Source organism: Streptomyces sp. NPDC051636 (assembly GCF_044453765.1).
Taxonomy (GTDB): Bacteria; Actinomycetota; Actinomycetes; order Streptomycetales; family Streptomycetaceae; genus Streptomyces.
The window spans coordinates 1-108268 of sequence record NZ_JBITDA010000010.1 but is presented as its reverse complement, the minus strand read 5'-3'; the positions used below and the strand labels follow the sequence as shown (position 1 = coordinate 108268).

Genomic DNA, 108268 nt, shown 5'->3' with positions numbered 1-108268 from the left:
GTATCCGGAGGCGCACGTCCACGAGGCCGCGCGCCGGCGCCTCGCCGAGGCCGCCGCGCGGAACTCCCCTCCGCCGCTCAACACCACGCTCGCGGTGGTCGCCACCGACGCGGACCTGTCGAAGGCGCAAGCACAGAAGCTGGCCGGCACGGCGCACGACGGCATCGCGCGCGCCGTACGGCCGGTGCATCTGCTGAACGACGGCGACACGGTGTTCGCCCTGGCCACCGGGGCCTGCCCGCTCGCCGCCGAGGACCCGCTCGCGCTCAACGCCGTCCTCGCGGCCGGCGCGGACCTGGTGACCCGCGCGATCGTCCGCGCCGTACGCGCCGCCGAGCCGGTGGACGGGCCGGGCGGGGCGTGGCCGTCGTACGAGGAGCTGTACGGAGGCCGTTAGGGCGCTGGGCGGTTTCGATTGTCCCGGTTCTGTCACGTGGTGGCCTTCATCGCGCAGGGAGGGAACCTGCCCCGCCTTCGGCTCCCTCTTCGTTCACGCCTGGAGCGGATTACGCATACATCACACGAACCTGGAGCAGCCCGTGACAACGCCGGACATTGCAGCGCGGCGCGTACTGGGGGCCTGTGCCGCCCTGGTGGTCGGTGCCCTCACCCTCACCGCGTGCGGTGGCGACGCCAGTGCCAACAACGACGGCAACGGCGGCGGGACCTCCGCCAAGACGTCCACGGCGAAGATCGTCATCTCGGCCAAGGACGGCTCGACCAGCGCGTCCATCAATGCCACCGGCGTGCAGGTCAGCGACGGCAGGCTGACCGATGTGAAGATGACCGTGGCGGGGTCGGGGCAGGCCGTGGAGGGTGCGATATCCGCCGACGGCAAGAGCTGGAAGCCGAAGGCGCGGCTGGAGCGCGGGACGAAGTACCAGATATCGGCGACCGCGAAGGACACGAGCGGGCGCACGGCCGCCGCCAACTCCATCTTCACCACGGTCTCGTCGTCGAACAGCTTCATCGGCACGTACACGCCGGACAACGGCACGACCGTGGGTGTCGGAATGCCGGTGTCGTTCACCTTCGACAAGGCCATCAGCGACAAGAAGGCCGTGCAGTCGCACATCACCGTCAGCTCCAGCAGCGGGCAGCAGGTGGTCGGGCACTGGTTCGGGGCGCAGCGGCTCGACTTCCGGCCCCAGGATTACTGGAAGGCCGGCTCCAAGGTGACGATGAAGATCGACCTGGACGGCATCGAGGGCGCGAACGGCGTCTACGGCGTGCAGAAGAAGACGGTGACCTTCACCATCGGCCGGTCGCAGGTCTCCACCGTGGACGTCGGCACGCAGACCATGACCGTGGTGCGCGACGGCAAGACTCTGAAGTCGGTGCCGATCTCGGCGGGCAGCCCGGAGCACACCACGTACAACGGGCAGATGGTGATCTCCGAGAAGTTCGAGCAGACGCGCATGAACGGCTCGACGGTCGGCTTCGGCGGCGAGTACGACATCCCGGACGTGCCACACGCGATGCGCCTGACGTCGTCCGGCACCTTCGTGCACGGCAACTACTGGTACAGCAAGGGCAATCCGCCGTTCGGGCGCCTGGGCACCAGCCACGGCTGCGTGGGACTCGCGGACGTGCAGGGCGCGCAGGGCGACACCACCGCGAAGTGGTTCTACGACAACTCACTCATCGGTGACGTCGTGGTCGTCAAGAACTCCCCCGACAAGACGGTCTCCCCGGACAACGGGCTCAACGGCTGGAACATGTCCTGGAGCGAGTGGACCGCGGGAAGCGCCGCCTGACCGGCGGTTTCTTGAGGGATCTCGGGCCGCGCGGGAACATGCCGCGCGGCCCACGCGTTTTCCCGGCGTGCGTTTTCTCGGTTCCCGGACATGATGTCCGACCGAGGGGCTACGGTATGCACCCACAAGGTGACATGCAGCAACGCCGGGAGAAACCTTGAGCGTTCCGTACGAGACGGCAGCGTACGAACCAGCCGAGTCGCCCGAGTCTCCGGAGGAGCATCTCGCGCGGCTCCTCGGCCGTGCCCTGAACTCCTTCGAACTGCCCGACGAGGCCCTACGGCGGCTCGACTGCGCGCTGGCGCAGGACAGTTCGCTGCACTCCGCGCACCACAGCGCGGGGCTGCACCGCGAGACGTACCGGCACACCTGGCTGCTCGCCGACGGCTCGGCGGTCACGCTGTGGGAGCTCGTGCACAACACCGCGCCCGGCAGCGAGCCGCAGCACGAGGTGTACGTGGACGAGGAGGAACTGCGCGCCGCCACGGCCCGGCTGCCGCTGCCGGCGGACACGCCGGACTTCGAGCTGCCGGTGCTGACGCAGCTGTCGCCGATCCCCGAGCCGCGGCACATGTACGCATCGGACGACTCGGCGGACCACGCGCGCCGGCTGCTGCGCCGCGCGGAGAACCCGGACCGGCCGGACGACGAGACGGCGGCGCTGCTGGCAACGGCGTTCGCGCACCAGATCACCCAGGCCTTCGGCCGCCCGGGCCGGGCCGGCCGCGGCGGGCTGAGCTTCTCGCTCTACGAGCACGCCTTCCTGCTCCGGGACGGCAGGGAGCTCTCCCTCTGGGAGGTCGAGCACACGGCGACACCCGACGGCCGGCACATGTGCGAGGTGTACGTGTCGGAGGACGCGGCCCGCGACGCCATGGAACGACGGGCGGCCCAGCAGGCCTAGACTCAGTCCGCTTCGCCGCCGGCCTGTCTCTGGCGTCCGTGCAACTGCCTTACCAGCCCCGCGAACGCGTCCTCCTCCGCCGGGGTCAGTTCGACGGTCTCCAGCTCCGGTGCGGCCTGCCGCTGGTGGGGGAGGGCGGGGAGAGCACGGAAGGACCCGGGGGAAGCGCCGGGCGGTGGTCTCGAAGCGGGGGCGGCGCACGACCCGCGTCAGGAGGGTGACCCAGGCTGCGGTCGCCAGGACGAGGAGGGCCACGCCCATCAACTGGATGATCGGGACGTGCTCAGGCATGCGCTCCAGTACACACCACGGTCCGGGACTTTGGCCCCGGACCGTGACGTATCTCGCAGGTGCCGTGAACAACTCACAGCACTCCAAAAGGACAACTCTCTCCAAGGACTGGCGGGCCGTCAGGCCGCGACCGGCTGCTTCCTCTCCGGTGTCGGCGCGGCCGGGCCGGCGGCCGGACCGCCCGCCGTGGTGTCCGCGGCCTGCTTGCGCATGCCCTTGAGGATGACCACCAGGGCCGTCGTGACGCACACGCCGGCCGCGATGGCGACCAGGTAGAGGAAGGGGTTGCCGATCAGCGGGACCACGAAGATGCCGCCGTGCGGGGCGCGCAGGGTGGCGTCGAAGAGCATCGACAGGGCGCCGGTGACCGCGCCGCCGGCCATCGAGGACGGGATGACGCGCAGCGGGTCCGCCGCGGCGAACGGGATCGCGCCCTCCGAGATGAAGGAGGCGCCCAGGACCCAGGCGGCCTTGCCGTTCTCCCGCTCGGTCGGGGTGAAGAGCTTGCCCCGGACCGTGGTGGCCAGCGCCATCGCCAGCGGCGGGACCATGCCGGCCGCCATGACCGCCGCCATGATCTTCATCGCGGAGCCGCTCGGGTCGGAGACCGCGATACCCGCCGTGGCGAAGGTGTACGCGACCTTGTTGACCGGGCCGCCGAGGTCGAAGCACATCATCAGGCCGAGCAGGGCGCCGAGCAGGAGGGCGTTGGTGCCGGTGAGGCCGTTGAGCCAGTTGGTCATGCCCTTCTGCGCGGACGCGAGGGGCTTGCCGATCACGACGAACATCAGGAACCCGACGACCGCCGAGGAGATCAGCGGGATCACCACCACCGGCATGATGCCGCGCAGCGCCGCCGGGATGTGAACCTTCTGGATCGCCAGCACCACGCCACCGGCTATCAGACCGGCCGCCAGACCGCCGAGGAAGCCCGCGTTGATCGTGAACGCGATCATGCCGCCCACGAAACCGGGGACGAGACCGGGCCGGTCCGCCATGCCGTAGGCGATGTAGCCGGCCAGGACCGGGATCAGGAAGCCGAAGGACACCACGCCGATCTGGAAGAGCAGCGCGCCCCAGCTGTCCGCCTGGGTCCACACGAAGTGGTCCATGACCGACGGCGCCTTGTTGACCGTGTAGCCGCCGATCGCGAAGCTCAGCGCGATCAGCAGACCGCCCGCCGCGACGAACGGGACCATGTAACTGACGCCGGACATCAGCCACTTGCGCAGCTTGGTGCCGTATCCCTCGGTGGAGTCACCGGCGCGCTCGACCGGCGTACCGGGCGCGGCTCCCGCCGTGACCTCGCCGCGCTCCGCCTTGCCACGGACCTCGGATATCAGCTCGCCGGGGCGGTTGATGCCCGCCTTGACGCCGACGTCGACGGTCGGCTTGCCGGCGAAGCGGTCCTTGTCGCGCACCGGCACGTCGTGGGCGAAGATCACGCCGTCCGCCGCCGCGACCACCGCCGGGTCGAGCCGGGTGAAACCGGCCGAGCCCTGCGTCTCGACGGCGATCTCGACGCCCACCTCACGGCCCGCGGTCTCCAGCGACTCGGCCGCCATGTAGGTGTGGGCGATGCCGGTCGGACAGGAGGTGACGGCGACGATGCGGAAGGGGCGCGCCTCGTCGGTCTGGGGGGTGCTGCCCGCTGCGGCGTCGGCGGAGGCCGCCGTCGGCGCCGCAGCGGAGTCCTCGGAACCGGCCGCCGGGGCCTCGTCCGCCGCCTGGTCACCCCGGATCAGCGCGGCCGCCTCGGCCGCGTCGCCCACCGAGCGCAGCGCGGAGGCGAACTCGGCGTTCATCAGCTGCCGGGCCAGCGACGACAGGATCGTCAGGTGGGCGTCGTCGGCGCCGGCCGGCGCGGCGATCAGGAAGATCAGGTCGGCGGGGCCGTCGGCCGCGCCGAAGTCGATCCCGGCGGCGCTGCGCCCGAAGGCGAGTGTCGGCTCGGTGACGTGCTCGCTGCGGCAGTGCGGGATGCCGATGCCGCCGTCGAGCCCGGTCGGCATCTGCGCCTCGCGGGCGGCCACGTCGGCGAGGAAGCCGTCCAGGTCGGTCACCCGGCCCAGGGACACCATGCGCTCGGCGAGGGCGCGCGCCGCCGCTTCCTTCGTATCGGCGGACAGGTCGAGGTCGACCAGATCCGCGGTGATCATCTCGCTCATCGCGGGCTCCTTCGCACGCGTATCGCCCGGGGAGTGGGGTGGGCGGGGGTGGGGGTGCTGTGGGGGGAAGGGGGTGGTGAGGCGGTGGGTGCGGAGACGGGACCGGGGAAGCCCCGCCTCCGCGGGCCGGCAGAGCGGCTCAGGGTGCCCTGCCGGCCCGCGGTCGCGACGAGTAACGGGGAGCCTCGCCGTTTCATGGAGGGTGGTTTCAGGGCCGGCGCCCCGGACCCGGCCGAGGTCGTCGTGGTCGTCGTACGTACGTTCATGAGACCGGCTCCGTCAGCTCTCGGTCCACCGGGACCACCCTGGTGACCGTCACCGCCGCCGGGTCCAGGTCGGCCGGGGTCGGCATCACGCTTCCGGGCAGCTGGACGGCCGCCGCGCCGTGGGCGACGGCGGAGGCGAGCGCCTCCGGGCCGCTGCCGCCGGCGATCAGGAAGCCCGCGAGCGAGGAGTCACCGGCGCCCACGTTGCTGCGTACGGCGTCCACGCGCGCGCTGCCGAACCAGGCGCCCGCACCGTCCACGAGGAGCTGTCCGTCGGCGCCCAGGCTCGCGAGCACGGCGCGCGCGCCCATCTCGCGCAACTCATCGGCCGCCTTCACCGCGTCACCCACGGTCGCCAGGGGACGCCCGACGGCCTCCGCGAGTTCCTCGGCGTTCGGCTTCACCACGTCCGGACGCTCCCGCAGCGCCTCAAGGAGCGCGGGCCCTGAGGTGTCCAGGGCGATGCGCTTGCCGGCGGCGTGCGCCCGGGCGACCAGGTCGGCGTACCAGGCGGGGGCGAGCCCGCGCGGCAGGCTGCCGCAGCAGGCGATCCAGTCGGCCTCGCCGGACTGCGCGCGGACCGTCTCCAGCAGCAGTTCCTGCTCCTGCGGGGACAGCTCCGGACCGGGCGCGTTGATCTTCGTCAGGACGCCGTCCGCCTCCGCGAGCGCGATGTTGGAGCGGGTGGCCCCGGCGACCGGGACCGGCGCGACCTCGATGCCCTGCGCGTCGAGCAGGTCGGCTACGAGCGCGCCCGGCGCGCCACCCAGGGGCAGGACGGCGACCGTGCGCTGCCCGGCGGCGGCGACGGCGCGCGAGACGTTGACGCCCTTGCCGCCGGGGTCCATGCGTTCTCCGGTGGCGCGGATGACCTCTCCGCGCTCCAGCGACGGGACCTCGTACGTGCGGTCGAGAGACGGGTTGGGGGTGACGGTGAGGATCATGCGCGCACTACTTCCGTGCCGCCGCGCTCGATGGCGACGGCGTCTTCGGGGCTCAACCCGCTGTCGGTGATCAGCAGGTCCACGTCGCTCAGGCCGCCGAAGCGGGCGAAGTGCTCCTGGCCGTGCTTGGTGGCGTCGGCGAGCAGCACCACGCGGCGGGCGGCGGCGATCGCCGCGCGCTTGACCGCGGCCTCGGCGAGGTCGGGGGTGGTCAGACCGTGCTCGGCGGAGAAGCCGTTGGCGGCGACGAACAGGACGTCGGCGCGGATCTCGCCGTACGCGCGCAGCGCCCAGGCGTCCACGGCGGCGCGCGTGTTGTGCCGCACCCGTCCCCCGACCAGGTGGAGCTGGATGCCCGGGTGGTCGGCGAGGCGGGCCGCGATCGGCAGGGAGTGCGTGACGACGGTCAGCCGCGACTCCAGGGGGATGGCGCCGGCCAGGCGGGCGACCGTCGTACCGGCGTCGAGGATCATCGTGCCCTCGGTCGGCAGTTCGGCGAGGGCCACCTTGGCGATGCGGTCCTTCTCGTCGGCGGCCGTGCCCTCGCGTTCGGCGAGGTCCGGCTCGAAGTCGAGGCGTCCGGCCGGGATGGCACCGCCGTGCACCCGGCGGACGAGGCCGGCGCGGTCGAGGGCCTTCAGGTCGCGGCGAATCGTTTCCGCCGTCACCTGGAACTCCTCGGCGAGCGACAGCACGTCCACCCGGCCGCCGTCCCGGGCCAGCCGGAGGATCTGCTGCTGCCGCTCCGGTGCGTACATGTCCGTTTGCCTCCGACTCATGCCCGAACGTGTGGTTTCATTGGGAGACTACGCCCGAATTTTCCGAATGTAAACAGGTTCGGGCCTTATTCGGGCGTGAACGGACTTCCCCGGCCCCGGGGGCGGACATGCGGAAGGACCCGGCGCCTGCTCAGCCGCCGGGCCCTTCCTCGGGAGGGACTCAGGACACGAGTTCCCGCTCCTTCTCCTCCACCGGGAGCTCGGGCTCGCCGCCCTCCACGTGCTGCGCCGGCCGCTTGGGCAGCGCGAACATCAGCAGGAAGATCACGCCCATGACCGCGGCCACCCCGCCCAGCGCGTGCTGGAAGGCGTCCGCGAACGCCGGCCCCACCTCGGGCGCAGTCAGGTCGTCGCCGATGGAGCCGAAGAAGACCACCGACACCAGGCCCAGCCCGAGAGCGTTGCCCATCTGCTGCACGGTGTTGATCAGGCCGGACGCCGAACCGGCGTGCTCACGCGGCACCTCGGACAGCACCACGTCCGTCAGCGGGGCGACGATCAGACCCATGCCGACGCCCATGACGACCAGCGGGAGCGCCATCTGCCAGGACGCGATGCCGAGGCCGTACCGGTGGGCCTCCGCGATGTAGACCAGGACGCCGAGGACCATCACCAGCGCGCCCGTCTGGAGCACCTTGCGGCCGAAGCGGGGCACCAGCTTCTGCACCGACATCCCGGCCGCGACGGAGACCGCGATCGAGAAGGGCACGCCGGTCAGCCCGGCCCGCAGCGGGCTCCAGCCCAGGCCGACCTGCATGTACAGCGTCCACACCAGGAAGAACACGCCGAGCGCGACCCCGAAGACGGTCTGCACCGCGATGCCCGCCGCGAAGCTCTTCACCCGGAACAGCGACAGCTCGACCAGCGGCGAACCGTCCCGCGCGCTCTTGCGCCGCTCGTACGCCACCAGCGCCGCGAACACGCCGACCGCGCCCGCCATCGACACGTACCCCCACAGCGGCCAGCCCAGCTCGCGGCCCCGGGTGAGCGGGTAGAGCAGCATCAGCAGGCCCAGCGTCACCAGCGCGACACCGACGAGGTCCAGCTTCAGCGCCTTCGGAGCCTTCGACTCGGTGATGAAACGGCGGCCGAGGAGGAAGGCCACGACGCCGACCGGCAGGTTGATGAGGAAGATGGGCCGCCACTGCAGCCCGAACAGGTTCCACTCCGTCAGCAGCGCGCCCAGCAGCGGACCAGAGACCGCGCCCAGGCCGACGATCGCGCCGAACAGCCCGAAGACCTTGCCGCGCTCGTGCGCCGGGAAGGTGGCGTGCACGATCGACAGCACCTGCGGCACCATCATCGCCGCCATCGCGCCCTGCAGGATCCGGGAGGCGACCAGCATCTCCGGGTTCGCGGCGAAGCCGCACAGCGCGGACGCCAGCGTGAAACCGCCGATGCCGACGAGGAACAGCCGCCTGCGGCCGTGGATGTCGCCGAGCCGTCCGCCGGTGATCAGTCCGGCGGCGAACGCGAGGGCGTAACCGGCGGTGATCCACTGGATCTGGCTGAAGGACGCGCCGGCATCCTGCTGTATGGACGGGATCGCGATGTTGACGATCGTGACGTCGACCAGATCCATGAAGGCGGCGGTCATCACGATCGCGAGGGCGAACCAACGCCGTCGGTGGGCGGTACTGGTGCTGGTGCTGGTGGTCTCCGTGGAGGTCATGCTCCGAAGGTAGAGGCCCATTAGGTCAGAGCGTGTCCTAGTTCTGCGGCATCCTCGATTCCATGACGACGGACACCCCGGCCCGGCTGCTCCAGCTCCTCTCCCTCCTGCAGACGCCCCGCGAATGGCCCGGCGGCGAGCTCGCCGACCGGCTCGGGGTGTCCCGCCGCACGGTCCGGCGGGACGTCGACCGGCTGCGCGAGCTGGGCTATCCGGTGCAGGCCAGCATGGGCGCGGACGGCGGGTACCGGCTGGTCGCGGGCAAGGCGATGCCGCCGCTGGTGCTCGACGACGAGGAGGCGGTGGCCATCGCGGTGGGGCTGCGGGCCGGTGCCGGGCACGCGGTGGCGGGGGTCGACGAGGCGTCCGTACGGGCCCTGGCGAAGCTGGAACAGGTACTGCCGGCCCGGCTGCGCCACCGCGTCTCCACCCTCCAGGCCGCGACGACCCCGCTGACCAGCGGGGACGGGGCGAGCATCGCGCCCGAGACGCTCACCGTGATGGCGTCGACGGTGGCCGGGCGGGAGCGGCTGCGGTTCGCCTACCGGGCCAGGGACGGCAGCGAGTCGCGGCGCCTGACCGAGCCGTACCGGCTGGTGTCGACCGGGCGGCGGTGGTACCTCGTGGCGTACGACCTCGACCGGGGCGACTGGCGTACGTTCCGCGTCGACCGGGTGAGCGAGCCGTTCGCGACCGGCGTGCGGTTCGCCGCGCGGGAGTTGCCGGAGGGGAGCGCGGCGGAGTATCTGCGGCGGTCCATTCAGCGGCGGCAGGAGTCGTACGCCTACGTGGTCGCGTTCGCGGAGTCGGCGGACTTCGTCGCCTCGCGGGTGCCCGCGTGGGCGGGGCGACCGGAGCCCGTGGACTCGGGGGGCTGCGTGTTGCGGGGCGAGAGCGGGGACCCCGTGGAGTGGCTGGCGGTGCGGCTGGCGATGGTGGGGTGCGATTTCGTGGTGCGGGAGCCCGAGGAACTCGTGCGGTGCGTACGGGAGTTGGGCGGGCGGCTGAGTCGGGCGGGTGGGGTACCTGCCTAGCTGCGGGCAGTCGCGCCGCTGGGGCGGCACGGGTGGGCGATGAGGGTCCCCCGCTCGAGCGAAGCCGACAGTGGTGCCGAGAGTGGGGGAGGCACCCCGTCAGCGCCGGGCCGCGCGGACCCCCCGGCTGCGGCTCACGGCGCCTGTCGGGCGGCCGGACGTCGCCCACGTTGCTGCGGCTCCTATGACGCCCCCGGCCAGGAAAACCCCCGCAACGCCTCAAGATTCCGCAGCGCCAGTGCCGCCGGGCCCTCCGGCCCGGAGGGCGGCGCGGAGCCGGCGGCCCAGGACTCGACGGCCACCCTCACCGCCGCGCCGGCCACGGCCGCGGTGAAACGGAGTTCCGGGGAGTCGGCGGCAACGTTGTCGGGACCTCCCCCAGTCGCTCGGCCCGCCAGGATCTCTGCCAGCGCCCGTTCCGACTCGTGGCACACCTCCGCCCACACCTTCCCCAGTGCCGGGCTCGTGCCGGCGAGGCGGACGAGTGCGCGGACCCACTCCCAGGAGGCGGCGGAGACGGCCTTGCCGGGGGTGAGGGTGTGGCGGACGGCGTGTTCCAGGGCCTCGGGGACGGAGAGGGCCGCCGGGGCTTCGCGGACCGCCTCCGCCCAGCGCTGGGCTCCCGCCGCGTAGAGGGGGGCCACCGCCTCCTCCTTGGTGGCGAAGTAGCGGTAGAAGGTGCGCGGAGCGCATCCGGCGGCCTGGGCGATGTCCTCCGCGCGGGTGGCCTTCAGGCCCCGGCTGACGAAGAGGCCGGCCGCGGCCCGCGCGATCTCCATCCGCGTCTCGGCCTTGCGACGTTCCGTCAGGGATCCGGACGACGGGGAGGAGGCGGAAAAGGGCTGGTGGGGGGTCTTGCCGACGGGGCGGGGCGTGCTCACGGCGGCAGGTTATGCCCATGTGGCAGAATCTGCCATCCGGTGGGCCACCCCGGGGTTCAGGTACGGGGTGACCCATCGCTCCAGCATGTCCGTGATACGCGGGAGCCGCGCAACGGCGAGGAGCCGGGCTCCGGCGCCCGGGGGGACAGGCGCCGAAGCCCGGCTCGGGGAAGGTCCCGGCGCCGGGGGGGATGTGCGGCGGGACGTGGCTCAGGGTGGGACCCAGAGTGTGGCTCAAGGTGAGAGAACGTCTCGCGTCACGTCTCTCGGAGGGCGGCGGAGGTGCGGTCCCGGGCACCGTGCTCCCGGGCCCTGAGGTGTTTTTCCCAGGGCCCCACGAGTTGAAGCGGCGCTACAGCGCCATGTTTGCGCGGTCTTCCGCCACCCGGCGTACGCGGTCGGCACACGGGCACCGGACGTCGCCGGTGGTTACGCCGCCGCGTCGAAGCCGGTGCTGCGGGCCAGCTTCTTCAGCTCCAGCAGCGCGTGCTTCTCGATCTGGCGGATGCGTTCGCGGGTCAGACCGTGCTCCTTGCCCACCTCGGTCAGCGTGCGCTCCCGGCCGTCCTCGATGCCGTACCGCATCTTGATGATGGAGGCCGTCCGCTGGTCCAGGCGGCCGATCAGGTCGTCCAGCTCCTCGCTCCGCAGCAGGGTCAGCACCGACTGCTCCGGCGAGACCGCGGAGGTGTCCTCCAGCAGGTCGCCGAACTGCGTCTCGCCCTCGTCGTCCACCGACATGTTCAGCGAGACCGGGTCACGGGCCCAGTCGAGCACGTCGATGACGCGCTCCGGCGTCGAACCGAGCTCGGCGGCGATCTCCGCGGGCTCCGGCTCGCGCCCGTTCTCCCGGTTGAACTCGCGCTGGACGCGGCGGATACGGCCCAGCTCCTCCACGAGGTGGACGGGCAGCCGGATGGTGCGGGACTGGTCCGCGATCGAGCGGGTGATCGCCTGCCGGATCCACCAGGTGGCGTACGTCGAGAACTTGAAGCCCTTGCGGTAGTCGAACTTCTCGACCGCGCGCACCAGGCCGGCGTTGCCCTCCTGGATCAGGTCGAGCAGGGGCAGGCCGCTGCGGGGGTAGCGGCGGGCGACGGCGACGACCAGGCGCAGGTTGGAGCGGATGAAGACGTCCTTGGCCCGCTCCCCCTCGGCGACCAGGGCCTCGAGCTCCTCGCGGGTGGCGTCCGTCTTGGACTCCTCGTACCCGTCGAGGATCTGCCGTGCGAACACACCCGCCTCTATGGTCTGGGACAGGTCGACTTCCTTGGCGGCGTCGAGCAGCGGTGTCCGCGCGATCTCGTCGAGGTACATGCCGACCAGGTCGCGGTCGGCGATCTCGCCGCCATGGGCGCGAACACTGCCTGCCGCGTCGGCCGTCTCGCCGGTGGCGGACTGACGACGGGCGACGGCACGGGTTGCCATGCGTGCTCCCTTGCGATGGTGAGGTCAGCGGGTGATCCAGGCGGACACTCGGCACTGCGAGAGATGAACGGTTGGGACTCTGCTCGAGTGCCCGGCATCCGAAGGAAACAACGACTGGAATCCGGACAGAATTCCCACCCGACCCCCGTTTTTTCTGATCATGCAGTACCCTGTCCGGCCACACGGGGAGGTGCGATGCCGCCGGAACGCACAGAGGTGCAGGTCAGAGCGGGAGTCGAGGGTGACCTCAAGGCCCTCACGGACATCTACAACCACTACGTACGTGAGACGCCCATCACATTCGACACCGCCGTCTTCACACCGGAGGAGCGCCGCCCCTGGCTGCTCTCCCACCCGGAAGACGGCCCGCACCGCCTGATGGTTGCCGTGGCGGCCGAGTCACAGGAGATTCTGGGCTACGCCACCTCCAGTCCCTTCCGTGCGAAGCCCGCGTACGGCACATCCGTGGAGACGTCCGTCTACCTCGCCCCGCACGCCGGCCGCAGCGGCATCGGCACGCTGCTGTACAAGGCCCTCTTCGAGGCCCTGTCCGGCGAGGACCTGCACCGCGCCTACGCGGGCGTCACGCAGCCCAACGAGGCGTCCACGCGGCTGCACGAGCGCTTCGGCTTCCGGTACGTCGGCACGTACCGGGAGGTGGGCCGCAAGTTCGGCCGCTACTGGGACGTGGCCTGGTACGAGAAGGAGTTGTGACCCGGCGCGTGGGTGCTCGGCCTCAGCCGAACTGCACCGACCGCTTCGCCATGCCCATCCAGAAGCCGTCGATCACCGACTTCTGCGCGTCCAGCTCACCGCCGGCCTCGGCGGCGCCCATCGTGACGAAGAGCGGGGCGAAGTGCTCGGTGCGCGGGTGGGCGTAGCGGCCCGCCGGGGCCTTGTCGAGGAAGTCCAGCAGGGCGTCCCAGTCCCGGGCCTCCAGCGCGCGCCGGCCCCAGTCGTCGAACTCGGAGGACCAGCTGGGCACGCCGCCTCCCGTGTACCGCAGTGCGGCCAGGTTGTGGGTGAAGAAGCCTGAGCCGACGATCAGCACGCCCTCGTCGCGCAGCGGGGCGAGCCTGCGGCCGATCTCCATCAGCCGCACCGGGTCCAGGGTCGGCATGGACACCTGCAGGACCGGGACGTCGGCGGCGGGGAACATCTCCACCAGCGGGACGTACGCGCCGTGGTCGAGGCCGCGGTCCGGGATGTCCTGCACGGGGATGCCGGGGGCGCGCAGCAGCTTGCGTACGGACTCGGCGAGCTCCGGTGCGCCGGGAGCCTCGTACCTCACCTGGTAGTAGTGCTCGGGAAAGCCCCAGAAGTCGTGGACGAGCGGGACGGTGGTGGTCGCGCCGAGGGCGAGCGGGGCCTCCTCCCAGTGGGCGGAGACCATCAGGATCGCCTTGGGGCGGGGCAGGCCGGCGGACCAGGCGGCGAGCTGGCCGGGCCAGACGGGGTCGTCGGCGAGCGGCGGGGCACCGTGGCTCAGGTAAAGGGCGGGCATGCGCTCCTGGGTGGCGGCGGACATGACGGCGACCCCTCTCCCTTTAACTCTCAAGCTTTACCACCACACCCTACGCCTCACTTGTTTAAGCTTCAAGTAGCAGCCTCGTACAGTGGGACACATGAACACGGCACCCGATTCCGCCGCACAGCACCGCTGGCTCACCGACGAGGAGCAGCGCGTCTGGCGCTCCTACCTGCACGCCACCACGCTGCTGGAGGACCACCTCGACCGTCAGCTGCAGCGCGACGCGGGCATGCCGCACGTCTACTACGGCCTGCTCGTCTCACTCGCCGAGGCCCCGCGCCGCAGACTGCGCATGACCGAGCTGGCCATGAAGGCCAAGATCACCCGCTCCCGCCTCTCGCACGCCATCGCCCGCCTGGAGAAGAACGGCTGGGTGCGCCGCGAGGACTGCCCCTCCGACAAGCGGGGCCAGTTCGCGGTGCTGACCGAAGAGGGCTACGACGTGCTGCGCCGCACCGCGCCGGGCCACGTGGCCGCCGTACGCCAGGCGCTGTTCGAGCGGCTGACCCCCGAGCAGCAGAAGACCCTCGGCGAGATCATGGAGATCGTCGCCGAGGGCCTTCAGCCCAACGAAGCGGGTGCCGACCTGCCCTGGCTCCGCTGAGGGAGCCACGGCCTCATCAGTGGGCGACCACCGGGACGGCCACCTCGTCCTCGACGCCCTCACCGGAGGCGACCGGGACGGCGCCCGGACGGCCGGCGTTGACGAAGGTCACCACGATCACGGCGGAGACCACGAGGATCCCGACGGCGAACCAGATGGCGTTGGTGTAGCCGTGCACCATGCCCTGGAGCTGGACCAGCTGCTGCTGCGGCTTGCCGGCCGCGGTCGCGATGTGGTCCTTGATGTACGAGGTCGTCGCCGAGGCGGCGATGGTGTTCAGCAGGGCCGTACCGATCGCGCCACCCACCTGCTGCGAGGTGTTGACCATCGCGGAGGCCACGCCCGCGTCCCGGGGCTCGACGCCCTGGGTGGCCAGGGACATGGCCGGCATGAACGCCGTGCCCATGCCGAGACCGAGCAGCAGCATCGCGGGCAGCAGCAGGGTCGTGTACGAGGAGCCGATCTCCAGCTGGGTCAGCAGCAGCATGCCGAGCGCGGCGACCAGGAAGCCGGGGCCCATCAGCAGCCGGGCCGGGACCCGGGTCATGAGACGGGCGCCGATCTGGGTGGAGCCGATGATCATGCCCGCGATCATCGGCAGGAACGCGAAGCCGGTCTTCACCGGGGAGTAGCCCTTCACGACCTGGAGGTAGTAGGTCAGGAAGAGGAAGAGCCCGAACATCGCGATGATCGCGAGGCCGAGGGAGAGGTAGATGCCACCGCGGTTGCGGTCGGTGATCACGCGCAGCGGCAGCAGCGGGGCCTTGACCCTGGCCTCGACGGCCACGAAGGCGAGCAGAAGCACCGCGGACGCCACGAACATGCCGATGGTCACCGAGTCGCCCCAGCCGTCGGACTCGGCGCGGGTGAAGCCGTAGACCAGGGCCACCAGGCCGAGCGTGGACAGGATGACGCCGGGGATGTCGAGCGCGGAGCGGTTGCGTCCGCCCTCCGGCTCACGGATGACGAAGTAGGCGCCGGCCGCGGCGATCACGGCGAACGGGATGTTCACGAAGAACGTCCAGCGCCAGTCCAGGTACTCGGTGAGGAAGCCGCCCAGGATCAGGCCGACGGCGCCGCCGCCACCGGCGATCGCGCCGTAGATGCCGAACGCCTTGGCGCGCTCCTTGGCGTCCGTGAACATCACGGCGAGCAGCGAGAGCGCGGCCGGGGCGAGCAGGGCGCCGAAGACGCCCTGCAGGGCGCGGGCGCCGAACATCATCGCGCCGGTGGTCGCCGCACCGCCGAGCGCGGAGGCGGCGGCGAAGCCGGCCAGGCCTATGACGAAGGCCCGCTTGCGGCCCCACAGGTCGGCGATCCGGCCGCCGAAGAGGAGGAGACCGCCGAAGGCGAGCGCGTACGCGGTCACGACCCACTGGCGGTTGCCGTCGGAGATGCCCAGGTCCTGCTGGGCGGAGGGCAGGGCGATGTTCACGATGGTCGCGTCGAGGACGACCATCAGCTGGGCGAGCGCGATGAAGACGAGCGCTTTCCAGCGGTTGGCGTCGGCGGTGCCGACGGCGGCTCGGGCTGTTTCGGACATGGAGGTACCCACTTCGGGACTTCGTGACGGAAAAATGCGACGAGAACGGAAAACGGTGACGAGTACGGAAGAAGTGAAGGCGGAACACGGCTCGTCAGCGCTGACGGCCGGAAAGTCTGAGGTCGGAGAGACTGAGGTCGGAGAGACTGAGGTCGGAGAGGCTGGCGTCGGAGAGTCTGGCGTCGGAAAGCCGGTCGTCGGTTGGACCGGTGGAGTCCGCGAAACTAATCGCTCAGGCCTGGCGCAGATCCTCCATGGTCGCGGCGGTGCCGGGCAGGACGGATCGGGCCGGGGCGCGCAGCCCGTCCAGGAACAGTTGCAGATGACGGTGTACGAAGCGGTCCAGGCCGAGGCAGGCGGTGCCGGCCGGGGGCCGGCTGAGCTGGGCCACGGCGACCATCAGGTCACCGACGCCCACGTCGGGCCGGAGCTGGCCGGCCCCCTTGGCGCGGTCCATGACCTCCTCGATGAGGCGTTCGGTCCTTTCGCGCGCCGCTTCCAGGTCGGGGTGATGCCGGTCGAACGTGCTGGCGACCATGGGGCACAGCGCACTGATCCGCTCGTCAGCGGCCGAGTGCACGAAACGCTCCAGGGCCTCGAAGGCGTCTCCGGTCTCCGCGAGCGCCTCCTCGGCCGCCCGCACCGTACGGTCCATGACCGAGCAGACGACCTCGCGGACGAGGGCGTCGCGGTCCGGGAAGTTGCGGTACACCGTGGCGTTGCCGACACCGGCCCGGCGGGCGATCTCGTCGAGCGGCACATCGGGGCCGTACTCGACGAACATCTCCCGGGCGGCGGTGACGATCCGCTCCCGGTTGCGCAGGGCGTCGGCGCGGGGCCGGGGCGTCCTGCGCTGTACAGGGGTCGCGGTGGACACGGCGTACTCCTGAGCTCAGCGGGTGGGGCGATCCGGGGAGCGAGTCCCCGTTTCGCTCGGACACACGACTAAACGGGGAAACGATCCCCGGTTATTTCCCGCCCGGCGGAAAAGTCTCTGTGACCCGCATCACACTCCTGGAGTCCTCCTGGAGATGCCGCATCCATGCCCCCGGATGCGCCGGATTCGCCCCGGGTTGCGCCGGATTACACCCCGGGATGTGCCGCATTCACGCCCCCCGGTTGTTCCGCATCCACGCCCCCGGTTGTGCCGCATCTACGCCCCCGGTTGTTCCGCATCCATGCCCCTACTCGCGAGAAACCCACGATCGGTCTCCCCCAGCGCGCGCCCGCCGCCCCGACGACACAGGGTGATCGCAAGGGTGCAGCCGACGACCGGCGGCTGCCGTGGAGCGGAAGGTCCCTGCATGCAGCCGCAGTCGTCCAGCGGCCGGCGTGCGCCGGGCGCATGCCGGATACGCCCGCGCCGTGTAGCCGCCCTCGCATCCGTGACCGCACTGATCCTCGCGGTCGGCACCTCGGCCGGCACCGGACACCTCACGGCGGATTCCGCCACCGCCGGGGCGGGCCCCATCGCCCTCGCCCGCTCCCCCGCGCTCGCCCGCTGCATGATCAGCGGCGGCTTCGACGTCCAGATGACCGAGGGCATACCCACCCCAGGCGGCTATGCCCACGCCATCGGCACGGTCCACGCCCTGACGCTGATGGTCGACTTCTCCGACGCGCCCGGCGAGGGCAGCGCGCTCGACCGTTTCCGCGAGTTCTTCCCGCAGACCGAGGAGTGGTTCCGCACCGCCTCCTACGGCCGTCTCGACTACCGCCCCGAGACACCGATCACCACCTGGCTGCGCATGCCCAAGCCGTTCAGGGCCTACGGCATAGAGCGCGGCGCCCCCTTCGACCCCGGCTACCGCCGGCTGGTCCAGGACATCGTGGCCGCCGCCGACCCCACCGTGGACTTCCGCTCGTACGACCTGCTGAACGTGCTGGTCACCCCGAACGCCGGCCCCTCCGCCCTGGACACCGTCCTGTCCGTGACCTTCGCCGGCAACGCGGAGGCGCCCGTGGCCGACGGCGTCCCGGTCGCCAACGCCTCCTTCGTCTACTCCCGCCAGGACGACGGCTCCGGCTCCTACGCGCAGACCGGCTACCGCGTCCTCCCGCACGAGAACGGCCACGTCTTCGGCCTGCCCGACCTCTACACCCAGGAGGGCGGGGGCGCGGTCGGCCACTGGGACATCATGAGCGAGGACTGGGGCGCCGACAACGACCTGCTCGGCTGGCACAAGTGGAAACTGGGCTGGCTGGACGCCTCCCAGGTCAGCTGCGCGGCGGCCCACAGCACCACCGAGTACGAACTGACCCCGCTGTCCAGGACCGGCGGCCGGAAACTCGTCTTCGTACCGTTCAGCGGCCGCAGCGGCTACGCCCTGGAACTGCGCACCCAGGGCGGCAACGACGAGGCCGTCTGCCACCCCGGCATCCTCATCTACAAGGTCGACGCGAACGTCGACACCGGCCGCGGCCCCGTCAGGGTCTACGACGCCCACCGCGGCTCCAGCGGCTGCACCCGCAGCCCCAACGTCCACGCGGAACTCTCGGACGCGCCGTTCGGACCCGGGGAACGCTTCAAGGATCCCCTGAGGGGCATCACCGTCGAGGTGGCCGGGGTGACTGCGGCGGGGGACTACCAGGTGCGGGTGACGCGGAGGTAGGGGATCACACACGCCTACCTGGGCCTGGTCGCTGCAGCTCCGGACGGCCGGACCTTCACCCTCACCCCCGGTTGGCGCCGGCTTGGCGGCGCGCAGCAGCGGCGAGCCGGGCGGCAGGTCAGGGGCTGGAAGATCCGTACGACGGGGTGGGTCAACCTTAACGGCCGATCTTGGTTTCCAAGGTTCGGTTGGCCGGGGTGTAGCAGCAGACGGCTGCGCCGAGTCCGAGAGGGAGCGTTCGACGACCCGTCTGCGGCCTCCCGGTTGCTGTGTTGGAGGGTCCTGTCCCTGGGCTTCCCACCCCTCTCCCGCACGACCCTCCCCCAGCTGGCGGCTGCGCACCTGAGGGCGCTGGCGGACCGGGTGCGGGAGTCGGCGGGGCCGGCAGTACTGGCGGACCCGGGCACCGGGCGGCCAGGAGCCGATGATCCAACTGACGGCCAGAGCCGCGACGAGCCGAGTCCTGTCACCGAACATCACGGTAGGCACCCGCCTCCCGGCCCGAGCGACATCCCTGGGCCGCGTACTCCTGGCGGACACGCGTCCCCCCAGGCCTACGCCCTGACCGACGAGGAACCGGAATCCGGCCTCCGCTCGATCGCGCGGGATGCACAGTCGCCGCCGCGAACATCTCCACCCACGCGGCCCGCCGCACCTCGACGACTGCGTCACCCACCTCCTCCCCGAACTGACCACCACGGCCACCCCCATCCAGACCGACCTCCACACCGCCTCCCGCGTCACCCACGTCCCCTCTCCCGGCCCCCACCCCCACCGAGGAGATCCGGTACGCTGACGCCTGTGGCCCACACGGCCACGATCCGCCTTCGTAGCTCAGGGGATAGAGCACCGCTCTCCTAAAGCGGGTGTCGCAGGTTCGAATCCTGCCGGGGGCACCGACCTGGACCGCAGGTCAGAGGCGGTGTAGGCCCCTCGTTCAATTCGAACGGGGGGCCTCTTCCATGATCAGATGCCACATGGATGCCACATCCCCACGTATCTCGTTTCTATCTCACCCGTACGGGTGACTGGACTCAGTGCTACCAGCACGTAAAGTAGCGCTCACGGAACGGGCAGGTGCGTCTCCCCACGCGCGCCTGAGACGCGCGTTCCGCAGTCCTGCACGGTGCTCGGCGGGGAGGCCGGCCCGAGCAGGCGGAGGGCCCCCGTCGTTCTTGTCGGCGGGGGCCCTTCTGCGTCCAAACGTAAACCGCCCCGGGGGCGTGGGCACCCGGGGCGGGACGCTTTGACCGAGTCGTAGCGTCTAACGGCCGATTAGGTGGAGACGCGTACACCCGTCTGGCCGCTTCGTTTCCGCGCGCACCCCGGATCACCAGGGGCGGAGCGGTGCCTGTGCAGTTCCCATCTCTCAAGATCATTAAATTTGCCTGGCTGGGCAAAGACAACAGGCCATGATCAATACAGCGTGAGCGGGTGCCACTCGATCCCATGCCCGACTGGGTACTCACCCGCTGCCGGGAGATCGGGTTACGCATCCGTGAGGGGCGCCTCGAGGTCGGCCTCACACAGCTCGCGCTTGGCGAACGCATCGGTCGCGATCACCGCACCATCCACCGCTGGGAGTACGCCCTGGCCGTGCCGAACCTGCAGGACCTGCTGCTCCTGGCCGACGCCTTGGGCGTACCGCTCGCCGAGCTGCTTGGTGAGCGGCCACCCCGACGGGGGTGACGGGGTGGCCGCCCGTCTCCAGCGCCTGACCCACGCCATCGCCGTCGTTAAGGTCCGCTGGAGTCAAACCCGGCCGTCGCGCGTCGGCGTGCGCCACGGCCGGAGGCCGGTATCAGCGCCGTGACTTCGGCGCCGTCTGCTGAGGTGCCCGCCGGCAGAGCCGCGCGTGCACGACGATTTCGGCGCCAGCGGCGCTGGCGCCATGGTTCTGGATCTCTTCCGTCTCCTCGCCGGGACGGATCGGTTCGGTACAGCGTGCGCAGTTCATCGGCGTAGCTCCAGGGCGAGGGCGTGCAGGGCACGGCGTGTTTCGCAGAGGTTTGTGTTGTCCACGCACTGCTCGCATTGGCCAGGATGCGAGTTGCGCGCGGCCAGTACGGCGTGCCGAGTGCAGGGCCGGCAGGCGCGCGGGAACCAGTGGACTCCGTCGGTCTCGCGCTCGCCGAGGTCGATGGCTGTGGCGGTGGACAGTGGCTCGCCGCTCCACACGCACTCGGCGCCGCGCGCCCTGGCGTCGGGCAAGATTTCCAGGGGTGGCACGAGGATGAGCGGCAGGAGATCGGCCGGGATGTCGACCAGACCCCTAGTCTCGGCGCTTGTCACGCGAGAGCCTCCCGTTCGGGGCGGTAGGCGCCGGGGCTGAATACGGCGCCCAGCAGGGTCGGATCGGTGAGCCGGCCGGAGCCGTCCGGGATCTCCACCCACCAGCGGTGGCGCACCGAGAAGAGGACGGGCGGGCTCTCGAGGGCCCAGCCGACGGGGTGGATAGTGATCTGCCGGAGGTCGTCCAGGTCGTCGGTGACGGTGGGCGGCAGGAGCCACCAGGCGGTGCTGAGGCGCGTGTCCGCGAGCACCGGGCCGAGGCTGTCCGTGGGGATCTGCTGCATGGCCTGCAAGGAGCTGGAGAGCGGCGCCTCGGCTACTCGCCAGTGTGTGCCTGACGGCAGCTCGGCGAACTCGCGAGCGTCCCAGGCACGTTGAGCGTCGGCGGCATGCGTAACGCAGGACAGGAGCCAGTCCTGGCCGGCCTTCTGCAGCGGATAAGCGGACGGGGTGGCCATGAGCAGCACCGTAGAGACGTCGGCGAATCAGCGTGCAGTCTGATTCGCGAATATTCGCCTACGGGTCGCCGTGATGCTCGGTGATGCTCACGCGAGGTCGGTGAAGTGGGCGCGGGCCCGGGCGATGAGGCGCCGGGCTTGGGTGCCGTAGACGGCGGACTTGTCGAGGGTGTCCCAGACGCGGCGGTACAGGGCCAGGCTGTCGGTGTCGTTCAGCCACATCTCGGCGTGCCACTCCTCCACGATGGCCAGGCGGTCGTCGTACAGCCAGAACCCGTTAGCGGGTGGGATGGCCAGCTGCGCGCCGAACGGGACCACGCCGAGATGGACGGTGTCCAGTCCGATGACCATGCCGAGCTGGTCCAGCTGGGACGCGTGGACATCGGGCGGGGCCAGGCGGGCGTGCAGGGCGGCCTCCCAGATGAGGATGTGGAAGGTGCGGCCGGGCTGGAACAGCAGTTGCTGCCGGCGGACTCGCGCACGGACGGCGTCTTCGATGTCCTTCGGCGAGTTCTGCAGCTCGGCGTAGTGGGCGAACACGGCACGGGCGTAGTCCGGGGTCTGCAACATGCCGACGACCATGGCGCCTTGCCAGGCGCGTAGTTCGGACGACTGCTCGTATTCGACGGTGAGCGTGTCCTGGACCGGGCGGTGGCCGGCGCGCAGCTGGCGGCGCCAGGACCGGGTGTGTGTCTCGAGGCCCTGCAGGCGAGCGAGGAGTTCCTCGGCAGCCTGGGCGTGGCCGGTGGCCTGGGCCCAGGCTGTGAGGTCCTCAGGGGTGGCCAGCTGCTTGCCGGTCTCCAGCTTGGAGACCTTGGCCTGTGGCCACCCCAAGGCGTCTGCCAGCTGGCGCTGGGTTGCGGGGCCGCGTAGTTCTCGGAGCCGTCGGCCGAGGGCCTCGCGGGCCTGCTGGAAGTCGGTGGTCACATGGGCAAGCTACCCAAGGCCTCCTCGTAGGGCACGGCGTGATGCCAGGCGGCCTCGCGGGCCTGGGCGTAGCGGAGGACCTGGACCGGATCGGTGATCAGCTCAATGGAGCCCATCTCGTCATCGTCGCTGAAGTGCAGGAGGGCGACGACACGGGAGTCGAAGATCCAGAAGTCTTCGCGAGGGAGGTTCAACTCCTCTGCCTTGGCACGGGTGAGGAAGCGAATGTCCTCGCCGCATGCCATGTTTCGCGGGGTGTTCTCGCGCAGCAGGTACAGCTGGCCCGGGGTGATCGGCTCATCGAGGACGCGGACGCGCTGGAACCGCTTGCCGAGGTCGGCCTGCTCGCGACGGCTGCGGCACCAGGGATCCTCGAGGTCCCACTGCACGGGCTGGCCGGCTTCGAAAGCCTGATACTCCCGCTGTCGTTCGTCCCAGGCGTAGCGGCCTCGGGTCTCGAGGCGCCAGGTGCTGTGGCGCAGGGTGGTGAACATGCGGCCGAACTCTTCTGCGCTGATGATCTGCGGCACGTGGACGGCCTCCTTGGGGCCGAAGGTGGCGAGGAGTTCTCGGGGCACGGTGACGGCTCCCTCCCCTGCGGTGAGGTTCTCGAGCTGGCCGAGTTCGGCAGTGTCGGTGACGCGGTCGCCCTGGACCACCCACTGGTCCGTGCCGGCGATTTCGTACAGCGTCGGGCAGCCGTCGTTGCCGGAGTTGGTGCCGACCTTCCACAGTCGACGTGCCATCGCGGTGTCCTTTCGTCGGTCGGGTGATCTGCCCGCGCACCGTAGCCGCCGGGCGGCCTGGCGCAACAGGGCGCCGCTGCAGGGCGGTTGTCGGTGGTGCTCCGTACTCTTATCGCATGTCCCCCGATGCCTTCGGCCATGGTTCCGTGCGGTCCGCGCACGAGCTGAACCTTGAGATCCGGGAGCTGTGGCAACGGTCTGGTGGCGGGCTCGGCGCGGCTGACCGGGCCCGGTATGAACGGCTGGTCGCCGACTGGGCGGAGGCCTTGCGCCGGGAGACCGCGGGCGGTGCCGAGCACGACGAAACGGCCCTCGCCCTCCCGTAGGAGAGCGAGGGCCGGAGTCTGGGGGGCGTCAGGCGATACGGCGGCGTTCCGCGGGTAGGCCGAGCAGTGCGGGGGATTGCGTCGGGGAGGGCGTGGGGTTATCGGGCTGGCCGGCGCCGTCTCGCCGGCAGACCAGGGCGTCCGGGTCCCAGTCCGGGGCCTGCAGGGAGTAGCCCGACGGGCAGGTCTGGCCGTCCCTCCCGTCCTTGCCGTCAGCGCCGTCCTTCCCGTCAGTTCCGTCCTTGCCCGGTGGGCCCGCTGGCCCGGACGGCCCGGGCGGTCCTGCGGGCCCGGTAACGGCGGCGCCTGGGGCGCCTGACGGCCCAGAGGGGCCGGAGGGGCCGGAGGGGCCCGCAGAGCCTGGGGACGGCGTCATGGTTGGGGCGGGCTTGCCCGGGTCGCCCTTGGGCCCCTGGGGGCCCGCGGGCCCAGGCACTGGGACGGGGACCTTGGCACGTGCCGGCAGATCGTCTACCGCGCGCGATGGGTCGGGGGCTGCCGGCGTGCCCCCCTTGGCTTGGATCTGTGCGCGCAGGACGCGCACGTCCCCAGCCAGTGTGGAGACGGCGTCGCCGCGCAAGTTGGCCTCGGACGCGAGGGCGTCAGCGCGGCGGGATTCGGCGTCGACCTTGAGCCAGACGAGGACGACCGCACCTGACAGCACGAGCAGGACGGCGGCGGTGGCGAGGGATCGCCACCGTTGCGCGAGGGCGGCCTGGGTCGTGTTCACGTGGGTTGCCCTCCTAGCTCGACAATGCGCTGCCGAAGCCGGTCATTCTCGGCGGTGAGCGTGTTGATCTGTCCCTGCAGAGCAGCCTTGTCGGCGCGCTCACTGGCGAGTTCGGCGTACGCGGCGGCGAGGAGCCTTTCGTTCTCGGCGAGTTTCACCTGCAGGCCGTTGCGCTCTTCCTGCAGGTTGTCCACAAGGGTCGAGTACCCGCCGAGGACGGCGCCTGACTGGCTGGCCGCGTTCGCGCCGCGGTGCCCGATCACTGCGGCGCCGGCGGCTGCGAGCCCGACGACGATGGTTCCGACAGCGCCTAGCGTCGCAGCGTCCACGCGGTCCTCCGGTCATGCTGTGGGGGGTGTGAGCCCGGCCGAGGCCTGCGTCACCCGTTGCCGGTGTGCCTGCTGTCAGGCACCGGTGATGTAGGTGCCGCCTCCAGCCGAGGGCTTGTTCGGCACGGCCCAGGTGATGCCGTAGGCACCGAGAATGGCGAGAACGATGGTGACAGCCTCGGAGGTGGTGATCTGTCCGTCCTGGACGGCGGTGACGACGGCGGTGGCGCCGGCAGCCAGGCCAGAGGCGATCGCCTTGGCGACCTTGGAAATCTTCACGTTGGTCTCTTTTCTCAGACGGGCTGCGCCAGTTGGCGGCAGCCGATGACGGTTCCAGTGGAGTTGCGGACCTCGCGGTACGGGACCAGGAGGTCGCTGCGGCGCGGCGCCAGGGCGAGGGCCACCGGCAGGGAGACGACCAGCGACGTGCCCTTGCGGGCGGCCGGGATCTCCTCGGCATGGCCGTACTCCACCAGTTCCACCGGGACGCCCTCCCGGTACTCGGTGGACAGCGGCACCATGCCGAGCCGGGCCGGGGTGCGTTCGGGCTCGATGACGCGCAGGAGCCCGGGCTCCAAGTCGTCCAGGCCGTCGGGCCGGTCGAGGGCGTACAACCGGATCGGGTGTGGCGTCAGGTTAATGATCAAGGGGGTGCCACCTCGAGGTCAGGCCGGGATCCATACGCCATCCCGGACAAAGCCGTGCAGGCCGCAGCATCCAGAGCAGGCTGGGCTCGAGGTGCAGGGGCTCGCGGGAGACGAGGGTGTGCCTGCTCGTCCCGGCCGCCACCCAGGGCCCGTGCACTGTCCGTTCTGGCGGTACGTCGCGGAGCGCGGCGCACCGGTGCCAAAACATCGGGTTGGTCTCGTGGTCCAGCCAGCCGAAATAGATGTCGTCGGTCAGCTTGGTCATGCTGACCGTTTCCAGGCCTGGCCAGTCGACCGGCGGGGTGCTGCGGTCGTTGCTCACGACTGCAGGGCGTCGCCGAGCTGGGCGAGGGCGGCCTTGGCACCGGCCTCGGCTGCGGCCTGGATCTCGGCGGCTGTCAGGCCGCTGCCGGCGCCGAGGGCGGTGACCAGTTTGTCGATCGTCGCGGCCTGGGCGCCGAGCTGGGCGAGGATCGCGGTGGTCTGCTCGGCCGCCTTGCGTGCGTGGGCGTAGCCGGAGGCGAGCGCGGTCTGTACCTGCATCTTGCCGTCCGCGAGGCCCTTGTCCTTGGGCCAGGTTGTCTTGGCCCAGTCGGGGACGGTGATCTGGTCGGTGGGCTGCATGTCCTTCTCCTCGGTGTGCGTGGCGCTGCCGGCGGCCCAGGCGCGGAAGTCGGCCTCGGACATGTAGGCGATGGAGCGGTCCACGGGCTGACTGGTGAACTGCCAGATGAGCGGCATCCGTCCGGACGGGCGGGGTTGGCTGGCTGCCTCGGCTCGGCTGTAGGCAGCCGCACCCCAGGGGTATGCGGGGTACCAGAGGGGCGCGTCGGCGGGAGCGCGGCCGGCGGCGATGTCGTCGGCGGAGGTGTAGATGCCGACGCGTTGGCCGGGATACGCGGCCTGCACAGTGGCGATCCAGGTGGTGGCCCAGGCGCGGATCTCGGCGTTGTTGCGGCCGGCGTAGTTGCGGCCGTCCGAGTACCTCTCAAGGTCCAGCCAGTGGGTGTATCCGGGCTTGGCGTACGGCTTGACGGTGGCGATGTAGTGGGCGGCCTCGGCCTTGGGGTCCTGGTTGGGCCAGGCGAAGTGGTAACTGCCGGCGACCAGGCCGGCGGCGAGGATGCCCTTGATGTGCGTGGCGTACTTGGGATCTACGGTGCGTGTGCCCTCGGTGGCCTTGGCGAAGGCGAACACAAGGCCGCTCTGGCGCAGGGCGCCCCAGTCTTGGGTGCCCTGGTAGGCGGAGACGTCCATGCCGCGGCATGTGGCAACCATCGGCACCTCCTGAAATGACGAAGGCCCCGGCCAGAGGCGCGAGGCGTGCGGTGTGTGGTGGAGCGGCCGTCAGGCGGCCAGGCGGAACTGGTAGACGTCGACCTCGCGGCGCAGCGTCTGGTAGGTGGACAGCCGCATGCGGAACCAGCCGTCGATCCCCCATGAGGGGCTCCAGGAGTTCGGCAGGGCCAGCACGGTGCGGTCCAGGTCCACGTCGCCGCCGGAGGTCAACCGCAGCGTTTCCAGGACGGCGCCGCACACCTCGTGTCCGCCGTCGAGCGGGCTGCGCTCCCAGCCAGCGGAGTCGATGAACCCGTTGTGATCGGGCTCGAAGAACTGCCGGTGCCAGGGCAGGCCGAGGATGACGGGTCCGGTCTGCAGCGCGGACAGCACGCCGAGCGCGGAGGTGGCGGTGCGGTAGTTGTCGAACCAGCCGCGGGCCTTGCCGTAGCGGGAGACGCCGAGGCCCGAAGAGCCGCAGTCCGTGACTGGGTACTCCACATCACGCCACTGGTCCTCCTGCGTGCCGCCGGAGTACCAGCGGATCGCGAACTCCTCGGCGGCCACGCTGTCACTGGTGTGGAGGCCTATCTCCTCGAGGCGGCCTGAGTCCAGCACGGCTGACAGGGCGTAGGTGGCGCCGTTGCCGGTGCAGGATCCCAGCTCCTTGGCTGCCGGTGCGCCGGGCAGCAGCTGGGCCACGTCGATGCCCTGAGCGTCCAGGTTTGACTGGTCCAGGATCGGGACCTTGGGCATCCATTCGACGGGGCGCAGCTTGGCCGGGTCGATCTCGGGTGTGGTGTGGTTGAGGGAGCGCCGGTCCAGGACGAGGTGCCGGCCGCACAGCGGGTGCAGCGGGTACTCGCGGACGCGGGTGATATGCGGGGGGCGGGGCATGCAGGCCTCCGTGGTCATGGGGCAGGCCGCGGTGGGACCGGGGCGGTGCCGGGACGGGAGTCAGCTGACGTAGCCGTAGGCGAGGATGCCGCTGCCGGCGCCGAAGGCCCCGGCCGTGAATCCGGCGCCGGAAACGGTGGGCGGAGTGCTCAGGCCGGTGTCGGTGCCGCCGAACCCGGGCGAGACCTGGGCGACGACGTCCGGGTTGGAGCCCTCCGAGATGAGGCTCGGGTTGGTCGTCGCCTTGATCATGAAGCCCAGATAGTGCAGGCCCGCGTAGGTGGTGGTGTAGCTACTCGCGGTGCCTGCGGTGGTCTGGGCGATCGCCAAGGTCTTGACCGTGTTGGCGGCCCAGGCGGCGGTGAGCTGGTCCGCTGTCCTGGCGAGCGCCTTGCGGCTGGAGTCGTGCAGCGTAAACCACCAGTTGACTGGCGTGCCGGCGGCCGTGCCACCGGACACAAAGGTGATGCTGGAGATGATCAGGCCCTTGGGCAGCCAGATCGGCACCAGGTACAGCGTGCCGCTGGTCGGCGTGGACGAGGTGCCCAGCCGCAGGCGGCTGGTCGTCTCGTACCGTCCGGACGGTCGCAGGGCTGCCTCGAGCGCGGACTGGGGGACGACGTCCAGGTCCACGAGGTTGGAGCCGGGCAGAGCGGTCATGCCGCCCGGTCCGGTGACGGGCGCGGCCGTGGACACGCTCATGGCCGTGGATGCGCCCCAGTTGTTGCCGCTGAAGTCGTTGTTCAGGACGCTGCAGCCGGTGGCGCTGGCGGCCATGGACAGGGCCGAGGAGGCGCTGCCGGTGAGCTTGCGGACGCTGTTGCCGACGACCAGGCAGCCGGTGGCGTTGGTGGACAGCCGTATCCCGGAGGAGGCCGGCGAGCGGATGACGTTGCCGGTGATCGTTGCGTCCGTGGCATTGGTAGAGCCGTCCGCGCCCTGGCCGATGAACACTCCGAAGTTGCTGGAGGTGCCGTCGACCGTGTTGCCGGCGATCGTGACGCTCACCGACCCGGACGCGTTGAGGGCGTTCGAGCCGGCCGCCCGGATGACGTTGCCGGTGATGGTGGCAGCGTCGGAGTAATGGGCGTAGATGCCGGTGGACGTCGTCGTGTCGACCTGGTTGCCGGAGATGTTCGGGGCTGAGCAGTGCTCGCAGTGCACGGCGTTGCCGGTGATGGAGCGGATCACGTTGCCGGTGACGGCCACTCCGGTGATCTTTGAGGTGGCGTAGCCGAGGACGCGGATACCGCTGTCGGTACCAGCGCCTTCGATCGTGTTGCCGCGCACGGTGATGGTGTGCTGGGTGATTGCGGTGGTCGCGGGGTCGGGCTGGGTGACCTGGACGCCGGAGTATCCGGTGCCGGTGATCACGTTGTCGGCGATGACCGCGCGGCGCCAGCCGTAGCCGTAGATGCCTTCCCGGAGGGTGCCGTCGATGCGGTTGCCGATGACCTGGATGTTGTCGAAGGTGACGCCGGCGGACACGGTGTGGCTGCCGACTGCGCGGCCGAATACGCCGAGCCTGCTCGAGGGCCCGAAGTAGCAGCCCATCACGAGGACGTTCTTGCTCGCCGTGTTGTCGAAGGAACCGATGGAGCTGCTGCCGCTCTTGGCGATGTCGATCTGGATGGCCTCGCTGAACTGCCGGGCGCTGGTGCCGGAGTTGTCGCGGTAGCCCTCGAAGCGGCAGTTGATCGCCTTGGCGCCGTCGGTGGAGTTGAACTCCAGGGCGTGGGCGCTGCTCACGTTGCGGACCGTGGCGTCTTTGACCGTGGTGTCAGAGCAGTGCACGAAATTCAGCACGTCGGTCTCGGCGGTGACCGTGCCGGTGGATCCGTCGCTAGCGTTGCCGTCCCAGATGCCGCCGAGGACCTGGATGTGGGAGTGGCCGGCGTAGCCGCTGAACGTCTCGGTGCTGAGGAAGTTCCGCAGCAGGCCCGCACCGGTGCCGATGGCCTTGAGGGTGGCTCCGTACGCCCAGATCGTGGTGTTGTCGTACACGACCAGAAAGGTGCTCACGCCGTAGGTGCGCCCGGGCGGGATGTAGACGATGCCGCCACCGGCGGTGTGTGCGGCGTCCAGCTGGGCCTGGATCGCGGCGCGGTCGTCGGCGATGCCGTTGCCGGTGGCTCCGGTGACGGCGAACCAGCGCACGGCTGACTGGTCGTTGAGGTTGGGTGCGGTGATCGGCTGGTCGAAGGTGACTGCACCGTTGAAGGTGACGGGGCCGGCCGCCTCCTGCGGGTCGGTGGTCTCGAGGTCCAGCTTGCTGCTCGCAGCGTCCAGCGCCTGCTGGGCCGTCTGCAGGGCGCCGGAGGCGACCTCGCGGCCGACCTGGTACCAGCGCACCGGCTGGCCGCTGGCGTCCAGGTACTCGTACTGGATCTCGGCGACGTCGGCGGCCTTGAAGGTGCGGATCGCCCCAGGCGCGCTGGAGTCGGTTGAGTTGCTGCGGAGAGTGGCGATCGGGGTGGTGCCGTCCTCCTCAAATAGGGCGGTGACGACCGCGCCTGTGCCGGCGACCTTGACCAGGACGGGGTAGTCGGGGACGACGTTGCCGGCGCTGTCGGTAAGGACGTCGGCGGGGGTTCCGCCGAAGGTGTAGAGCGGCATGCGTTGGGCGCTCCCTTCAGTCGAGCCAGTAGGAGCCGGAGATGTCCACCCAGGAGACGCCGGCGGTGCCGCCGGACACCTGGCTGCCGTCCTGGCTGTACCAGATGAGCGAGCCGCGGCCACCGAGCGCGTTGGCGTCCTGGTCGGGGCTGAAAACCTCCACGCGGCCTACGCCGGTCATGGCGTCGCCGGTGAGGCTGGCGCCGCCGGCGAAGGAGGATATTTGCTGCGGGATGAACGCCGTGGGGACCGTGGCGAGCTTGACACCGGAGGCGGCGATCAGGCCGCTGTCGGTGCGCTGGATCCGGCCACGCAGGTGGACCTTGCCGCGGTCGATGCGGCCCTCGGGCGTGGTCTGCCCTGCCTCGAACCCGGAGACAAGGGTGAGGGGCTGCCAGTCCGCGAGCGGCTCCCACACCGTGATCCAGGTGTTGGTGTCGCTGCTGACCTTGACCCAGGTGGTGCCGTCCAGGGCGACGACGACCGTCTGGGCGGGCGCGGTGGAGTACTTGGAGTCTCGGTCGGCCTGGTCGTTGGCGTGCTGCCACAGGTGCGGGTCGATCGCCTCGGCCAGGTCAGCGAGATGGCCTGGCATGGTGGGCCCATCGCCGCCACCGGGCACGGGCAGGTTGGCGTATCCGATGGTCGCCAAGGTGGCCTCCTCCTAGGAGAACGTGATGGTGAGCTGTCCGCCGGTGACGGCCATGTAGTCGGCTGCGCCGCTGGCGTAGATGGCCAGGCCCTTGGCGGACCCGGAGGCCAGAGCTGTGACCCAGCTCTTGGGGAGCGTTGCGGTGCCCTTGGCGCCGGCGGACAGCCGGAGCAGATCCTCCGGTCCGTCACCCAAGTCCAGCTGGCCGGACGGCGGCGAGGCGTAGCTGTGGAGGTACACGTGAAGGGGGCGCTTGGCGTTGACGCCGGCCCCCGCCTTGCGGGTGAACGCCACCTTCATTCCAGCCACGGTCTTGCCGGCGCAGGCGGAGCTGATCGCAGAGCCGTAGAACCAACCTCCCCTGCGGTTGCCGCGGCCGGTCCAGTCGCCCTGTACGGGCGTGCCCGCGTAGTCATCCGGCTTACCGCCGCGCCAGGACCCTGATGCCGTGGGCGAGATGGTGACGGGCTTGGGCGTCGGGACTCCGGGGGTTTCCGGTGACGGATCGGAGGCGTCGGCGACCTGGAAGTAAATCTCCAGCTTGCCATCCACCTTGCGCATATAGACCGCGGTCGCGGCCTGCCAGCCGCTGCCCGCCGGCACGCTGGTGCCGTAGGTGGCTGCCCGTACGACCTGGACGTCCTGAGCGGCCTGTGTGGCGGCCTTCTGCAGGTCGGCGGCATCGGTGGTGGCGGGATCGTCGCCGAGCCGCCACAGGACCACCGGGACGCTGGAGAGCCGTACGGCAACCCAGTCTCCGGCGGCCCGGTTGCGGTAGGAGTCGGGGCAGGCCACCTCCATCAGTAGGGAGCCGTCGCCGAGCTGCAGGTTGACGCGGCCGGACTCGGTGACGTCGGCCACCTGCAGGGAGACAACGTCGCCGCCCGTGCCTGTCGCGGCCAGCACCGCGGCCAGCCGGTCGGCCTCGCCGCCCAACGGGTCGGCCATCACAGCCTCCTCGCGGTCGTACGGGTCTTGCAGGACATGGAGGCCGCGCCGAGCGTGTAGCTGAGGGAGTCGATGATGTGCCGCTCCCACACCTCCGGCTGCACTTCGACAGCGACGACGTCGCCGGGCTCGAGGGCCGGATTGCAAACGCTCGTCAGGGACAGACTCGCCTGCACGCCGAGCGAGTCGGCGAGCTTGGCCCGGGCCACCTGCAGCGCCTGGCCGTAGTCGGTGATGACCGACGAGGAGTAGCGCTGGACGCGGACCCGTACGCCGTTGAGGCCGAGGCGCTGCGGCGCGCCGGGGTCGTTGATCGGATCCGGCCCGGCGAAGGTCAGGGAGTTGGGGTCGTCGTCCCAGGCGAAGGCGGGGCCGACGGCGGCCGAGCCGTCGCCACCGTCGCCGGAGACGGCCCACACGTTGGCCAGGCCGTCGCGGGTGGTCTCCGGCTGCGGCTGGACCAGGGCGCCGCCTACACCGCGGGCGATCGTCCAGACCACCGGGTCGTCCAGAGTGGGCACCGGGCCCACGGTGATGACGCCTCGGGCGTCCGCCCATATCTCCCCCGCCAGCGCGGCCGCGATGCCCGTGGCCGTACCGGTGGAGTCTGTGCCGGCGGACAGGACGGCCCAGCGGTCGTCGGAGGCCACGAGTTGCGGGACCTGGGTGTCAGGGTCTACGCCCGGGCGCCAGGCGACGGGAACGCCCGGGAGGGCCTCGGCCACCAGGTCGGTCACGAGCGTGCGCGCCGGCCCGGGCCCGACGGTGCGGGCGACCGGGAACGCGGCGTCCCGCAGGTCGTCCTCCAGGCCGTCCAGCTCGAGGCTGATCCCGCGCAGGGTCTTGCTGGTGTGGGTGACCGAGTACCGACCGGCCGGAAACCACACCGGGTCCTGGCGGGGCAGCTGCACGCCCTGCCATAGGCGCACGTTGGTGGTGATGGAGTTGATGCCGTCGCGTCCCTCGGCGACGCCGAGGACCTCGGCCTGCCCGCTGTAGCGGGTCTCCGCGGTACGGTCCGCCGTGATCGAGGCGGACTGGGCGACCAGGCCGCACCTGGTCCAGGTGGTGCCGCCGTCGTTGGACCACTCGGCGTAGTACGGCCGTCCGATCGCCTGGGGCAGCGCGGCCAGGACCTCGGGGGCGATTGGCATCATCCGAGGACGCCGTTCGTCGCCAGCTGCTGGTAGTTGGCGAACGTCGCCGCCACCGCGTCGCAACTGGCGTAGTTGGCGGCGAGGATGTCCCAGGACCAGCCGGGCAGGCGCATCGGCTGGCCGGCGGTGTCCGGGCGGGCCACCTCCCGCACGCTCGCGGTGAACGTGCGCGCCCCGTCCGGGGTGGTGTCGACGGCCTCGGCCGGATCGGCGAACAATACGAACTGGTCCGGACGCCGGGCCGCGCCGCGGGTTTGGATCAGCCGCACCCCGGGCGTCGTCAGCAACCGGCGCAGCAGTTCGATCTGCGTGCCCTCGGCGTCGATGGTGATGTCCGAGGACGCGGCCGCGTAGACGTCCTGGCTGGTGGCCGGGTACGGCGAGCCCGCAACGTCGGCGGAGTCGATCCTCGAGGCCCACTGCAACTGGGGCCAGGAGGTGACAGTGACCCGGGCGGACAGGCCGGGCTCGTCCAGCGACTTGATCCACACATCGGCGGGCGGGCTCGGCTCACCCACGGTGACGGCCAACGAGGACGACGGACCGGTGCTGCCGTTGGCGAGGATCGGGGTGGCGGTGTAGACGACCGCCACCCCGAGCGGCGCCTCGTGGTCGTACGCGGCGCCCACGCCCTCGATGGCCCATGCGGTGTCAGCCGACCGTACGGGGACCGCAGCCTGGCCCGGGTTGGTGCGCATGATGCGCACCTTGCGGACGTTGGCCGCCTGGGCGTACGGGGTGGCCGCGCGGTAGTCCACGCCGAGCACCACCCCGGCATAGGTGCCATCCACGCTGGCCGTCAGCCACCCGTCGGGGCTGACGGCCGGGGTGGGCGGGGTGATGAGCGGCGCGGACGGATCCACGATCATCGGCATCGGGGGTCCTCCCTTCTACTTGGTGCCGGTGCGGACCTTGCGCCGGACCTGCCGCATGCCGGCGGCAACACGTCCGTCGGCCCGCTCGTCCACGTAGGCGGCGAGCTGGCGGCCGTCCTCGAGGACCAGCCACAGCCGGGACCCGGAGGCGAGCGTGCCGCCCTGCCCGGCCGCGGCCGTGGTGTACGAGGCGGGCGAGACGGCCGGCGGCTCGGGTACGGCTGCGTCCGCGACGCGCGCGGCCGCGGCCGCCACGGTGCTCGCGGTGTCGTCCAGGCCGAGGGCGAACCCCTTCCCGGTGAACGCGCCGAGGGGACGGGTCACCCGGGACGGCGACTTGATCTTGAGCTTCTTTTTGATGCTCGAGACCAGGGCGTCGCCCAGCTTGTTCATCGCCGCCTGCAGCTCTTTCTGTTGCGACTGAAGCCCGGTGAGGAACCCCTTCGACGCGTTCTTGCCCGCGTCGAACATGCTGTCCGCCATCGTGTTGCCGTAGCTGGTGCTGAGCTTGGCGCCGGACTTGGCCAGCTGGTTGAGCTGGGCGATCTGCGCCTTGCTCGCACCCGCTACGACCCCGGCGAGGGCGCTGTCGGGGCCCATCGCCACCAGCTGCCCGATCAGGTCCTGGGACAGGCCCCGCTTGGACAGGTTGGCGATCGTCGCCTGGAACTGCTTGGCGGTGGCCTGTCGGTCCTGCAGGCCGGCGATGACCTGGGCCGCCGAGGTGGAGTCGGACAGGTTGGACAGGCCGAGGAAGTCCTGGGCCGTCTTCTTCTGATCGGCAGCCGTCTGCTTGGCGGCCGCGAGTTTGGACTGCACCGAGTCGCGCTGCTTGGCCAGGGACTGCAGCTTGGCCGAAGCCTTCGACGTCGACGCGGCCAGGGATTTGCCTGCGCCGCCCGCCGCCTTGAGGTCCTTGGTCAGCTCCTCGAACGCCTTCTTGATGTCCGAGGCACTGGCCGTGAGGATCTTGCTGACCGAGGACAGGTCTCCGGGGATCTGCTTGCGGGCCGAGGCGCTGCTCGTGCCCTTCGCGAACCCTCGGAGCGGGCCGAGCCCGGCGGCCATCCGCATGGATGTCGCCGAGTCCCACACCGTGGCCCCACCCGTACCGAGCTGCATTAGCTCGGGCCCGCGCTCGCCGACCCAGAACACCTCGCCCGCGCGCGGCCGGCCGCCACCCGCGTAGCCCTTGGGGGGCTTGGAGGCGTTGGCTTGCTGCACGCGCGTGATGTTGCCGTAGACGGCGACGATGTACCTGATCGCGGCGGCTACGTTGGCGACCGGGTCCAGGATGCCGCGGCCCTTGAGGGACGCGGGCACGTAGGCGTTGAAGGTGCTGGGGATCGTCTGGGCCAGGCCCTGGCTGGGATGGCCTGCCTTGGCGTTGCTGTCGGTGCGGTTGATCGCGCTGGCGTTCCAGCCGCTTTCCCTGCTGATCAGGGTGTTGAGGCCGGACAGCCATTGAGCGATCGTGCCGGGCGGTGGAACACCGGCCGCGGACAGGGCCGATCGGATGATCGCGGCGTGCTGTCCGGAGGGGATCTTCCCGCCGCCGAAGGAGTCAGAGGCTCCTTTCTTGTCGGCCTGCTCGGAGTAGCCGAACAGGGCGTCGATCATCTTGTTGGGGATCTTGGCGATCATGTCGCCGATCCCGGAGCCGAGGCCGGGGATGTGCGACAGCAGCGGCCGCACGACCGCGTTCACACCGGCCTTGGCCGAGGCGGCCAGCGTGTCCTTGAGCCACGAGGCGCCGGCCTTCACCTTGTCCCAGGCAGCCGAGCCCCAGCCGGCCAGCTTGGACGCGCCCTTACCGATCCAGCCGAACAGGCCGCCGCCGCTCTTGAAGCCGGGGAGGGCGCCGGTGCCGCCGGCCGCCGCCCACTTCCGCAGGGCCATGACCGCCCCGTGGCCGCCGGCGCCGCGTACCTCCTTGGCTGTCCAAACGTGCTCGTTCTTACTGAGCCACGCGGGGATGTCGTCGGAGGTCTCCGTGCCCGCCCCGAAAACTGGACCGCCCGTGGCGAACTTGTACGTGGACAGCTTCGGAGCGCCGAAGGCCGAGGCGACCTTGTTCCACATCGCCACGATGCCCTTGTTGTACACCGTGTTGACGATGAACGAGACGGGCGCCTTGGCGATGCCCTTCACCTTGTCCCAGGCGATCTTGATGGCGTCCTTCGCTGCGCCGAACGCCTTGCCCACCAGGCCGATCGCTCCACGCAGCTTGTCGAGCGTGGGCTTGATCCCGCTGGTGTAGACGGTGGAGATCACCGAGCTAACGCCATGGATGGCTGGAGCGATGGCGTTCTGCCACAGCCACTTCGCCCAGCCGCCGAGGGTGCGCAGTCCGGCGGTGAAGTACGAGAGAACGATCTTCACTCCGGCCCAGAGCACACCGAACCCGGCAACCACCCAGCCGACGACCGGAGAGACCGCGTTCGTCCACAGCCAGACGGCCCACCGGCCGATGGCCCGCAGCCCGGCAACGAAGTACGAGAAGATCAGCTTCGCTCCGGCCCAGAGCACACCGAGCCCGGCCACGATCCAGCCGACGACCGGAGAGATCGCGTTGGTCCAGAGCCAGGAGAAGACGGCGCCGAGTAGCTTGACGGCGAGGTAGATCGGACCGAACACGACGATCGTGATGACCGTCAGCAGGATCCGGGCGGCCGTGTCGATGAACCCGAACACCGGCTTGATCACGACCGTCCACAGCCAGGAGAACGCGGCGCCGAGAGCGGACAGGCCTGCCATCAGCCCGGCGAACGCGGGCTTGAGGACGTTGTTCCAGACGTACAGGGCCGCCGTCTGGATGCCTGCCCAGGCGGCCTGCACGATCGCCCGGAACGTTTCGCTGCGCTGGTAGGCGACGACGAGGGCGGCGGCCAGGGCCACGATCGCCGTGATCACGAGGATCACGGGGTTGGCGTTCATGACCGCGTTGAAAGCTGCCTGCGCGATCGTCGCGCCGCGCTGTACGAGGGTCCAGGCGAGGATCGCTCCCCGGTACAGGGAGAACACGGCGGTGACGGCGAGGGTGGCGATCTGCTGGGCCAGGATCGCCGCGGTGAATCCGCCGACGGCGATGGCGATCGGGATGAGCCAGGTACACATGTCCCGCAGCCAGCTCACCACGCTGACGCCCGCGCTCCAGAGGCTTTCCAGGGCGGGGACGACGAGGGAGGCCGCCGCCCCGGCGACAGTGGTGAGAGGCGGCAGGATGTTGCGGTTGATGAATCCGCCTGCCGTGGACAGCACGGGCAAGACCTGGCCACCGATGACGTTGACGACCGCCTGCTGCAGGCCGCGGGTGAACACCTTCAGTTCGTACGCGGGCCCGGAGTGCAGGTCCTTCCCGAGCTGCTGGGCTGCGCCGGATACGTCACCGAAGGCCTTTGAGGCCTTGGACGGGTCCAGCTTGAGGAGCGCGCGGCCGGCGTCCTCGGCCTGTGTTCCGAACAGGCCGACTGCTGCAGCCTGTTGCTTGACCGGGTCCTTGATCGAGCGGAGGCGGTCCAGGACCAGTTGCAGGCCGTCGGAGGCGCCCTTGCCGCCCTTGGCGATCTGCAGGGACATGTCTTTCGCGTTCAGTCCGAGCGACTTGTAGGCGTCCTGGCTGGTCGCCGACATGTCGATCGCCCTGATAGAGAACTCCTTGAGGGCGTCCGCGATGATGTCCGTGTCGCGGGCGCCGCCCTGGATGCCCTGCTGGAACAGGCCTAGGGCCGTCTTGCTGTCGAGGCCCAGTTTGCGCAACTGGACCGGGTACTCCTGGAACGTCTCGAGCAGGTCCTCCGCGTTCGGGCCCAGCTTCTGGAACCCGACCGTGAGCACGTCCAGCGCGGACTTGGCGTTCGGCGCGAGGCCGTTCTTGAGCTGGGCGGCGACGGCCTGGGACTGCAGGTTGAAGTCGGTGCCGAATGTGGTGGAGAAGTCCGCCATCTGCGCGGACAGTTCCCGGATCTGCTTTGTCGTCGCGCCGGTGGGCAGCAGGCCGCCCTGGACGGTGGCGCGGACGGCCTCGGCGCCGGCCTCGATGTCGTCAACGATGCCCTTGGAGTAGAGCTGTCCGGCGGCCTTGCCGTACCGGGCGGCGTCCCGGCTGGTGGCGCCGAGCTGGGCCTTGAGGGTGCCGGCGACCGAGGCCTGTTCCATGGCCTGGTTGAACGCTTCGGTGAACTGCTCGCCGAGCTTGGTGGCGATTTCGGTGACGCCGAGTGCGGCGAGGGCGCCGGTGAAGGCGTCACGGAAGCCTCCGCCCGCGCCCTCGCCGGCGTCCTGCCCTGCGCTGGCAGCTGGGCCGATGAGCTGGCGGCGCAGCTCGTCGGAGATGCCCCGCACGGAGGGGATGACCTGCAGCGTGGCGTAGCCGACGTTCGGCACGGGGCACCCCCTGGTGTTCAGTTGTGGGTCAGGTGATCTCCCCGCGGGCCAGGGCGCGGCGCCGCTCGGCGGCCCGGCTGAGGGCGGCCTTGCGCTTGGCGATGCGTTCGGGGGAGTTCTTGTCGCGGCCGCGGCCTTGGCCCGGGCGGGCCATCGGGTTGGGCGGCTTGGACTGCTTGCTCGGCTTCACGCCCTCGTTGGCGCGCTGCCAGTTGGCGATACGCAGCTCGTCCACGGTGAGGGCCTGCAGGTGCTCCTGCAGGCTCCACAGCCCATCTGTCTGGCCCAGCGCGATGCGCGTGCGGGCGCGCGGGGGGAGCTGGCGGACGAGGATGCCCAGTTCCCGCCAAGTCAGCCGCGGCCGGCCGTCCTGGTCCCGGGCGAACAGGTCGCTGAGACGGACGCCGTAGTGCTCGCGTAGGTCGGCCTCTACGGCCTCGCCGTGCTCCCTCAGGAGCCGGACGAGGCCGGCGATTCCCCCTCAGCCGCGCCGCAGTGCTGGCGGTAGGCGTCGAACAGGGCCTTGAGCTTGTACTGGGGGAGCGGGACGGCGCGGAAGTCCGTCCAGTCTTCCTTGCTCATCGCGGCCTGGAACACGCCGATCATGGCGCCGGTGTCGCCGCGCTCGGCGGCCTCCATCAGCTCCCAGACGTCCAGGTCCTGCAGGTGCGTCATGGTGAAGCGCCGATTGGGGTTGTCCGCCGTTGCCCACAGGAAGCGGAACGGGGTCAGGTCCACCTCGGACTTGACGGCGTTGAGGTTGAACTCAAACGGCTGGTCGTCCGGCGTCGCCGGGCTCTTGGTCGCGGTTCGGGTGGTCATGGGTTACTCACTTTCGGTGTTGCTGGTCGGGGGCTTGAGGACCTGGACGCTGTCGGCGAGGAGCGTGAGCCGCACGGTGCCTGAGCCGTCGGGGGCGAGGCCGATCTCCATCGGTGCCCTCGCCACCAGCCACGGGAACGGCTTGCCGTCCACCGTGATCTCGCTCCCTCGGACGGTGATCTCCTTGGCGCGTACCGGTGCGGCCGGCGCCTTGTGCTGCTCGGCGGCGCGCCGCTCGCCGAGGAGGACGGCCGCCACTCGGGAACGCTGGTTGCGCGGGAGTTCCTCGCCCTCGGCGATGACGCCGAGTTCGACGGCCTTGGCGTGCAGCTCGGCGTCATCGAACTGCTGCAAAGGCATGGGCCTCCTTCGGTTCGCGGTTCGGTGGATGGGTGGAGCACCGGGGCGCGGTCCGAACCGCGACGAACGCCCGCGCCCCGGTGGCTTTCGGTCAGGTGACCGTGACGGCGCAAGTGTCCGTCTGGCCCTGGTAGGAGGCCGTGATGGTCGCGGATCCGGCGGCGATGCCGGTGACGAACCCTGCGGACACCGTGGCCTTGGAAGTCGCCGAGGACGTCCAGGTCGCCTCGGCGGTGACGTCGGCGGTTGACGAGTCGGAGTAGGTGGCGGTGGCGGCCAGGGCCTCGATGTTCCCCGCGGTGACGGACAGGGTCGCCGGGGTGACCGAGATGGACTGCAGGACCGGGGTGGCCTGCCGCTCGAACAGGTAGCCGTCGTCGGTCGGGAAGATCGTCGCCGCGATCGTGGCGCTCTCGAGGTCGGTCTCGTTCTCGCCGTGGTCGCCGTCCAGCGTGCACTCGGCGTACTGGCTCGTGATCAGGCGGCGGACCTTCGTTCCCTCCCGGGTCTCGAACGCCACCAGGACCCGCTCCGGACGGGGCACCTTGATTCGGGTGGCGGTGGAGCCGGGCCACACCAGGCGCCGCGTGGTCGTGTTGTCCTCGAGGACGGTGAACGACTTGGTCAGCTTGAAGTGCTGGCGCGAGGTGCGGACGAGGATGCCGCCCCAGGCGAACTTGTCGTCGGTGTCCTCGTCGCGGGTCTCGGGGAAACCCTCGTCGCCGTCCAGGAGGCCGACCAGTTCCCAGTCCGAGCCGAACGGGGTCTCGGCGTTGGCGGGCAGGGTCGCGTTGAGGTTGAAGCTGACGTAGACGTCAGCGTCGGTCCAGAGGTTTGCCTTTGTCGGGTCGCCGGCCACGGCGCCCTCCTTCCAGGTAGCAGATGCAGGGAGCCGCGGTTCGGCGGGTGATGCTCAGGCCAGCCGGGGCCTGACGTTGGCGAGCACGGTGAACGTCGACAGCAGCGCGTCGGAGACGTCGTCCACGGCCGGCAGCGGCCCAGTGCCTGGGCGTACGCCACGGATGATGTCGCCGGAGTGGACGATGAGCAGGCCCTGGCAGAGCATCGCCAGGTCGTGCGCCTGGTCGTCGTCCTCGTGCCAGCACGTCACCCGGAGCGTGACGCGTGCGTTGGCCATGGACGCGTGCGGGGTGTCGCTGTCCTTGCGGACCATGACGTACCGAAGCGGTGTCTCAGGTGCGCGGCTGTCAGGCACTCGGGTGCCCACCGTGACGCCCGCGGTGAACGGTTCCGCTCGGCCTTGCAGTGCGGCGCGCAGGACGGCGGCAGCCGCCGCCTGGGCGTCATCGAATACGGTGAGCGGCTTCACTGCCACGCCCGGACCTCGAGGCCGACCTCGCCGGCGGCTCGGGTGAGTATGCCGTCGCGGGCCTGCCAGGCCATGGCCCGGACGTCTTCGACGGTGACCGAGGCGGCTCCCCGGTCGGTGGTGTAGGCGCGTACGGAGACGACCGTGCCGGTGGGCACGTTCGGCCGGACGTGCGCGGCGATTGCGCCGGCCAGGCCATCCACCGCGCTGCGCAGCTCGGCGCTGTTGAGGACCTCGCGGACGCCGCGGGTGTCGAGGCGGAAGGACTCGAGCATGGGCTGCCCTCCTATCCAGTGGCGCGGATCATCGTGAACTCAATGTGGTGCGGCTCACCGGTGAGCGGGTCGGACCACTCGGCAACCTCGCCCTGCACCTCGAGCGTCATGCCTTTCCACTCGAGGCGGTCGGCGGCTGTGATGTCCGGGTGGGTGCCCTCGGCGGACTGAACATGCCAGCCGGTGACGACGGCCGTACGCGTCGCGTCCTGGTCCTCGTTCTGGGTGGCCGGTTGGATGTTCAGCTGGTCGACCGGCAGCCGGTTGACCTTGTCCGGGGACCAGTCCTTGACCTGGTTGCCGCCTCGGTCCGTGCGCGTGCCCGCGCGAACGCGCACGAGGGAGTCAAAGAAGAACATCACGCGTCCCCGCCCGTGCGGACCTTGTACCGGTTGACGGCCGACACCCAGGCCTCCGTCGCGCCGGACGCGGCCTGCGCGCCGAACGTGACGGACTGCCCTCCCACGGCCTTGGACTGCACGCCCACGGGGATCGTGAACGCGGCCTCGGCACGCTCGAGGACGACTTCTTGGATGTCCTCGGGCACGTTGTCCAGGCCGTCCCAGCCATGGCTGTAGATGACCTGCAGGCACCGCAGCCGATCGGGCCAGTACAGGAAGCCGAGGCGGCGCAGCATGCCCGACTCGGACCAGCTGTAGTCACTGCCCTCGGTCAGCTCGGTGCCGTCCAGGGTCACCCGGGTGACCGCGGTGGTGGGCCACACGGGCAGCAGCAGCGACTCCCGTCCGTTACCGTCCAGCGTGACCGTGTCGTCGGTGACGAGGGTGACCCGGTGGCCGACCTGCCCACGGAAGCGGCGCGTTGCCGAGCGCAGGGCGGCGAGTAGCTTCGGGTCGTCCGCGCTCCGGCCGAGTTTTGCGGCCAGCTCGGCCGGGTCCGCGAGGAACTCGTCAGCTGCCACCGTCGGCCTGGGCCTTGGTAGCCGCCGTCGTACGGGCCTTGTTCGCCGATGCCGGTCGCCGCTTGGCCGGCGCCTTCTTGGGCTCGGCGGGCGCCGCCGTCGTCTCGGCGTTCGCCTGCGGACCGACGGGGGTTTCGCCGGTGCCCGGGCTCGGCTCCTGGGCGGCCTGTGCCTCGCCGTCGCCCGGGCCCGAGTCGGCCACGTTCTCGCCGACGTCGTCGCCCTGGCCGCCATCGGTAGTCGCGGGCTCGGCAGGCTGCACCGGCTCGATGGTGGACGCTCCACCCACCACGTCGTCCGTGTCGACGCCGAGCCGCTTGGCGTCGTCGTCGGACAGCTTCATCACGGTCTCTACGCCACCGCGTACGACCTTGTACTTCTTGAGCGGACCGCTCACCGCGGCCACCTCCTCGATGAGTTGGTCCACCGGCACGACGCTGGAGGGCGGGCCGCACGTGGCGTTCTCGGCCCCGCACGGGCACCGCCCTCCGGCGTTGCGGTGGATGAACAGGGTCACGGGGCGATCAGGCCGGCCGCCCGGAGCTTGGCCAGGAGGCCGTTGATCGTGTTTCGCGCGTTGGTCAGGTCCGTGACGACCTTGTCGAATTCGACCTTGGTCGGGTTGGCCCCGGCCGCGGCCGTCGTCGTGACCGCGGCCATGTCGGCTTGGGATGCCGCCTGCTTGCCCTCACGGGCCGCGCCGGCGGCCGGGTTGAGGTACGCCATGGGTCATGCCTCCGATCAGGCCGTGAGGTCGATCTCGACGAACGCGCTCGGCTGGAGGACACCGAAAGCCGCGCGCATCTCGGCGAGGATCGCCACGAGGTTGCGGACGAAGAAGTCCAGGTGAGAGTCCGTGATCTGGATGGTGGCCTGCTCGCGGTCCCACAGGACGGCCTTGCGGAAGTCACCGCAGTAGCCGGTGCCCGCGGGCACGGCCTCGGTCTCGATGACCGGGAGGCCCCACAGCTGCTGGGCGGTGCCCGCTCCGGCCGGGCCGCCAAAGTAGAACCGCGCCTCGTTGTCCTGCAGGAGGTCCAGCGCCTCGGTGTCAGCCGGGTTGAGCAGGTAGGCGTTCGGGACGGACCGGCCGACGGTCCGCACCAAGGTCTTGGCCTTGCGGGTCGTCTTGAGGAGGTTGGTGTCCCAGGCCTGCGCCTGGATCCCGGAGACGTTCGACAGGCCCTCGAAGTTCTCACCGGTGCCGTCGCCCTGGACCATCTGGTCCTCGAGTTCCTCCTCGAGGCCGTACAGGAGGAAGGCGTCGATGAGGGTGCGGATCTGCGCGGCGTCGGACAGGGCCCGCTTGGTGGCCGGCATCCAGTGCGCGATCGTCTTGACCGCGGTGGTGATCTTCGCGAGGGCGAGCCCGGACTCGGGCTTGTAGCCGCCGCCGGCATTGTTCACCAGCGGGCCGGCGCTGCCCGGTGCGGTCGGCGCCGCCGAGCTGGTGGCCTCCGGCACAGGGGCAGCGGCGTTCGTCACCGAGGTGACGCGGACGTACTCCACCGTGTCAGAGGTGGTCTGGCCGGGGGTGACGACGTCCCTAAGGCGCAGCGGTCGCTGGAACACGTCCAGGCCGACGGCCAGGCCGCGGTAGTCGTTGGTGACCAGGGCGCCGCCGGAGGTGTCGGAGCCGCCGGTGACCAGCGACTTGACGCCGAACATCTCGGACTGGACGCGCTGCTTGGCGCCGAACTGCCCGGTGGGTGCCTGGGCGAGGAGGCCCTTGTACTCGGGCGACTCGGTGAACTGCTGGCCCAGGGACTTGGCCTTGTCGGGCAGCAGGAACCCGGAGGCGGTCTGCCGGTGGCCCTGGTCGTCGGTCTTGGCGTTGAGGGCGATGTCGTCGCCGAGCTGCTCGAGGGTTCGGCGGATCTCGTCGTTGCCCTTGAGCTTCTCTATCTCGGCCTTGGCCTGGGTGGCCTTGGCCATGTGCTCGCGCAGTTGGGTGGTCTCGTCCTCGGTGAAGTCCCGGTCCTGCTCCTCAGCGAGGGTGGTGATCTCCCGCGCCTTGAGGAGGTGATGCTTCATCTCCTCGTTGAGGTCCTTGATCGTCTTGGGCATGTCTCCTCATTCCGTGAGCGATGCCTCCAGCTCGAGGAGCTGGAGGTCGGTGCGCAGGCGGTTGGAGACGGCGCCGGCCTTGGCGGCATCCGTGGTGGATGCTTCGCGGGGGTCCGGGGTGGCCTCGTTCTCGGTGCTGCTGGTGACGGTGTCCTGCGGAGTGTCCTGGGCGGGCGCGGGCTCTGAGGGCTGGGCGGGCGGCTCGGTGCCGCTGGCCGCCGCAGAGCCGGGCTGGCCGGACTCCCCCGGGGGCGGGGTGTCGTTCTTCGGGGCCGCGGGGTGCCGGGCCTTCTCCGGCTCGGCGGCGGCCAGGACCTCGCCGATCGACGCGTGTGCGGCGGCGAGGCGGTCATAGTTGGCCTGGGACAGCACGCGTCCGGCCTTGGCGCCGGCGGCGATGCTGGCGGCCTTCGCGGCGAGCAGCTCGGTCTCGCGGTTGACGCCGAGCAGGCAGGGCCCTACCTCGTGCAGGTCGACCTGGCGCAACTCGTAATAGCCGCCCCAGGGGTGGGTATCGTCCTTCACCCAGGCGCCGCCGCCGTTCGGGACGTCGTAGGCGAAGGAGAACTGCGTGACGCGGCGCCCCTTGAGTAGCCGGTAGACCTGGTCGGCGGAGGGGTTCTCGCCGAGGTCGTCAATCTGTCCGAGGACCTCCAGGCCCTGGGCGGTCTCCTGGGCCTCCACCACGTGCCCGATGTGGGCGAACGGGTCGGACCACTGGTGGGACCAGATGACGGGGATGCTGTCGCCCTTGGCCGCCCAGTCCTGCAGGGTCTGGGCGAACGCCCCGGGCCTGACGACATCGCCGTAGGTGTCCTCGTTGTTGAAGACGGAGACGAGGGCACGGAACTGACCCTCTTCCAACCCGTCGGTGACGCCCGCCGCCTTGACCTTGGCGGTCACTTCCATCGTGCGCACGTCATTCCTCCTTCGCGTAGTCGAGGGTGCAGTTGCAGTTGACGAGTTCTTCGGCGCGGCCCTGGCCGTCACCGGGCCACCGCAGGCCGTTGCTGAACACGTCGTCCAGGGAGACGGATTCGCCGTCCTGGGCCTTGTGACTGGGCCTGGGGTTCTTCCCGCCGGTCCGCCAGATTTTCTTGGTCAAGCCGCTCGCGCTGGCGGCGTCGTGGCTGCCGAAGGAGCGCAGCTCGGTGGAGGCGGTACGGGCCCGTGCAGTGGCCGCGGAGCCCCACGCTGCCGCGGCCGACTGCAGGGCCTCCCGCCAGCCGTCGCTCCCCTCCTCCTGCACCTTGGCGACGGCGTCCCGCCCGGCGTCCTCGTGCTGCTGCGCATGCGTCTCAGCTGCGGCGAGGATCCAGGCGAGCATCACCTCGGCCGACCAGTTGTCGGCCTCGGGGTTGTAGATGTCCAGTACGTCCCAGGCGCCAACCTGGGCGAGCCGGTAGCCGTGGGTGGCGAGCAGCGCCTGCAGCTGCGCGAGCCGGTCCTCGGAGCCTTGTGCCCACAGGGCGAGCAGGTCCGGCATCCCGGTGTCGCCGTCGGCCTTCGCGCCGGCGGCCGTCAGGAGCGCGTTCGCCTGCCGCTCGGTGAACGCCGTCAAGGTGGTCTCGAGGGCGTCCCGTTCGGAGGCGAACGTGCCCAGCGACGACGGCCTGCCGGAGGCTTTCCTACGCGGCAGGCCGCCCGCTTTTGGGGCGCTGGCTCCGCTGTCCGGGGCCGTGTCCCGGGGCGACGCGAGGCCGCCCTCGGTGACGTTCAGGGGGACGATCAGCTCGTCTCCGCCCTCGATGCGCGGCAGGTTGTTCCGGGCCCGGATCTCGTTACGCGTCATCCACGGGCCGCCGGTCGCCGTGGAGGCTGCAGCCGCCTGCGACTCGAAGTCGCCGCGCATCTTGGACTCCACATTGAACTCGCAGTAGACGTCCTGGTTGTCCGGCACATCCGGCAGCACCTGGGCCACGAGTTCCTGCTGCAGCATCACCGTCCAGGGACCGAGCGTGTCCTGGTACAGGTGGGCGTGCTGTTCCTTGATGTTGCTGTAGGTGGCGTGGTCGAGGATCCCGATGAGCGGGGGCGGGATGTAGTAGGCAGCCGCGCACTCCTCGCGGGTGAGCTTGCGGGCCTCGATGTACTGCGCCTGTTCCGGGTTGAACCCGATGGGCTTGTACTCCATGCCGTCCTCGAGGATCGGCGTGCCGCCCTCGGCGCCGCCGCCCTGCGAGAACGTCCGCCACATCTCCCGGAACCGGGCCTTCTCCTTCGAGCCCCACTCGGGCGCATCGGCCGGCCGGACCAGCACGCCGGTCAGGCGGGCCCCGCTGCGCCACATCTGCGCACGCTGCTTGGCGGCCTCTGAGGACTCGAGGATCAGCTCGCGCAGCGACTCGATCGGCGACTCCCCGTAGGTGAGATCCGTGGGCGAGTAGCCGTGGATGTGGACCACCTCGTCCGGACTGAAGTCCCTTCCGCCCGCAGTCTCGTACTTCTCCGGCCGGATCCAGTTGCCCCCGTACGGGCGGATCAGGGTGGGCGGTACCGGCAGGATCCGCAGCCGTCCGTTGAGCTTGAGCTTGATCCCGTAGGCGTTGTCGTACAGCGCGACGTCGGAAACGAGACGCTCGACAAACCGGAACTGGGTCATGCCGGGCAGTGGCTCGGCGAGCAGCTGCGCCATCGGGTGATCCGTCAGCCGCTCCCGGTCGGTGTCGCTGACCCTTCGGAAGGTGTGGATGCCGAGCTGTGCGATGTTCCGCGCGATGAACCCGATCACCGTGCGGACCTGTGGCTGGGTGCGCCAGATCGTTTCGTACTCCCACGGCGCGGCCCGAAGACTGATCGGCGCGTACGCCGGCAGCACGCCGGCCCCGGTGGTGGCGAGTTCACCGGAGCTGACCACGAAAGCCATCAGCTGCCACCCCCGGCGAGGACCTGGGTGAACTGCACCTTGGCCCGCTCGATGACGACCTCGCCGTCCACCTGCTGCGGTGGGCGGCCGGCCTCGAGCAGCTCGGCGTCCCGCAGGACCAGGAGCGGGCCGCGCTTGGCCCACAGGATCCCCCGGAATGCCTTGTCGGCCAGGTTGACGACGACCCGTTTCCGTACGGCGGTACGGCGCCACGCGAACATCGCGGCCTCCCCTCCGGCCGCCCTAGACGACCATGATTTCGTCCTCGTCCGCGTACCGGGACTTCCGGCGCGGAGGCCTCGCGAGGACCTCGGACATGGCGGTCAGCAGGGCAGACACGCCGTCGATCTTGTCGCCGGAATTGGCCTTGTCGGGCTTGACGTTGCCCGCCGGGTCCATGACCACCGCGAGGTTGTCCACGCACCAGCGCACGATGGGGTGCCCGCCGTGCCGCAGCACGGGCACCTCCGGCGTGCCCCGCTTGATCAGCCTCTGGGTTTCCTTGAGGCAGGGCGACATGGTCTGGAACCCCTGCCGCACCTTGACCATGGGCGCCCGTTCGCTGACCAGGTCATTGGTCAACTGCGAGGCGTTCCACGGGTCGTAGCCGATCGACCGGACCCGGAACGAGTCGCGGTCCTTTCGGATCTGTTCCTTGATCCAGTCGTAGTCGGCGACGTTGCCCGGGGTGGTGGTGAGCCAGCCCTCGCGCACCCAGCGCGAGGCGGCCTTGGCCGTCCGCTTGTCGAGGGACGGGATGTTGTCCTCGGGCGTCCAGAAGCGCCACAGGGCGTCCAGCGTGCCATCGTCGTCGTTCGGGAACAGCCAGCACAGGGCCAGCAGGTCGGACGTCGCGGCGAGGTCCAGGCCGCCCCAGGTGTCCCGGCCGTGCAGCTTGGCCTCGTCCACCATGCCGGCATTGCGGTCCCAGTCCTCGATCCGCAGGAACTTGATGTCCTGCCGCGTGCGGATGCCGAGGTGCAGCCGCTTGTACGAGGCAAGGTCGGCGTCCGAGGACTGCGCCCTGCGGGAGGCCTTTACCAGGTAGGCCCGGGTCGGCGAGACACCGAACCCGGGGTTGGCCGCACGCCAGGTCTCCTCGGCGTGCGGGTCGGCGTCGTCCGGCGCGGCGAAGATGACGCCGAAGACGCTCGGGTCGTGCAGGACGCCACGGGCCAACTGCTCGATGCGCCGGCGCTTGTTGTCGTACGGCGTCTCGCGCCGGCCGGTGTCCGCCGTGGTGATGACGACGTTGAGCGGTTGCCGCCGGGAGCCCGTGCCAGTCTCCAACGCCTCGAGCATGTCCGGGCTCTTGTGGACGTGCAGCTCGTCCAGGATCGAGGCGTGCAGGTTGGCGCCGTGCTGGGCATCGGCGACGTTGCTGATGCACTGGAAGTACGACCCGGACTTGGGGTGGAGGATCTTGTCCTTGAGGGGCTTGACGTGTCCCTTGAGCGCGGGCGCGGATTCGGCCAGGCGCCGGATTGGGTCGAAGACGAAACGGGCCTGGTCCTTGGTCGTCGCCGCGGCGATGACCTCGGCGCCGGGCTCGCCGTCGGCGGCGGTCATGTAGATCGCGATGCCGCCGCACAAGGTGCTCTTGCCGTTCTTCCGCGGGACGTCTACGTACAGCTCGGAGATGATCCGGACGTAGTCGCCGGCGTCCTCGTCCCAGTGCACCCAGCCGAACACGGGCGCGATCACGTACGCGACCTGCCAGGGGTCTGGACGCAGGGGCTGGCCGGCCCATTGCCCCTTGGTATGGCGGAGCTTGGAGAACGCGTTGATCACCCGGTCGACGCGCGCCGGATCGAAAACCGCTCCCGGTTCCTGCCGCGGCTCCGGCGTCTTGATCAGCGGCGGGCAGTCCGGCAGCGGGATCCCACGGTCGACCAGGTACCAGGCCACCTCGGGGCTGAGCTTGAGCCGGTCCAGCTCCTCCTGGTCCGGCAGCTGCAGCTGGTCTCGGCGCTTGGCGGCCTTCGGCTTGCTCGGCTTACGCGAACGGGTTGTCGTCCTCGCTGCCATCGTCGGCCCCTCTCGCCAGGGCCTGCTCGCTGCTCGGTGTCAGGCCGAACTGCGCGGCGAACGCCCGCAGCTCGCGGCCGGCGGAACGGGCGATCGTCACGGCCGGGTGCGGCACGGTGCGCGTGGTCTCGCTGCCGGATGCGCTGACCGTGACGACCTGCGTGGTGATGCCCTCCTTGGTGACCGTGCGGGTGGCCTCCACGAACTGGGACCAGGTCTCGCAGTACGCGGCGAGCACCGCGCGGTCCTCTTCCTTGAGGAGGTCCAGGCGCTGCAGGCCGGGGGCGACGCGGCGCCACTCGGCGGCGGCCTCGCGGCTGAGCCAGGTGGGCGGCTTGGGTGGGATGCGGCGGAACGCTGGCCCCTGGTTGACGACGCGGCCACCGGAGTCGCGGCCGTTGCCGCGGCCGTGGAGGAGCTTGAGGGCAGCGGGCTGGGCGGTACGCCCCATGGTCATCACCCCTCTGACCTGCATGTTTACTCAGCGTGACGGGTCTGGTGGCCCATCGCGCGGAATTTTTTCTGAGACGGCGTGCGCCGAGTTGACCGCGCCGGGCCCCGGGGCGATCAGGCTGGTGATTTTGACTCCCCTACCCCCCGGCCAGCTTCGCTTTCCGGGACGGTCGAAGTGATCACGGCGCTGGGGAGCGGCTTGGTCACGAGGCCGCTCTGCTGCACGAGCACGGACGCGGCATCGCGCACCAGCACGTCCGCGAGGTCGGGGTCGATGCCTCCGGCACGCAGCTCGGCGCGGTACTCGAGGAGCTGCTGGGCGGTTGAGGCTGGCGGCATGGGGGCCTCCGGGAGGTCGTCGGGAAGGTCAGCGGGCCTTACGTCGGCGTGCGTTGGCGCGTGCGGTCTCGGCGCGGCTCTTGGCGTCGTGGCACGAGGTGCAGGCCAGACCGAGGTTGTCGAGGGAGCGGCGTGCGCCGCCCTCGCTGATGGGCGTGATGTGGTCGAGCTCGTGCGGCCATGTCGTCCGGTCGTCGGGGTCGTAGGCCTCGGGGTCTGCGGGCTCGGCGCCGCACAGGTAGCAGCAGCCGTTGTCTCTCGCGGTGACCTTGCGCTTGAGGGTGCGCCATTCGCCTGAGCTGATGCCGTAGCGCGCTGCCTTGTCGTCGCGGCCTGCCCAGGGGATGGGCTGGTGGTCGTCGCAGCGTGAGCCCTTGGTCGCCAGCTCGTGGCATTCGGGGTCGGTGCAGCGGGAGGGCGGGGCGTACGGCATGGCGTGCCTCCCCCCTGTGTCACCCCGGGGGGTGGGTATCCCCCGGGGGTGTTGTCCTGGGCTGGCTCAGGAGGCCGGAGGCTCGTCCTTGGCCTTGCTGATGCCCGTGGGCTCGCCGTTCACCATGGTGGCGAAGATCCGGGCCTGTGCTTCCTTCTTGGCCGGGACGGGCACGAGGACAATGCCCTCCTCGTGCTCGATGGTGATGAACAGCTGGCTCATGTCCTTCTTGGCCCAGATGGCGAAGATGCCGATCAGAGCGACGCGCGCGGCCGTGATCCGCTTGCGTGCGGTTTCGCCGGCCTCGATGGTGACGCGTGCGCCCTCGATGGGGATGGCCTGCTGGTTGGGCATGCGGACCTTGCCGCCCATGATGGTGACACCTGCAGCGGCTGCAGCGGCGGTGAGTTGCCTCTGGCGCTGCGCTGCGGCTTGCTCCTCTGGCGTCTTCTTCTTGCCGAACATGTCGGCCCCCTCCTCGTCGCGGTTGCGGCCCATGGTTCCACGGGTGCGTGCGCGTGCGGATGGGGTCGGCCGGTATCAGCTGGGACGACAAGGCCCCCACCACCGAGGCGCGTTGGGGGCTTGATCAATCAGCTTATTGAGTCCGTTTTCGGACATGGGTGTGCGCCAAGATCGTGGCGCATGGATCGGCGCACGTCAAGCGGGGTTTACCGTGCGGCGCGTTGACCTGGCCTGGTCGGCTTGGCGGCGGTCGCGGCCTCGGTGACGGCCTGGACGGTGTAGACGGGGCGGCGAGGGCTGCCGCCGGCGCGCTGCAGTATGCCGCGGCGTACCCAGTCGCGGATGGTGGCAGGTTCCACGCCGGCGGCCTTGGCGGCGAGGCTGGTGGTGAGCAGGCCGGGGGGCAGGGACGCGTACTCCATGTGTTCCATGGTGCGGCAGGGGCTTGTGGCGCGAGGGCAGTGGCGTGGGTGGCCAGCGTCACGAACTCGTCACTCTGGCGCGGCCCGTGCCGTGGGCGGATGAGAATCGCCCGCATGAGCGTGATCAACTGGGGTGACGTGCCCACGTGGCTTGGCACGTTGTTCGCTGCGGCGGCGGCCGGTGCGGCGGTGTGGACCATGAAGAGTCAGCGGGACCAGATCCGCGAACAACGCGTGTTCATCGGCGAGCAGTCGGCCACGATGGCGCTCGAACGCGCCGAGCTGCGCGCTGCAGCTGAGGATCGGCGGTGGGCGCAGGCTCGGCGCGTGCGCATGATGCAGCGAAGGCTGGCGCGACGACCGACGACCAGGGCGCGGCCGTTCCCGACAACCACTGGGTGGTCAGGGTGACCAACGACAGTGATGCGCCGGTGAGGGACGTGGAGGTGCGGTTCGGGACGGCGTACACCGCTGCGGAGGCCCAGACATGGGACCGGGCCGGCGGAGGGCCGCAGGAGCCTGGGGAGCGGCTGACGCTTCCTGTGGATCTGCTGGGCGCTGGCCGCACCGTGCGGTTCCTGTCGCAGCGCTACTCGGCGCCGACGGTGCACAACAACCGCCCGACGCTGTACTTCTCCGACGACAGCGGGGTGCGTTGGTCGTTGGACTCCTACGGTGACCTCAAGGAGACGGACCAGCAGCCGGGCGCCTAGGTCAACGTCCGGGGGGTGCCGTACGGCGATACCCGCGGCGGCCCTCGAGGGCCTGGGCGGCTGTGCGGCCCTTCCACCGGTTGACGCCACTGGAGGTTTCGTCGGGCTCGGGCCAGCGTCGTGGACCGCCGGAGCGGCTGCGGGAGAGGTCGGCGCGGATGGTGGACGCCTTGAGGCCGATGCCGGCCGCCTCGAGTTCGGCGGCGGTGTAGAGGCGCTCGGGCTCGAGGGCGTTGTCGGTGGCGCGGTCGACGTGGGCACGTAGGAAGGCGTCGACCGCGTCCGGGTCGAACTGGCGCCAGCGGCCTCGCCGCTCCTCTAGGGGCGCGGGCCAGGCCGGGTGGCGGGACCAGGTGTTGCGTACGGTGCTGAGCGGCCGTCCGGTGCGCGCGGCGATCTCCTCGAAGGTCTCCGGGGTGCGGGCGGCGGGCCGGTCGGTGTCTACCATGGGGGTCTGTCCTCCTGTTGGGGGATGGATCCGACCGGTGAGGGTTTCGCAACGGCGCTCTGGTGCCGAAGGCTACGGCCTGGCCCTTGCCGGTCTCTCGCTTTCAGTGGGCAACCGCCCCCCGGCTGGGTGCCGGGGGGCGGTTGTTGGATCAGTCTCCGGTCTCGTTGATGATCAGCCAGAGCGCGAGACTCTTGAGGGCCTCCTCGGCGTAGACGAGGTTGGCGCCCACTGCCTCGGCTCGGGTCTCCACGAACCTCGTGGCACACAGTGCGTAGAGGTCGATGGCGGCCAGGAGGTGGATGCAGCCGGTGAACAGCTGCGCTTCCTGGGTCTCGCCCATCGGCTGGTCCTTGGCGAGTTCCGCCACCCGCTGGATTGCGGGGACCGCGTCTCCTGCCGGGATGTGCTGGTCGGTCGGGAGACCGATCGGCACGGGCAGGTTGGCGCAGACGTCGACCAGGATCGTGTAGACGGTCGAGATCGCGTGGGCCAGGACCCGCATGATCTCGTCTTCACGGTCAGCCATATGACTGTCCTTCCACTGTTGAGTTGAGATGGATCCGAGGCCTGGGGTTCGCAGCCCCTCACCTCTTGATTAGTACTTTACAGCATTGGATTAGTGGATTGCAACACCCTTGGGTGTAGAAAAGGCCCCGACCTCCGCAGGCCGGGGCCTTCCCCACGGATCACGCCAGCTGCCAGCCCGACAGCCGCTCATCCGGGCCCACCTCGGCGGTCAGCCGGAGGCCGGGCAACTGCTCGAGGTCGACGCCGGCGGCCTCGGCGATCTCGGCGGCCGGGTAGCGCTCCGGCTCACCGCGCTCCTCCGGCGGGACGTCGGCGACGACCTCCGCCTGGTCGCCGAACAGCAGCAGCACTTGGACGTTCACGCGCTCGCTCATGGGGTGGATCCTCTCAGGACGCGTTGGGGTCGACGCCGGCGCGCTCGCGCATCGCACGGTCGGACTGGGTGGTGTACTGCTGACGCTCCTCGGGCGTCCAGTCGGCCACCCGCTTGGGCAGCCTGCTCACGGTCTCCTGCAGCTTGTCGGTCTCGCTCGTACCCCTGCGCCGGCGCATGATGGGGCTCCTGTCTCGTGTTCGGGATGGGTGGACCGGGGCGGCCGGCTAGCTGCCAGGCGGACGGCCGCCCCGGGGTCTACTGGTCGCGCGGTACGACGTGCGTGCGCGCGGGGTTGACCTCGTCCGGGATCGTGACGAAGTCGTACTCGGTGTTGTTGCTGTTGTTGTTGGCCCCCTGACCTGCGGCAACAGCGGCAACGTCCTCCGGTCGCGGGACGATGGCGGGGTGCGCTGCAGGGCCGCCCTTCACCCCGGTCGACGTGCCACGGCCCCTCATCCGTACGTCGTCCACGGGGATGGCCCACCGCGTCAGGGCCTCGCGGACGCGGTCCGAGGTGGTGCCCAGGTCCTCGGCGAGGACGGCGAGATGCGCGTGGGGCGTGCCCACCTTGGCGAGGGAGATACGGAGGTCCGAGAGCGAGAGGAGCGGCGGCCCTGCGGGGGCCTGCTCGAGGGCGGCCTCGCCCAGCTCGGCGTCGGCCTCGTCGTCGTCGGCCTGGTCGCCGGTCGGCTCCTCCTGGTCCGGCTCTGCCTTGGCCGTGCGCTGCTTGGGCTCCCAGCCGTCCCGGCCGGCGCGGTAGGCGGTAACGATCCACAGGCCTGCGGCCGTGAACAGTAGGCCGCCCCAGGCGCCGGAGGCAATGCGTTCGTGTACCCGGTCCCCCAGGCGCGCGAGGAGCTGCGGTCCGCGGTAGAGCGCGAGGAGCGTGAGGCCGAGCTGTGTCCACCAGGGCCAGCTGGTGACGCGGCCGTGGACGGCCCGGGCGGCCCGGCCGACGTAGTGGGCGGTGAGGCGGCCACTGCCGGTGGAGACGCGGTCGGCGGCGGTACGGAGCCACTGCCGGGTAGTCAGCGCGGTCACAGGAGAGTCCCGTGGACGAGGCCGTGCAGGGCCCAGTCGCCGAGGCTGTTCGCGCCGGGTACGACGATGTTGCCGATCAGGGCGAACGTGCCGGTGCCGATGGTGATGAGCGTGCCGGTGAACACGCCCTTCCACCACTTGCCCTTGGTCGCCTTCGGGGGGACCTTCCGCAGCAGCCACAGGCTGACCACCATGGCGGTCACGACCAGTGCGCCGCCGTCGCCGAGCCCGGGGGCGGAAGCCTTCGCGATGGCGTGGGCCTGGTGGCCGGTCATGGTCGACATGACCAGGCCCCCGATGCCGTTGCCGCCCCACCGGAACAGGCCGGCCATGGAGCCGAGGAGGCCGGCGGGGCAGGCGACCATGAGGGTGCCGACGGTAATCCCGAACCAGAACGGGATGAGGACCTTCGGGTCGCGCGCGGAGCCAGCTGCAGCCGCGCCCGGTACGCCCTTGGCCCCTCCCCCGCCGCCACGCCACCAGCGGACGTGTTCCACGGCGAGCAGCCCGACACCGACGGCGAGGCCGGCGGACGTGATGGTGCTGGACTGGGCAGCCGAGGGGACGGCTGCAGCCAAGGCGATCATGTGTGAACTCCGGTGATTCCGTAGACGAGGGTGGCGAGCGGCAGGGCCAGTCCGGTAGCCAGGACGGCCGCGTACAGCAGCAGCCGGGCGACGAAGGCGCGTATCCGGGGCATCCACAGGTCCGGGTCCGAGTGCCGGGCACGGATGCGGCAGACGTTGTCCCAGAACGCGACCAGGGCGAGGGGGATGACCGCGATCACCCATGCCCCGGCCAGGCCAGCGTTGCTGCGTGCGTCGGCCAGGACGTGCGCCCAGGGCCTGCTGAGCGGGAAGCCGAGAGCGAGGAGCAGCAGGTGGTGTCCCCACCGGACGCGTGTCCACCAGGGCGGCGTGCGGTCCTTCTCGGGCGGGTCCGGCGGGATGCTGACGTGCACGTAGACGGGCGGCGGCGCAGCTGGCGGCGGCCCGGGCGGTCCACCACCGAGCGGCGGCCATCCCGGATTGGCCGACGGCGGGTTCGGCGGTGCGGGCGGCTGCTGACCGCCGGGGATCACCTTGGCCGGGATAATCGGGCGGCGGCTGGTCACCTCCACCACCTCGCGCAGCTGACCGCGAGCGCCGTGACGCCCGCCCAGACGGTGGCGGACCAGATCCGTCCCCTGTCATAAGCGCGGAGCGCTGCGAGGGCGGCGGCCAGGCCCACCGCGATGCCCAGCGGCGGGAACAGGACCAGCGAAGTGAGCAGCAGGAACGGCAGGGCGACGGTGACGGCGACGCCGGCCAGGACGGCGAGGAGCCAGCTGGAACGCCGGCGGACAAGCCAGACCGTGGCCAGGCCGGGGGCGAGCCCGGCGAGGCACAGCACGGTGATGAGCAACATGGTGGGGAGTCCTCAGGTCAGAAGGTGGGCGAGCCAGTGCAGCGCGCCGAGGAGGAAGCAGAGAGCGCCGACGGCGAGGCCGGCGGTGAAGGCGAGTGCGAAGGCCTGGCCGTCGCCGGGGCGCGGTCGCCATGCGGTGATGGCGAGCGCAAGCCCGGTGCTGACGATGGCTAGGGCAGGTGAGCGCGAGGAGCAGCCCGGCAGTGCTGATCACCGGCGGGCCTCCTCGGCGAGCGTGTCCCGCAGGAGCTGGGCCTTGGGTTGGCCTACCCGCAGCTCGGTCTTGAACGTCTTGACGGGCGCGGGTCGGCGGTGGGTACGGCGGTAGGCGGCGTCTACCTGCCGGGCGCGTCCGAGTAGGTGCTCCCAGTCGTCCGTACCCGCCGGGGCGGTGTCCTCGGGTACGGCCTCGGAACCGGGTAGGGGCTCAGGTACGGGTACAGGTAGGGGCCTGGATCCGTCGGCTACCTGGGTAGCGGCGGGTACCTCCTCGTCGGCCCCGGTCCACTCCTGGGTGATGCTGGCGAAGTGGTCCACGGTGCCTCCGCCGACCGCCGCGGTGACGTCGTGGCCACGGAGCGGGTCGGGTACGCGGATGTGTACCTCGGCTCGGGTAGGGCGGCGCCGGATCACCTCGGCGGGTACGGCGCAGGCGACCTCCGGGCGTACCTCGGGATCGGTGGTGAGGTAGAGCTGCAGGTCGCTGCGCGGGTAGGCCTCGCCAGTCGAGTCGGGTACGCGTGTGCCGTCGTCCGGGGTAGCAGTGTCCAGCTGGGGGCGCTCGGGCGAGGCGAACAGCAGTGCAGCGGGCTGCCCGGACTCCACCGGCGCTGGCGGGGTAGGGTGCTTCGGAGCGGCGTGCAGCGCTACCTGGACCTGGGCTTGCGAGACGGGTACGCCGTACTCGGTGCACAGGCTGGCCAGCTCGGCTGGGGAGGCGTCCGGGTGCCCTGCGTGGACTCGCAGCACAGCGTCCACGGGGTCCATGCGGCGCAGCTCGGCGCCGGTGACGCCAAGCGGAGTACTCGGGTAGGGCTCGGTTAGGGGCTGCGGTACCCAGGGGGAGGCGACGGGTACGGTGCGCAGCTCGGCGGCGTTGCGGCGGGCGGCGAGCAGCTGCAGCAGCTGGTGGCGCTGGTCGCCGTTGACGGCTGCGCCGGAGCGGGCGACGGATGCCTTGAGCGCGGCCCTCCCCCACCAGCCGAGGTGCTTACGGGAGGCGAGGCGTACGGCGCGGGCGGTGGCCCGGTCGCGGGAGACCTGCTCGGCGGTGCGGCCTCGGACGGCCAGGCCGAGGCGGGAGAGCAGCCGCTCGCGCAGTTCGTGGCCGATTTGGGCGGGAAGGCCGGTGGAGAGGGCCTCGGGTCGGCTGACGCGGATCTCCAGCCCCATGGCGAGGTGCCAGAGCATGCTGGCCATGACCGGTCCGATGACCGCGCGGACGGTGCCGCCCCAGAACCCTGACTCGCTGTAGGCGGGGATGATCTGGATGCCGGTGATGCACCACACGAGCACGCCGGCGACACCCGGGGTGCCGGCGGCCGTGTCGGTCGCGGTGGCTTGCTTGTTAGCGCGGGCCATGATGGCGCAGGCGAGTAGGGCGCCCTCCCCCGCGGCGAACATCACAGCGCGTTCGTCCACGGCGGTCATGCCGAGGCGGTGCTCGGCGAACCGCCAGGAGGTGTCGGCGCTGTAGGCGGTGCAGATGAGGGCGCCGATGCCGGCGGCGAGGACGGCGCCGCTGGTCCGGCGCACGATGATGGCGCAGATGGCCGCGAGGACGCCCGCGAGCAGGGCGGCGGGCCAGAGGTGGCCGGCCGTCCAGGCGATGGGCTGGTCCAGGGACACGTGGAACTCCAAGGAGGCGTGGAGGGGCGGGCCCGCACGGTTGTGCGGGCCCGCCGTCTGTGCGGGTCAGTTGCGGCGGCTGCCGGGGGCAGCGGCGGACTCGGCGGCGTGCTGGCGGGTGTCGGCGAGCTGGCCGCGGGCGGCCCCCTCGGCGGCGGCCTGCTCGGGGGCGGTGCGTCGGTCGGCCTGGCAGGCCTGGACGGTGGCGGGCTCGGCCACGATGCGGTTCTCGGTCCAGCGGCTCACGCGTCACCTGCGATCTCGCGCAGCTGCTGGGCGAACTCGCGGCGGATGACCGATCCGGTGATCTCCGGCACCCGCTCGCGCAGCGCGCCGGACAGGGTGGGGTCCATCGTGGTCGCCTGGATCAACGCGATCCGGCCGATCTCGGTGATCGGCTGGTCAGGCCGGGCGGTCTCGAGGCGCTCGGCCATCTCGCCGAGGGCCTGCTTGACCAGGGCCCGCTGCATGGACGACAGGCGTCCGTACCGGCCGCTCATCCCAGAGCCCCGGCGGCGGCCCGGAGCCGCAGGGCGGCCTCGCCGCGGGTGATGCCGGTGAGCGGGGGCATGTGGCTCCGGGCCCGCTGCAGGGCGATGTCCCGCACGACCTCGGGCAGGTCCTTGAGGACGGCGTCCGTGGCGATGTTCATGGCGCGGCGCAGGGAGGCGTCGTCCATGTCCGCGGTGGCGTCCATGTTCAGGAGGCGGGCGGCGAAGTTCAGGAGCTGGGCGCCGTAGCTGGGCTGTTCGATCAGGCGGCGCAGCGCTTCGTCTGTGGGATCGGGCTGGGTACGCTCCATGGCGGACCTCTCCTTGTGATCGCTTCAGGACGGGTCCACCCCTCGGCCCGGAGTAGCCGCTCCATATGGGCCGAGGGGTTTTCCCGTTGTGCCGAGACGACAGTAGCGAACTTCCTTGTTTTAAAACAAGGAAGTTGGAAGGATGGAGTCATGCCCGACTCCCCGCCGGAGGAAGTCGCAGAGACAGGAGGGCCGGACTTGATCTCCTTCGCGGACATGCCCGCGCGCCTCGAAGCTGCAGGTCTCAAGCGAGTGAGTGCGCAGCGCTGCCGGCAGTTGGCCGAGGAGGATCCGGACTGGCCGGTGCCTCTCGACAAGGCAAAGAAAGTCGGACGCGTCCGCCTGTTCGACTGGCGGGTCATCGAGCCGTACTTCCGAAATCGGAAGTCGAGGCAGGGGCAGAGGACCGACATCGCCCAGCAGGGGGAGGAGCCGCCGCGCCAGCGGGAGACGTAGCGGCCGTACAACGCATGCGAGGGCCCGCCGTGCTGGGGTTGCGGCGGGCCCTCGCATGTCGTCAGGCTGCTGCGGGCTCGAGGGCTCGCTCCTCGGCAGCGCCGGGCCGCACGCGCCCGGGCTGGAAGTACCGCAGGGCGAGCCACGTGTGGGGCGGGTACTCGCACAGGCACCACTCGCACTGCACGGGCTTGCCCATGTCGGCGTACAGGCGGGCACCGCACACGGTGCCGGCCGGGTCGACGGCGATGCAGTGGCCAAGCAGGGTGGGCTCGTCCGCGTCGCGGCCGGGCTGGACGACTCGGCGGACGCGGTGGACCAGGCGGCGGATGTCCCAGCCGAAGGCCTCGCCCGCGTACCAGCGGGAGATCCAGTCGAGGTGGCTGTCGAGGTCGGCGGCCGCGATGGTGACGCGGTGGGCGAGGGAGGCGGCTCGGTCGGGCATGGCCCAGCCTCGGACCTCGTAGACGGCCTCTCGCCAGTCCTCGAGGACGCCGACGATTCCGCCGCCGGCGCGCAGGTCCAGGACCTCGGAGTCGACGGGCAGGGGCGCCTCGGCGCGGCGGACGCGGCCGCCGTACTGGGCGCTGCCGGTGGTGCCGGGGGCGAGCCAGGCGTCCAGGGAGGCCCACATGCGGGGCAGGCGCTGCAGACGTTCGTGGGTGGCGCGGGTGCAGCTGTGGCAGAGGGAGCCGTACTCGAGTTCGTGGGTGTCACACAGGGTGCAGATCATGTGTGCTGCCCTCCTTGCTGGTGCGTGGGGTCGTGCTCGGGCCACTCGAGGCGGCCGCCGCCGTATCCGCGGACCAGTTCCGCGGGATCGGGGGCGGCCGAGGTGAGCCCGTATTCGGGGTCGTCAATCGCGACGGCCCATCCGTCCGGCAGCAGGAAGCACGCCAGCACCTGGTGGGGCAGGTGCAGCCGGAACGGCCGGCCAGGAAGGTTGATCACGCTGTGGGGGCCTTGAAGGGGCGGAGGTGGATGACGGCGAGGGCCACGGTGTTGTCCGGGATGAGGGGCAGGCCGAAGTCGATACCGCCGAGGAGCGGCCGGGGGTCGGCCTTGGGCAGGGCAGCGGTCAGCTGGGCGAGGGTGTCCGGGTGGGCGACGATCGCCTGCACTGGCTCCTCCCGGTAGAGGTAGAACTTCACCGGGGCCTCCGCTGCAGCGAGTCACGGTCCCACCCCAGCCGGATTTCGGTGGGCAGGCCCTGCGCGTGCAGGTGCTGGGTGACGTCGTCGGCGATGGCGTCCATGCGCTGGGGCAGGCCGGCCTCGAACTCTTCGTCGGCCACCCGGCGGGCCCGGGCCGCTTCCGTCATGACAGCGAGGGCCTGCTCGACTGCTTGGCGACGTCGGCGGCGGTGCTCGCGCAGCGCGGCCTCGGTGAGGACCAGGACGCCGAGCCCGAACAGGGCGGCGGGCAAGTACAGGTGGCGCAGGCCGGCGACGATGCTGGCGGCTGCGAGCAGCAGGGCGCCGGTGGTGGCGGCGTGCTGATACCTACGGGTAGGGCGCACGGTGTTCCTCCGGGTGCGGTGGTGGCGGACGGCTTTGCAGGTGGCGGTGATGAGGAATCCGAGGAAGCTGAGGGCGCCCAGGGCCGCGCAGGCGAGTCCGGCGATGAGGTACCAGCCGGGTGCCGCGGGTACGGTCGCCCCGGTCTGGTTCACGGGGTGACCGCGATTTCGGCCAGGGGGACACCGGCAGCCAGTTGGCGGTGCAGCTCCTGCAGGCGAGCCATGGCCTTGCTGTCGCGTCGGGACAGGGCCTTGCGTGCGGGGCCGGGCAGGTTGCCCCAGCAGGTCCAGCACAGGTATTTGCCGGGGCCTTTGGGCTGGCGGCAGGACGGGCAGGGCGTGGTGGCCATGGCTGGTCTTCCTTGGTCGCGGCGGCTGAGGGGGGCGAGGACCGGGGCGGCGGTGGCGAGCGCCATGGGTCACCGCCGACCGCAGGTGGGGCAGGCCGGGCGCGGCAGGGTGCCCTGGTCGGCCAGGAGGTGGTACTGCCAGGCGAGGGCCACTGCGTGAGCGGCGGTCTTGGCGCCGAGCTGGCGCAAGAGGCGCACGCGGAGAGTGTGGACGGTGTTCTTGGTGACGCCGAGCGCTGCGGCCTGCTGCTCGGCGGTGAGGCCCTCGGCGTAGCCGTCCAGGCACTGCTGCTGTCGCCTGGTCAGCCGGATCGGGCCGCGCTCCTCGGGCTTGAGCCCCTCGAGCTGGCCGGTGCGGTAGGCGTAGTCGACCAGCACCGGGTGCCGGACCGCGGGCTTGCCGGTGTCACGGACGCGGGTGGCCGCACGGTCGTTGATCGTCTTTATGGTGCTCGGCGAGAGACCGAGACGCACCGCGATCTGGGGGCCGGTGTCGCCGCGCGCGTATCCGGCGATCACCTGCAGTTCGCGGCGGCTGAACAGCTGGCTCATGCGCTCCATTCCTTGTCGTCAAGGGGTAGTTGCGTGTCGGCCACGGGCACGGGCCGGGCAAGGGCGGCGCGGATCCTGGTGGGGTCGTGGTGGATCGCGGCTCGCTGGTCGGGGCGGAGCTTGCGCCAGCAGCTCGATCCGATCCGCCGCGCGACGGCGGCGGCGGACCAGATCGGCTGATGGCACAGCAGGCACTCCGCTGGGCCGGCATCCGTCACGGCGCGGTGCTGTGGCCCGGGGCGGTGTCGGCGCGCCAGGCGTCGAGGACGTCCTTGGGGATCCGGCCGCGGTCGGGGCAGGGAACGTTGTGCGACCGGGCCCAGGCGCGGACGGCCGCAGCGTCGTACGAGGGCGACTTGCGCTTGGGCTTGGGCGCCAGCTCGCCCTTGCGGGCCCGCAGTTCCTGCAGACGCCGCTCGAGCTGTTCCTCCTCGGTGGTGATGGCGGACAGCTCCCGGTCGGTGACATACCGCTGCCGCAAACCGGAGAGCGCGGCGCGGGCACGGGCCGCCTGGTCCTGGACCTCGGGGTCGTCGTGCTGGTCGCCCCAGGCGAGGAGCTTGCCGACGGGCAGCTTCTCCGGGTCGTCCACGGTGGTCGGCGGGTGCAGCGCCACGATGGGCGTGGTCGGCGGGGTGAGTTCGGGTGCGGTGGCCATGGGCTGTCCCCTGTCAGGTGAGTGGAGGCGGTTCTCACGGGCGGCCTGCGGGCCGCCCTCGCGGTCGATTTCGTCCAGCAGTGCGAGCAGTGCACGCACGGTCATGGCTGGCGCTTCTTCTTGTTCGTGCTGCAGGCGCTGCAGTACGCGACACCCGTGCGCAGGTAGCGGCCGTGCACGGCCTGGTCGTGGCCGGCCTTGCAGAACGCCGGGCGCTCCCCCATGCCGAGCAGATACCGGTACTGCTCGCGCAGTTGCGTACGGCCGGGCTCGTCCTCAACGTGGTCCGGGGCCACGCACTGGCGCAGGTCGCACTCGGCTTTCACCTGGCCGACCGGGTCACGCCCGGTTCGCTGGCGGAACGCGACGGCAGCCGCGGTGTGGGTCTTGTCGCGGTAGCACATGACGGGGGTTCCGCTGGCGCCTGCTCGCGAGCCGGTCCAGCGCAGGTGGCCGCCTTCGAGAGGCTCGGTGTGCTGCGCCCACTTCTCCTCGAGCGTCTCGCTGTGCTGCGGGGGGTTAGGCACGTCCATTTCCTTGCGGATCCGGCGTACGGCGCTCTTGTCGACACGCAACTCCCGGACGATGGCCTCGTTGTGGCGTCCCGCGCTGATCAACGCGCGAATCTCGGCGTCCTTAGGGTGCTGCCGCTTGCCCCTGTTGTGGATCGTGGCCGGGCCGAATCCGCCCTCCCGCCGGAGCCGGGCGATCGTCCGCATGTCCGCACCGGTCTCCTGGCGGACTGCCGTGTCGGTCCGGCCCTCGCCGAGGAGTTCGAGGATCCGCTCCCTGTGCGGGTGTTCGCGCCGGGCCCAGGAACTGCGGGGCGCGGCCGGCAGGCCTGCGGCATGACGGATGCCGGCGACGACCCTGACGTCCACACCGGTCTGCCGGGCGATCGCGGCGTTGTTCTGCCCCGCGCCGATCAGCTGCAGGATCTGCTCCTGCTGAGCGTCCGTCACCGGGACTCCTTCACGCTGTGGTTCCTCGGCAGGGCAGCGCGCAGGATCGCGTCGGCCAGGTGAGGGCCGGCCACGCAGCGGTGCTTGCCGCAGGCCGGGAGGACGTAGCCGTGCGGCGGCCGCGCGCGGTACCGCTCGAAGATGAGGCGGCGGGCGTTGTGGCGGCGGCCCTCGGCGCACAGCTGCATGGCGCGACCGCTCACCGGTCCCCGCCACAGGACATGGCCGTCACCGTGCGGTTCGGAGTACAGGGCGAGGACCTCGTCCACGGTCCGCGCGGGCTTCACGTAGTCCTGGCCCGGGACGGGCAGGCCGCACTGCCGGCGGATGGCCACGATGGTGGGCTGGCTGGCCCCGGTCTCCTCGCGGATCTTGCGATAGCTGACGCCCTGCAGCAGCAGCCCAATGACCCGATGCTCCAGGCTGGCCCTCTCCTCCGGCGTATGCCGACGACCGGGACCGGTGCCGATCACCGGGATACCGAAGGCCTTCCGGGTAGCCGAGATGATGCCCGGGCAGCAGCCGATCTCGTCCTGGATCTGGTTGTACGAGGCGCCCAGGCGCAGGAGTTCGGCGACGTCCTGGCGAGGCCGGTAGCGGCTCACCGTCCCCACCGCCAGCTGCCGTACGGGACGGTGGCGCGGCGGCCCGGGCGGCTCGAGGTGCGCGCCGGTCGCGGCCGGGGGCTGGGGCAGGTCGCGGCGTGGGGCATGGCCTGCCACTCGCCGCCCTCGAGGCGGTCCCGCTCGGCGGTCAGGACGCGGACCTTGAGGGTGCCGGTGTGGTCCGTTCGCGCGGCGAGGTTGCCCTTGGGGTCGGGGTCCGCGTTGACGGCCTGCCGCCGACCGTTCACGGTGATCGCCCACCGGATCCGGGCAAAGCAGCCGTCACACAGGATGACGTCGTGGTCACTGGGCATGTGTCCTCCGGTCGGTACCGGTCTCGTCGGTGATGAGCGGGCCGTCCAGGAGCGGGAGCGTCCTGAGGTGGCCGTATATGTGCAGGGCCACAGCGGGGCCCAGGTCGGTGATCGCGGCGCGGATCTCCTCGTCGGAGGCGGCGTCGCGCTGGCGGTAGGTGGCTTTCGGCGGGAGCGCGGCTGCCGCGGCGGCAGGGCCGGGCCGCGGTCCCTCGCCGAGCTGCTGCGGGCGGACGGCGACCGCGGGCTGCGCCTGGTCCTCGAGGGCGCGCCTCCGCTGTGCCAGCCGCTCCTCGGCGGCCGCGAGTTCGGCGTCCCGGCGTGCCCGGGCGGCGGCTGATTGCCGGTTGACCGCGCACAGCTCGCAGTCCTCACCGGTGGGCCAGATGACGCCGGTCTCGCACTCGGGTCGTCCGCAGCCGTGCCGGACGAGGCCTGCGCCGAGGATCCAGCGGCCGATGTCCTGGATCGTGTCGGTGGTGGCATAGCGGCGGGTGAGCCGGTCGGTCAGCCGCTCCTCGCTGCCGCCCTGGGCGTCCAGCTGCGCGCCGATGGTGCGGGCGATGCGCCGCAGCACGAACGGGCGGATCTCGCCGAGGTGGTGCCGTACGGGCTCAAGGACTCGCCAGACACGGGGGGACAGCTGCAGGACGGGCCCGGTGTACGCGGGGCGGCCGGCGGCCGTGCCCGGGCCATCGGTCTCGGCATCCGTGCGCAGCACGCGATCACCCGGGCCGAAGGTGGCCGGAACGGAGTTATCCACAGGACGCGCGGCCCACTTACGGTCACCTCGCCTACGGCGTATACCCCCACCTGGCTGCGTCTTCTCACGTCGGTCAGTCCTGAGGTCTTCCTTAGACACGAGGGATCCGTCACCAAGATCCGCACCCGATCCGTCATGACTGACCGGTGCCGCCTCATCCCACAGAGCCAGCTGCTCAGCAGCGGGCTCCTCCTCGGCGGGCGCGGCGGGGACGGCGCGCAGTGGCTGGTGAGAGGTCTCGTACGCGTGGCGGCCCTGCTCGCCCTCCCGGCGGTGCACGGTGAGCCAGCCGGTGGCCTCGAGTTCGTCCACCAGGCGGCGGGCCTGTCGCTCGCCGAGGTGCTCGCCGGCGCGCTTGCCGGTGTGGTGGTGGAGCATCTCGCCCAGCTCGGCGGCCGTGACGGGGATACGGCGCGCGGTGGCGTAGGCGAGGAGGGCGTACAGGCGCAGCAGGCGGGGGGTGAGAGCCTCGGCGGCGCGGACGGGTATGCGCACCCACAGCTCACCTTCGGCGAGGGGCCGGGTGACGCGGTGGGCGGAGTCACCGGTGCCGCCGCGCTTGGTGCGGCGGACGGTCGGGACTTCCGTGATGCCGTCGATGATGTCCGGCTGGGCGAGCGGGCGCAGGCCTCGCTCCACCGCGCTCTTGGACATGCCCAGGTACTCGGCGAGGGTGGTAACGCGGGCAGTGCAGCCCTCCGGGCGGAGGGCGAGGGCTGCCACCTTGACGTAGACGCTCAGGGCCGCATCGGGGTACTGAGCGCCTACGACCAGGCGCAGGGGGACTTTGACGGTGCGTCCGCCGTCGCGCGTGCGCACGCCCGCGGCCGCGGTGCGCGGCTGGGCGTGCGGTGCAGCCTGGGGGACTGCGAGCGCGGCGGCGGACATGAGGATCCTTGGCTGGAGTAGTCGGTCAGGAGGGCGAGTCGGTGGCGCGGCCGCAGGTGTGCTCACGGCCGAGGGTGCGGAACCCGGCTTCGCAGCAGGGAGACTCGGGAGAGCGCGGTTCGGGCTGGGAGGTGGCGAGCGTCTCGAGGGCCCGCTCCTTGGCCTTGAGCAACTGCGCCAAGAACTCCTCGGCGGCCGCGGGACCGCCGGAGGCCTCGATGTGCGCGAGGGCCGCGCCGAACAGATCGGGGGCCAGGCAGGACGGCAGCAGGATGCCGATGTCCTCCGGCGGGATGTTCTGTTCGTTGAACAGGTGCAGGGAAAGGAGCGGGCTGCCGTGCGAGCAGAGGTGGTTGAAGGTCAGGCCGATACCTCCGTTCGTGGCGAGGAACCGGCGGCTGGGCGTGATCCGGCGGAGGTGCATGAGGGGCCTCGTCTGCTGGGTGGCTTGGCACTGGGCGGGCGAGTGTCGTCATCGCCCGCCCAGGCGCTGGGGGTTCAGACCGGCTTGCCGCTGCGACGGCTGGCGCGCAGCTGGGAGAGGACGGCCTGCGGGATGCACAGCTGATAGACCTCCTGGCCCTTGCGGGGTCCGGTGGTCAGTGCGCGCTGGGTGAGCCAGCCGCGCTGGGTGAGGACCTCGAGCTGGACGAGGACCTGGCCCTCTGTGAGGCCAGTCGCGGCGGCCAGCTGCGCCGAGGTGGGCTGGTACTTGTTCAGCAGGCCCGTGCGGAAGTTGGCGAACCCGAGCAGGGTGAGAGCGACCAGGCGGCTCTCGGCGTTCATGCGGCTTATCCGCATGCTCTGCTGGAAGGCCTGCCGGAGCACCTCGTTCGGGTACAGGCGGCCGGGAGCGGTCAGCGTGGCGGCCGCCGACGGCTGGGCCGGGGCGGGCGGGGACGATGTCGCCGTGCGGTCGGCCGGCCGAGTGGCCGGGCTGGGTGCGGCGGCCGCGCGGCGGGCGAGGTCGGCCGGGGTCGGGATGGCGGGTGCGGTCATGGCGTCGGTTCCTCGTGCTCGGTGCTGCCGGTGGGGTCGGCATCGGTTGCTGCGGTGTCAGGTGGGGGCTGACGGTGACTCGGCCAGCCCGGGCCCGGTGGTGCCTCGGGCTTGCCGGCCTGGGCGGCCGGGGTGTGGTTGGCGCACCACCAGCCGGACAGGTACAGGCGGGCGTAGGTGAGCGCGTGCGGCGGCGTAGGCCAGGTGCACGGCGGTGGCTTGCGGTTCACACCGGGGTGCTGCGGGTGTTCAGCGCGAAGTGCAGCGCCGACTCGGCCTGGACGCCGTAGGCGTAGGCGATGTCGGGCAGCCCGGCCGTGACGTCCAGGGCGGCATGCATTGCACCTGCCTCGTGGTCCTCGAGGTAACTCCGGCCGCCGAGGTCCTCGGCGTCGGCCGCGAGGCACCGCTCGTACGCGCGGCGGGCCTGTTGGACGGCTGCGGCTCCGGAGTAGCGGCCCAGCTGCAGCTCGGGCATCAGGCCGAAGTCGCAGGCGCCCTCGGTGTCGACCTCGAACCGGACGCGCGTGGGCTGCTCACCGGCCTGCACCTGCCGTACGGCCCAGTTGGCTCCGTGGGCGTAGGCCTGGGCCGCCCCGGTGTAGAGCCGCCCCAAGCGGTGCTGGGTCTCCAGCTGGATACTGCCGATCCGGCTGAGCGCCGCGAGGTGCGGTTCCTGGTCGCTGCTGTACCCGGGGTTGCGGCGGTCGACCTTGCCGTCCAGAAGCTTGATCCGGTCGAGGTCGACGTGTCCGGTGGCGATGACGGCGGCCTGGTAGGCGCGCTGGCATTCGCGGGCGGCCGCGCCGAGGGCGTAGACGCTGTCGGTGAGGCTGGCTTCCCAGGAGAGGGTGCGCGGGGTCATGACGCTCCGATCGGGCTGGTGGTGGAGGACAGTTCGGTGCAGGTGTGGCGCTCCCAGAGCGCGGCGAGGCTGTCGGCGGTCCCGTTGGAGGTGGTCCGGCCGAGGACACGGCCGCACTGGCAGGTGCCGATGAGTTCGCAGCCGCCGAACTGGAGGACCAGGGCGTGGCCGCCGGCGAGCGTCTCCGGGAAGTCGGGGTCCGGCGGGTTCGCGTGCGGCTCGCGGAATGCGCGGGCGAGCAGCTCGACGGCGGCTTCGGCCTGGTAGCCGCAGGCCTGCAGGGCGGCGAGGATTTCGGCGCGTGCAGTGGACTCGCCCGCCGGCGACTGGAAGCCGTGGCGGGTGTCCTTCTGCAGCGCGCTGTCGATCGCCTTGGCGAGCACCTCGGGCGTCGCCGTCCAGGTCGGGTCGGTGGTGCCGGGGCCGAGCAGCTGCACGACCGAGCCGCGCAGTTCGCACCCCAGGGGCTCGCGTACGGGCTGCCGGTGGCGCAGGACGGCGGCGATGGTGTCCGTACGGGACATCAGCGGTCACCGCCCGGGCGCCGGGGGATGGCGCGAATCTCGGCCCGGGTCCGGGCGAGGACCGTGCAGCGGCCGGGGCAGTACCAGTGAGCCGCCGCGCCGTCGGCGGCGCCGCGGACCTGGACCAGTCCTGCGGCCGGCGGAAGGGCGCCGACGACCGGGGTTCCGCAGCCGTCTGCAGCGCACACCTCGAACGGAGTGGCAGCGGCGGGCAGGCGGCCCTTCCCGGTCAGGCCCTTGTTCCAGGCGAGCCGGGCCTGGCGCTGTGTCTCGCTCACCTCCGGCAGGCGAGGACGCTGCGAGCGCGGTGCCATCAGTGGTCACCGCCCTCGGTGGCGCCGGACGGGACCAGCGCGGCCGCGAAGGTCAGCACGGCGGCCAGGAACGCGGCGAGAGAGGGCAGCAGCATGGGAGCGGCCATCAGACGGCCACCACCAGCGGGCGCGCCTGGCACAGTTCGGCATCGGCGATCCAGGCCGCGGCCTCCTCGAGCGTGGTCAGGCCGTTGGAGGCGTAGCGCCAGCGCAGGGTCGAGACGTGGTGGGCACCGTCCGGGTCCGGCACGGCTCCGGCGATCCAGAGCGGGGTGCCGAAGGCGTCGCGGTACCGGGTGATGAGCCCGTACAGGGTGGCCTCGGTGACGGTGGCGGGCTGCCGGGTGACCAGGTACTGGTGCGGCTCACCCCCGGGGATCGCCGGGCGCCCGGGCCACAGCCACACCTCGCCGATCTGGCGCGGGGGCTGGCCCCAGCCGGTAGCCGAGGTGTGGCTGATGACCTGTGTCAGGCTCTCGCCGAAGATGGTGTGGACGGTGCCGCAGCTCGTGCAGATCAGCCGCAACTGGACACGGGTGAAGGTGTCGCCGTGGCTGCAGATGTCGTTGCCGCAGGCGTGGTGCTCGGCGCCGGTGGCGACCGGGCGGCCGCCCTCGGAGTGCAGCGCCTGGGCGTCGTCCCAGACGGGGCGGGCGCAGCCGGGGGCGTGGGCGAGAGGGTTCCACCCGAAGTAGACGTGTTCGATCAGTTCCGTCATGCGGCTTCCTTGCTGTGGCGTGCGTGCTGCGGGCGCACGCGCCGGAGGGGCTGGGTTTCGGTGAGTGCCGGCGGTGCGGCATGCCGGGGCTTGCGCAGCGGCGCGTACGAGGGCATTGGCGGGGTGGCCGGCCGTGGCGGTTTGCGGGTGGCCCAGTAGTCGGGCAGTTCGCCCTCGTCCAAGGCGACCTTGAGCAGGCCGAGGAGGACGGCGCTTGTGCCGGTGCCGATGCCTCCCGCGGCCAGCCACTGCGCGGCGGTCGCGGGCCCGTTCACGGTGTGGCCGGTGCGATCAGGCCGAGCAGCCGGGCCGCGCCGCGGTCGGTGAGCAGCTCGGGCACGCCCTCGCCGCGCAGCTGGATGTCCACGCCCTTGCAGTGGCCTGCCGCGGTGACCGCGTCGCCCTCGGTGGTGAGGGTGTCGAGGGCGATGCCGAGGTGGCCCAGCCACCAGCGCCAGCAGTCGAGGGACTGGGGGCGGACGGTGATGCCGAGCGTGGTCTCGTCGGGTACCTCGGTGCTGGTCACGTCGTACTGGGTGGAGCGCAGGCGCTCGGCGAGCAGGGCGGCCGGGGAATCGAGGTCGACGTCCAGGCCCACGCGCGCGGTGCATCCGGCGTACGTCGACACCTCGAAGTCCGCGCCGGGGGCCTGCTCGGGCAGCTCGTACGGGACGGGCTCCAGCTCGGCGATCGTGGCGTCGGCCTTGGCCAGCAAGGCGCGGACGTGGGGAGCCAGTTGGGTCGCGAGCGCCTCGAGCTGGGGGGCGTCCAGGGGCAGGCCGAGCATCGCCGTGGCGGTCTCGAGTGCGCCCTGCAGGCGCTTCTGCAGGTCCTCGGTCACTGCGCACCGTCCGCGGCCTCGGTGCCGGCCGGGACGTATCCCATGGCCTGGAGTTCCTCGGTGGTGGCGCAGGCGCTGCAGAGGTCGATCAGCTGGCGGTTGGGGACCCAGTAACAGCCGCCCTCGCATGCGTGGTCCTCGGTGCAGCCGCAGCGCACGCAGCGGGCCTCGTCGTCCTGGTCCAGGTGCTCGGTGCGGATCGGGGCCACGGCGGTGATGGCGGGGACCTGCCCGGCGTCGGTGGTGGGGACCGACAGCGGCACGGCGGTGGCGGCCTCGGCCGACGTGGCCGGGGACGTGTCGGGTGCCGTGGCGACGGGAGCGGGCTGGCCCTCGAGCGCGGCGGCCTGCTCGGCGGAGACGAGGGCGCTGCCGCGGATCTCGATGCCCCGGATGCGGGTAATCGCGTCGAGGAAGACGCCCAGGGAGTTGTCCGATCGGGTGACCGGGACGTCCAGGAGGGTGGCCAGCTCGTAGAGGCCGGCGCCGCCGTCCGCGCGGTACTTGCAGTGCACGCGCCAGCCGGAGGGAAAGTCCTGCTCCAACTCGACAGCGAGCGGCTGGATTTCGACGCGGGCGATGATGGAGCCGACGACCTCGTGGGCGTGCTCGAACGAGTCGGCGGCGGGCGTGGTGCCGGTAGCCTGGTCCACGTGGACCTCATTTCAGGTTGGTTGAGGTGAGGTGACGTCTCGAGCGGGGTCGTACGGACGGGCAGGTCCGGGCGGCCCCGTTTGTGTGTCAGGCGCTGTGCTTGCGGCGGCTCGGGACAAACTCGGGAGCCGGCGGGGCCGACTCTCGGTCGGCGTTGGCGACGCCGGCCTCCTGCGCCATCCAGCTGCGGACGGCGTCCGGGTTGAAGCGCCGGCCGCGGAAGGCGGTGGGCTCCACGGGGCATCCGCGCTTGACCCACTCGTTGACCGTCCAGTTCGAGACGCCGTATAGCGCCATGAGCTGGGCGGTGGTGAGCAGGGGGGAGAGCCCGGTGGGGCGGAGCGTCTCGGAGCGCTCAGCGAGGGTCTGAGTCGCCATGGGATTTACCTTTCCACTGTGTCAGTAGAAACTGAGGGCATGTCGAAGTGCTGCTGCAAGGGCTCATCCAGCGCCGTGGTGATCAGCCATGCCGTACGCAGTCGGCACGTTTCTGCCGCTGTCCTGCCGCGGCCGGTGACCTTGCTGACGGTCGCGACACTCACCCCCTGCCCGCGGACGTCCACCGCCCTCGTGCGGGCGGCGAGTTCGGCCTGCGTCACTCCCCGACGCGCCATCGCGTCTCGGAGTGGCTTGCCTTCGCCCTTGCGGATCAGGTCGGTCATGCGGAGCCTCGCACCTATCGGGGACTGCCTGACGGGCTGACCCGTCGTTGACACAGTACTACTGTGTCAGTGTCAATGAGGTCAAGTGAGTGTCAGTGAGTGTTGATGGGTCGCCCGGACCTGTGGCATATTTTCGAATCTACGTTCTAGTAGTACGGCATATGCCGAGTACAACGGCGCGTGACGGGGAGGTCGCGCGCTGCGTACGTAACACGCCACACTTCTACTTTCGCTTGCAAAAGTAGAAGATCAACAGGCAGTCTTGCCCTCGTGGATAAGCCGGAGCGCACCGAGGATCTGGCGCAGCTTCTCGCCCGACTCAAAGACACCTACGGGGTCAACGACAGCGAGATCGCGCGCCGCATTGGTGTGGCTCCCGCCACCGTGAACAGCTGGGTACACCGCAAGCGAGGCGGCGGCCGCGGACCCAAGCGCGAGGCGCTCCTGGCCCTCGCCCGCGAGTTCCCCAAGTTCACCGAGGACGAAATCTTCCGCGCCGCCGGCCGCCAGTCCCCAGGCCCGCTCAGCACGGAGGCCGAGTCCCGCATCATCGAGCTGTGGCGCGGCCTGACCGCGGACCAGCAGCGCGCAAAGGAAGTTGAGCTGCGCGCCCTGAATGAAATGAACCGGACGGGGCAGTAGGTACAACCCTGCACGCCCCCCGTGAGTCTCCGCCCTATGGACCCGCTCACTCCCCGTGAGTTTTCGACAACAACAGGCTCACCACTGGTCGAAAATTCCACCATCCGGCGGTACGGTCGGACGTGCTGCCGACGTCCTCCCCCGTCGGCGACAGGTCCCGTTTACCTGCGCTTCGGGGGGTATGCATGTGTGTCCGCATCCAGTTTGCTCCGCCAGACAGCCCTCCGGCCTTCGATGCCGATCAGCGCGTGATCACCGTCCCGCGCGGCCTTCCCCCGGTACACACCGTGACTCTCGTGCGCGCCATCCTTCGTGAACTCATAGTCCCGCAGCCGGAGTTGGGTGCAGTCTGCTGGTGCGGGGACCCTGTCGACTTGACCCCCCGCGTACCTCACCAGCGAAGGACTGAACAGGTGGTGAACCATGGGGCGTAGAGCCTCGAACAATCCCCGGCAGCTGAGGGCCAAGAGCTGCGGTTGCCCGAAGTGCATGGAGGCGTACCCGCCCGAGCAGTACGGCGAGCGCAACCGCCGGCGGGACTGCACCGGCTCGTGGCAGGCCCGCTACCGGGACCCGGACGGGCGGCAGAAGCAAAAGTGCTTCCCCATCGCCGAGGGCGGCAAGAAGGCGGCCGAGGCCTTCCTCGATGAGGTCCGCACACGCGTGCGGAAGCGGACGTATGCCGACCCAAAGCGCGGCGAGATCACCCTGGCCAAGTGGTGGGAGCTGTGGTGGCCGGCTCAGCCGAAGAAGGCCGTCACGACGACGAACAGGAAGCTGAGCAACTGGCGGCACCACATCGAGCCCAAGTGGGGCGGCTGGCGGCTGTGCGACCTCGAATACATCGAACTCCAGAAGTGGATCACTACCGAGGTGAAGGGCTACCACACCCGCAAGAAGGTCCTGGAGCTGCTCAACCAGATGCTGCGCGCGGCGGTGAAGGATGGCAAGCGCATCCCGTTCAACCCGGCCGCCGAGGTGGAAATCGGGGCAGCCCCGAAGAAGGACGCCGAGGACACCCGGCCGCCGACCCGCGAGCAGTGTGCGCTGATCCGTCAGCACGTCGGCGTCTGGTACAGGCCGCTCGTCGTCTTCCTCGAGGAGACAGGGATGCGTTGGGGCGAGGCGACCGGTCTGCGGTGGGCGCACGTCGACTTGGAGGCTAAGCACCTCAAGGTGAAGGAAGTGCTCACCGAGGACCGAGGGACCCTGTTCCGCAAGGCCGCGCCCAAGTCGGTGGCCGGCTTCCGTACGGTGCCGCTCACCCCGGCGGCCATCGAGGCCGTACAGACGATGGCCGCCCGCTTCAAGCCCGTGGAGACCGTCTCCCCCATCGGCGACGGGCGGGACCTGCATCCGAAAGAGCTGGTGTTCCGCGGGCCCAACGGTGGTTGCCTGACTCGGCACAACTTCCGCCGGACGTGGATCCCGGCGATCCAGGCCGCTGGCCTGGCACGGAAGGTCAGAAACGAGGAGACCGGCCGGGACGAATGGTGGCCGCGGGTGCATGATCTGCGGCACGTGTTCGCCACGCGGCTCAAGGACCTCGGCATCCCGGAGAAGGACGTCCAGACGGTCATGGGCCACGACCGCGGCAGCAAGGTGACCTGGCTGTACCAGCACAGCGCCGAGAACGTCGCGGCCCAGGTCCTCGCCGTCATGGCTCCGGAAACGGCGGCCGGTGTTCGAATCCTCAAGGCCGTCTGAGCCGGATGCCACACAGATGCCACATGGATGCCACAACACCCCCTCACTGATCCTCACTGAAACTCACTGAGACCTGTTTTTCCTGGTCACGCCCCTGTGGAACTAGGCTCATCAAGGCTCACAGAGCCTCACTGAGCCTCACGGACGATGCACGCTTTCTCCTAAAGCGGGTGTCGCAGGTTCGAATCCTGCCGGGGGCACAACGCCTGACCAGGCGATATGAATCGAACACCCCCTTCGGAATGATCTCCGGAGGGGGTGTGTTCGTGTGTGCGGGGACAGATCGGGGACGCGGCGGATGTCAGCGGGGACGTGGCCTGCTGCTACGCCACAGCCTCACCGGACTCCACGGGGCGGATCAGCGGGCGGACAGGCGCCTGATCGTCGGTACTGGAGCCGGGCTCGGGATCAGTCTCGGCGTCGGGCGGCGCGGAGGCCGCGGGCTCCTCCGTTGGCACCGCCTGCGGTCCCTGTGGTTGCTCATCGTCCGCCGAACCCTCCGGCTGGTTCGTCTTGCGCGGCACGAGCGCCACGGGTGCGTCGGCGGCCTCGAGTTCGAGCTGCGGGAGGACGCTGGTGTACGTGTCGGCGGTGAGCTTGTAGGAGGAGTGCCCGAGCAGGACCTGGATGGTCTTCATGTGGACGCCGGCCGCGAGGGACAGCGTCGCGGCGCAGTGGCGCAGGTCGTGCAGCCGGATCGGCGGGAGGCCGAGTTTCTGGAGGAGCCGGTTGAAGACCTGGGAGAGGTACTCCGGGTGGTACGGGCGGCCGTCCTCCCACGTGAAGACGCGGCCGGAGTCGACGTACGGGTCGTACTTCTTGGGCTCCTTGCGGTGCTTCTTCTCCCACTCCGCACGCTCGGTCTGCTGGCGTCGCCGCCAGAACAGCAGAAGTTGGTGGGTCTGGCTGTCGAGGCGAATGGTGCGGGCGCCGCTGTCGCTCTTCGGGGTGTCCTCCCACACGTCGTACGAGGCCGCGACGAGCTGTTCGCTGATGTGGACGGTGCCGGCGGTCATGTCGGTCTCGCGCCAGGGCAGGCCGCAAGACTCGCCTCGGCGTGTGCCCCGGAAAACCATGAGGTGGAACATCGGGTAGAGCCGGTGCTCTGCCACCGCGTCGAGGAACGCTCCGGTCTGCTCGGCCGTCCAGACCATGACCGGACCGGGCTTCTCGCCGGTTTCCCGCCAGTGGGCGACGCGCTCGTCGGTCCATACGAGCGGCTTGGGCGGGGTGTACTTCGGCAGGACGAGGTCTTCGGTCCAGTTCTGGCTGATGAGCTTCTCGGTGTTCTTGGCGTAGTCGAGTGCGGCGCTGAGCTCGTTCTTCATCTTGAGCTGAACGCCGGGGCCCGTGATGTACCGCGGCTTCCTGCGGGCCTCGCGCAGCTTCTCCTTGGCCTCGTTCCAGCGCTGGCGCAGCTCGGGCGGGCGCGGCTTGGCTGCCTGCTTCCACGCGCGGTGGGCAGCTTCGCATTCGAGCTTGGCGAGCTCGGCTGCGTCGCGGTTGGCGGCGTGCTGTTCGTTGTCGCGCCAGATCTGCTCGAACATCTCCTGGAGGTGCCGAGTGCGTAGGTCGCGCATCTTGATGTGGCCGAGGTGCGGGATGAAGACCCGGTTGATGTGGTCCTCGTAAGTGCTCCGGGTGGACCGCTTGAGGTCGACTCTCTTGCTGAACCAGCGGAGGAGGAACTGTGCGACGGTCTCGTCCGAGAGGACGTCGACACCGTCCTGCGCCTGGTCCCAGATCTTCTGCGCCGCCTCCTCAGCCTTCTTTTTGGTGAGGAAGCCGCCCTTGCGCGGCCGGCGCCGCTTGCCGTTGGGCCCCGGCGGCAGCTCGACGTAGTAGTACCAGCTGCCGTGATCCCGCCTGCCGAGTTCGGGACAGGCAGAGCCCAGCTCCCGCGTCTTCGGTCTGCCGTTGTCGTCGAGGACCGGCTCGCCGTCCTCGTTGGTCACCGGCACCTTGCAGGAGCAGCGCCTGTAGACCGAGCCCTTGAACACATCCCCTCCCTGTGTGTCACGTGAGCAGCCACGCAGGCGCGATCAAATGTGGAGACAGAGCAACTGTCATCCAACCAAGCAGCCTGGCGCGCGTGCCAGTAAGGGCAGACCAGGAGCTGATCTGATCACGAAACTTCGCGGCTGACGGTTCGGCGACCGGCCGAACGGGCGCCGGCACATGTGTGGCAGCAGACGTGAGCGATCACACTCGTTGGCGCTGAGCGAGATCTTGTCCGGTCGCCTGGGGAAAACTTAGACTCTGTCGGGACTTCCTGGGAGGCGCGGGGGCGGAACAGGAGAGTCTGACCATGCAAGATCGAAACGATTCGGCCACTGCGACCGCCACGGTGGTGGTGCGTCGATGACGCGGGACGAGGTACTCGCCCTGCCCGTGACGGTCGACGTGCTGACGGCCGGCAGGGCGTTCGGCTTCAGCAGGAACACGACGTACGAGCTGATCAAGTCCGGGGAGTTCCCGGTACCCGTACACCCATACGGCAAGGGCAAGCGCAGGGTGCTGACGTCGGAGTTGTGGGCGGCACTGGGTGTGCGCCCCGAGTGATGGATGCTGCGGCGAGCTCCTCCTGGCATCAACAGGAGCTCCGCACGCCGCCCACGCCCTCACAAGGAGGCCCTGTTCCCCGAGGGAACACCCCGGTAGATCTGGCGGGCAGCCTGGTTGCTGACTCGCCTGAGCCCGCCCCGGAGGCGGCGTGACCGACGCTGGACACTGCTGTCTCGATGGCGAGTTGGAGCACCGGCGGCGCCACCCCCTGCGGTCGGTTCATCCGGGGTTTCGCCCGCCTCTGGATGAGCGGTCGCTCTTCAGCCAGGAGATCGCGTAGTTGTAGGCCAACTTCAAGTTGGCATACTGCGGAGTGCGGTTCTGGGGATCACAGTTCCAGACCGCACATGTAAGGTCCACCGGGATCGAAACCCAATACGTATGCCATGGGTGGCACACTTCACATGTAGGGGTGACAGTGCTGCGCCTTGGCATACCATATGGGTTACACCGGGGGATTTTGGGCTGGAGAGAGTATGAGGGCATACGGCCACGAAACGGACGGAGTGACCGCCGTCCCTGATGAGGCTGCCCACTTGGCGGCGGCAGCCAAGCGTCTCCTTGAGGAGAAGAAGACGCTCGCGGAGACCGCGGAGTGGATGACGGAGAACGCAGGACCAACGGTCTCCGGACGACCATGGGCGCCGACAACGCTACGGCGCCGATTGCAGAACCCGGCGATCGCCGGCCTCAGGGAGAACGCCGAAGGGGAGTTGGTCCGAGGCCCGGCCGAGCCTCTGATCGATCGTGAGACCTTCGACGCCCTGCAGGAGCTGTTCAGCGAGAACCGGAAGGGCCAGGGGACGAAGCCGAAGCACGTCCACTACCTGTCGGGCGGACCGGCGACCTGCGGTCTGTGCAGGCAGCCGCTGGTATCCCGGTCTACAGCGAACGGCGGGCGAGGATACGTCTGCGAGACCGAGGGCTGCGGGAAGGTGCGGATCTCCGCCGAGCCACTGGACGAGTATGTCGGAGAGCGCGCCGTCGCCCACCTGGCGAGTCCGGCACGGCTCAAGCGCCTGACCGCGATCCGCGACCGGTTTACCGCGGAGGCCCGAGAGGCGGAGAGATTCCTCAAGGAACTGGCTGGACACAAGGAGGAGTTGGCAGCCGCGTACGGGGCGCGGGACATGACCCTCACCGAGTTCAAAGCAGCGAAGGCCGCCCTAGAGAAACGGCGCACCGAGGCGATGGCGGCCGCACGCCGGGGGAAGGCCCTCGAGGAGCTGCCGGAGTTGACCCCCGAGGGAGTCGAGACCTGGTGGAACGAGACCGCTGGACGCGAGCAGCGCCGGAACCTGGTTCAGCTCGTCGTGCGTGAGGTGCGCGTGGGACCGGCCACCGTGCGCGGCTCGCGGAAGTTCGACGAGGCACGCTTCGAGATCTTCTGGCGGTGACATCGGCAACGGTCGCCTGGATCATAGAGGTTGGAGCTGTCGGATCAGACAGTCTCCGCTCGGACATTTGTTTGCGACTGACGAGTAACCGGCATACGCTGACGATCTCGCTCTCTGTGGAACGTCTCGTCACCGCTCGTGGCGCGCGCCTTGACGGCGCCCCACGGAGAGCGAACCGGGGGTGCAGCGGGAGGACGCCTGCGCCATGGCTCAAGGGGAGGAGCATGAACCGGCGCGACTCGTCGCAGGCGGGCAGACGGACCGGCGGGCGCAAGATGGACCGGACGACGGACGCCGATCCGCCGGACGAGGGCGGCTGGCTCGACGAGGAGATCCTCAAGGTTCTCTGGGGGGCGGATGTCGAGTTCAACCCCCGAAGATTTGGGGTCAACATGTGTCGAGGAAGAGTAGAACCGCCCAAGCAAGCTCCTTTATCTGAGAGCCCCGGTCACCCATCACGGTGGCCGGGGCTCGCTTGCTTCAAGCCTCGCCGAGCGCCAAGCATTCCCGGCAATACAAAAGGGAAACAACACTTGACGGTCAAGATCGATTGACCATAGTATTTAGTCATCACCTCACAGGAACCCATCCTGCGAGACCAAGAGTGCGAGGAGTCAGCGACATGAGCGTCACCGAGACGAACATCAAGGTCATCGCGATCCCGCTCACGGAGATCGAGCCCAACCCGGACCAGCCCCGCAAGTTCTTCGACGAGGCCAAGCTGGAGGAGCTGGCAGCCCAGTTCCGCTCGGTCGGCCAGCTCCAGCCGATCGTGGTCCGCCCGGCCGGCGACAAGTTCCAGATCGTGATGGGCGAGCGCCGGTGGCGGGCTATGCATCTGGTGGAGGACGCCACCACCATCGAGGCCAAGGTCGTCTCGAGCGTCGACGACGAGAACGCCTTCATCATGGGCATCTCCGAGAACATCGGCCGCGCGGACATGACGCTGATGGAGGAGGCGCAGGCGTACGCGGACTTGGTCGGGTCCGGGTACAAGGCGGAGCGCATCGCGGAGATGTTCGGCAAGACCACCGACTACGTGAAGTGGCGCATGGACCTGCTGAACCTCACCACGGACATCGCGGAGCTGGTCGCCGCGGGCAAGATCAAGGCGGACTTCGCCTGGTACCTGTCGAAGCTCTCGCCGGCGAACCAGAAGGTGGCCGTCACCCGGTACATGAAGGGCGACTTCAAGACGGAGACCGACGCCTCCACCTTCGCGCAGGCCCTGCGGATGAAGGAGAACCAGGAGGGCTTCTTCTCCGAGAAGGAACTGTCGGAGAAGGAGAAGGAGGACAAGGCCAAGGAGCGCAAGCAGGCCAAGGGCAAGGTGGACCAGGTCGAGCGGGCTGGGACCCTCCTCGAAGAGCTGGCGAAGCTGACCCCGACGGAGCTGGCCGAGCTGTTCCAGGGCGAGGTCGGCAAGCACCTGGACGCGGTGGAGCGAGTGCGGAAGGCGGCGGCCGAGGCGGTGAAGAAGCTGCGCAAGGCGAAGGCGATGTCCGAGGCGAAGCAGCTGACGGTGCGCCCAGAGCTGGAGGTCGAGTCCGAGGAGGACATCGAGGGCGAGGAGGAGCCGAGCGAGTCCGAGATGGCCGAGGCGGCCGCCGAGGAGCCCTCGGAGATGGAGCTCGAAGTCGCGGCCTGAGCGCCCGATCGAGCACGTGCGGACAGCCGGGACCCGGGGACGGGTGCCGGCTGTTTCGCGTCAGGGAGGGGTTCGCCAGCGCATGCGGGATGGGGTGGTTGTGGGGTGCGAGTGGGGCGACGCACGGCGCCCCAACGATAAAACAATATTGACGAGCAAAGCAATCGACGATAGAATGTTATTGGCGGAATGCCAGGCATGTTTCGCGACTATTGGACCCACAAGGAGAAGCAGTCCTGGTAGGGAACCGCTCCGGCGGCCGGCCAGCGGCACCGGTCGGCCGTCGGCTCGTGTCGATGTCTCCTCGAGACGCGCAGGAAAGGCAGGTAAGAGTGAAAGTCGTCATCAGCGAGAGCGGCATCCTGAAGCCGGAGGAAGCCGTGCGCCTCCTGGCCAGCGGGGTCGTGGCTCCCGAGTGCCAGTGGCTGGCAGCCGCGCTGGCCGCGGAGATCCCGTGCCGCGTGTGCGGCCAGCGGCTGCAGGTGGTCCCGGTGCGCGGGGTGGTCGGAAGCACGGTGGCGGTGGACAGCGAGGGGCGCCTCGTGTTCGGCTCCGGCAGCGTCTCGAGGGACGCGCTCGGTGTGCAGTTGTGCGACGGCTGCTACGAGCTGGCCGGGTGGGAGAACACCCACAGCGACGAGGGCCACGAGGAGAGGCCGGACCCGTACTGCCCGCTCTGCGGTGCCACGGAACTGGCGTGAGGGAGGAACGTGTTCGAGCTGTTCACGCACAGGTACCAGGGCTTCGAGCCGTCGATGGGCGTGCCGGTGCGCATCACCCTGGGCGCGCCGCGGTGGACGCTGCCGTACGCGCTGGAGCACCAGGTGCGGGAGGCCGCGCCGAGCCGCGAGTACTTCGGGGCGGCGCGGCCGGTGTACGAGTCGGCGTACATGACCCAACTGGACCGGCACGGGGTGGACTTCTTCGCGTCGCGGTTCCAGGAGATCGCGGTCTCTGCCGGAGATCTGCGGCTGGTGCTGCTGTGCTTCGAGGACCTGTCGAAGCCGGAGCAGTGGTGTCACCGGCGGATGTTCGCGGCGTGGTGGCAGGAGAAGACCGGAGCAAAGGTGAGGGAGCTCGGGCCGCTTGGGCCCGGGTACGAGCAGGGGACGCTGCTGTGAACGAGAAGCGAAGGCCCAACTGGGCGGAGATGACGCGGGAGGACTTCGAGGCTCCGCTGCGGCCGAAGCCGGCGCCGCCGGGCCAGATGGAATTGTTCGAGCCCGGGCCGGGTCGGGCGAAGCCGAAGCCGAGGCTTCCGGAGGAGTGCCCGATCGGGACGATGAGCCTCCTGGACCTCCTCCAGCCGGAGCGGTAACGGGCCGTCGTCCGGCGGCACGGCCCCCCATTTCATGTGGCGGGTGCGGCATCGCACCCGCCACATGTGTTGTGACAATACTTCGTCTGATACGGTTCGATTGTTGGCGGGTGATCTTCCCCGATCGGCCCGCCACGCGCCGGTAGTGCATCTGGCAGCACGCCCCACCCCCCGTGGGGAGAAGCCCGTTCGACTCGGGCCTGGCGCTCGAGGACGCGTCCGCACAGGCACACGTGGTGCGGAGCCGACCAGCCAAGGAACCACCCCCTCCAGGCGTCCCCCGCGCCTCCTGGTTCCCCGGCGGCCCGGCACGGCAGGACCAGCCCCCTGCCCCTCCGGGCCCGCGTCCTTCTCAACCAGATCCGCGCAGGGGAGGCAGCGTTGTTCCACGGCTCGATCCCCGCGGACCTCCGCGCGATCATCCACGAGCACGCCGCCACCTGGCGGGGTCGTGCCGAGGACATCTACGTCGGCTGCTCGGGCAACTTCACCATCGAACGAGTCCTGCACGACTCCGGGTTCCGGCTGCACGGCTGCGACGTGCAGCTGTACTCGTCGGCCATCGGCTGGTACCTCGCCGGGCAGGAGCTCCCCATCTCAATCCGTCCGGAGTCGGCCGACGAACTCGACTGGCTGGCCTCGTACATGGACGGCCGGGCCGGAACACTCGCGGTGGTGCTGCTCGGCTCCCGCTTCTTCCAGTGGCTCGGACGCCGGGAGCACCCGTACTACGGGCGGATGCTGGCCGCCTACCGGCAGCAGTTCCCTGAGCTGCACGCGAAGACGGTCACAAAGCTCGAGGCCCTGCCGCTGCGGCTGGCCTCGTACGCGCCGTTGGACGTGAACCAGTGGCTCGCCGAACAGGTCCCGGATGATGCCCCGGTCATCGCCTTCCCGCCCTTCTACGCCGGGGACTACGAGGGTCAGTTCACCGCCCTGGACAAGCACCTTCAGTGGCCGGCGCCGGAGTATCCGACACTGGACGACGCGGCGAAGCAGACCCTGATCGAGCGCATCACCGACCGGCCGCACTGGGTGCTCGGGCTCCACTTCGACGTCGAGGACCTGGCCGAGCATCTGCGCGGTCAGGTGCAGACGGCCAACCGCGGGCTGCCCATCAACGTGTACTCGTCGGTGCCGCGCTCGCGGATCGTACGGCCCAACCAGCGACTGGAACCGGTACGTGCCCCGCGGCTCGTACCGGGCCAGAAGCTGGGCGAGGCCCTGTCGCTGGCGCCGCTGTCGATGGGGCAGTTCGCGACCCTGCGCTCGCAGTATATGAACCTCAACATCCGCCCCGGCACGCCGACGATGGCGCTCGCGGTCCTGGTGGACGGGGTCGTGGTGGGCGCGTTCGCGTTCTCGACGCCAAAGTACGACCCGCACAACGTGTACCTGCTCTCTGACTTCCCGGTGGCGCCGACGTCGTACGGGCGGCTGGCGAAGCTCGTGCTGTACGCGGCGCTGTCGACCGAGGCGCAGTTCCTGGCGCAGCGCACCATGAACACCCGCCTGACCCGGCTGAACACGACGGCGTTCACGCAGCGGCCGGTGTCGATGAAGTACCGCGGTCTGCTGTACCTGAACTCGCGCAAGGACTCCACCGATCCCGCCTACCGCTACCAGCTCGACTACGGCTCCGAGCTGGGCCGCTGGTCGCTGGCCGAAGGGTTCGCGCAGTGGAGGAACAAGCACGGACAAGCACAGGGCCTCAAGGAACCGAAGAAGGAGGAGACGGCCAAGTGACCCCGCAGCCGCTCAAGCCCCGCATGGTCGAGGGCGACCCGCGCGAGCTGACGCTGCTCGACATCAACGCGCGCTTCATGCGACACGAGCAGTTCCAGCGCCTGGTCGCCAACATCCGGGACGACGGGGCACTGACCTCGACACCACTGGTGTGGAACGACGCGGAGACCGGCCGGCGCATCGTCCTATCGGGCAACCACCGCACGAAGGCCGCGATCGAGGCCGGTTTGGAGCGGATCTGGTGGATGGAGATCGTCGAACCGCTCCCCCGGCAGCGGCAGATCGCGCTGCAGCTTGCCCACAACGCGATCACCGGCGAGGACGATCCGGCCACGCTCAAGGCCCTGTACGAGGAGCTGGAGGACGTCTCCATGCGCCTGTACTCCGGCCTGGACGACAAGACCCTCGACCTCCTCGACGAGGTAACCGTGCCCGGCCTCGCGGAGGCGAACCTCGACTTCGCGACCGTGCAGATCGTGTTTCTACCCGACGAGAAGGAGGCAGCGGAGAAGGCCCTGGAGGCCGCCCGCAAGGCGGCCTCCGCCGACGCCCGCTGGCTCGCGCGTATCGAGCAGTACGAGAGCGTGCTGGACACCCTCGACACGACGAAGGGCGCGCACAACATCGGCAACATCGCCGCTGCGTTCGCGATCATCCTCGCGATCGTGGAGCGGCACCTCGGCGAGCTCGCCGACGGCTGGTACGACCCGGACGAGGAGACCGCCAGTCGCAAGGGCACCGCCCCGATCGAAACGGTACTCGCCACCCGCACCATGCCGGCCGACGCCGCGGCCGTCGTCCAGCGAGCCATCGACCGCATGGAGCGGGACGGCGACATCGAGGGCGGGCAGCGGTGGCGAGCCCTGGAGCTGTGGGCTGCCGACTATCTGGCAGGTGCGGCGTGAGCCATCCCCGCTACCGGCTGCGGGACGGTGCGCAGTGAACACCGTTTGGAAGGGAAACCAGGAGGTGTACCGCAAGCTGCTCGCCGAGCGGTACGGCCCGCTAGACCGGTTGGAAGCCGAGCGCTTCCCGGTGGCCACAGACTCAGTGGAGCGGGCCGCTGGGGCGGGTGAGGAGCAGTGGCGCCACCAGGTCCGCGAGATCGCCGCCCGCTACGGCTGGCGGCTCCAATACCACACGGCGGACTCCCGCCGTTCCGATCCTGGCTGGCCGGATGAGGTCTTCGGGCACCTTGGCCAACGCCGCACGCTCTTCATCGAGTTCAAGACCGACACCGGGCGGATCCGCCCGGCGCAACGCGTGTGGCTGTCCCATCTGGCCGACAGCGGGTTCGAGGTCGCCATATGGCGACCTCGCGATCTGCCCACCGTGTTGCGCGTCCTCGGCCCTGCCCGACAGCGCGCCAGCCTTCCGCAGAACTTCCGGAGGTCCACGTCATGAGCGGCTCGTACGCCGACAAGCTGAACCGGCTCCACGCCGAGATCGACCACCTGACCACTGTCCACCGCACCGCCGCCGGCGTGGCCCGCGCGCTGACCGAGCACCTCGCGGACGAACCGTTCCGCCTTGCTGACCAGCTCGTCCGCCTCCTCGACGGCGAGCTGGAGCCCGACGACGTACATGAAGGGAGCACGCGGTGAACCTGGCAAAGGACTCCTCGTCGTGGGAGCGCACGGTCTCCGTGACGCCGCTGCCCGACTCCGTACGCCGCAAGGCCGCCCTCCAGGTCGCCGCGCGCGCCACCGGCCGGGGCCGTGCCCAGCGACGCGCCGACTGCCACCAACTCCTGGAACACCTCGGCCTGCTCGACCCGCGCCTGCGCAGCGCGGCGAGCTGAGCTGAAGCGTCCCTGCGCAGAGAGGGAGCGGGAGGACAAGCGGACTACGGCAGGAGAGCACCGAGCGGATGGCGGACAGCGCCGAGGCATGGGAGCGGCAGCCGGGCGAATCGGCCGCCGCGTGGGAGGCGTTTGCCTGCTACCGCGACCTCGGGCTGTCCCGCAGCATCGGCAAGGTCGCGGCGCGGCTGGCGAAGTCCCGGACTCTCATCGAGCGCTGGTCGACGGCTCACCGCTGGGTGTTGCGCGCCGAGGCGTGGGACCGGGAACAGGACCGGCTCTGGCGTGCCGAGCAGCACCAGGCCGCTCGAGAGGTCGCGCGCCGGCACGCCCGCCTCGCCTCCGCTGCCCAATCGAAGATCGTCGCCCAGCTCCAGCAGCTCGACCCCTCGCGCCTCAGCCCGTCGGACGTGATCCGCTGGTTGGAGGTCACGGTCCGCATCGAGCGTCAGGCGTACGGCATGGACCTGGCCGAGGCCGCCGCAGGCTCCGCACGCGTGGAGACGACGGATGTGTCCGGGCTGACGGACGAGGAGCGCCGCGCCCGCATGGAACAGCTGCGCCGCGAGCTCGAAGCCCGCATCGGAACCCTCGGTGGTAAGCCGTCGTGACTACTGACCCGTTGGCCGCGCTGCCGGACCCGGCCGGTATGTCCGACGCCGAAATGCACGCCGAGATCACAGCACTGATCGAAGCGGACGCGGTCTCGGCGCGCCGTTGGGCCTGCGACCGCCCCGACTGCGACGGCCTGCCACATGCCGGCTGGCTGCACCACCACGCCCGCGCCACCCAGCGCCTGCCCGAGGGCGACTGGGCGGCTTGGATGATGCTGACCGGTCGAGGCTGGGGCAAGACGAAGTCCGCGGCAGAGGCCGTACGGGAGTGGGCAGCCGCTCCGGGAACGATGATCGCGGTGGTCGCGAAGAACGCCACCCTGGTCAAGGAGATCTGCTTCGAGTCTCCCAAGTCCGGCCTCCTGGCGGTCATCGCGCCCGAGGACATCCGCCGCTACAGCCCCGGCAACGGCCTGACCACGCTCCGCCTGAAGAACGGCTCGGCGATCTACGGCTTCGGCGCCGAGACACCGGACAACCTGCGCGGCTTCGCCTTCGACAAGGGCTGGCTGGACGAGTACGCCGCCTGGAACCGCCACACCGCCCAGTCGGTGTACGACATGCTGTGGTTCTGCCTGCGCGAGGCACCGAGCCCGCAGGTCGTCATCTCCACCACGCCCAAGCCGCTCCCCCACGTCAAGCGCCTGGTGGAACGTGGCCGGCGCACCGGCTCCACCGTGGTCCTGACGACCGGCCGCACGGAGGATAATCGTGCCAACCTCTCCCCCGCCGCACTCGCTGAGCTCGACTCCGAGTACGGCGGCACGCGTCTGGGACGACAGGAACTCGACGGCGTGCTCCTCGAAGACGTCGAGGGCGCACTGTGGAAGCAGTGGATGTTCGAGGTGGAGGGCTTCCGCATCGCGCGCACCGCGGTCCCGCCTCTGGACCGCCTGGTCGTCGCCGTGGACCCGGCAGTCACGACCACAGACACCGCCGACCTGACCGCCTTCACCGTGGCCGGCCGCTCCTACCCGCTGGAACAGATGTACGGCGACCGCCGCCCCCGCGGCTACGTCCTCCGTGCGGAGCAGGACCGCCACACCCCCACGGCCGCGATGCGCCGCGCCGCGGCTCTATACCACGAGCACCAGGCCGACTGCGTGGTCATCGAGGCCAACAACGGCGGCGACTACCTCCCCGCCCTCCTCGCCGAGGTCGACCCGACCGTCCCGTGCCGCGTCGTCCACGCCACGCGCGGCAAGCGCGCCCGCGCGGCACCGGTGGCGATGCTGTACGAACAGTCCCGCATCAGCCACGCGGGGTCGCCGCGCACGTTCGCGGTGCTGGAGGAGCAGATGACGACGTACGTCGGCGCGTCCGAAGCCGAGGAGAAGTCTCCGGACCTGCTCGACTCCTGCGTCTGGGCACTCACCGAGCTGTTCCTAGACGCTACAGGCTTGGGACCACCTCTCAGGGCGGCCGACAGCAGGCTGGACGGCAGAAGGTAGCTACCCACCGCCATCCACGCCGATGATTCTTGGTCTCGCTCGCCGCGGAAGTTTGGCACGATCCCATGCCTGCCCCCACATCTCGACCTCACCGTCCGGAACTCCGCATGCTCGGGAGAACGCGATAACGAACCCCCGACTCGGAACATTGGCGCGGTTCAAGAACCTGCCGAGTGTTGAACGAGGAATCCGCTCACCGCGGCTGCGTGCACGACTATCCAATTCTCGGTAGGAGGGGGCGCCTTCCCTTCGATACAGGTACAGCATTGCCTCGTGAAGCTCTGAAAAGTCCCGTACGAAGGATATGTGCACGGTGCGGGTTTGACGACGACCATCACTCACCTGAACCCGATCACGGAAAGCCCTTGTCCAGAAGTACTCGGCTGTACTGACATCACCCCCGCACCCCTCAGCGAAGGCAACCACCACCTCCAGTTTCGGCACGGACTGTCCGGAGGCGGCCCGAGCCAGCGTTGCCGCGCTGAATGGGGTGCGTTGGGCCAATTGCGAGTAGGTGATGCCGGCCTCCCGGCGCGTAGTCCGAAGCCACGACGCCAGGAGTGCCAGGGACTTGTTGGGCGTGTCGATCAGGTTCTCTCGACGCCCCATCGCTAGTTACGGGCGGTTCCCGGGAGAACCAGCCACGTACGCCGCATGCGACGTACGAGACGGACACCCAAGGAGCACGCCTCTCCCAGGAGAACGAGCACCCCCAACGTGGGCATCCCGGACAGCGAAAGAACGACCGCCAAGACGATGACCACGATGATGAGGGTCACTTCCGGGTACGTCAGGGGGCGAATCTCGGGCTCGGCGCAGTGTGCGTGCTGCGGCTTGCGACTCAAGGGATATCCCCTTCACATTGTCTGCTGCGGACTCCAACTACACGCGTTACGGGGGCGGTTGCCGACGCCACCCGTACGCAGGGATCGATAGTGACAGGTGCCCAAGCGCCAAGGCCAATCGCTGGCCTCACCGGGCCCGTTTTGTTGCACCGACGTCCCGATCTGGGGACAAAAAACCTGGGGGGCTCCGCCGCAGGTCAGCGTGGGTGCAGTGGAGCGATCATCTCAGTTTTGTCCCCAGAGCAGTTGACCGCGGCTTCGGCGTCGTCGAACGATGGCCACTATCACCAGGAGTGGCTCATCCGAGCGCTCATGGATACCCCGGGTCGCTGCGGACTCCACCCATGGATTCGGGAGCAAAGAGCCGGCCGCGTTGCCGCGAGGGCCGCTCAACTCACGGTGCTGCTCCGGCGTTCCAGAGCAGCACCGTGTAGTCCCACCCCTGGCTGCGTTGAAGGCGGGCCTCCCGTGGCGCCCCCCAACCTCCCACCTGGTTAGGCTTCGCCGCTTTTCCAGAGACTGATAGGAGGCGGGCATGCGTGGGTGGCGTAGCTTGATCATTGATGCGTGGGGCGCGCTGTCCTACAAGCCAGCGTTCCAAGCAGCAGCTGACGGCCGACCAACGGCGCCACCTGGCCACGCGGCTCCCTCATGGGTGCCGGAGGCAGATCGGCGCCGACTTGCGGCGTACACCGCTCTCGCGGCGTACGACACCAATCAGGCTGCCGCTCTTCTCGGTGCGGACGGTGACGACCGACGCGAGTACGGTGACGCCTCTCTGATCGTCGATCAGACGCTCAGCCATCTTCTCGGCGAGACCCAGCAGATCGTTATCGAGGGCTCCGTGGACGGCACCGCAGTCAGGGAGCGAGAGGCCCTGCTACGGGACTGGGCTCAGACGGAGCACCTACGGATGCGGATGCAGCACGCCGAACGCACCGCTGTCCTGCTAGGCGACACCATTTACCTGCTCGCCTGGTCTCGGGCGAAAAGCCGTCCGGTCCTGAGGACGTTCGATCCGGGCTTCTACTTCCCCATCCTGCCCGAAGGCGCGCTGGACGCGGATGCCTACCCAGCCCGCGTCCACCTGGCCTGGGAGGTCCCCGCGGATCCCAGCACTGGGCGGAAGGGAACGCTCCGGCGAGTGACGTATGAACTTGGTCCTATCGAAGACGGTGGTCGGCGCCTCTACCCGTGGTCCCCTCAGCCGAGCAACATCACCTGCTACCTCACCGACGCCGAATGGGAACTCGACCAGGTGGACAGAGCCGACGACATCGACGCCCTCTCCCCTGCGCGAGCCCGCTTCCGCAGCAACGCGGACGGCGAGGTCCTCAACCGGCTCGACCTGCAGCTGGACTTCATTCCGCTCGTACATGTTCCCAACACGGTCAACGGCGCTGAGCACTACGGCCAGTCGAGCCTCCTGTCTGTCGCACAGCTCCTCGACGACCTTGCAGCGGCCGACACCGATAGCCAGCGGGCCTCGGCGACCACTGGTTCGCCGATCATCGGCCTGTCCGGGGCCCGACTCCCAGTGGATCGCAGGACCGGCAATCCCCTGCCCGTTGAGGTCGAGCCGGGAATGGTGTGGCCGCTCGGCGACAACGGACAGCTCACCACCGTCGACACCTCTGCCCAGCTCGCCGAACTCCGAGCGTACGTTGGGGCGCTGCGCGACCGACTGTCCGTCGTGACACGGCTGCCCGCAAGTGTGCTGGGCACCGTCAGCCCCTCGGAGGTGCCATCCGGGTACGCGCTGCAACTCAGCTTCGGACCACTGGACGCAATGGTGCGCTCGATGCGCCTGGCACGGGAAGCCAAGTACCCCTTGCTCCTGAAGATGGTCCAGCGGCTGTATCAGCTCGGCGGCGTACTACCTCCCGGCGACAATCCGCGCGCCACGATCGCCTTCGGGGCGTACCTGCCCACCGACCAGGCAACTGCCCTGGACCTTGCGGCCCGTGGTGTCCAGGCTGGCGTTCTATCGCTGGAGACCGCAGTGCGGCTGCTCGTTGAGGCCGGTTTTCCGATCAAGAACGCGACGCTTGAGGTGGAGCGTCTGCGAAGGCCCCCCGCTACAACGGTGTGAACTCGAGGTGTAACGGCTGACACTGGCGTGGCGTTTATAAAAACGGCACCGCACTTGCGGTACCGTTCTTATAAGATCATGTCTGCTGAACCCGGAGGTTGAATGGCCGCCCTTTCCATCGCTGCGCCTGGTCCCGACGACCACCACGCGCAGCTTGCCGCCCTCGGCACCAAGCTGGAGTATCTGCACCCGGCCTTGCGGGCTGGCGAGATCGCTCGTCGTTCCGCGACGCCGAACCACCCGGCCAACACCGCCGGCACCCGGGCGTACCAGGAGCACGTCCGGATCATTCGTGAGATGCACATCCAGCACGAGGGCTGGAAGCGGCTTCTGCACGACCACCTGGAGCTCGTCTGCAACTCCGACAAGACCGTCGCGATTGGCGTCATGGTTGGAGATGCGGCGACGGGCGAGCGCACCCTTCACCCGAGGAACCTGCACCGGCGTGGCGCGGCCACGGAGCGGGCTGCCGAGGCCAACGCCCAGCTGGCGCTCTTCCCGCCCCCGACGCGGCGCGACGAGACCGTCTTGAGCGCCGAGGAGTCGTCCCAGCTCCAGATCTGGTTCCTCGTGTCGTATCGCGTCGAGGACGGCGACAAGGTTCGCATTCACAGCGAGCTCTCGCTGCCGGGTGAGGTCGAGGGCGGTTACGTCACCAAGTGGAAGCGGCGCATCCCGCTTCCGGTCCTTGAAATGGACGGAATCGAACCGCCGTACGAAGATGGGGACGGCGAGATCGACATCCCGGTGCCGTTCCGCTGATCGTACGTCCTGGTGCGGCACTGTTCTGCCAGTGCCGCACCCTGCACCACCGACAAGACGAGGCAGTCCACCATGGTGACCCCATCACGCATCACGCTGGCCCGGAAGCGCCGGGGACTGACCCTCGCGGAGCTCTCCCAGCGGGCCGGGGTATCCCTGCAGAGTCTGTCGAACTACGAGACAGGACGGACCACGCCCCGCCCACCCACTGTCCGGCGGATCGCCGAGTCACTCGACTTCCCTGATCGGTTCTTCAGCGGCCCCGAGATCGACGAGCTCCCCGCAGAGGGCATCTCCTGGCGCGCCCGGACCAAGACGCCTCCCCGGGTCCTGGACGCTGCCAGGGCCGCCGGCACACTCGCCGCCCAGTTGTACGACTGGATCGACGGACGGTTCCGTCTGCCCGAGCCGGACGTCCCGTCGCTCGGCAAGCCCGACCCTGAGACGGCCGCGGAGATGGTCCGCACGCGGTGGGGGCTCGGTAACGCCCCGGCTCCCAACATGGTCCACCTGCTGGAGGCCCATGGAATCCGGGTGTTCTCACTGCCGCCGGACTCGCTGGAGGTGGACGCCTTCGCCGTGTGGCGGGGCAGCGTGCCGTTCGTCTTCCTGAACATCATGAAGACGGTCGAGCGCAGCAGGTTCGACGCGGCGCACGAGCTGGGACACCTGGTGATGCACGGCAGCGGCGAGCGCGGCTGCACTGGGCCGGAGGCCGAACGCCAGGCAAACGAGTTCGCGAGTGCCTTTCTGATGCCGGCGGCCAGCGTGCTCGGCCATATGCCTGCCGGGGCCCGTGTCGACCAGATCCTCCAGGGCAAGCGGATCTGGAAGGTGTCCGCCATGGCACTGACATACCGAATGCATGACATGGGGCTGCTGACGGACTGGCAGTACCGCTCGACATGCGCGGAGCTCAGTGCCCGCGGGTACAAGACGGACGAACCGCAGGGCGTCAAGAAGCGGGAGACGTCTCAAGTTCTGACGAAGGTGTTCCGGGGTCTGAGGTCGAGGGGCGTTCGCCCCGCTGACGTCGCCGATGAGCTGGGTGTCACGGTGGAAGAGATGAACAAGATGCTCTTCGGTCTGACCATGACGTCGATGGAAGGCGGTGGCGAGCGCTCGTCATCCGGCCGTTCCAAGGGCGTCCTGACTCTCGTGCCCTGACCTCTCTCTCACAGTGGGTGTGCTCGACAGCGCGTAAAGGGTTAGGCTCCGCGCCGACGCGGGGGCGTCTGGGCTTGGAGCCTGCCCATGACCGTACAAACGCGGCATCCGCGACCACTGCTGCCGCTTGCTCCTGTCGGCTATCGCCGTGACGGCCGCCCGATCCTCCCGATCCTCGGGGCGTCGTCCGACGATCCCGGTAACCCTCCGGTCGGCGATCCGACGACCGAGGACACCGGAGGCACGATGGCATCCATCCCCCAGGACGAACTGTCCCGCCGCTTCGCCCGCGAGAAGGACCAGGGCCGTCGCGCCGGTGTCCGAGACCTGCTCGGCCAGCTCGGTTTCGAATCCGCCAAGGCCCTGACGGAGTATGTACAGCAGCAGCGCCAGGCCGAACAGCAGCAGAAGGACGCCGAACGGGAACGCCTGTCCGAGGTCGAGCGGCGAGAGCAGGCCGCGGCGGAGCGCGAGCGCCAGGCCCAGGAACGGGAGGCAGCCGCCACCGCCCGGGAGCAGGGCGCCGCCCGTCGTGCCGTGCTGGTCGGCCTCGGTGCCACCGGCGCGGAACTGGAGGACGCAGTGGTTCTGATGGCCCGCGAGGTCGAGTCGGACGCCGACGAAGCCGCGCTCACTCGGGCCGCTGAGGAACTCAAGCAGCGCCGTCCGGAGCTCTTCGGCACCACGGCCCCACAGACGCCGACCGCTCCTCCTTCGGGAAGCCCGGCCGGAGTCCCTGCTCGCTCAGGTGGCACGCCGGCGAGGCCGGGCCAGCTCGGCCTGGACATTGCCCGGCGCCGCGGTCACCTCAAGAGTTCCTGACCCGCGGCCGCCCACGGGGACCGCGCCCCTTGCACCTCCGCGGACGACGGCACGACCCGGTGACCGTACGCCTCCCCCGAGACGCCCGACCCGGAGGCACCCGGCGTGGATCTCCAGCCGATCACCTACTCCGAGGCCGCCACCGCAGACCGACCCTGGCTGGCCTCACGCCACGGACTCGACACCCCGCTCACCATCACTCTCGACACCGCGCTCTTCACCGAGGGCACCCACTACACGCTGCCCACGCTCGGCCAACCCCGCAACGTCATGAAGGCCGGCATCCCGCTCGGCCGTGTCACCGCCACCGGGCTGTACGGCCCATGGGACACCACCGCCATGGACGGTCGCGCCACCTTCACCGGCGTCCTCCTCGCCGACGTGCCCTTCACCCAGAGCGGCAGCCGTGCCGGCGCGGCCCTGCTCTGGCACGGCGTGATTGCCGTCGCCCAGATTCCGGGCGGACTCGACCCAGCCGCCATCACCGCCTCGACCGCGCAGATCCACTTCATCTGACCCCCACTCGCTGAGGAACACCACCCCATGCTCGAAACCCTGCTGCGCGACATCGACGCGGCCGACCTCAACGCCTTCGCCCGTACCATGACCACCCCGGACGACTTCGAGCTGACCCGCACGGTCATGCCCGAACGCCGCCTGAACTCCGTCAAGTTCCGCATCAAGAGCAGCAAGCGACGCGTGAACGCGGCCAAGTTCCGCGCGTACGACGCCCAGACCGCCGTCGCCCGTCGCCAGGCCGAGAAGATCATCACCGAGGGCATGCTGCCGCCCCTCGGTCAGAAGCTGATCGTCGGCGAACTGGAGCAGATTCTCCTCGACACCGCCCGCGGCGCCGACTCCTCCGAGTTCGTCGAGCTGCTTTACGACGACATCGAGCGCCACGTCGAGTCCATCCACAACCGCATGGAGCTGGCTGCTGGTGACCTCCTGGTCGACGGCAAGTTCAGCCTCAACGGGGAGAATGGCCTCACCCTGGAAGCCGACTTCGGCGTCCCGGCCGCCAACATGCCGACGGCCGCAAAGCCCTGGTCGGACCCGACGAGCGACCCTATCGCCGACGAGCTGCGCTGGATCGAGTACCTGCGCTCCATCGGCGCCCCGCTCCCGGCCCGCGTCATCACCTCCTACAAGGCCCGCGCCACGCTTGCCGCGAACGACGCCTACCGTGCCGCGTACTACGGCAGCGTCAACGGCTCCACCACCCCCACCGCGGTCCTCGCTCCCAATGAGGTCGAAGTCGTTCGCGCCCGCTACAACCTGCCACCGATCACCGTCTACGACGTGCAGATCTCGGTCGACGACACATACCAGCGCGTCATCCCCGAAGACCGCTGGATCCTCCTGCCGCCCAACCCCGAGTCCTGGGCGGAGACCCAGTACGGCATCACTGCCGAGTCGCTGGTGCTGTCCTCCGGCACTAACCCGGCTATCACCCGCGAGGACGCCCCCGGCATCGTCATCACAGCCGGCCACCAGGATGACCCGGTGCAGGTGTGGACGAAGGGCTCCGCCGTGGCCATGCCGGTCCTCTACGTCCCCGACATCCACATCACCGCGAAGGTCCTGTGATGCCGGCAGTCCGCACCCTCGCCACCGCAGTCTTTGTCACCGACCCCAAGACCCATGACACATTGCTACTCCGGCCCGGCACGGAGGTCAGCGACCCTGCGATTGCCGACCAGATCACGCACCCTGACGCCTGGGCACCGCAACTGCCCCGCCAGTCCCGCCGTACCAAGGTCGAGGCACCATGAGCCTCACCGACGCCGAATACCTCTACCTTCGCTCCGAACTCGGCGAGGCCAGCCGAACCGACCTGGATGCCCGCTACCTGCGCCTCGGCTCGCTCCAGGCCGTCGCCGTGGAGGTCCTCCGCGAGCGCAAGGCAGCCCTCGTCTCCGACCCCCTGGCGGTCAGTGTCCAGGGGGTCGCCACCGTCAACAATGCGGAGAACGTCAAGGCCATCGAGCGTCAAATCGCAGACTTGACGCGAGACGGAGTGGAGGAAAACATAACATCGGGACCGGTTACGCTGATTCGTAGGGCTTGCAGATAGGGTTGACTCAGCCATTCGCATCGAAATGGTTTCGGAAATTTTCGATAACCCGATTTGCGGCAGCCTGCACGAGGGGAAGCTGCACCGTCCGGTTCGAGCGAACCTTACTTATCACAGTAAGCGGAGGCTTGGCCCTACCTAAGAGAATACGCAACTGTCGCTGCACGATATATTCGACGCCTTCGCGATGGCTGGTCTCGAGCGTCAGAAACTCATCCGCATCCCCCATGTCGGCCCAGAAGATCACAAGATCATCCATCCGACCCCAGGCGGAATCGTCGAATTCGCGCAGCCGTCGCTGAAATGACGACTTCTCGAGCGCGCGCCCAAGGTGATCGCCCCAGCGGCCGAATATGCCGTTGCGGCCTACTGTCATTCCGATGTACGCAACGCCCACTTTCCTTGAGTATCCACAATATATATATGCACGCGTTCGACAAAGGCTAGGGTCCCCAACTATCGCAGATCCCCAGGTCTCGTTATCCTGGACGCCAGGCATTCAGGCCGGCCTACGCGAAGCGCTTCTCAAGGGCATCAGCCGTGACCTTGTATACGGCGGCCGAAGCCTGGTTGCGATACGTCACAAACACTTCCTCGATGATTTCATCATCGAGATCCTGCTTGTTTCGCACGGTTCCGCTCTCGGCCGATGCAAGACTCAAGAAGAGGGCCTGGAGCAGGAGCACGACGTCGGCATCATCACCAAAGCGCTCGTCGAACATCCGCATAAAGCGATGGGACCGATTGATGCGCACAACAGTGCCCAGGGTGGCATCACGCGCGCGCTCCCATAGGGCGTTGTCGTCCAGCTGGTCAACGAACGTGACCCTCGCCCCCTCCTTGCGGACCTGCTCGCGTTCCTTGTCCTTTAGTGGGTGCCGAGCAGATTCCTTTTCAGTACGCTTGGTCCGTTCGTTCTCGGAGATCGCGTCGTCAGGGTCAGTGGGCAGGAATTCGGGGAACTCGACCTCGCTCAGAGCTTCAGCTGCTTTGCTATTGGGGTCTTCGTTCGCCTTCTTACGAAGAATGGCTGCGGCGTTCCTCCAGCCACTCTTGCTGAGACGTCGAGCCTCGTAGATGGCTTCGCTGAGCGCGCTCTCCGCTTCTTCACTCAGCAGTATTTCTGACTTCTTTACGTCGATGTTGAAGGCATCATCCGCCGAATCATCGATCAGGATCCTTCCACGGAAGGCGAAGTAATCCTGATCGGTCGGAATTATCCCGTTAAATCGCTCGGCCCTTCGGATAAGCCGCTTGTTGCGATAGATGTAGAACCCGTAATTATTCCCCCCGACCATGTACCTCTTACGAATCTCGGCAGAGTTATCAAAGGCAGGCGGGTACACCAGCTGAGTTGCTTCAATTGTGGCCTCTACGCCATTCTCGGCATCGAGGATCACTGGGCTAGCTCGCTCAAGCCATCGCACATCAAGACCATCCCACGCGGAATCATCGAGATTTCCGGCCGCGTTCGCCTCATCCACGAAGAGGGGATCGAAAGGTTTCACAGGATCGCCGTCGAGAAGAATTTCAAGGTCTCCACCATTGGGATGGAGGAAATAGAAGTAGGTCACACCAAGATTTCGCTCAAGTGCCCCACGAGTCTTCCGGATGCTGGGGTGATTGCGCTTGTGGATCTTCTCGATAGTGACCACAGTGCCATGGGCCGCCCCAGGGATGAGCTGATTCACTCGCTCAAGGTCAGCAGAATCGGGCTCCATCACCAGGCACTCGAGCTTTCCTACTCTCTCGACATGGGGAAGATCCAGGACCGCTTTGCTCCACGCTCCGCCTTGGCGGGCGCTGACGACTTCGATTCGATCACCTTGCGAGAGACCAGCGCTTTTCAGTCCAAGTCCGTACTTCCCGAGACTGCCGGAGTCGTACTGCCCCTCCGCCCCCAGGGCCAGAGCCTCAATAAGGCGGCCTTGATCCATCCCGTCGCCATCATCGGCGATGATGTAGCGAGCCGCACTATTCCTACGCGCTTCAGACATGTCGGGTTCGCGCTCAAGTTTGATGGCGACGCGCCGAGCGTTCGCGGCCACCGAGTTGTCGACGATGTCGCAGATGGCGCTCTCTGGCGTGTATCCGATGCGTGCGATCGCCCGAAGGATGCGGCCAGGGTTGATTGGCACTTCCTCGAACCTTGGCGACGTCTCCTCGAAGGTGCCCTGATGTGACGTCATATCGTCCCCGCTGTCTCTTCCTGCACGCCGACAATCACCGTGGAGCGCAGCGCACCTCCTCGGCTTGCGCACCAGTGTCGCAGGTATGTCTGACACTCCGTCGACGATCAACGCAACGCGCCCCGTGCAGCGAGCAATGTCGCTACACGGGGCGCGCGATGACGCTTGATGCCTACAGGTGGCAGACCGCGCAAGCCGCCGAGTCGTCGTCCTCGTCCAGAGCGTCCGACAGGATCTCCAGGAGGGGTCGGTTCGGCTTCATACGCTTCGCGGCTCGCTCCATCGCATCCCGGTGCTTGGCCTCGATCTCCTCGCGACGCTCTATGAGTTCAGCCAGGGACTCGCTCTGAGACCAGGTGTACTTGCGCCCCACAGTTGCAGCGTGCTGGTGCTTGACCTTCTCCTCGTACTCAACGGCCTTCTCGAAGAGGTCGGGGTGGCGGTCCTTGAGGCCCACCCACTCGTGCTTGCGCTGAAAGAAGCAGAAGTAGCAACCGGAGCGGGTGCGCCACTCGTAGTAGTCGGGGAGGCCGATGCCGGCCTCGTCCAGGATCCGATCGACGCCCTCTCGATCGATGCCGTCCTCGCGGAAGGGGAAGACCGCCGTGATGTTGGGCTTGGTGCTGACGTAACCGAGGCGGTTCTCGTCGGCACGGATGGCGACATACGAGACGGCCTCGTCCTCGCCGATCCACTCCTCAAGTGGCTTTATCTTCAGGTTCTTCGTGCACCAGCGCATCTGGGGGCTGGGCAGGGTCCCCTGGTAGACCTCCAGCCAGTGGTCGAAGTCCCGGGAGGAGTTGAGCCGTTGGATGGGCTTGCCGAGTGCACCCTCGAGGCGGTTGAGGTACTCGTAGGTCTCGGGCAGCTCGGCGCCGGTGTCGCAGAAGAAGTACTCCATGTCCGGTACGCGGTCGCGCATGTAGATCGCGAGCGCTGAGGAATCCTTGCCCCCCGAGATCCCGAGTACGTGGCGCTTCTTGCTGTTGGAGCCGTCGGCGTCGGTCACGGCTACTCCTTCCTCTCGGATGAGGCGCTGTCGCGGTCGGACAGGCGCTCGGCCAGGGCGGCGAGCAGGATGCGTGCGCCGTCGGGGCCCAATGCTTCTTCAGCTTGCCTGATGACACTGACAACGAGTTTGTCCGCGGCATTCCGCGACTCCCTCGGGACGTGGATGAGCGTGCGCTCCTCGGTCCCCTGGGGAGTGGTTAGTGTCAGCAGGTGAGTGTCGATCTGGCGCTGCTTCGGCTTCTCACGTCCGCGGACTTCCTTGCCAGCCTCGGCGACCGGTTCCTCCTCCACGACGTTGTACAGGTGACTCACGCGGTCCAGTGCGCGCGCCCTGTCCCTCACGATGCGGGGGAAGACATCAATGTCACGGTCGGTCCAGTCCCCGAGGGCCTGGTTGACGAGCTGGACCACGACCGTGCCGAGCCAGTCATCATCAGGAAGCATTTCGTTGGTCACCCGGGTCACGAAGCCGTGGAGGCTGACTTCGAGGGAGGCGTCGGCGAAGCCACGCAGACGCTCGGCCAGGCCAGCGCGCAGTTCCCCTGTGCTGGACGCGGGGATTCGGAACTCCTTCGCCAACGTTTCGACGACGTACCGGCGTAGGCTCGCGCTTGCGTTGGTGAGCTCGTTGAGCGCGGTGGTGAGGCGTACGACGTATACCTCCGCTGCCTCGGCGTCCTTCTGGGTACCTGGAGCGATCTTCTCGAAGCCGAGCGCTTCGGGGAGCTCTTCGAAGACCAGTTTGTCCGGGTCGGTCGCCCTGGACAGCACCTCACGGACCGTGAGGGTGTCGTGGCTGAGCCGCCGAGTCTTTCGCGAGTGCTGGTCCAGAACCATCACCCGTTCCAGCATCCCGCGCGTGACCGCGAGCAGTGCCGGGTTCCGGTTTGCGCGGCTGCGGGGAATGTCGACGCCGAGCGATTTCACCAGGCTGTCGAGAACAAGACGGCGCTGGCCCCGGTCGACTGGAGTCGCCTTTACGGTAAAGCGTTCCGGGTAGGGGACATTGAGACGCTCCACGATGGCGGCGGTAAGGCGGGGGCAGTAGTTCCCCTCCTCGAAGAGCGCGACGTCGTTGCCGCGCAGGATGAGCCCGGCGACCACCAGGATCGGGACGACGCCGGCCTTTACGCCGTATGGAGGGGCCATGAGCCGCTCGTAGATCTCTACGATGTTGGTCGGCTTCGTGGCCGCGCTCAGCGCCTCCTCGAGCGCTTCCCAGACAGGCATGACACTCGCATTGAGGTCAGCGCTGGGGCGGGACATTCCGTGAGTGTGGATGCCGCCTTCGGAGCTCTGGCCGCCATTGACTTCTCCAGCGGCACGGTGCAGTCCGAGGTGCTCGACAACGCCGTCGTACAGGGCACGTTCCGCAGGGAACTTGTCCTCAGGCCAGCCGAGCCGTGGCAACCCGGTCTTCTCGATCATGGCCGTGAGAACTTCGCGGCGTGTACGAGCAGCGTTGCTGGTCAGTTGATGGCGTCCCACCATCTCATTCCGTACATGCGGAGTGTTGTGGTACACCGCGTTGCACGCTTCGGATACGAGTCCCGCGTAGCTTCGGGCCTTGAGTTCCTTGACGGGTTCGCCGTCGGTGTCTTCGCCGCTCTCCCACAAGTACCAGCTCGACTCCTCGCTCCCCGGGCGGAACGCCTCAGCAAGCATGGCGGTAATACGCTGGGAGAACTCTCCGGCCCGTTCGTTGATCTCTCTCCGAGCAACATGGTCGAGCTCCTCATCACCCATGAGGTCCTGGAGCGCCACGAGGGTGGTGCCGGCATCCAGCACTGCTTGGGGATTCTTCGTCACACCGACCACGACCGGGAGAGGAGAGTCCACCCGAGGACTGCTCTTCAGGTCGCCAAGGTGGAAGACGAGCATCCCGTCAGCCGCGTCCTGCACGACTTTTGGGCCCCGCAGCTTCTCGGTCCGGTAGCTGACGGCCGTCACGAAGTGCCGCTGCATGCCGGTGAGCTGGCTATGCGCGCCTGCGGCGACCGCGTTCGGGAGGACATTCGTCCCGAGGTGCTTGTTGAAGTAGCGCACCACGTCGTCAGGCTGCAGTTGGGTGGCGATCTCGCGGACCCGGGCGTCGATGTCCACATCGGTGCCCTGCCAGATGCGGTACTCGTCGCTGTAGGAGCGGTGGACGACGAGTCCGTCTTCCACCAACTTATCCAGCCGCTTCTTCAACTGCTCGAACCGCTTGGCGTCGGTGGCGTCTGTTGGGTCGTTAAGCGCGAACTGGATCATCGCCGGCGTGGCACGGAGCAATCCGTCAGCGTCGATGAGGTTGAGTACGCCGATCGCCTTGAGTAGTTCCTGGTCCTCTTCAGGGAGCCCGTGGGCTTCCTCAAGGCGAGCGTTGATCTCCAGCCATCGGCTTGCCTTCGACGAGGCAAGGATTGTCGTGCGCCCCGCAGAGAAGAAGAAGTCGTACAGTTGCGGGATCCGGATCGTCGAGGCGCGCTCCGGCGACTCGGCCTCGAAGGTATCGAGGCTGCGCCGCACCGTGTACGGCTCATCGTTGACCAGGAAACCGCTGAGGCTTCGGTCGTTCTGGCCGATCTGCGCAGCCATGAGGGGTGCTGCCACGGCAGTGAGCGGGTGCAGCGGGTACAGATTGGCGAACGACTCCGAAGAGATGTCGACGACTGAGTGCAACGACTGCTGGCGCCAGATGCCGTACGCCGCGTGAGCCTGTGCCTCAACCAGCTTGCGCCCCTGCTTCGCCACCTCCGAGTGGGACAGCTTCCGCTGCAGGAGGTAGACCGCGTCACCGAGGTTGGGGGCGAAGGTGACGTCTTCGAAGCGCCCCTGGATCTTGGCCCACTCCTGGGTCTGCACAGCGCTGGACCGCGAGGCGTAGTCCGTGAAGGCCAGATGCTGCAGGGTAAACACGAACAGCGGAAGGCCGTTGGCCCCGGCACCCTTCTCAGCGAGCAGCTGCAGCAGGAATACATCGCTCTCGGCGTTGCTGCTCTCGCTGGCGGATGCGAGGTGCTCCAGGGTCTTGCCGAACTCATCGATGATCAGCAGGAGCGGTGCCTTGCCGCACAGCGTAGTAACCGCGTTCAGCAGACTGTCGGTTGTCGGGACGACCTTCTCGGCACAGGCTGCCATGGCAGTGGAGACGTCCTTGGGAACGCGCTTCGGCCACCTCCGGTCTACCGCCGTCTCCAGGGCCCGGTGAATGGTGGCCGCCAGCGGCTCTCTGCGCGCGGTGGTGACAGCGCCCAGGAACCCCTCGGCAGCGAGCGTCTCGCGGTTCTCGGAAATCTCCTCCGCCAGCTCGGTGTTGGTGGCGGCCACCGCCTGGTACGCAGCTGTCCTGCGCTCGACGTCGTGACAGAGGAAAGCGTCGATCAGGTTCGACAGGGTGGACTTGCCGGAGCCGTACGGACCGGTGAAGGACCAAGCGCGGGTGCGATTAAGGTCGCGGAGGGCGTTTCCCACCCTTTCTAGGACGTCAAGGGCGCGCACGCCGACGTACGGAGAGTGGAGGTCCGGAGTGCGTACGTCGCGCTCCAGGTTGGTGGAGCGGAACTCCGTACCGACGAAGCTGATCCCGGCGGGAATCTGGAAACCAGCGTCCTTCAGCTTGGTACGGGGGGAAGGCTTGGTGGCCGTGGTCACGCGAGCTCCTCGATCATGTCAGCCTGCCGGGGGAACTGCCCCTGCGTGGCCTCAGCGTCGTCCGTTGTCTTCTTCAGGCCGGGGTTCTGCCGCGCCCACTCTTCGGGAGTCGGAAAACCGTCGCGGTCGCGCACGCGCCCGTACTGCTCGTCCAGGATGTTCCAGGCGAGAGTTTCCGGGTTGTCGGCGAAGCGCAGGCTGCGCTGGCCGAGTGACTCCACGATCTCCAGCTGCGGGTGGCTCTCGACGAAGGCTTCGATTGATCTGGCGAGCTCCGGCTCTCGCATGCGGAAGGCGCGGCCGGGGGCACCGGGCTCGTTGGCGAGACGGGCCAGCGAAATGGAGTCCGGCTTGCGGGAGAAGCGGGACGCGTAATCGAGGCAGGCGTGGATAAGCACGCGGGGCGGGAGGCTAGGGCGGATACCGTTAGTGAAGCGGTACGTGCGCTCCTTGCCGCGGCCGCCCTGGAACTCCAGGAGGCCGAGCTCGCGGAAGGGGCAGAGGAGCGAGTCCTCGAAGCTCCCCGGGGAGAGCGGGTTCGCGTCGGGGTCAGGCGCGTACATCTTGATGAAGCAGTCGACGTCACGGGTGATCGACTCCGCCGCCGGCCACTCCTCGCGCGTGAAGCTGCTGTGCACCTCGCGCGTAATAAGGGCGGCCATCTCCTCGACCGTGACACGGGCGAGCGGTGCAAGGTGGAACATCACGTACCAGCTCGGGGCGAGGCACTTGGCCTCCTTAGTGCCGGAGACCAGCCACCAGTGCAGCAGCCACAGGCTCCCGGTGTCCTCGAGATAGGGGTCGGCGCCTTCCTCGTCCAGAAGCCATCGGGCGCGCCACGTCGGGGCGGCCGCAAGCGCCCGCACCTGCGGCTCGGAGCTGCGGTACTCGTGGGTGAGCTTGAATGCCTGCGACCAGTAGCGCATGGAGTAGACCATGTTCTTACCTACGCCCAGGCGCACGAGCGCGTCCGGGGCGTGGAAGAGCATCTCGTCTTTCTTGACCTGCAGGTATGCCTTGTGCAGCCACCCGAAGCGCGGGGGAAAGCTTTCGTGCCTGTTGAATTTCAGTCCGACAACGTCGGAGAGGCGGCCTTCTGGCATTGCGGTCGAACCCTTCAGTTCAAGGAGTAGGTGCGAAGTCTTGGGTGCCGGTCAGTTGCCGGCGGTGGCGCCCATGACCGCCTGTACGTGGGTGACAGCTCGTACGGCGGCGTCGATGGCGCGGCGGATCTCGTGCTCTGTGGTGGCGTAGCCCAGGGAGAAGCGGATGGTGGAGTCAGCTGCCTCCCTGCTGAGCCCCATGGCGAGCAGGACATGGCTCGGGCTCGGCGCTCCCGCGGAGCAGGCGCTGCCGTCAGATGCGGCTACGTCGGGCATTGAGGCGAGGAGAGCATCGGCGGGGGCGCCGGGGAAGGTGATGCTTGAGACGCCGGGCAGCCGCGAGGCACGAGCACCGTTGACGTGGCTTGCGGGGAGCTGCGCGAGGAGCTCACCCTCCAGGAGATCGCGCAGCTTGGTGATGCGCGGGGCTTCGTCGTCGAGCTGTCGGTGCACAGCCGCGGCAGCGGCACCAAGGCCCACGATGCCGGGGACGTTGAGGGTGCCCGCACGCCAGCCGCGCTCGTGGCCCCCGCCAAAGACCAGCGGCCGCTGAGGCAGCGGAGTGCCGCGCCGGATGAACAGCGCACCGACACCCTGCGGCCCGCCGAACTTGTGGGCAGACAGCGACAGCAGGTCGACAGCAAGATCACCCAGGTCGAGGGGGAGCCGGCCGACGTACTGCGTCGCGTCCGTGTGGACCAGTGCGCCAGCCGCGTGTGCGGCCTCGATGACGGGAGCGAGGTCAGTGATCACCCCGGTCTCGTTGTTCGCCAGCATGATGGAGACGAGAGCCGCGCCATGCCGCTGAACGGCGGCCCTGAACGCATCCGGATCGATCTGCCCCGCGCTGCCGACAGGCAAAGTGATGAGGGCTTCCGAAGCGTCGCCTGCGAGTGCCCGTGCAGTTTCCAGGACCGCCGGATGTTCCACGGCGGAGGTGATGATCACTCCACGCTGTGCATAAGCGGCTTGCAGAGCAAGGTTGTTGGCCTCGGTCGCACCAGAGGTGAAGATGAGCTCGCCAGTAGAGCAGTTCAACAGGTCAGCGAGCTGCCGACGTGCTTGGTCAACCCTGCGCGCGGCGTCGCGGCCCTGATGGTGGATGCTGGAGGCGTTGCCTACGGCTTGGAGCGCGTCATACGTGGCCTTGAGCGCTTCTGGACGCATAGGAGCAGTGGCGTTGTAGTCGAGGTACACGGGCTGTGCGCCATATGTCTCTGCTTCCACGGAATGCCCCCACTAGCGGTGTCTCGCTCCTTATGTCGCTCCTGGTGACTGTTCTCAGCCCGTAGCTCATGTTCCACCAGGAGTGCTCTGAGATCCTAACGAACGTTGGGGGCTAGTGAGACCGGCACGCCGCAGGAAGTGCACTTGCCTACGTCGCGTGAGCAGCTTCCTTCGTGTTCTAGGAGTGCCCCTTCCCCCCTCGCCTAGCTTGATCAGCGCAGGTCGGGCACCGAGGAAGGACCGGATCTTCCGTTCGGCCCCCATTGTCAGTGGTCGGGTCTACTGTTGAGCGCACGTCGTGCCCCGCGTCACGGGAGCGATGGACAGTGAGGGAACGCTGCGCAGCAAAGGGCTCTCGGGAGATGCACGGTGAGGACGTGCGAGGCGTGGGGACGCCTCGCTTGAGGTGCGGAGGGGAAGATGCCGGATGAATGCACCCGGCATCGCGTTCGCACGTGTTCTCGACGCGGCGCCCGTCGAGTATGTGCGAGGGCTCCTCGGGGAGGACGCTTGCACACTTATTGGCCTTTTGAACGGGGGATCCACCGACGAGGCCATGGTCCGGGCAGTGGCGGCGACTGCGGTGTCGCCGGAAGAGCTGCTCGCTGACGCTGAGCGGCGGGATGGCTTTCTGGCGCTGCTGCCGGACGAGAAGGAGAGGGAGCTCGCCGAAAGGCTGGGGTGGGACCAGTCTGGTCGCGCAGCGGATTTCCTCGCGAAATGCGGATGGGCAGCGGAGCAGAAGCAGACCCTCTTGGGTTTTCTCGGCCTGATCGTCGAGCGGGCGCCGAAGCCTCCGCCGGCTTTCCGGGGCATGGCGGTGCCGAGCTATGGGCTCTTCTCGCACCAGCGCCGCGCTGCCGCACGGGCCCGTGAGCGACTCTACGCGGATGGCCGCCGAGTGGTTCTTCATCTGCCTACGGGCGTTGGAAAAACTCGGACTGCGATGAACATGATCTGCGACCACCTGCGGTCACATGAGCCGACCCTTGTGGTTTGGCTGGCTCGGGGCAACGAACTTCTGGAGCAGGCCGCTTCAGAGTTCGAGCGGGCATGGGGAGCTCTAGGGAGCAGAGACGTTCACGTCGTCCGGATGTGGGGAGATGCTGCAACAGACTTGGACGGAGTTGTCGACGGGATAGTGGTCCTCGGGCTCGACAAGGCGGTGGCGGCGGTCAAGCGGGACAGGGACTTCCTGGACCGCTTGGCCCTGAAGGTCACGCTGACTGTCTTCGACGAGGCTCATCAGGCCATTGCACCGACGTACCGCAGGGTCACGGATGCGCTGACCTTGCGCCGCGACGCGAGCTTGTTGGGGCTCACTGCGACCCCCGGCCGCACCTGGGCGGACATTGATGAGGACGCGCGACTGTCGGAGTTCTTCGGCCGGCAGAAGGTCATGCTGGACATCGAGGGGCATGACAACCCGGTCAGCGCCCTGATCGAAGCGGGCTATCTGGCACGGCCGACCTTCCGAACTGTCGCGGCCAACTCCGGTGTGGAGCTGAGCGCGAGCGACCGACACGCGCTCGCCGACGCGTTCGACGTCCCCAAGGGACTCCTCGACCGGTTGGCGACGAACGTGCAGTGGAACCTGCAAGTCATTCAGACCGTCCTTGAACTCACCAAAGAGCATCAGAGGATTCTTCTTTTCGCAGGGTCTGTGGAACACAGTCGATTGCTCGTGGCGACGCTCTCCGCGCTTGGTGTCGATGCGGAACAGGTGACGGCGGAATCTTCGAAGCGGCACAGGGAGAAAGTGATCGCCCGCTTCAAGGGGAGGTCCAATCGACCCATGGTGCTCTCGAATTATGGCGTACTGACTACGGGATTTGACGCACCGGCCGCAAGTGCTGCCGTGATCGCGCGGCCTACGACATCCCTAGTGTTGTACAGCCAGATGGTGGGGAGAGTCATTCGTGGGCCTAAGGCGGGTGGCACCTCAACGTGTGAAGTAGTAACCGTAATTGACCCTGAACTTCCGGGGTTCGGAGACGTCGCGGACGCTTTTACTAACTGGGAGGACGTGTGGAGCAACAGATGATCGATGTCGAGAGCTACCCGATCGTTAGTGCGGATATGACGATCAAGGCGATGCGTGACAGTGGCTACAAGTCCACCGCGCATGCCATCGCCGAGCTCATCGACAACGGCATCGAGGCTCAGGCGGACGTGGTCGAGCTCTTCGCCGTCGAGGGAACGGAACGGCCTACAACACGCTCGCGCTACCGGATCGAGAAGATCGCCGTGATGGACAACGGCGTTGGCATGGACCGCGAGACGCTGCGGCGGTCGCTGCGCTTCGGCGTGGGTACTCGACAGGATCGTAAGGGGATAGGGCGCTTCGGGGTCGGCCTACCCAACTCCAGCATGTCCCAGTGCCAGCGCGTGGACGTCTGGTCGTGGCAGAACGGGCCGGAAAACGCTCTCCACACGTACCTTGACCTGCGTCAGATAGACGGCAGTGAGGCGCAGGTGCCGGAACCTGATGAGCAGGCTGTCCCCAAGGAGTGGCAGAGGCTGAGCCAAGGGCTTGGCCCCTCCGGGACCTTGGTGCTCTGGACGGCGCTTGACCGGGTTCAGTGGATGGGCGCGGGCACGACGCTCAAGCATACTGAGGAGCTCATCGGGCGCATCTACCGCAGGTACATCGCCGATGGCCGGTGCAGGATCCGCCTCGTACCGGTCCACGGTTGGGACGAGCTCCCAGAAGCGGCTGATGCTCGCCCAAACGATCCTCTGTACTTGACTCCGGGTTCGTCGACTCCCGCGCCGTTCGACACGAAGCCGATGTTCAGGCCCATCGGGGCTGGTTCCACCGGTGAGATCGGCGTCGAAGAGTTCATGGTGAAGGGAGCGGACGGCAAGGAGTATCCGGTCACAGTCCGGGCTTCGATCGCCACTGACGCGGCTCGCCGCTCTGACATTGAGGGGGAGCCCTGGCCGGAGAACGTCACGCCGACCCTGGACCCTGGTCACACTGCATGGGGTAAGCACGCGGCCCGGAATCTTGGCATCTCCCTGATGCGGGCCGATCGCGAACTAGACCTGGACAAGGGCTGGACCAGCACCTACGACCCGGTCGAGCGGTGGTGGGGGATCGAGATCGACTTCCCGCCTCAGCTCGATGAGGTCTTCGGCGTTACTAACAACAAGCAGGCGGCCACGCTGTTCTCCTCCCTGGCCCACTTCGACTGGAAGGAGGAGGGCGAGGGGCTCACCCCGCTGGAGTTCAAACAGCGGCTGGTGGAGGAGGGCGACCCCCGCGTCCCACTTATGGAGATCGTCTTCCACGTACGGGACAAGCTCCTCAAGCTTCTGCGGGATGAGCTGAAGCTGCAGAGGCGGGGCACGCGCCAGGCGCGGAGCCGGCATGAGCCGGCTGAGAAGCAGGCTGAGCAGGCTGTGCGGCGGCGTCGGACGGAAGCGCGACCCAGCGAGACCGACACGCTGGAGACGCAGAAGTCACCGGAGGAGAGCCACCAGGAGCAGGTCGAGAGCTTGGTCAACCGGCACAAGTACACGCCGCTGGACGCCGAGCGCATGATTGCCGAAACCACCGCGCAGAACCGCCATGTCCGCCTGCTGACGAGCCGCAACCCAGACTCCCCCGCCTTCTTCAACGTCGAGTTCATCCCTGGCGTGCTTCAGGTCTCGCTGAACATGGACCACCCCGTGTACGACGACTTGGTAGCCGTGCTCGACGACGACTACGAGGGCGCCAGCGAGAGCGAGCTCAAGGACCGGCTGGAGAGGGCTTCCAATGCCTTCAAGCTGCTGCTGTTCTCCTGGGCGCGTTTCGAGGACGAGTCCGGCCCGAGGATGAAGGAGCGCACGAAGTCCTTCCGACAGGATTGGGGGCGCATGGCCAAGGAGTTCTTCTCAGTCGACGAAGAGGACGATGAGTGAGGCCGGACCATGTCTGGAGGCAGCTTCATGAGCTTCTGAGCTCGGCACGTAAACGCGTGGTACTGGTCGCTCCCTTCATCAAGAAGGAAGTGTTCCTTGCGGCGTTAGCTGCCATCGGCGACCGAGACGTCGAGCTGCTCTGCGTGACCCGCTGGGCGGTCATGGAGATCGCCGCTGGCGTATCGGACCCGGAGATCGCACAGATCGCAGAGCAGGATGACCGTGTAACTATCGTGCTCTGCCATGACCTTCACGCGAAGTTGTATGTGGCGGATGAGCGCTGCCTCATCGGTTCCGCGAACCTCACGGGGCGTGCAACCGGGCGCCGGCTCCCAAAGAACCTCGAGCTGCTGGTTGAAGTCCCCGTAGAGCACCCAGAGGTGCAGTCTGTCCTCAAGCAGATCCAGCAGACGTCCATACCTGCGGATGCGGAGATGGCGAGGCAGCTTCGGGAACAGGCGAACCTTCTGGTCAGTGATGTGGATCGGCCGGACTTCGTTGTCGTCGTGGACGAAGTGGATTCAGCGCGGGCTCGTTGGCGTCCGGAGACCCGTGTGCCTCTACGGCTCTATCGCGTCTATCGAGGAATGAAGTGCGACTACCCGAACGAGATCCTTGCTGGAGTCGCACGGGACCTTGCTCACCTGGACATCCAGCCCGGGCTCGACGAGACAACCTTTTCTCAGGCCGTGCGCTCACGCCTGTACGAACTGCCCGAGGTGGCTGCACTGGCCACCAAGGGCAAGATCAACCTTGCGGAGCTCCAGCAGTCGATCATGGCAGCGGACGGTTGCGAGGAGGAGATGGCTCAACGGGCGGCAGAGAACATTGCCGAATGGTTGAGCTATTTCGATGAAGTCCGAATCGTGCCCACGGGCCCTTGGGAGATCAGGCAGGGGCGTGAGTTCACGTGAGCCGAGCAGGTCGGGAAGAGCGGAGTGCTGATGTCGTTCCAGGGGAAGCTCGTGCGTGACGGCATCCCGGAGATCATCCGTCGGAGCGGGGCCATGCCAGTGACGTACACAGCTGGCGTTGAGGAGTATCGGGGACGTCTAAGGGACAAGTTGTGCGAGGAGGTCGAAGAGTTTCTTCAGGCCGACGGGGAGGACGCCAAGGAGGAGCTCGCCGACGTGCTCGAAGTTGTACATGCGCTCGCTCGGGATCTGGGGATGAGCCCGGCAGATCTCGAAGGTCTCCGTGCGCGCAAGGCGGCTGAGCGCGGTGGGTTCGAGCGACGCGTCGTGTGGAGGAGGACGGAGCACGGGATGGGTCATCAGTAAGGAGACGTTCTCAAAACGGCTGGCGGCTGGCTTTTCCGGTAGCGGCTGACCTGTGGCGGGGATGAGGCGGCGGTGGGCTTCCCGGCAGAGCCGCTCGAGGCCGGAGACGAACAGGCTTTCTTCGTAGAGGTAGTTGAGGTGGACGACGAGTGCCTCCAAGTTGACGGAGCCGGTACGGATCGCCATGACTGCGGCTCCGGCGACGGCCAGGTCCATGGCGTCAGTCCACAACGGCAGGCCGAGCAGGCCGTAGGTGACAGCGGTGACCAGTCCAGTCCCACAGGCACGACACCGCGACTCGAACGCGGGAATCGGCCTACGCCGCTCCTACGACGTCGCCGACCACGCGACTGATGCGCTCTCGGATCACGCTGGCGGAGACGTACGAAAGCGCATTCGCCAGGGAGTCGGTGGCGTCGGCGACCTGGCTCTGCTGTTGACGCAGGTAGGCGTCCAGGAAGGGAACGACGGCGCCCGAGGCACTGCGACGGGCCTGCCGTGCGTACAGCGCGGTGAGGGAGAAGGCCCAGCAGGCGTGGAGGAAGCCGAAGACGGGACGGTTGGTGCCTCGCCAGGGGGAGAAGAAGGTGACATCACCAGGGAGTCTCACGTCATGCGCGGCCAGGGCGTCGTTGAGCCAGTTGTGGGCGGCCTCGTGGATCAGGTCGCGGGCCAGGACCTCGGGGTGGGCGGTGTAGTCGGTGAAGACCGTGCCCGGGAGGCGGGTGAGGGCCCAGCTGTGGAGGGTCTCGTCCAGTCGTCGGCGGTTGAGCAGGCAGATGACGGGGGCGTGCTGGGTGAGCAGCGTGCCGAAGCCGTGCTCGGTGGCGGAGGCGAGGGCGGCATGGACGAGGGCCTGGGCTTTGTGCGGGGCAGAGATGGTGTCGGGGCGGACTAGGCAGTTTCGTTTGGATCAGTCGGTCGTTGGTCCGGGTGTGCCGTTGACTGATGCGCAGTGGGCGCGGATCGAGCCGTTGCTCCCGGACCGG

General features: G+C 69.2%; 130 protein-coding genes and 2 tRNA genes (1 of these 132 cut by a window edge). 41 read left to right on the top strand and 91 right to left on the bottom strand.

Annotated features, from left to right (window positions below; genetic code table 11):
- The 3 genes from ACIBBH_RS19695 to ACIBBH_RS19685 form a co-directional block, all read left to right on the top strand.
- On the top strand, positions 1-397 hold the final stretch of the coding sequence (locus tag ACIBBH_RS19695) for a P1 family peptidase (protein WP_399406213.1). The gene continues 632 nt to the left of window position 1, outside the view; 397 of the gene's 1029 nt are visible here — the last part of the coding sequence; the start codon falls outside the window, past its left edge; the stop codon is at positions 395-397.
- 142 nt (positions 398-539) lie between these two features.
- The gene (locus tag ACIBBH_RS19690; protein WP_399406212.1) at positions 540-1757 is read left to right on the top strand and encodes an Ig-like domain-containing protein; all 1218 of its coding nucleotides are present in this window, start codon (positions 540-542) and stop codon (positions 1755-1757) included.
- Positions 1758-1914: 157 nt separating this feature from the next.
- The gene (locus tag ACIBBH_RS19685) at positions 1915-2661 is read left to right on the top strand and encodes a DUF6227 family protein (RefSeq protein WP_399406210.1); all 747 of its coding nucleotides are present in this window, start codon (positions 1915-1917) and stop codon (positions 2659-2661) included.
- Between the two features lie 410 nt (positions 2662-3071).
- Here the strand turns inward: ACIBBH_RS19685 and ACIBBH_RS19680 are convergent, their stop codons facing one another.
- From ACIBBH_RS19680 to ACIBBH_RS19665, 4 genes are all read right to left on the bottom strand, one after another.
- The gene (locus ACIBBH_RS19680) at positions 3072-5120 is read right to left on the bottom strand and encodes a fructose-specific PTS transporter subunit EIIC (RefSeq protein ID WP_399406208.1); all 2049 of its coding nucleotides are present in this window, start codon (positions 5118-5120) and stop codon (positions 3072-3074) included.
- A gap of 262 nt (positions 5121-5382) precedes the next feature.
- Positions 5383-6330: a 1-phosphofructokinase gene (gene pfkB / locus ACIBBH_RS19675; protein WP_399406206.1), complete on the bottom strand. Its 948-nt coding sequence runs from the start codon at positions 6328-6330 to the stop codon at positions 5383-5385.
- Positions 6327-7088, bottom strand: a complete 762-nt coding sequence (locus ACIBBH_RS19670) for a DeoR/GlpR family DNA-binding transcription regulator (protein ID WP_399406453.1) — start codon at positions 7086-7088, stop codon at positions 6327-6329. Before ACIBBH_RS19670 ends, pfkB begins: the two co-directional genes overlap by 4 nt.
- Positions 7089-7269: 181 nt before the next feature.
- On the bottom strand, positions 7270-8781 hold the full coding sequence (locus ACIBBH_RS19665; RefSeq protein WP_399406204.1) for an MFS transporter: 1512 nt from the start codon (positions 8779-8781) through the stop codon (positions 7270-7272).
- Positions 8782-8843: 62 nt separating this feature from the next.
- Between ACIBBH_RS19665 and ACIBBH_RS19660 the strand changes: the two genes are divergently transcribed.
- The gene (locus tag ACIBBH_RS19660) at positions 8844-9815 is read left to right on the top strand and encodes a helix-turn-helix transcriptional regulator (protein ID WP_399406202.1); all 972 of its coding nucleotides are present in this window, start codon (positions 8844-8846) and stop codon (positions 9813-9815) included.
- Positions 9816-9997: 182 nt separating this feature from the next.
- On the opposite strand, the gene ACIBBH_RS19655 is transcribed toward ACIBBH_RS19660, so the two are convergent.
- Positions 9998-10594, bottom strand: coding sequence for a TetR/AcrR family transcriptional regulator (locus tag ACIBBH_RS19655; RefSeq protein ID WP_399406451.1), 597 nt, complete (start codon positions 10592-10594; stop codon positions 9998-10000).
- 531 nt (positions 10595-11125) lie between these two features.
- The gene (locus tag ACIBBH_RS19650) at positions 11126-12124 is read right to left on the bottom strand and encodes an RNA polymerase sigma factor RpoD/SigA (RefSeq protein WP_399406200.1); all 999 of its coding nucleotides are present in this window, start codon (positions 12122-12124) and stop codon (positions 11126-11128) included.
- Positions 12125-12319: 195 nt separating this feature from the next.
- On the opposite strand from ACIBBH_RS19650, the gene ACIBBH_RS19645 reads away from it, so the two are divergent.
- Complete coding sequence (locus ACIBBH_RS19645) at positions 12320-12838, top strand: GNAT family N-acetyltransferase (RefSeq protein WP_399406198.1); 519 nt, start codon at positions 12320-12322, stop codon at positions 12836-12838.
- A gap of 22 nt (positions 12839-12860) precedes the next feature.
- Here the strand turns inward: ACIBBH_RS19645 and ACIBBH_RS19640 are convergent, their stop codons facing one another.
- The gene (locus ACIBBH_RS19640) at positions 12861-13652 is read right to left on the bottom strand and encodes a dioxygenase (RefSeq protein ID WP_399406196.1); all 792 of its coding nucleotides are present in this window, start codon (positions 13650-13652) and stop codon (positions 12861-12863) included.
- Between the two features lie 97 nt (positions 13653-13749).
- On the opposite strand from ACIBBH_RS19640, the gene ACIBBH_RS19635 reads away from it, so the two are divergent.
- Positions 13750-14259, top strand: a complete 510-nt coding sequence (locus ACIBBH_RS19635; RefSeq protein WP_399406195.1) for a MarR family winged helix-turn-helix transcriptional regulator — start codon at positions 13750-13752, stop codon at positions 14257-14259.
- Between the two features lie 16 nt (positions 14260-14275).
- On the opposite strand, the gene ACIBBH_RS19630 is transcribed toward ACIBBH_RS19635, so the two are convergent.
- A complete protein-coding gene (locus ACIBBH_RS19630; RefSeq protein ID WP_399406193.1) occupies positions 14276-15802 on the bottom strand; it encodes an MFS transporter in 1527 nt (508 codons plus the stop codon).
- Positions 15803-16034: 232 nt separating this feature from the next.
- Positions 16035-16679, bottom strand: a complete 645-nt coding sequence (locus tag ACIBBH_RS19625; protein WP_399406191.1) for a TetR/AcrR family transcriptional regulator — start codon at positions 16677-16679, stop codon at positions 16035-16037.
- Between the two features lie 427 nt (positions 16680-17106).
- Between ACIBBH_RS19625 and ACIBBH_RS19620 the strand changes: the two genes are divergently transcribed.
- The 4 genes from ACIBBH_RS19620 to ACIBBH_RS19605 all read left to right on the top strand — a co-directional run bounded on the left by ACIBBH_RS19620 (position 17107) and on the right by ACIBBH_RS19605 (position 20103).
- On the top strand, positions 17107-18414 hold the full coding sequence (locus ACIBBH_RS19620; protein ID WP_399406189.1) for a M6 family metalloprotease domain-containing protein: 1308 nt from the start codon (positions 17107-17109) through the stop codon (positions 18412-18414).
- 607 nt (positions 18415-19021) lie between these two features.
- The gene (locus ACIBBH_RS19615) at positions 19022-19210 is read left to right on the top strand and encodes a hypothetical protein (RefSeq protein WP_399406187.1); all 189 of its coding nucleotides are present in this window, start codon (positions 19022-19024) and stop codon (positions 19208-19210) included.
- Between the two features lie 27 nt (positions 19211-19237).
- Positions 19238-19310 (top strand) — tRNA-Arg (locus ACIBBH_RS19610).
- Positions 19311-19863: 553 nt separating this feature from the next.
- Positions 19864-20103, top strand: coding sequence for a helix-turn-helix domain-containing protein (locus tag ACIBBH_RS19605; RefSeq protein WP_399406185.1), 240 nt, complete (start codon positions 19864-19866; stop codon positions 20101-20103).
- A gap of 264 nt (positions 20104-20367) precedes the next feature.
- On the opposite strand, the gene ACIBBH_RS19600 is transcribed toward ACIBBH_RS19605, so the two are convergent.
- The 4 genes from ACIBBH_RS19600 to ACIBBH_RS19585 all read right to left on the bottom strand — a co-directional run bounded on the left by ACIBBH_RS19600 (position 20368) and on the right by ACIBBH_RS19585 (position 22837).
- The gene (locus ACIBBH_RS19600) at positions 20368-20706 is read right to left on the bottom strand and encodes a hypothetical protein (RefSeq protein WP_399406183.1); all 339 of its coding nucleotides are present in this window, start codon (positions 20704-20706) and stop codon (positions 20368-20370) included.
- The gene (locus ACIBBH_RS19595) at positions 20703-21164 is read right to left on the bottom strand and encodes a hypothetical protein (protein ID WP_399406181.1); all 462 of its coding nucleotides are present in this window, start codon (positions 21162-21164) and stop codon (positions 20703-20705) included. The genes ACIBBH_RS19600 and ACIBBH_RS19595 overlap by 4 nt, the downstream gene beginning before the upstream one ends.
- A gap of 87 nt (positions 21165-21251) precedes the next feature.
- Positions 21252-22091: a helix-turn-helix domain-containing protein gene (locus ACIBBH_RS19590; protein WP_399406180.1), complete on the bottom strand. Its 840-nt coding sequence runs from the start codon at positions 22089-22091 to the stop codon at positions 21252-21254.
- Positions 22088-22837 carry a DUF6879 family protein gene (locus tag ACIBBH_RS19585; protein WP_399406178.1) on the bottom strand — a complete coding sequence of 250 codons (750 nt, stop codon included), beginning with the start codon at positions 22835-22837 and terminating at the stop codon, positions 22088-22090. Before ACIBBH_RS19585 ends, ACIBBH_RS19590 begins: the two co-directional genes overlap by 4 nt.
- A 116-nt stretch (positions 22838-22953) precedes the next feature.
- On the opposite strand from ACIBBH_RS19585, the gene ACIBBH_RS19580 reads away from it, so the two are divergent.
- Entirely contained in the window at positions 22954-23163 is a 210-nt protein-coding gene (locus ACIBBH_RS19580) for a hypothetical protein (protein ID WP_399406176.1), read from the top strand.
- 726 nt (positions 23164-23889) lie between these two features.
- Here the strand turns inward: ACIBBH_RS19580 and ACIBBH_RS19575 are convergent.
- From ACIBBH_RS19575 to ACIBBH_RS19420, 32 genes are all read right to left on the bottom strand, one after another.
- Positions 23890-24222, bottom strand: coding sequence for a hypothetical protein (locus ACIBBH_RS19575; RefSeq protein WP_399406174.1), 333 nt, complete (start codon positions 24220-24222; stop codon positions 23890-23892).
- A gap of 75 nt (positions 24223-24297) precedes the next feature.
- Positions 24298-24501 (bottom strand): hypothetical protein, encoded by a 204-nt coding sequence (locus ACIBBH_RS19570; protein ID WP_399406172.1) that lies wholly within the window; start codon positions 24499-24501, stop codon positions 24298-24300.
- 14 nt (positions 24502-24515) lie between these two features.
- Positions 24516-24869, bottom strand: coding sequence for a hypothetical protein (locus ACIBBH_RS19565; protein WP_399406170.1), 354 nt, complete (start codon positions 24867-24869; stop codon positions 24516-24518).
- Positions 24859-25191: a hypothetical protein gene (locus tag ACIBBH_RS19560; protein ID WP_399406168.1), complete on the bottom strand. Its 333-nt coding sequence runs from the start codon at positions 25189-25191 to the stop codon at positions 24859-24861. Before ACIBBH_RS19560 ends, ACIBBH_RS19565 begins: the two co-directional genes overlap by 11 nt.
- Entirely contained in the window at positions 25188-26147 is a 960-nt protein-coding gene (locus tag ACIBBH_RS19555) for a glycoside hydrolase family 25 protein (protein ID WP_399406167.1), read from the bottom strand. The genes ACIBBH_RS19560 and ACIBBH_RS19555 overlap by 4 nt, the downstream gene beginning before the upstream one ends.
- Before the next feature lie 69 nt (positions 26148-26216).
- Positions 26217-27044 (bottom strand): hypothetical protein, encoded by an 828-nt coding sequence (locus tag ACIBBH_RS19550; protein WP_399406165.1) that lies wholly within the window; start codon positions 27042-27044, stop codon positions 26217-26219.
- Positions 27045-27104: 60 nt separating this feature from the next.
- Positions 27105-29660: a right-handed parallel beta-helix repeat-containing protein gene (locus ACIBBH_RS19545; protein ID WP_399406163.1), complete on the bottom strand. Its 2556-nt coding sequence runs from the start codon at positions 29658-29660 to the stop codon at positions 27105-27107.
- A gap of 16 nt (positions 29661-29676) precedes the next feature.
- The gene (locus tag ACIBBH_RS19540; RefSeq protein WP_399406161.1) at positions 29677-30312 is read right to left on the bottom strand and encodes a hypothetical protein; all 636 of its coding nucleotides are present in this window, start codon (positions 30310-30312) and stop codon (positions 29677-29679) included.
- Between the two features lie 12 nt (positions 30313-30324).
- Positions 30325-31260, bottom strand: a complete 936-nt coding sequence (locus tag ACIBBH_RS19535) for a hypothetical protein (protein ID WP_399406159.1) — start codon at positions 31258-31260, stop codon at positions 30325-30327.
- On the bottom strand, positions 31260-32417 hold the full coding sequence (locus ACIBBH_RS19530) for a phage tail protein (protein ID WP_399406157.1): 1158 nt from the start codon (positions 32415-32417) through the stop codon (positions 31260-31262). Before ACIBBH_RS19530 ends, ACIBBH_RS19535 begins: the two co-directional genes overlap by 1 nt.
- On the bottom strand, positions 32414-33292 hold the full coding sequence (locus ACIBBH_RS19525) for a hypothetical protein (protein WP_399406155.1): 879 nt from the start codon (positions 33290-33292) through the stop codon (positions 32414-32416). Before ACIBBH_RS19525 ends, ACIBBH_RS19530 begins: the two co-directional genes overlap by 4 nt.
- Positions 33293-33307: 15 nt before the next feature.
- The gene (locus tag ACIBBH_RS19520) at positions 33308-37678 is read right to left on the bottom strand and encodes a phage tail tape measure protein (RefSeq protein ID WP_399406153.1); all 4371 of its coding nucleotides are present in this window, start codon (positions 37676-37678) and stop codon (positions 33308-33310) included.
- Between the two features lie 28 nt (positions 37679-37706).
- Positions 37707-37913: a hypothetical protein gene (locus ACIBBH_RS19515; RefSeq protein ID WP_399406151.1), complete on the bottom strand. Its 207-nt coding sequence runs from the start codon at positions 37911-37913 to the stop codon at positions 37707-37709.
- A 215-nt stretch (positions 37914-38128) separates the two neighbouring features.
- The gene (locus ACIBBH_RS19510; protein ID WP_399406149.1) at positions 38129-38500 is read right to left on the bottom strand and encodes a hypothetical protein; all 372 of its coding nucleotides are present in this window, start codon (positions 38498-38500) and stop codon (positions 38129-38131) included.
- Positions 38501-38503: 3 nt separating this feature from the next.
- Positions 38504-38860, bottom strand: coding sequence for a hypothetical protein (locus ACIBBH_RS19505; protein ID WP_399406147.1), 357 nt, complete (start codon positions 38858-38860; stop codon positions 38504-38506).
- Positions 38861-38951: 91 nt separating this feature from the next.
- Positions 38952-39719, bottom strand: coding sequence for an Ig-like domain-containing protein (locus ACIBBH_RS19500; RefSeq protein ID WP_399406145.1), 768 nt, complete (start codon positions 39717-39719; stop codon positions 38952-38954).
- 54 nt (positions 39720-39773) lie between these two features.
- Positions 39774-40196, bottom strand: a complete 423-nt coding sequence (locus ACIBBH_RS19495) for a hypothetical protein (RefSeq protein WP_399406143.1) — start codon at positions 40194-40196, stop codon at positions 39774-39776.
- Positions 40187-40465 (bottom strand): hypothetical protein, encoded by a 279-nt coding sequence (locus ACIBBH_RS19490; protein ID WP_399406141.1) that lies wholly within the window; start codon positions 40463-40465, stop codon positions 40187-40189. Before ACIBBH_RS19490 ends, ACIBBH_RS19495 begins: the two co-directional genes overlap by 10 nt.
- A gap of 11 nt (positions 40466-40476) precedes the next feature.
- Entirely contained in the window at positions 40477-40824 is a 348-nt protein-coding gene (locus ACIBBH_RS19485) for a hypothetical protein (protein WP_399406139.1), read from the bottom strand.
- Positions 40824-41387 (bottom strand): mobile element protein, encoded by a 564-nt coding sequence (locus tag ACIBBH_RS19480; RefSeq protein ID WP_399406137.1) that lies wholly within the window; start codon positions 41385-41387, stop codon positions 40824-40826. Before ACIBBH_RS19480 ends, ACIBBH_RS19485 begins: the two co-directional genes overlap by 1 nt.
- Positions 41377-41904, bottom strand: coding sequence for a hypothetical protein (locus ACIBBH_RS19475; protein ID WP_399406135.1), 528 nt, complete (start codon positions 41902-41904; stop codon positions 41377-41379). The genes ACIBBH_RS19480 and ACIBBH_RS19475 overlap by 11 nt, the downstream gene beginning before the upstream one ends.
- Positions 41901-42113: a hypothetical protein gene (locus tag ACIBBH_RS19470; protein WP_399406133.1), complete on the bottom strand. Its 213-nt coding sequence runs from the start codon at positions 42111-42113 to the stop codon at positions 41901-41903. The genes ACIBBH_RS19475 and ACIBBH_RS19470 overlap by 4 nt, the downstream gene beginning before the upstream one ends.
- A 15-nt stretch (positions 42114-42128) precedes the next feature.
- Complete coding sequence (locus ACIBBH_RS19465) at positions 42129-43454, bottom strand: phage major capsid protein (RefSeq protein ID WP_399406131.1); 1326 nt, start codon at positions 43452-43454, stop codon at positions 42129-42131.
- A gap of 6 nt (positions 43455-43460) precedes the next feature.
- Positions 43461-44363 carry an HK97 family phage prohead protease gene (locus ACIBBH_RS19460; RefSeq protein ID WP_399406449.1) on the bottom strand — a complete coding sequence of 301 codons (903 nt, stop codon included), beginning with the start codon at positions 44361-44363 and terminating at the stop codon, positions 43461-43463.
- Positions 44364-44373: 10 nt separating this feature from the next.
- Positions 44374-46320, bottom strand: coding sequence for a phage portal protein (locus tag ACIBBH_RS19455; protein WP_399406129.1), 1947 nt, complete (start codon positions 46318-46320; stop codon positions 44374-44376).
- Positions 46320-46541 (bottom strand): hypothetical protein, encoded by a 222-nt coding sequence (locus ACIBBH_RS19450; RefSeq protein ID WP_399406128.1) that lies wholly within the window; start codon positions 46539-46541, stop codon positions 46320-46322. The genes ACIBBH_RS19455 and ACIBBH_RS19450 overlap by 1 nt, the downstream gene beginning before the upstream one ends.
- A gap of 22 nt (positions 46542-46563) precedes the next feature.
- Complete coding sequence (locus ACIBBH_RS19445) at positions 46564-48348, bottom strand: terminase large subunit (RefSeq protein ID WP_399406126.1); 1785 nt, start codon at positions 48346-48348, stop codon at positions 46564-46566.
- Entirely contained in the window at positions 48317-48799 is a 483-nt protein-coding gene (locus ACIBBH_RS19440; protein WP_399406124.1) for a phage terminase small subunit P27 family, read from the bottom strand. The genes ACIBBH_RS19445 and ACIBBH_RS19440 overlap by 32 nt, the downstream gene beginning before the upstream one ends.
- Positions 48800-48915: 116 nt before the next feature.
- A complete protein-coding gene (locus ACIBBH_RS19435; protein ID WP_399406122.1) occupies positions 48916-49140 on the bottom strand; it encodes a hypothetical protein in 225 nt (74 codons plus the stop codon).
- 28 nt (positions 49141-49168) lie between these two features.
- Complete coding sequence (locus tag ACIBBH_RS19430) at positions 49169-49573, bottom strand: HNH endonuclease (RefSeq protein ID WP_399406120.1); 405 nt, start codon at positions 49571-49573, stop codon at positions 49169-49171.
- 66 nt (positions 49574-49639) lie between these two features.
- Entirely contained in the window at positions 49640-50071 is a 432-nt protein-coding gene (locus tag ACIBBH_RS19425) for a hypothetical protein (protein ID WP_399406118.1), read from the bottom strand.
- Between the two features lie 173 nt (positions 50072-50244).
- The gene (locus ACIBBH_RS19420) at positions 50245-50460 is read right to left on the bottom strand and encodes a MerR family transcriptional regulator (RefSeq protein WP_399406116.1); all 216 of its coding nucleotides are present in this window, start codon (positions 50458-50460) and stop codon (positions 50245-50247) included.
- A gap of 114 nt (positions 50461-50574) precedes the next feature.
- Here ACIBBH_RS19420 and ACIBBH_RS19415 point away from each other — a divergent pair, with 114 nt between their 5' ends.
- The gene (locus tag ACIBBH_RS19415; RefSeq protein ID WP_399406114.1) at positions 50575-50871 is read left to right on the top strand and encodes a hypothetical protein; all 297 of its coding nucleotides are present in this window, start codon (positions 50575-50577) and stop codon (positions 50869-50871) included.
- The gene (locus tag ACIBBH_RS19410) at positions 50868-51173 is read left to right on the top strand and encodes a hypothetical protein (RefSeq protein ID WP_399406112.1); all 306 of its coding nucleotides are present in this window, start codon (positions 50868-50870) and stop codon (positions 51171-51173) included. Before ACIBBH_RS19415 ends, ACIBBH_RS19410 begins: the two co-directional genes overlap by 4 nt.
- 1 nt (position 51174) lies before the next feature.
- Here the strand turns inward: ACIBBH_RS19410 and ACIBBH_RS19405 are convergent, their stop codons facing one another.
- The 12 genes from ACIBBH_RS19405 to ACIBBH_RS19350 form a co-directional block, all read right to left on the bottom strand.
- Entirely contained in the window at positions 51175-51621 is a 447-nt protein-coding gene (locus ACIBBH_RS19405; protein WP_399406110.1) for a hypothetical protein, read from the bottom strand.
- 151 nt (positions 51622-51772) lie between these two features.
- Complete coding sequence (locus tag ACIBBH_RS19400; protein ID WP_399406108.1) at positions 51773-52150, bottom strand: hypothetical protein; 378 nt, start codon at positions 52148-52150, stop codon at positions 51773-51775.
- Positions 52151-52310: 160 nt separating this feature from the next.
- Positions 52311-52526 carry a hypothetical protein gene (locus tag ACIBBH_RS19395; protein ID WP_399406106.1) on the bottom strand — a complete coding sequence of 72 codons (216 nt, stop codon included), beginning with the start codon at positions 52524-52526 and terminating at the stop codon, positions 52311-52313.
- A 13-nt stretch (positions 52527-52539) separates the two neighbouring features.
- Positions 52540-52704: a hypothetical protein gene (locus ACIBBH_RS19390; RefSeq protein WP_399406104.1), complete on the bottom strand. Its 165-nt coding sequence runs from the start codon at positions 52702-52704 to the stop codon at positions 52540-52542.
- A gap of 79 nt (positions 52705-52783) precedes the next feature.
- The gene (locus ACIBBH_RS19385) at positions 52784-53569 is read right to left on the bottom strand and encodes a hypothetical protein (protein WP_399406102.1); all 786 of its coding nucleotides are present in this window, start codon (positions 53567-53569) and stop codon (positions 52784-52786) included.
- Positions 53566-54156 (bottom strand): hypothetical protein, encoded by a 591-nt coding sequence (locus tag ACIBBH_RS19380; RefSeq protein WP_399406100.1) that lies wholly within the window; start codon positions 54154-54156, stop codon positions 53566-53568. Before ACIBBH_RS19380 ends, ACIBBH_RS19385 begins: the two co-directional genes overlap by 4 nt.
- Positions 54153-54683, bottom strand: coding sequence for a hypothetical protein (locus ACIBBH_RS19375; RefSeq protein ID WP_399406098.1), 531 nt, complete (start codon positions 54681-54683; stop codon positions 54153-54155). Before ACIBBH_RS19375 ends, ACIBBH_RS19380 begins: the two co-directional genes overlap by 4 nt.
- Positions 54680-54976 carry a hypothetical protein gene (locus ACIBBH_RS19370; RefSeq protein WP_399406096.1) on the bottom strand — a complete coding sequence of 99 codons (297 nt, stop codon included), beginning with the start codon at positions 54974-54976 and terminating at the stop codon, positions 54680-54682. Before ACIBBH_RS19370 ends, ACIBBH_RS19375 begins: the two co-directional genes overlap by 4 nt.
- A 210-nt stretch (positions 54977-55186) precedes the next feature.
- Positions 55187-56824 (bottom strand): hypothetical protein, encoded by a 1638-nt coding sequence (locus ACIBBH_RS19365; RefSeq protein WP_399406094.1) that lies wholly within the window; start codon positions 56822-56824, stop codon positions 55187-55189.
- Between the two features lie 66 nt (positions 56825-56890).
- Positions 56891-57070, bottom strand: a complete 180-nt coding sequence (locus tag ACIBBH_RS19360) for a hypothetical protein (RefSeq protein WP_399406092.1) — start codon at positions 57068-57070, stop codon at positions 56891-56893.
- A complete protein-coding gene (locus ACIBBH_RS19355) occupies positions 57067-57324 on the bottom strand; it encodes a hypothetical protein (protein ID WP_399406090.1) in 258 nt (85 codons plus the stop codon). Before ACIBBH_RS19355 ends, ACIBBH_RS19360 begins: the two co-directional genes overlap by 4 nt.
- Positions 57321-57626: a hypothetical protein gene (locus tag ACIBBH_RS19350; protein WP_399406088.1), complete on the bottom strand. Its 306-nt coding sequence runs from the start codon at positions 57624-57626 to the stop codon at positions 57321-57323. The genes ACIBBH_RS19355 and ACIBBH_RS19350 overlap by 4 nt, the downstream gene beginning before the upstream one ends.
- Before the next feature lie 150 nt (positions 57627-57776).
- Between ACIBBH_RS19350 and ACIBBH_RS19345 the strand changes: the two genes are divergently transcribed.
- Positions 57777-58082, top strand: coding sequence for a hypothetical protein (locus ACIBBH_RS19345; RefSeq protein ID WP_399406086.1), 306 nt, complete (start codon positions 57777-57779; stop codon positions 58080-58082).
- Between the two features lie 61 nt (positions 58083-58143).
- Here ACIBBH_RS19345 and ACIBBH_RS19340 read toward each other — a convergent pair whose 3' ends face one another.
- From ACIBBH_RS19340 to ACIBBH_RS19225, 24 genes are all read right to left on the bottom strand, one after another.
- The gene (locus ACIBBH_RS19340) at positions 58144-58815 is read right to left on the bottom strand and encodes a hypothetical protein (protein WP_399406084.1); all 672 of its coding nucleotides are present in this window, start codon (positions 58813-58815) and stop codon (positions 58144-58146) included.
- Entirely contained in the window at positions 58812-59033 is a 222-nt protein-coding gene (locus ACIBBH_RS19335; RefSeq protein ID WP_399406082.1) for a hypothetical protein, read from the bottom strand. Before ACIBBH_RS19335 ends, ACIBBH_RS19340 begins: the two co-directional genes overlap by 4 nt.
- Positions 59030-59233, bottom strand: a complete 204-nt coding sequence (locus tag ACIBBH_RS19330; protein ID WP_399406080.1) for a hypothetical protein — start codon at positions 59231-59233, stop codon at positions 59030-59032. The genes ACIBBH_RS19335 and ACIBBH_RS19330 overlap by 4 nt, the downstream gene beginning before the upstream one ends.
- Positions 59230-59754, bottom strand: coding sequence for a hypothetical protein (locus tag ACIBBH_RS19325; protein WP_399406078.1), 525 nt, complete (start codon positions 59752-59754; stop codon positions 59230-59232). The genes ACIBBH_RS19330 and ACIBBH_RS19325 overlap by 4 nt, the downstream gene beginning before the upstream one ends.
- On the bottom strand, positions 59751-60017 hold the full coding sequence (locus tag ACIBBH_RS19320; RefSeq protein ID WP_399406076.1) for a hypothetical protein: 267 nt from the start codon (positions 60015-60017) through the stop codon (positions 59751-59753). Before ACIBBH_RS19320 ends, ACIBBH_RS19325 begins: the two co-directional genes overlap by 4 nt.
- 3 nt (positions 60018-60020) lie before the next feature.
- Positions 60021-60503 (bottom strand): LuxR C-terminal-related transcriptional regulator, encoded by a 483-nt coding sequence (locus ACIBBH_RS19315; protein ID WP_399406075.1) that lies wholly within the window; start codon positions 60501-60503, stop codon positions 60021-60023.
- On the bottom strand, positions 60500-60721 hold the full coding sequence (locus tag ACIBBH_RS19310; RefSeq protein WP_399406073.1) for a hypothetical protein: 222 nt from the start codon (positions 60719-60721) through the stop codon (positions 60500-60502). The genes ACIBBH_RS19315 and ACIBBH_RS19310 overlap by 4 nt, the downstream gene beginning before the upstream one ends.
- Positions 60718-61266, bottom strand: a complete 549-nt coding sequence (locus tag ACIBBH_RS19305) for a histone-like nucleoid-structuring protein Lsr2 (RefSeq protein WP_399406071.1) — start codon at positions 61264-61266, stop codon at positions 60718-60720. The genes ACIBBH_RS19310 and ACIBBH_RS19305 overlap by 4 nt, the downstream gene beginning before the upstream one ends.
- Entirely contained in the window at positions 61263-62123 is an 861-nt protein-coding gene (locus tag ACIBBH_RS19300) for a hypothetical protein (protein ID WP_399406069.1), read from the bottom strand. Before ACIBBH_RS19300 ends, ACIBBH_RS19305 begins: the two co-directional genes overlap by 4 nt.
- Positions 62120-62728 (bottom strand): hypothetical protein, encoded by a 609-nt coding sequence (locus tag ACIBBH_RS19295; protein WP_399406067.1) that lies wholly within the window; start codon positions 62726-62728, stop codon positions 62120-62122. The genes ACIBBH_RS19300 and ACIBBH_RS19295 overlap by 4 nt, the downstream gene beginning before the upstream one ends.
- The gene (locus tag ACIBBH_RS19290) at positions 62725-63042 is read right to left on the bottom strand and encodes a hypothetical protein (RefSeq protein ID WP_399406065.1); all 318 of its coding nucleotides are present in this window, start codon (positions 63040-63042) and stop codon (positions 62725-62727) included. The genes ACIBBH_RS19295 and ACIBBH_RS19290 overlap by 4 nt, the downstream gene beginning before the upstream one ends.
- Positions 63032-64693 (bottom strand): hypothetical protein, encoded by a 1662-nt coding sequence (locus tag ACIBBH_RS19285; RefSeq protein WP_399406063.1) that lies wholly within the window; start codon positions 64691-64693, stop codon positions 63032-63034. The genes ACIBBH_RS19290 and ACIBBH_RS19285 overlap by 11 nt, the downstream gene beginning before the upstream one ends.
- A 25-nt stretch (positions 64694-64718) precedes the next feature.
- Positions 64719-65117, bottom strand: coding sequence for a hypothetical protein (locus ACIBBH_RS19280; protein WP_399406061.1), 399 nt, complete (start codon positions 65115-65117; stop codon positions 64719-64721).
- A 74-nt stretch (positions 65118-65191) separates the two neighbouring features.
- The gene (locus ACIBBH_RS19275; RefSeq protein WP_399406060.1) at positions 65192-65692 is read right to left on the bottom strand and encodes a hypothetical protein; all 501 of its coding nucleotides are present in this window, start codon (positions 65690-65692) and stop codon (positions 65192-65194) included.
- Positions 65689-65922: a hypothetical protein gene (locus ACIBBH_RS19270; protein WP_399406058.1), complete on the bottom strand. Its 234-nt coding sequence runs from the start codon at positions 65920-65922 to the stop codon at positions 65689-65691. The genes ACIBBH_RS19275 and ACIBBH_RS19270 overlap by 4 nt, the downstream gene beginning before the upstream one ends.
- Positions 65919-66557 (bottom strand): hypothetical protein, encoded by a 639-nt coding sequence (locus ACIBBH_RS19265; protein WP_399406056.1) that lies wholly within the window; start codon positions 66555-66557, stop codon positions 65919-65921. Before ACIBBH_RS19265 ends, ACIBBH_RS19270 begins: the two co-directional genes overlap by 4 nt.
- Positions 66554-67081, bottom strand: coding sequence for a hypothetical protein (locus tag ACIBBH_RS19260; RefSeq protein ID WP_399406054.1), 528 nt, complete (start codon positions 67079-67081; stop codon positions 66554-66556). The genes ACIBBH_RS19265 and ACIBBH_RS19260 overlap by 4 nt, the downstream gene beginning before the upstream one ends.
- On the bottom strand, positions 67081-67359 hold the full coding sequence (locus ACIBBH_RS19255) for a hypothetical protein (protein ID WP_399406052.1): 279 nt from the start codon (positions 67357-67359) through the stop codon (positions 67081-67083). The genes ACIBBH_RS19260 and ACIBBH_RS19255 overlap by 1 nt, the downstream gene beginning before the upstream one ends.
- Before the next feature lie 142 nt (positions 67360-67501).
- The gene (locus tag ACIBBH_RS19250) at positions 67502-68113 is read right to left on the bottom strand and encodes a hypothetical protein (RefSeq protein WP_399406050.1); all 612 of its coding nucleotides are present in this window, start codon (positions 68111-68113) and stop codon (positions 67502-67504) included.
- Complete coding sequence (locus ACIBBH_RS19245) at positions 68110-68388, bottom strand: hypothetical protein (RefSeq protein ID WP_399406048.1); 279 nt, start codon at positions 68386-68388, stop codon at positions 68110-68112. Before ACIBBH_RS19245 ends, ACIBBH_RS19250 begins: the two co-directional genes overlap by 4 nt.
- The gene (locus tag ACIBBH_RS19240) at positions 68385-68954 is read right to left on the bottom strand and encodes a hypothetical protein (RefSeq protein WP_399406046.1); all 570 of its coding nucleotides are present in this window, start codon (positions 68952-68954) and stop codon (positions 68385-68387) included. The genes ACIBBH_RS19245 and ACIBBH_RS19240 overlap by 4 nt, the downstream gene beginning before the upstream one ends.
- Positions 68951-69607 carry a hypothetical protein gene (locus ACIBBH_RS19235; protein WP_399406044.1) on the bottom strand — a complete coding sequence of 219 codons (657 nt, stop codon included), beginning with the start codon at positions 69605-69607 and terminating at the stop codon, positions 68951-68953. Before ACIBBH_RS19235 ends, ACIBBH_RS19240 begins: the two co-directional genes overlap by 4 nt.
- Before the next feature lie 88 nt (positions 69608-69695).
- On the bottom strand, positions 69696-69986 hold the full coding sequence (locus tag ACIBBH_RS19230) for a hypothetical protein (protein ID WP_399406042.1): 291 nt from the start codon (positions 69984-69986) through the stop codon (positions 69696-69698).
- Between the two features lie 5 nt (positions 69987-69991).
- Positions 69992-70270 carry an XRE family transcriptional regulator gene (locus ACIBBH_RS19225; RefSeq protein ID WP_399406040.1) on the bottom strand — a complete coding sequence of 93 codons (279 nt, stop codon included), beginning with the start codon at positions 70268-70270 and terminating at the stop codon, positions 69992-69994.
- A gap of 270 nt (positions 70271-70540) precedes the next feature.
- On the opposite strand from ACIBBH_RS19225, the gene ACIBBH_RS19220 reads away from it, so the two are divergent.
- The 3 genes from ACIBBH_RS19220 to ACIBBH_RS19210 all read left to right on the top strand — a co-directional run bounded on the left by ACIBBH_RS19220 (position 70541) and on the right by ACIBBH_RS19210 (position 72819).
- A complete protein-coding gene (locus ACIBBH_RS19220; protein ID WP_399406038.1) occupies positions 70541-70912 on the top strand; it encodes a helix-turn-helix domain-containing protein in 372 nt (123 codons plus the stop codon).
- Between the two features lie 423 nt (positions 70913-71335).
- Positions 71336-72619 carry a tyrosine-type recombinase/integrase gene (locus tag ACIBBH_RS19215; protein WP_399406036.1) on the top strand — a complete coding sequence of 428 codons (1284 nt, stop codon included), beginning with the start codon at positions 71336-71338 and terminating at the stop codon, positions 72617-72619.
- A 90-nt stretch (positions 72620-72709) separates the two neighbouring features.
- Positions 72710-72819 (top strand) — tRNA-OTHER (locus ACIBBH_RS19210).
- Positions 72820-72942: 123 nt separating this feature from the next.
- On the opposite strand, the gene ACIBBH_RS19205 is transcribed toward ACIBBH_RS19210, so the two are convergent.
- Positions 72943-74619, bottom strand: a complete 1677-nt coding sequence (locus ACIBBH_RS19205; RefSeq protein ID WP_399406034.1) for a tyrosine-type recombinase/integrase — start codon at positions 74617-74619, stop codon at positions 72943-72945.
- 361 nt (positions 74620-74980) lie between these two features.
- Here ACIBBH_RS19205 and ACIBBH_RS19200 point away from each other — a divergent pair, with 361 nt between their 5' ends.
- The 14 genes from ACIBBH_RS19200 to ACIBBH_RS19135 all read left to right on the top strand — a co-directional run bounded on the left by ACIBBH_RS19200 (position 74981) and on the right by ACIBBH_RS19135 (position 85159).
- Entirely contained in the window at positions 74981-75181 is a 201-nt protein-coding gene (locus tag ACIBBH_RS19200; RefSeq protein ID WP_399406032.1) for a helix-turn-helix transcriptional regulator, read from the top strand.
- A gap of 443 nt (positions 75182-75624) precedes the next feature.
- Positions 75625-76581 (top strand): recombinase family protein, encoded by a 957-nt coding sequence (locus ACIBBH_RS19195; protein ID WP_399406030.1) that lies wholly within the window; start codon positions 75625-75627, stop codon positions 76579-76581.
- A gap of 224 nt (positions 76582-76805) precedes the next feature.
- Positions 76806-77135 (top strand): hypothetical protein, encoded by a 330-nt coding sequence (locus ACIBBH_RS19190; protein ID WP_399406028.1) that lies wholly within the window; start codon positions 76806-76808, stop codon positions 77133-77135.
- A gap of 68 nt (positions 77136-77203) precedes the next feature.
- Positions 77204-78229 carry a ParB/RepB/Spo0J family partition protein gene (locus ACIBBH_RS19185; RefSeq protein ID WP_399406026.1) on the top strand — a complete coding sequence of 342 codons (1026 nt, stop codon included), beginning with the start codon at positions 77204-77206 and terminating at the stop codon, positions 78227-78229.
- A gap of 332 nt (positions 78230-78561) precedes the next feature.
- Entirely contained in the window at positions 78562-78930 is a 369-nt protein-coding gene (locus ACIBBH_RS19180) for a hypothetical protein (RefSeq protein ID WP_399406024.1), read from the top strand.
- A 9-nt stretch (positions 78931-78939) separates the two neighbouring features.
- The gene (locus ACIBBH_RS19175; RefSeq protein ID WP_399406022.1) at positions 78940-79350 is read left to right on the top strand and encodes a hypothetical protein; all 411 of its coding nucleotides are present in this window, start codon (positions 78940-78942) and stop codon (positions 79348-79350) included.
- Positions 79347-79547: a hypothetical protein gene (locus ACIBBH_RS19170; RefSeq protein WP_399406020.1), complete on the top strand. Its 201-nt coding sequence runs from the start codon at positions 79347-79349 to the stop codon at positions 79545-79547. The genes ACIBBH_RS19175 and ACIBBH_RS19170 overlap by 4 nt, the downstream gene beginning before the upstream one ends.
- Before the next feature lie 381 nt (positions 79548-79928).
- The gene (locus ACIBBH_RS19165; RefSeq protein ID WP_399406018.1) at positions 79929-81293 is read left to right on the top strand and encodes a hypothetical protein; all 1365 of its coding nucleotides are present in this window, start codon (positions 79929-79931) and stop codon (positions 81291-81293) included.
- Complete coding sequence (locus ACIBBH_RS19160) at positions 81290-82198, top strand: ParB N-terminal domain-containing protein (RefSeq protein ID WP_399406016.1); 909 nt, start codon at positions 81290-81292, stop codon at positions 82196-82198. The genes ACIBBH_RS19165 and ACIBBH_RS19160 overlap by 4 nt, the downstream gene beginning before the upstream one ends.
- A gap of 34 nt (positions 82199-82232) precedes the next feature.
- Entirely contained in the window at positions 82233-82697 is a 465-nt protein-coding gene (locus ACIBBH_RS19155) for a VRR-NUC domain-containing protein (protein WP_399406014.1), read from the top strand.
- Positions 82694-82897, top strand: coding sequence for a hypothetical protein (locus tag ACIBBH_RS19150; RefSeq protein ID WP_399406012.1), 204 nt, complete (start codon positions 82694-82696; stop codon positions 82895-82897). Before ACIBBH_RS19155 ends, ACIBBH_RS19150 begins: the two co-directional genes overlap by 4 nt.
- Positions 82894-83094 (top strand): hypothetical protein, encoded by a 201-nt coding sequence (locus ACIBBH_RS19145; RefSeq protein ID WP_399406010.1) that lies wholly within the window; start codon positions 82894-82896, stop codon positions 83092-83094. Before ACIBBH_RS19150 ends, ACIBBH_RS19145 begins: the two co-directional genes overlap by 4 nt.
- 68 nt (positions 83095-83162) lie before the next feature.
- A complete protein-coding gene (locus ACIBBH_RS19140; protein WP_399406008.1) occupies positions 83163-83705 on the top strand; it encodes a hypothetical protein in 543 nt (180 codons plus the stop codon).
- Positions 83702-85159, top strand: a complete 1458-nt coding sequence (locus ACIBBH_RS19135; protein ID WP_399406006.1) for a terminase large subunit domain-containing protein — start codon at positions 83702-83704, stop codon at positions 85157-85159. Before ACIBBH_RS19140 ends, ACIBBH_RS19135 begins: the two co-directional genes overlap by 4 nt.
- On the opposite strand, the gene ACIBBH_RS19130 is transcribed toward ACIBBH_RS19135, so the two are convergent.
- The gene (locus ACIBBH_RS19130) at positions 85160-85768 is read right to left on the bottom strand and encodes a helix-turn-helix domain-containing protein (protein ID WP_399406004.1); all 609 of its coding nucleotides are present in this window, start codon (positions 85766-85768) and stop codon (positions 85160-85162) included.
- 771 nt (positions 85769-86539) lie between these two features.
- Between ACIBBH_RS19130 and ACIBBH_RS19125 the strand changes: the two genes are divergently transcribed.
- The 7 genes from ACIBBH_RS19125 (at position 86540) to ACIBBH_RS19095 (ending at position 92924) form a co-directional block, all read left to right on the top strand.
- Entirely contained in the window at positions 86540-88096 is a 1557-nt protein-coding gene (locus ACIBBH_RS19125) for a hypothetical protein (RefSeq protein WP_399406002.1), read from the top strand.
- Positions 88097-88198: 102 nt separating this feature from the next.
- Entirely contained in the window at positions 88199-88858 is a 660-nt protein-coding gene (locus tag ACIBBH_RS19120; RefSeq protein WP_399406000.1) for a hypothetical protein, read from the top strand.
- Between the two features lie 72 nt (positions 88859-88930).
- Positions 88931-90025: a helix-turn-helix domain-containing protein gene (locus ACIBBH_RS19115; protein ID WP_399405998.1), complete on the top strand. Its 1095-nt coding sequence runs from the start codon at positions 88931-88933 to the stop codon at positions 90023-90025.
- Positions 90026-90271: 246 nt separating this feature from the next.
- Positions 90272-90847, top strand: coding sequence for a hypothetical protein (locus ACIBBH_RS19110; protein WP_399405996.1), 576 nt, complete (start codon positions 90272-90274; stop codon positions 90845-90847).
- Between the two features lie 105 nt (positions 90848-90952).
- Entirely contained in the window at positions 90953-91363 is a 411-nt protein-coding gene (locus ACIBBH_RS19105; RefSeq protein WP_399405994.1) for a head decoration protein, read from the top strand.
- Positions 91364-91390: 27 nt separating this feature from the next.
- Positions 91391-92437: a major capsid protein gene (locus tag ACIBBH_RS19100; protein WP_399405992.1), complete on the top strand. Its 1047-nt coding sequence runs from the start codon at positions 91391-91393 to the stop codon at positions 92435-92437.
- A 181-nt stretch (positions 92438-92618) separates the two neighbouring features.
- A complete protein-coding gene (locus ACIBBH_RS19095) occupies positions 92619-92924 on the top strand; it encodes a hypothetical protein (protein WP_399405990.1) in 306 nt (101 codons plus the stop codon).
- 7 nt (positions 92925-92931) lie between these two features.
- Here ACIBBH_RS19095 and ACIBBH_RS19090 read toward each other — a convergent pair whose 3' ends face one another.
- The 6 genes from ACIBBH_RS19090 to ACIBBH_RS19065 form a co-directional block, all read right to left on the bottom strand.
- Complete coding sequence (locus ACIBBH_RS19090) at positions 92932-93321, bottom strand: hypothetical protein (RefSeq protein WP_399405988.1); 390 nt, start codon at positions 93319-93321, stop codon at positions 92932-92934.
- Between the two features lie 112 nt (positions 93322-93433).
- Positions 93434-95113 carry an ATP-binding protein gene (locus tag ACIBBH_RS19085; protein WP_399405986.1) on the bottom strand — a complete coding sequence of 560 codons (1680 nt, stop codon included), beginning with the start codon at positions 95111-95113 and terminating at the stop codon, positions 93434-93436.
- A gap of 172 nt (positions 95114-95285) precedes the next feature.
- Complete coding sequence (locus tag ACIBBH_RS19080) at positions 95286-96122, bottom strand: phosphoadenosine phosphosulfate reductase family protein (RefSeq protein ID WP_399405984.1); 837 nt, start codon at positions 96120-96122, stop codon at positions 95286-95288.
- A 2-nt stretch (positions 96123-96124) separates the two neighbouring features.
- Positions 96125-99760 carry an ATP-binding protein gene (locus ACIBBH_RS19075; RefSeq protein ID WP_399405982.1) on the bottom strand — a complete coding sequence of 1212 codons (3636 nt, stop codon included), beginning with the start codon at positions 99758-99760 and terminating at the stop codon, positions 96125-96127.
- Positions 99757-100863 (bottom strand): DUF4007 family protein, encoded by a 1107-nt coding sequence (locus ACIBBH_RS19070; RefSeq protein WP_399405980.1) that lies wholly within the window; start codon positions 100861-100863, stop codon positions 99757-99759. The genes ACIBBH_RS19075 and ACIBBH_RS19070 overlap by 4 nt, the downstream gene beginning before the upstream one ends.
- 51 nt (positions 100864-100914) lie before the next feature.
- Positions 100915-102060, bottom strand: coding sequence for a cysteine desulfurase family protein (locus ACIBBH_RS19065; RefSeq protein WP_399405978.1), 1146 nt, complete (start codon positions 102058-102060; stop codon positions 100915-100917).
- Between the two features lie 457 nt (positions 102061-102517).
- On the opposite strand from ACIBBH_RS19065, the gene ACIBBH_RS19060 reads away from it, so the two are divergent.
- From ACIBBH_RS19060 to ACIBBH_RS19050, 3 genes are read left to right on the top strand one after another with little or no spacing between them, the layout of a single operon-like run.
- Complete coding sequence (locus ACIBBH_RS19060) at positions 102518-104134, top strand: DEAD/DEAH box helicase (protein ID WP_399405976.1); 1617 nt, start codon at positions 102518-102520, stop codon at positions 104132-104134.
- Positions 104131-105999, top strand: a complete 1869-nt coding sequence (locus ACIBBH_RS19055) for an ATP-binding protein (RefSeq protein WP_399405974.1) — start codon at positions 104131-104133, stop codon at positions 105997-105999. The genes ACIBBH_RS19060 and ACIBBH_RS19055 overlap by 4 nt, the downstream gene beginning before the upstream one ends.
- Positions 105996-106913 (top strand): phospholipase D family protein, encoded by a 918-nt coding sequence (locus ACIBBH_RS19050; RefSeq protein ID WP_399405972.1) that lies wholly within the window; start codon positions 105996-105998, stop codon positions 106911-106913. The genes ACIBBH_RS19055 and ACIBBH_RS19050 overlap by 4 nt, the downstream gene beginning before the upstream one ends.
- Before the next feature lie 138 nt (positions 106914-107051).
- Here ACIBBH_RS19050 and ACIBBH_RS19045 read toward each other — a convergent pair whose 3' ends face one another.
- The gene (locus ACIBBH_RS19045; protein WP_399405970.1) at positions 107052-107495 is read right to left on the bottom strand and encodes a hypothetical protein; all 444 of its coding nucleotides are present in this window, start codon (positions 107493-107495) and stop codon (positions 107052-107054) included.
- Between the two features lie 100 nt (positions 107496-107595).
- Entirely contained in the window at positions 107596-108084 is a 489-nt protein-coding gene (locus ACIBBH_RS19040; RefSeq protein WP_399406447.1) for an aKG-HExxH-type peptide beta-hydroxylase, read from the bottom strand.
- Positions 108085-108268 lie beyond the last annotated feature (184 nt).

Excerpts from the sequence above, each read along its gene's own strand:
- ACIBBH_RS19680 (WP_399406208.1), bottom strand. The coding sequence starts at position 5,120 with ATGAGCGAGATGATCACCGCGGATCTGGTCGACCTCGACCTGTCCGCC.
- pfkB (WP_399406206.1), bottom strand. The coding sequence starts at position 6,330 with ATGATCCTCACCGTCACCCCCAACCCGTCTCTCGACCGCACGTACGAG.
- ACIBBH_RS19670 (WP_399406453.1), bottom strand. The coding sequence starts at position 7,088 with ATGTACGCACCGGAGCGGCAGCAGCAGATCCTCCGGCTGGCCCGGGAC.
- ACIBBH_RS19665 (WP_399406204.1), bottom strand. The coding sequence starts at position 8,781 with ATGACCTCCACGGAGACCACCAGCACCAGCACCAGTACCGCCCACCGA.
- ACIBBH_RS19660 (WP_399406202.1), top strand. The coding sequence starts at position 8,844 with ATGACGACGGACACCCCGGCCCGGCTGCTCCAGCTCCTCTCCCTCCTG.
- ACIBBH_RS19655 (WP_399406451.1), bottom strand. The coding sequence starts at position 10,594 with ATGGAGATCGCGCGGGCCGCGGCCGGCCTCTTCGTCAGCCGGGGCCTG.
- ACIBBH_RS19650 (WP_399406200.1), bottom strand. The coding sequence starts at position 12,124 with ATGGCAACCCGTGCCGTCGCCCGTCGTCAGTCCGCCACCGGCGAGACG.
- ACIBBH_RS19645 (WP_399406198.1), top strand. The coding sequence starts at position 12,320 with ATGCCGCCGGAACGCACAGAGGTGCAGGTCAGAGCGGGAGTCGAGGGT.
- ACIBBH_RS19640 (WP_399406196.1), bottom strand. The coding sequence starts at position 13,652 with ATGTCCGCCGCCACCCAGGAGCGCATGCCCGCCCTTTACCTGAGCCAC.
- ACIBBH_RS19635 (WP_399406195.1), top strand. The coding sequence starts at position 13,750 with ATGAACACGGCACCCGATTCCGCCGCACAGCACCGCTGGCTCACCGAC.
- ACIBBH_RS19630 (WP_399406193.1), bottom strand. The coding sequence starts at position 15,802 with ATGTCCGAAACAGCCCGAGCCGCCGTCGGCACCGCCGACGCCAACCGC.
- ACIBBH_RS19620 (WP_399406189.1), top strand. The coding sequence starts at position 17,107 with ATGCAGCCGCAGTCGTCCAGCGGCCGGCGTGCGCCGGGCGCATGCCGG.
- ACIBBH_RS19615 (WP_399406187.1), top strand. The coding sequence starts at position 19,022 with ATGCACAGTCGCCGCCGCGAACATCTCCACCCACGCGGCCCGCCGCAC.
- ACIBBH_RS19605 (WP_399406185.1), top strand. The coding sequence starts at position 19,864 with ATGCCCGACTGGGTACTCACCCGCTGCCGGGAGATCGGGTTACGCATC.
- ACIBBH_RS19595 (WP_399406181.1), bottom strand. The coding sequence starts at position 21,164 with ATGGCCACCCCGTCCGCTTATCCGCTGCAGAAGGCCGGCCAGGACTGG.
- ACIBBH_RS19585 (WP_399406178.1), bottom strand. The coding sequence starts at position 22,837 with ATGGCACGTCGACTGTGGAAGGTCGGCACCAACTCCGGCAACGACGGC.
- ACIBBH_RS19580 (WP_399406176.1), top strand. The coding sequence starts at position 22,954 with ATGTCCCCCGATGCCTTCGGCCATGGTTCCGTGCGGTCCGCGCACGAG.
- ACIBBH_RS19555 (WP_399406167.1), bottom strand. The coding sequence starts at position 26,147 with ATGGTTGCCACATGCCGCGGCATGGACGTCTCCGCCTACCAGGGCACC.
- ACIBBH_RS19550 (WP_399406165.1), bottom strand. The coding sequence starts at position 27,044 with ATGCCCCGCCCCCCGCATATCACCCGCGTCCGCGAGTACCCGCTGCAC.
- ACIBBH_RS19545 (WP_399406163.1), bottom strand. The coding sequence starts at position 29,660 with ATGCCGCTCTACACCTTCGGCGGAACCCCCGCCGACGTCCTTACCGAC.
- ACIBBH_RS19535 (WP_399406159.1), bottom strand. The coding sequence starts at position 31,260 with ATGGCCGACCCGTTGGGCGGCGAGGCCGACCGGCTGGCCGCGGTGCTG.
- ACIBBH_RS19530 (WP_399406157.1), bottom strand. The coding sequence starts at position 32,417 with ATGATGCCAATCGCCCCCGAGGTCCTGGCCGCGCTGCCCCAGGCGATC.
- ACIBBH_RS19525 (WP_399406155.1), bottom strand. The coding sequence starts at position 33,292 with ATGCCGATGATCGTGGATCCGTCCGCGCCGCTCATCACCCCGCCCACC.
- ACIBBH_RS19510 (WP_399406149.1), bottom strand. The coding sequence starts at position 38,500 with ATGACCACCCGAACCGCGACCAAGAGCCCGGCGACGCCGGACGACCAG.
- ACIBBH_RS19505 (WP_399406147.1), bottom strand. The coding sequence starts at position 38,860 with ATGCCTTTGCAGCAGTTCGATGACGCCGAGCTGCACGCCAAGGCCGTC.
- ACIBBH_RS19490 (WP_399406141.1), bottom strand. The coding sequence starts at position 40,465 with ATGCTCGAGTCCTTCCGCCTCGACACCCGCGGCGTCCGCGAGGTCCTC.
- ACIBBH_RS19485 (WP_399406139.1), bottom strand. The coding sequence starts at position 40,824 with ATGTTCTTCTTTGACTCCCTCGTGCGCGTTCGCGCGGGCACGCGCACG.
- ACIBBH_RS19470 (WP_399406133.1), bottom strand. The coding sequence starts at position 42,113 with ATGGCGTACCTCAACCCGGCCGCCGGCGCGGCCCGTGAGGGCAAGCAG.
- ACIBBH_RS19465 (WP_399406131.1), bottom strand. The coding sequence starts at position 43,454 with ATGCCCAAGACGATCAAGGACCTCAACGAGGAGATGAAGCATCACCTC.
- ACIBBH_RS19460 (WP_399406449.1), bottom strand. The coding sequence starts at position 44,363 with ATGGAAGTGACCGCCAAGGTCAAGGCGGCGGGCGTCACCGACGGGTTG.
- ACIBBH_RS19455 (WP_399406129.1), bottom strand. The coding sequence starts at position 46,320 with ATGGCTTTCGTGGTCAGCTCCGGTGAACTCGCCACCACCGGGGCCGGC.
- ACIBBH_RS19450 (WP_399406128.1), bottom strand. The coding sequence starts at position 46,541 with ATGTTCGCGTGGCGCCGTACCGCCGTACGGAAACGGGTCGTCGTCAAC.
- ACIBBH_RS19445 (WP_399406126.1), bottom strand. The coding sequence starts at position 48,348 with ATGGCAGCGAGGACGACAACCCGTTCGCGTAAGCCGAGCAAGCCGAAG.
- ACIBBH_RS19440 (WP_399406124.1), bottom strand. The coding sequence starts at position 48,799 with ATGGGGCGTACCGCCCAGCCCGCTGCCCTCAAGCTCCTCCACGGCCGC.
- ACIBBH_RS19435 (WP_399406122.1), bottom strand. The coding sequence starts at position 49,140 with ATGCCGCCAGCCTCAACCGCCCAGCAGCTCCTCGAGTACCGCGCCGAG.
- ACIBBH_RS19430 (WP_399406120.1), bottom strand. The coding sequence starts at position 49,573 with ATGCCGTACGCCCCGCCCTCCCGCTGCACCGACCCCGAATGCCACGAG.
- ACIBBH_RS19425 (WP_399406118.1), bottom strand. The coding sequence starts at position 50,071 with ATGGGCCGCAACCGCGACGAGGAGGGGGCCGACATGTTCGGCAAGAAG.
- ACIBBH_RS19420 (WP_399406116.1), bottom strand. The coding sequence starts at position 50,460 with ATGGAGTACGCGTCCCTGCCCCCCGGCCTGCTCACCACCAGCCTCGCC.
- ACIBBH_RS19415 (WP_399406114.1), top strand. The coding sequence starts at position 50,575 with ATGAGCGTGATCAACTGGGGTGACGTGCCCACGTGGCTTGGCACGTTG.
- ACIBBH_RS19405 (WP_399406110.1), bottom strand. The coding sequence starts at position 51,621 with ATGGTAGACACCGACCGGCCCGCCGCCCGCACCCCGGAGACCTTCGAG.
- ACIBBH_RS19400 (WP_399406108.1), bottom strand. The coding sequence starts at position 52,150 with ATGGCTGACCGTGAAGACGAGATCATGCGGGTCCTGGCCCACGCGATC.
- ACIBBH_RS19395 (WP_399406106.1), bottom strand. The coding sequence starts at position 52,526 with ATGAGCGAGCGCGTGAACGTCCAAGTGCTGCTGCTGTTCGGCGACCAG.
- ACIBBH_RS19390 (WP_399406104.1), bottom strand. The coding sequence starts at position 52,704 with ATGCGCCGGCGCAGGGGTACGAGCGAGACCGACAAGCTGCAGGAGACC.
- ACIBBH_RS19380 (WP_399406100.1), bottom strand. The coding sequence starts at position 54,156 with ATGATCGCCTTGGCTGCAGCCGTCCCCTCGGCTGCCCAGTCCAGCACC.
- ACIBBH_RS19370 (WP_399406096.1), bottom strand. The coding sequence starts at position 54,976 with ATGTTGCTCATCACCGTGCTGTGCCTCGCCGGGCTCGCCCCCGGCCTG.
- ACIBBH_RS19355 (WP_399406090.1), bottom strand. The coding sequence starts at position 57,324 with ATGAGCGGCCGGTACGGACGCCTGTCGTCCATGCAGCGGGCCCTGGTC.
- ACIBBH_RS19350 (WP_399406088.1), bottom strand. The coding sequence starts at position 57,626 with ATGGAGCGTACCCAGCCCGATCCCACAGACGAAGCGCTGCGCCGCCTG.
- ACIBBH_RS19345 (WP_399406086.1), top strand. The coding sequence starts at position 57,777 with ATGCCCGACTCCCCGCCGGAGGAAGTCGCAGAGACAGGAGGGCCGGAC.
- ACIBBH_RS19340 (WP_399406084.1), bottom strand. The coding sequence starts at position 58,815 with ATGATCTGCACCCTGTGTGACACCCACGAACTCGAGTACGGCTCCCTC.
- ACIBBH_RS19320 (WP_399406076.1), bottom strand. The coding sequence starts at position 60,017 with ATGGCGCTCGCCACCGCCGCCCCGGTCCTCGCCCCCCTCAGCCGCCGC.
- ACIBBH_RS19315 (WP_399406075.1), bottom strand. The coding sequence starts at position 60,503 with ATGAGCCAGCTGTTCAGCCGCCGCGAACTGCAGGTGATCGCCGGATAC.
- ACIBBH_RS19305 (WP_399406071.1), bottom strand. The coding sequence starts at position 61,266 with ATGACCGTGCGTGCACTGCTCGCACTGCTGGACGAAATCGACCGCGAG.
- ACIBBH_RS19290 (WP_399406065.1), bottom strand. The coding sequence starts at position 63,042 with ATGCCCAGTGACCACGACGTCATCCTGTGTGACGGCTGCTTTGCCCGG.
- ACIBBH_RS19285 (WP_399406063.1), bottom strand. The coding sequence starts at position 64,693 with ATGTCCGCCGCCGCGCTCGCAGTCCCCCAGGCTGCACCGCACGCCCAG.
- ACIBBH_RS19280 (WP_399406061.1), bottom strand. The coding sequence starts at position 65,117 with ATGCACCTCCGCCGGATCACGCCCAGCCGCCGGTTCCTCGCCACGAAC.
- ACIBBH_RS19275 (WP_399406060.1), bottom strand. The coding sequence starts at position 65,692 with ATGACCGCACCCGCCATCCCGACCCCGGCCGACCTCGCCCGCCGCGCG.
- ACIBBH_RS19265 (WP_399406056.1), bottom strand. The coding sequence starts at position 66,557 with ATGACCCCGCGCACCCTCTCCTGGGAAGCCAGCCTCACCGACAGCGTC.
- ACIBBH_RS19260 (WP_399406054.1), bottom strand. The coding sequence starts at position 67,081 with ATGTCCCGTACGGACACCATCGCCGCCGTCCTGCGCCACCGGCAGCCC.
- ACIBBH_RS19250 (WP_399406050.1), bottom strand. The coding sequence starts at position 68,113 with ATGACGGAACTGATCGAACACGTCTACTTCGGGTGGAACCCTCTCGCC.
- ACIBBH_RS19230 (WP_399406042.1), bottom strand. The coding sequence starts at position 69,986 with ATGGCGACTCAGACCCTCGCTGAGCGCTCCGAGACGCTCCGCCCCACC.
- ACIBBH_RS19225 (WP_399406040.1), bottom strand. The coding sequence starts at position 70,270 with ATGACCGACCTGATCCGCAAGGGCGAAGGCAAGCCACTCCGAGACGCG.
- ACIBBH_RS19215 (WP_399406036.1), top strand. The coding sequence starts at position 71,336 with ATGGGGCGTAGAGCCTCGAACAATCCCCGGCAGCTGAGGGCCAAGAGC.
- ACIBBH_RS19200 (WP_399406032.1), top strand. The coding sequence starts at position 74,981 with ATGACGCGGGACGAGGTACTCGCCCTGCCCGTGACGGTCGACGTGCTG.
- ACIBBH_RS19195 (WP_399406030.1), top strand. The coding sequence starts at position 75,625 with ATGGGTTACACCGGGGGATTTTGGGCTGGAGAGAGTATGAGGGCATAC.
- ACIBBH_RS19190 (WP_399406028.1), top strand. The coding sequence starts at position 76,806 with ATGAACCGGCGCGACTCGTCGCAGGCGGGCAGACGGACCGGCGGGCGC.
- ACIBBH_RS19185 (WP_399406026.1), top strand. The coding sequence starts at position 77,204 with ATGAGCGTCACCGAGACGAACATCAAGGTCATCGCGATCCCGCTCACG.
- ACIBBH_RS19150 (WP_399406012.1), top strand. The coding sequence starts at position 82,694 with ATGAGCGGCTCGTACGCCGACAAGCTGAACCGGCTCCACGCCGAGATC.
- ACIBBH_RS19140 (WP_399406008.1), top strand. The coding sequence starts at position 83,163 with ATGGCGGACAGCGCCGAGGCATGGGAGCGGCAGCCGGGCGAATCGGCC.
- ACIBBH_RS19130 (WP_399406004.1), bottom strand. The coding sequence starts at position 85,768 with ATGGGGCGTCGAGAGAACCTGATCGACACGCCCAACAAGTCCCTGGCA.
- ACIBBH_RS19125 (WP_399406002.1), top strand. The coding sequence starts at position 86,540 with ATGCGTGGGTGGCGTAGCTTGATCATTGATGCGTGGGGCGCGCTGTCC.
- ACIBBH_RS19120 (WP_399406000.1), top strand. The coding sequence starts at position 88,199 with ATGGCCGCCCTTTCCATCGCTGCGCCTGGTCCCGACGACCACCACGCG.
- ACIBBH_RS19115 (WP_399405998.1), top strand. The coding sequence starts at position 88,931 with ATGGTGACCCCATCACGCATCACGCTGGCCCGGAAGCGCCGGGGACTG.
- ACIBBH_RS19110 (WP_399405996.1), top strand. The coding sequence starts at position 90,272 with ATGGCATCCATCCCCCAGGACGAACTGTCCCGCCGCTTCGCCCGCGAG.
- ACIBBH_RS19100 (WP_399405992.1), top strand. The coding sequence starts at position 91,391 with ATGCTCGAAACCCTGCTGCGCGACATCGACGCGGCCGACCTCAACGCC.
- ACIBBH_RS19095 (WP_399405990.1), top strand. The coding sequence starts at position 92,619 with ATGAGCCTCACCGACGCCGAATACCTCTACCTTCGCTCCGAACTCGGC.
- ACIBBH_RS19085 (WP_399405986.1), bottom strand. The coding sequence starts at position 95,113 with ATGACGTCACATCAGGGCACCTTCGAGGAGACGTCGCCAAGGTTCGAG.
- ACIBBH_RS19070 (WP_399405980.1), bottom strand. The coding sequence starts at position 100,863 with ATGCCAGAAGGCCGCCTCTCCGACGTTGTCGGACTGAAATTCAACAGG.
- ACIBBH_RS19060 (WP_399405976.1), top strand. The coding sequence starts at position 102,518 with ATGAATGCACCCGGCATCGCGTTCGCACGTGTTCTCGACGCGGCGCCC.
- ACIBBH_RS19055 (WP_399405974.1), top strand. The coding sequence starts at position 104,131 with ATGATCGATGTCGAGAGCTACCCGATCGTTAGTGCGGATATGACGATC.
- ACIBBH_RS19045 (WP_399405970.1), bottom strand. The coding sequence starts at position 107,495 with ATGGACCTGGCCGTCGCCGGAGCCGCAGTCATGGCGATCCGTACCGGC.